We start from the raw sequence: 113630 nt of genomic DNA on the forward strand, positions 1-113630 counted from the left end.
AGAGGGAGAACCCGATGGGCCAGACGCGCCCGCATCCGACGACCGGCATCGCCCGCCGCATGTTCGAGCTCCTGGAGCCGATCTGCCTGGTCACCTTCTGCGCCGACGAGTGCAACGAAGAACTGGCCGCGCTCGGCCACCGCACCTACTGGGACGGCTATTTCGCCAGCCGTGCCGCACCACTGGGACGGGTGCCGGCCCACGTCGTGCACGCGGCCTTCTACAACTTCGCCGACGGGGAGGCCGCACGGCACATCCCAAGCGCCTGGGAGACGATCCCGCCCGAGGCCTCCGTCGCCGCGCGGGAGCGGGGCAGCGCGGCCTCCCTGCGCCGCATCCTCGGCGACGAACTGGCCGACTCCCCCGGCCTGGTGCGCGCCGCGGACCTCACGACCAAGGCCGCGACGAGCGCCCCCACCGAAGGCCGGGTGATGTACGCGGGCATGCGCACCCTTGAGGTACCCGGCGACCCCGTCGCCCGGTTGTGGCATTCCGCGACCATGCTGCGCGAGCACCGCGGTGACGGGCACATCGCCGCGCTCGTCGGCGCGCGTATCGGCGGCACGGAAGCCCATGTGCTCTCCGCTCTGGAACAGGGCATCCACCCCCCGGAGTCGTTCGGCCGCATCCATCACCTGCCGAAAGAGCGCCTGGCCGCGGTCATGTCCGGCCTGCGCGCACGCGGGCTCGTCGACGCCGACGGCCACTTCACCGAGGCCGGCCGCGCGACCAAACAACGCATCGAAACGCTCACCGACGAACTCGCCGTCGCGCCCTACGACGCCCTGTCCCCCGCCGAGCTCGACGAACTGATCACCGAACTCGAACCCGTCACCGCGGCGCTGGTGGCCACAGGCTCACAGTGACACGCAGAAACCGCCACAGACCAGAACGGCCGCGGAAATATACGACAGGTCACGCAACCAACCGCTGTACTCATGTGTCTGAAGAACGCTGCATGAGGACAGGAGAGGCATGGACATTCCATTCCCCCCGTGGGCCCGGGCCGCGCGCCCGAGAAGTGGTTGCTGCGCGTCGGTCTCGTTGGCCTGTTCATCGCGACCCCCGGTGTGACGGTCGGCTGCTTCGAGGGGTTCGACGACGGAACGGAGGCCGGTGCCTTCGCCTGGTTCACGATGTTCATCGGCGGTCTGCTGGTGGGCGCCGCGGCCTACGGCGGCCTGTTGCTCAGCCTGAATCCCCAGTCGCGGAAGGAACGCCGACGCAGGACGGTGGCCCTGCGCTCCCTGCAAGCTCCGCTGGCCACCGCCGATCTCACCTACTCCACTCTCCTCGAAGCTGCCACGAGTTCCGCGGGCGACGCACCACGGCAGAAGCCTCCCGCACCCGCGACCGATGACCGGGGCCGGTTGGTCTGGTGGCGCGATCGTGCCCTGCTCAGCGCCTTCCGTCTGCCCGGCATCGCCGGCTGGACCGTCTTCGTGGCGCTCACGGGGCTCAGTGGTGTGCTGCACCTCTTCGGCGGGACCGGCCGCGGCCTGCTCTTCCTCGCCGCGTCGGCCTGCGGACTGGTGGTGAGCGTGTTCGGAGCACGGCGCGCCCGCGCTCTCGCCCGCGTGGCCGTCAGCGAGGACGTACGCCCGATGCGCTGGCTACTGCTGCACGAACCGCACGACGGAGAGGCCTACTTGCTGCTGTACGAGGCCGACGGCGACCCGGACGAGACCGCGCCCCTGCTCCTGCAGATCGCCACGAAGCGGCAGGCACGACGTCTTGCGCCGGCGGGCGTCGCCGACGTCCACGGCCTGCCGCGGCCCGGCGCTGCCCTCGTACCGTGGATCGATGGCGCACCGTTGTGGACCTCTCACCGCGTGACCACCCTCGACCTGACCTCAGAGGACGACCGCGGGCTGCTCACGTATCTCATGGGGCCCGTTCCGCGCGACGCTCGGGCGTGAGCCCACTCAGGGCGCAACTGACGGCCGCGGGATCACGGTAGGGCAGGGCCGGTCCGATCGCACCAGGCGGGCCTTGTCCGGTAGTTCACGTACGCCGACGGACGAATCGAAAGTGGACAGATCGACCGTGGACGGGTCAGTCGTGGACGGGTCGGCCGTGGAGGGGGGCGGCCGTGGAGGGGGGCGGCTTACGGAGCGGTTGGTCGGGTCCGGTGACGCTGACCCCGTACAGCGTCACCAGGATCGACTGAGGCGGTCAGGGCACGAGTTCCCCGGGGCGAATGGTTTCGACTGCGAGTACCGCATGAACCAGCACGACCCGCAGAACCAGCAGTACCCGCAGCAGCCGAACTGGGGTCAGCCGCAGCAGCAGCCGGGGTGGGGAGCCCCGCCTCCGCCGCCGCGGAAGAGCAACACCGGTCGCAACATCGGCATCGGATGCGCCGGCGCCGTCGGCCTTCTCGTCATCCTGGGAATTTTCGGCGCCGCTCTCGGCGGCGACTCGGACGACAAGACCAGCAAGGACACAACCGCGGCCGCGACCAAGGACAGCGGTACGGGGGCCGAGAAGAGCGAGGCTCCGAAGAAGAAGGAAGCGGCGGCGCCCGAGTCGCCCATCAAGGTCACCGCGAAGGAGACCCCCTTCAAGGCCTCGATCCTGGCGCAGGACGCCAATTACACCAGCGTGTCCGTGACCATCACGAACAACAGTGACGACACGATCGACGTGAACCCGCTGTACTTCGCGATCACCGACACCAAGGGCACGAAACACGCCTCCGAGCTGGCCGCCGACGAGAACCAGATCGACACCGTGAAGTTGGCCCCCGGGGAGAACGTCACCGGGGCGGTCACCGGCAAGGGCAAGTTCACCGCGAAGACCGTTACGTACACGGACGGGCTCATCGGCGACTCGATCCGCGCCGACGTTTCCTGACTCCGCGACAGGTCAGCCCGGCCCGCTTCCGTGCGCGGCCGGGCTTCGGCATGTCTGGGTGCCCGTACCGGGGGCGGTAGTCCGTGACTTCACCGCGGACACGCCGAACGCCCGTCCTGAACTGTTCGGTGCGCGTGGGGCGTTGCTTTCGTCGGTCGGACCGACTGCTCAATCGCGCTTGGAAACGGCGTCGCTCATAAGCTGCCACATCTCATAGTTCCCGCATTCCGCCGTGATCTCGGCCGTCGCCTGAGCCGCGGTGATGAAGTCATCGACCAGTGGCGAGGTGCGTGAGGCCGTCACCGCGAGGCACACCTGCTCGGGCGCCAGCTCCGGGATGGGCACATAGACGACTTCCGGATGGGAGTAGAACACGGTCGCCGAACGGGCCAGGAACGAGATGCCCCGGCCGGCCGCGACATGTTCGAGCGTCTCGTCCGCCCCGCGCACCACGTACCCGGCATTGGGGTGCGGGCGCCTGGTCGGCTGCGTGCTCGGGTCGGCGTGCCAGACCAGCGGTTCGCCGGCCAGGTCCGCCTCGGTGACCTCCTCCTTGCCGGCCAGCCGGTGGCCGACGGGCAGCACCGCCACCCGCGGCTCGGCGTACAGCGGGGTGACACGCAGACCGGTCTCGTCGATGGGCAGCCGCACATAGCCGACGTCGATGCGGCCGTCGAGCAGCATCGGGGCCTGGTCGTCCCCTTCGATCCGCTGTACGTCCACGACCACGTCCGGGTGCCGGGCCTCGAACGCCTGCGCCGCCGGAATGACCGGGATACCGGCGCGGAATCCGATCGTCAACCGCCGGCTGCCGCGGGCGGCGGCGGACACCCGGCGACGGACCGCGTGCGCGGAAGCGAGCAACGGACCGGCGTCGGCCAGCAGTTGTCGGCCCGCGTCGGTGAGCGCTACGCCGTGACGGTCCCTGGTGAACAGTGTGGCGCCGAGATCCTGTTCAAGCGCGCGGATCTGCCGACTGAGCACCGGCTGCGCGATATGCAGTTCATCGGCGGCGCGGCCGAAGTGCAACCGGTCGGCCACGGCGACGAAGTAACGCAATTTACGCAGGTCCAGATCCATGGCGCCTCCCGGTCCGGTGATGCCTTGAGGGTATCACCGCAGCCAAAAGAGGTCTTGGACACTTACTCAGGCAACTGGCAGCCTAAATAGGTACCTCGATTCGGCACCTCAATGCGACATCTCAATGCGGAACCTCAACGCGACCTGATCGCATTCGCCGTAAGAGCACTCCCGAAAGAACGCATCGAGAATTGTCGCCACTTCTCACGCGACACCAACGACAAGGAAAGAAGGAGCATCAGCGTGCGCGTTTTCGTCACTGGTGGGACCGGCCATTCCGGTTCGTACATCATCCCCGAACTCATCACCGCCGGACATGAGGTCACCGGCCTGGCCCGGTCGGACACGGCCGCGGCGGCGTTGTCCGCGCTCGGCGCGAAGGTGCGTCGCGGTGGCCTTGAGGATCTCGACGGGCTCAAGGAGGCGGCCGCAGACACCGACGGCGTCATCCACGTCGCGCACAGGCAGGACCTGCTCCCCACAGGCGGGCTCGACGCCGTGGCCGCCGCGGAGCTCCGGATCATGCTCGCGTACGGCGAGGCACTGGCGGGAACCGGAAAGCCGCTGGTCGCGGCGGGGAGCATAGGCTCACCGGGGAACCTGGGCCGGCCGGTCACCGAGGAGGATCCGGCCCTTCCCGGCGGCGATGAGTACAAGGGCACCCTGCGGGTTCGCAACGTCGTGGAGACCACCGTGATCGGCCTCGCCGAGCAGGGAGTGCGGTCCTCGGTCGTGCGGATCGCCAACATCGCGCACAGCACGACCGATCGGGCCGGGTTCCTCGTGCAGCTGATCGCGCTCGCGAAGGAAAAGGGGTTCGTCGGCTACCCCGGTGACGGCGCGAATCTGTGGAACGCCGTGCACATCCGCGATGTCGCCTCATTGTTCCGGCTGGCATTGGAGAAGGGGCCGGCCGGGAAATACTGGCACGCGGTCGGTGACGGGGCCGTGCCGCTGCGCGAGATAGCCGAGGCCATAGGCAGCCGTCTGGGACTGCCCGTCGCGAGCGTTCCCGCGGACGTACTGATGGTGCCTGGATATTTCGGGTTTCTCGCGAACATAGTCACGCAGAGCTACCCGGCGTCCAACCTCATCACTCGCCGCACCCTGGGCTGGGAACCCATTCAGCCCGGCCTGTTCGCCGATCTGGACAACGGCCATTACGGCGCATGACAAGAATTCGGCTCTTCTGAAAGGACGATGAGAATATGACGACGACTGTGGGAATCATCGGAAGCGGCAACATCGGCAGTACCGTCGCACGGCTCGCCGTCGAGGCCGGATACCAGGTCGTGCTCAGCAACTCGCGCGGGCCGGAAACGCTCGCGGACACCGTCGCGGAACTGGGGCCGCGGGCGTCCGCGGCGACGAGCGGGGAGGCCGCGGCGGCCGGTGACATCGTCGTGGTCACTGTGCCGGTCAAGGCCTTTCCCCACTTGCCCGCCGCGTCACTGGCCGGGAAGACGGTCATCGACACCTGCAACTACGGCCCCGAGCGTGACGGGCACATCCCCGAGCTCGACAGCAAGTCGCTCACCTCCAGCGAGCTGCTTCTGCGGTACGTCCCGGACGCCGTGCTCGTGAAGGCGTTCCACAACATCTTCTTCAAGCACCTGCTGTCACTCGCCCGACCGGCGGGTGCGGCCGACCGCTCGTACCTGCCGATCGCCGGGGACTCCGCTCCGGCGAAGGCCGCGGTGACCGCGTTCATCGAATCCATCGGATTCGGCGTGGTGGACGCGGGATCGCTGGCCGACAAGCTGGCGACAGGAGGTGGGCACGCCGGTGTGGGGCACCCCGTACGGACCGTTCTCGAACGAGAAGGGCCGGCCGGTGGGCGAGGACGCCATTCGCACGGCACTGGCCACCGCGATCCGGTAACCGTAAGTCGGCGTGCGCGGTGGTACGGTCCGGCGTTCTGCCGTCCGCGGCGGCGGACATGCGGTGGGCTCAAGAGCTATGCACCGGCACCGCCGCCACTGCCGCCGCCACCCTCGCGCAGGGACCGGATCATGCTCTGCAGGCTCCGGAACGCGCCCGACCGCTCGGCCTCGGTCATGCCGGACAGCATTCTGACCTCGACGGACCGGACCGCCACGGTCGCCTCCTCAAGGCTCCGTCGGCCGCGAGGCGTGAGCCGCGCGGGGAGAACCTTCCCGACGGGCGCCTCCGCGGGCCGGGTCACGTACCCCTCTCGTTCCAGATTCTGGAGCAGTACGTTCATCGACTGCCGTGTCACGAACGCGCCGCGCGCGAGTTCGGAGTTCGACAGGCCCGGTCGTTGCGCCAGCAGTTCAAGGCAGGAGTAGTGCGTCACGCTCATCCCGAGCGGTCGCAGCACCTCCTCCATCGCCACGCGCAGGACGCTCGACGCCTCTTTCAGCAGGTAGCCCAGAGACGTCTCCAGGTCGACACCGTCTTGATTCATGTCAGGATTCTGACATACAGTGGCTCGTGTCAGAAAGCTGACACGAACGAAGGAGCTTCATCATGCCCGCCACCGGCCCCGACTTCATCTCGCTCCAGACGCGCGACCTCGACGCGTCGCAGGCGTTCTACGAGCGGTACCTCGGCCTCGTCCGCTCGCAGGCCGGACCCCCGCACGCCGTCGTCTTCGAGACGAAGCCGATCGCGTTCGCACTACGCGACATCGTTCCCGGCACGGATCTCGCTTCCGTCGCCCAGCCCGGCATCGGGGTCGCGATCTGGCTTCACGCCACCGACGTGCAGGCCGTCCACGACGCTCTCGCCGCCGACGGTCACACCATCGTCTCCGCACCGATCGACGGCCCCTTCGGCCGGACATTCACCTTCGCCGACCCCGACGGCTACCAGGTCACCCTCCACGACCGCGCCTGACACCCCCGACGCCGACGGACAGCTGGGCCGCCCGCCACGGCCCGGCGACCTTCCCCGCGTCCGGCGGGGCCAGGGCCCGCAGGCCCCCGTGCCGCTCGGCCCGCACAGCAACTCCCCCCTCTCTCACGCCTGGCACCCCTGACTCAGACGCGATGCGTGCCGCGCCTCCGGTAGGGCGCACCGCCATCAGAACGCAGGGTGATGCGCCAGTGGAGTGACTCCACCCCGCGACAGGCCCCGTAACGGGCAGGAATCAGCGCATCCGTTACCAGGCCCGCGAGAGAAGCACTGGTGTGCAGGTGACCGAGAGTGAAGGGGAGTTGTGCATGCTGGGACTCCGGCCCACCGCGGCCGAAGCGGTCGCGCCCGTCGACTGTCCGCTCACGGCCCCGGAGGCCGTACGCGCCGTCGAGGCCGAGCTCGGGCATGTACTCGACACCACCTTGCGCAGGGCCTTCGACGTGGACGAGGTGTTCGCACAGGATGTCGCCGGCCGGGTCACCGCGTTCGTCCGACGGGGCGGCAAGCGGCTGCGCTCGGCGTTCGCATGGTGCGGCTGGCGGGCCGCGGGCGGATCGGGCGACCCCACCGCGCTGCTGCGGACCGCGGCCGCGCTCGAACTCGTACAGGCGTGCGCGCTCATACACGACGACGTCATGGACGGATCACCGCTTCGCCGCGGCGCACCGGCTGTCCATGTGGACCTGGCCCACATGCACCGGGCCGCCCGGATGACCGGCTCTCCGGAAGAGTTCTCGACCTCCGTCGCGATGCTCGCCGGCGACCTGGCCCTGGTCTGGGCGGACGACCTGCTGACCGAGACGGCACTCGGTTCGCCGCACGGCACGCGGCTGTTCCAGGAGTGGCAGGCGATGCGCACGGAGATGGTCGCCGGTCAGTACCGCGACATCCACGCGCAGGCCGCCGGATCGTCCGGGGTCGACGAGGCCGTGGGCATCGCGACACTCAAGAGCGCCCTGTACACGGTCGAGCGGCCCCTCGCGCTGGGCTCGGCCCTGACCGGCGGCGACGACCACACCCTGAGCGCGCTGCGCTCGGCCGGGCGCTGTGCCGGGCTGGCTTTCCAACTGCGGGACGACCTCCTCGGCACCTACGGCGACCCGAGCACGACCGGCAAACCGGCCGACGACGATCTGCGGACCCGCAAACTCACCTATCTGCTCGCGGTCGGCCTGTGGCTCGCCGACGTCGCCGGTGACGAGGAGGCGGCCGACGCCCTCAGCCCGGTGACCGACGGCGCCGACCTCCGGACGGACGACGCGGTGAACCGGATGCGAGCGGCGCTGGAGCGGACCGGCGCCAGGGACGTCGTGGAGTCCAAAATCTCGGAGCTGGCGGCGACGAGCGTGCGGCACTTCGCGGGGGCCACCGCCGACCCCGTCGTACGGCGGGAGTTCACCACGTTGGTCGAGCGCGCCTCGGGCGTCGCCCTGGGGCCGGCCGGGGAGGCGGCGTGAGGACCCTACCGGGACGGACGGATCATGTCGTCGTGGTGGGCGCCGGACTGTCCGGCCTCGCCTGCGCGCTGCACCTGCTGGGCTCCGGCCGCCGGGTGACCGTCGTCGAACGGAACGCCGGCCCGGGCGGCCGAGCCGGTCACGTGCGCATGGGCGGTTTCGAGGTGGACACCGGTCCCACGGTGCTGACCATGCCGCACCTGGCCGACGAAGCGTTCGCCGCCGTCGGGGACAGCCTCGCCCGGCACGTCGAGCTGACGGCCCTTCACCCGGCCTACCGGGCGTCCTTCGCCGACGGGACGTCACTCGACGTGCACACGGACGGCGAGGCCATGGAGGCGGAGGTGCGGCGGTTCGCGGGACCGGCCGAGGCGGCGGGCTACCGCGAACTGCGGGACTGGCTGGAGCGGCTGTACCGGGCGCAGATGCGGCGCTTCATCGACACCAACTTCGACTCCCCCTTCCAGCTCCTCCACCCGGACCTGGCCCGGCTGGCGGCGCTCGGCGGTTTCGGACGCCTGGACCGCCGTATCGGCCGCTTCCTCTCCGACCCGCGGCTGCGCCGGATCTTCTCCTTCCAGGCCCTGTACGCCGGAGTCGCCCCGGCGAGGGCCCTGGCGGCGTACGCCGTGATCGCCTACATGGACACGGTGGCGGGCGTCTGGTTCCCGAAGAACGGCATCCACGCGCTGCCCCGCGGCATGGCGAACGCGGCGGCCGGCGCGGGCGCCGATTTCCGCTGGTCGACCGAGGTGACCTCGCTCGAACGGAGCGGGGGTAGGGTGCGTGCCGTGCACGTCGCCTCGGGCGACCGGATCCCCTGCGACGCGGTGGTGCTGACCTGCGAGCTGTCCACGGCGCACGGGCTCACCGGACGGACACCCCGCCGCCCGGTGAGGCTGCGGCACTCGCCGTCGGCCGTCGTGCTGCACGCGGGGACCGACCGTACGTGGCCCGGTCTCGCCCATCACACCCTCTCGTTCGGCGCGGCCTGGGAGGGCACCTTCGAAGAGCTGACCCGGTCGGGGACGCTGATGAGCGACCCGTCCCTGCTCATCACCCGGCCGACGGCGCACGACTCCTCCCTCGCCCCGCCGGGAAAGCACCTGCACTATGTGCTGGCCCCGTGCCCGAACACCGACCTCGGCCCCTCCGCCGAGGCCTGGCGGGACCTCGGCCCCCGCTACCGCGACAGCCTGGTCGCCGAACTGGAACGCCGGGGCCTGCACGGGTTCGCGGACAGCGTGCAGGAGGAACTGCTGGTGACGCCGCTGGACTGGGCGGCGCAGGGACATGCGGCGGGCAGCCCGTTCTCGGTGTCCCACACCTTCGCCCAGACAGGACCGTTCCGCCCGCGCAACCTGGTGCGCGGCCTGGAGAACGTCGTGCTGGCCGGCTGCGGCACCACACCCGGCGTCGGTGTGCCGACGGTGCTCATCAGCGGAAAGCTCGCCGCCGCACGCGTCACGGGCGGTGTCACAGGCCGCGGCACAGGCGGCGTCACTGGCGGCGTCCGAGGCAGTGGCCCGCGCATCCGTCCCGTACCGCGCGCGGCACGCACCGCCGCGGTCCCCACCGAGGAAGGCGCTCATGACCCGTCGTGAGCTGGACGCCGCAGACATCACCGATCCCGCCCTGCGCGTGGCCTACACCCACTGCAGGCGACTCAACGCCCGTCACGGCCGGACCTACTTCCTGGCCACCCGCCTCCTTCCGGTGGAGCGCCGCTCCGCGGTCCACGCGCTGTACGGGTTCGCCCGCTGGGCGGACGACATCGTGGACGACCTCGACCGGCACCGGACTCCCGACGAACGCGACCGGCTGCTGCGGCGCCTGGAGAGCGACCTCGCGCACGGACTGCGTACCGGAGCCGGGACGGATACTGGAGCCGGGACACGTGACGGAGCCGGGACGCAGAACGCCTCAGGTGACCAGCCGGTGGTCCGGGCCGTGGCCGACACCGCGAGCCGGTACGACATCGAGCACACGCTGTTCGCCGACTTCCTGGCCTCGATGCGCAGCGACCTGCACATCACCGACTATCCGACCTACGCCGACCTGCGCGCCTACATGCACGGCTCGGCCGCGGTGATCGGACTGCAGATGCTGCCTGTGCTGGGCACGGTCACCTCGCGCGAGGAAGCCGCGCCGCACGCCGCCGACCTGGGCGTGGCCTTCCAGCTCACCAACTTCCTGCGCGACGTGGGCGAGGACCTGGACCGGGGCCGCGTGTATCTGCCCGCGGACCTGCTCGCGGCGCACGGCGTGGACCGTTCGCTGCTGGAGTGGAGCCGCCGCACGGGGCGTGCCGACGCGAGGATCCGTGGGGCGCTCGTCGCCGCGGAGGACATGACCAGGAAGGTCTACCGGGCGGCGGAACCGGGCATCGCCATGCTGGATCCGCGGACGCGGCCCTGCATCCGTACCGCGTTCACTCTCTACGGCGGCATCCTCGACGCGATCGCGGAGCAGGACTACAGCGTGCTGCACCGCCGCGCGGTCGTCTCGCGCGGGCGCCGTGCGGCGACGGCCGCGGCGGGAATCGTCGGCATCAGCAGGGCGCGTTGGAGTGCTCGCGCCTCGCGTCGGACATCGACGGCGGGCGTCACGGCCCTGCCGCGGAAGGGACCCGTGCGGTGAGCGAGCGAGCGAACCGAACCGGCTGGACGTCTCCGTTGCGGCGGCGCCGTCGGTCGGACTGGGCGGCACAGCCGCCGACCTGGCAGGAGGCACGCCCGGCGGTCATCTCCGACGCGCTCAAACGGGCGTCCGCGCGGCCGTCCGGGAACTGGTTCGTCGTGGGTGCCTCACGGGACGTGCGCGTCGGTGAGCGCCCCTACGGGAGAACGGTCGGCGGCGTCGAAGTCGTGCTGTGGCGCACGGGGACGGGCGAACTGCGGGCCGGCCCGGGCGCCTGCCCGCACCTCGGCGCACCTCTGCGCGACAGCCGGGTGGTGTGCGGCACGCTGGTGTGTCATTGGCACGGACTGGCCCTGGACGGGGGGCCGTTCGCGGGGTGGGATCCGTTTCCCGCCCACGACGACGGTGTCCTCGTGTGGGTCCGGCTGGACTCGGTCGGCGGCGAGGAGCCGTCCGAGCTGCCCGCGGTGCCGGAGCGGCCGGCGACGGGCAGTGGGGTGGACGCCGTGTACATGGCCGTCGGCCGGTGCGAGCCCGAGGACGTGGTCGCCAACCGGCTGGACCCGTGGCACGGTTCGTGGTTCCACCCCTACTCGTTCGTCGACCTGACGGTGACCCGCCCGCCGCTCGGCGAGACCGACGACGCGTTCGTCGTCGATGTCTCCTTCCGTCTGACGGACCGTCTGGTGGTGCCGGTGCGGGCCGAGTTCACGGCGCCCGGACCGCGTACCGTGGTGATGCGCATCACCGAGGGCGAGGGGACCACGTCCGTGGTCGAAACCCACGCCACGCCGCTGACCGGCGAGGCCGTGGAGCTGCCGCGGACCGCCGTGGTCGAAGCGGTCGTGGCCGCCTCGGACCGGCGGGGTTTCGCCCTGGCACGCGCTGTGGCGCCCGCGCTCCGCCCGTTGATGCGCCGGACGGCCGGCCGGTTGTGGCGCGACGACCTGGCCTACGCGGAGCGGCGCTGGGCGTTGCGCAGCACGGGACGCTTTCCGGGCTGAGCGGAGGGGGTGTCAGCCCGACGGACAAGGGCTGGTCCTGAGCTGACACCGCTTCCGGCTCGGGGGTCTTCGACGCCTTCCCGAGGAGCGCGGCGCAGCGGCTCCCGGCGGCTCAGCGGCTCCCGACCGCGCCGAGCGCCCGCAGCACCGGCGAACGGCCCGCCCGGGGGACCGTCCACAGCACCTGGCCCTGGATCCCCCAGCCGGCCAGCAGCGCGTTGGCCGCCAGGAAGCCGGTGGTGGCGGCGCGTTCCATGAGGGCCACGGGCAGGTCGCAGCGGATCGCGTCACCGGCCAGCGTGACCTGCGGGTGCGCAGTGGTCACGGTGGGCCGCCTGGCGTAGGAGCCGACCGGGAAGAGCGGGCAGTCGGAGCGCCACTCGTGCCGGGCGTCCACGATCCGCGCCTCGCGTGTCTCCGGGTAGATCTGGTGCAGGCGGTCGACGAGGCGGGACTGTACGGCGTCGGGCCGCGCGTCCTCCGGAACGGCGTACGCGTGCAGTTCCACCACCGCGCCGGCACAGCGGGACGACCATCGGGCCGCCTCGTCCTCGTAGCGGTCCAGGACACTGATGTTGTCGAGGCCGTCGTAGCCGCTGGTGCCGAGGAACGCGGGGCGGTCGGCGCGGACCGGGCGGTCGAGCCAGAGCCGCGAGACGAGAAACCGCGGTGCGGTGCGCAGGCTCGCGACGTCGTCGCGCCAGGCGCCGGTGCCCAGGCCGGGTGACGCCGCGACAAGACCCCGCAGTGCGCCGGTGTCGAGGGCGAGGACGACCGCCTCGTGACGGTCCACGGCGTTGTCCGTCCGGACGTCCACTCCCCCTCCGTCGAGCGGCCGGACGGCGCGCACCGGGGTGCCGGTGCGGACCTGCGTCCCGAGGCGCTGGAGGTATGCGCCGAGCGGGTCCCACAGCGCTTGGGGGAAGGGGTCGGTCGGTACGTCGAAGAGCAGGCCCTCGGACGAGCCGAGGAAGTAGATGTGGAACATCAACAGGAGTTCCGCGGCGGACAGTTCACGGGGGTCGGCGAAGAAGCTGCGGGAGAACACCTCGAACGCCAGATGGTGCGCGGCTTCGGGGAAGCGGACGCTTTCGAGGAAGTGGGTCGCGCTGACCGAGTCGAAGCGCTCGTAGACCTCGGGTACGCGGACGTCGAGGAGTGGCAGCGCGGCCCTGGCGTCCATCGCGGCGAGGTCGCGCCAGCCGAACGTGGGGCTCAGGGCGACGAACCCGAGGGCGCTGAAGGGTGGTGTGCGCGGGACGCGGGCGAAGCTGTCGGTCAGCCCGCCGCTGTGCCGCAGCGGGTAGTCGGGCAGCGGCCGGAGACGGTCGAGGGCCGGATCCGTTCGCCGCAACAGGCCACGGAGGTTGTAGTACTGACGGAAGAAGGCGTGGAAGCCCCGGCTCATGGTCGCCTCCCCGCCGTCGGCCAGCTGGGTGCGCCAGCCGGCGAGCCGGCCGCCGAGGGACTCCTCCCGTTCGTAGAGAGTCACGCGAGCGCCTCGTTCGGCCAGGAGGGTGGCCGCGGCGAGGCCCGCGATCCCCCCACCGATCACGGCGACACTCGGGGTGTCCGTGGGGGCGAACCGCTTCAGGCCGGGCGCGGGCATCACGACCTCGGCCTTGCGGTCCCGGCCTCGCCGGGCGGCACGTCGCGGATCGTTCACCGTGCGGACTCCGCCGTGGCCGCCGAGCCCTCGCGGGCCAGGAAGGTGTGCACGATGCCGGTCTGCCACCCGGCGACGGGCAGGGCGCGTACGGCCGAGAATCCGGTGCTCCGCAGGCGGTCGCCGAAGGCGGGGACCGTGTCGAAGTCGAGGACGCTTCGCCACAGATGGCGGTACAGGTCGCGGTCCCCGCTGACACTCCCCGCAGGGAGGATCACGCCTCGGCAGACGGCCGTCCACACAGCCCGGTGGACGGCGGAACCGCTGAGGCTGTACTCGTGGACGGCGAGCCGCCCGCCCGGGCGCAGCAGACTCCGGACGGTCCTGAGGACGTCGTCCACGTCCGTGACATTGCGCAGCAGATAGGCGGCGAACACCGCGTCGTACGGCCCCTCGTCCGCGGCGGCCAGTGCTTCGGCTGTCATGTGCTGGAAGCGCACGCGGTCGGGCCAGGGTTTGAACCGTGCGCGAGCCAGCATGCCGGACGAGGCGTCGACGGCCGTGATCCGGGCGCGGGGCGCGGCCCGCAGCAGGGCCCGGGTGGAGGCACCCGTTCCGCACCCCAGGTCCAGCACGTGGAGACCGGCGCCGGCCCGGGGCAGCCGAAGCCGTCGCGCCGAACGCAGCAGGTCGGTGCGGTATCCCGGGTTGAGGCCCGTGAGCCGGTCGTAGCTGTGCGAGGCGTGGTCGAAGGCGAGTGCCAGGTCGTGGTCGCGCAGCAGGGTCATCGGCGGCTCTCTTCGATTCGTGGGGCTGGGTGGGTACGGCGCCGCAGGAAAGGGAGTTCGGCGGCGGTCCGCAGCATGGGACCCACGGGGGTGCGCAGGCCGATGCCCCACTCCTCCCAGGGTGAGGTGCGCCCGTCCAGGAACCGCAGCAGCCGTTCCGGCGGAACGTGGCGGAACAGGCCGGTGAAGAAGCCGGGGCCGTCGATCCGCCCGGTGTCCAGGGCCCGGAGCAGGATCGCGTCCATGGCCAGCACCCGCCGCGCATGCGGTCGGGGCGCGACCGCGCGGCCGTCCCGCAGGGCGGCGGCGACGGCCCGGCTCTGCCGCTGCACCGCGGCGAACGTATAGCCGGTCGCCGGGCGGGTGGCGCCACCGGCGGTCCCGATCCGGGAGACGGCCGTGCCGATCCGGCGGGGGAAGCGCGCGTCGGTCATGGGGATCACACCCTGCTCCGCCCTCTCGACGGTGAACGCACCGAGTTCGAGGATCTCCCGGCCGTACTGTCCGAGCGCCGACTCGTACGCCGCACGGGTCAGCGGGGTCCGGGAGAACTCGGTGTACTCGACGAGCGCACGGTCCGGCGCGAGCGGCAGTACGTATCCGAAGGCGAGGCCGTGGCCCGGCTGAGGCACCCGGAAGTCCATCAGGTCCGCGACGGCCGGATCGAACCGGTCCGTGTCCGTGCGCACGAACCAGCCGCGGAAGTGCTGAAGCAGTCGCGTCCGGGCCGGCGGCAGAGCCGTAAGGGGGCGGGAGTCGAACACATGGCGGGCATGGAGTGTGAGGGTGCGGCCGTCGGGTGCCGTGCACCTGACGGCCGCTCCCCCGGCGGTGTCGCGCACCGTGTCCGCCGTCGCGCGCACGATGCGCGCACCGGGCGACCGGGCGATCCTGGAGTGCGCCCAGTGCTCGAAGGCCGTGGAACGGAGCATGCGGTAGCGCAGCGGGGCGGGATCGACGGTGACGGCGCCGCCGTCGGCGTCGTGGATGCGGAGCCGCGACCAGGACGCGTCGACCGCTTCGTCGAGTTCGGCGCCGTCCTCGTCCCAGTAGCACCAGGTCCGCTCGGGCGCCCGCAGCGGACCGTCCGGCGCTTCCACCAGGGTCACGGTCAGGGAATCGGTCGCCGTCAGGTGCTGCGCGAGGCTGAGTCCGGACGCGCCGCCGCCGACGATGATCACGTCGGACATCTCGTCCGGAAGGCCGGAGCGTCGGGTCACCGGGCGCGCCGTTCGACGACCGGTGTTCCGTCGGGCGCCGTGCGCAGCAGCTCGGCGTCCGCCGCCATCGCCTCCGCGACCGCTCTGACGACGTCGCGCGGATCGCCTCCCGCGGGCAGCGGCGGGGCCGTGCCCACGACGGCGCGGTCGGCGAAGCCGGTGTCCAGGTGGCCGGGCCGGACCTCCAGGACCCGGATGCCCGCGGTACGCGCCTCGCGGCGCACGGCAGCGAGCCAGGCGGTCAGCGCGGCCTTCGAAGCGCTGTAGTCGGCCATTCCTGCCTGCGGGCGCTCCGCGACCACACCGGTGAACGCGACGATCATGGAACCGGGTTCCATGGTGGCGAGCGCGGCGCGGAAGAAGGCCGCGGGGGCGAGGACGTTGACCGCCATCACATGCTCGGCAACCTCGTCACCGACCGCCGTCGCCCCTCCGAAGGCGACCGTCCCGAAGACCGTCACCACGGCGTCCAGTCCGCCCAGGGCGTCCGCGGCACGGACCACGGCGCGGGCGCAGGACTCGGGGGCGTACGCGTCGAACAGGACGGTCGGAGCGTCCTTGCAGACCTCGGCGGCGCGGGCGAGGCGGGCCCGGTCCCGTCCCGCGAGCGCCGGGCGCGCACCACGGTCCACGAGCTCCGCGGTGAGCGCGCCGCCGAGGACTCCGGTGGCTCCGGCCACCAGCACCCGCGCGCCGTTGATCTCCACGTCTCACTCCCGATCACGAGGCGGGCAGGTCGTGCCCCCTCTCACACCAGTGGTTCCGTGAGCCGGCGGTCCATGGATGCGCCGGACAAGGATCAATCGAAGTCAACCGCAAAGGTTGTCATTCGGCGCGTCGCGATGACGTCCGAGCAGCTTCAGCCGACGGACTTGATCGTTTTCATCGTGAGGTGGGAGGTGAAGCGCAGGACGCCCGGAAGCCCGCTGAGCTTGCCGGTGAGGAACGCCTCGCATGCGGCGTGGTCGGCGACGGCGGCACGGATGAAGTAGTCGGGCCGGCCGTACATGCGGCGGAACTCGATGACCTCCTCGTACGACGCGACGGTGGTTTCGAAGTCCTCGAAGCTCTTGCGGTCGTTGGCGTAGATCTCGACGTCGATCAGGACCTCAAGACCGCGGCCGAGGGCGGCGGGATCGACCAGGGCGCGGTATCCGGTGATGACACCGGCCTCCTCCAGACGCCTGACGCGGCGCAGGCACGGCGGCGGGGTCAGACCGACCCGCTTGGCGAGCTCGACGTTGGTCAAACGACCGTCCTCGTTCAGATGAAACAGAATTTCACGGTCTGTGGAATCGAGTACCACTTCATTGCTCACAAGACGACTTTACAGCCATGATACGCAACCAAATAAGGCGTCAACTTGCCTAAAATGTCTGCATGCGAATACGTCCTGCCGACGTCCTCCCTGCAGCGCGGCCTGCCCCCGATCCCACAGGCCGGACACCGTCCGAAGCACGAGCCGCCTTCCATGCCTCGCTCTCCGTGGGCCTTGGGTTCGTACCGCTCGGTCTCGCCTTCGGGGCACTGGTCGTCCAGTCGGGTCTGGACTGGTGGTGGGCCGGCCTGTCCGCCGCGGTCGCCTTCGGCGGCTCGTTCGAGTTCCTGCTGATCGGCCTGGTCGTCGCGGCGGCTCCCCTGGCATCGGTCGCCGTAGCGGCGTTCATGGTGAACGTCCGGCACGTCTTCTACGCCCTGTCGTTCCCCCTGCACCGGGTGCGAGGCCGCCTCGGCAAGGCGTACAGCACGTTCGCGCTGTGCGACGAGGCGTACGCGCTGGCCTCCACCGAGCGTGCACGCTCCTGGCCCGGTCCGCGCGTTCTGTGGATGCAGTGCTACCTGCATGTGTACTGGACCGGGAGCGCGCTGACCGGCGCCCTCCTCGGCTCTCTCATCCCCGAGAGTGTCACCGGGCTGGACTTCGCCCTGACCGCCCTGTTCACCGTGCTGGCCCTCGACGCCCTGCGGGACCTGCGCGGCGACCTGCCCACCCCGCTGCTCGCCGCCGTGAGCGCCCTCGTGGCCCGCATGCTCTTCCCGGAGCAGATGCTGCTGGTCGCGTTCGGCCTGTTCACCGCCGTGCTCCTGGCCCGTCACCTGATGACCACCACCGGGAGGCCGGACCGTGCCTGACACCGCGTACGCCGTCGGGGCCGTGCTGGTCGCCGCCGCCGTCACCTGGGCGCTGCGGGCCCTGCCGTTCGCGGCTCTCGCCCCGCTGCGGGCCAGCGGTACGGTGCAGTACCTGAGTACGCGCATGCCGGCCGGCGTCATGATCATCCTGGTCGTCTACTGCCTGCCGGACCTTTCGGTGACCGAGGCCCGTACCGTGGCACCGCTCGCGGCGCTGGCCGTCACCGTCGGTCTGCACCTGTGGCGCCGCAATGCCCTGCTCAGCATTCTCGGCGGCACCGCCGTCCACGTCCTGCTGACGAGCGTCGTTCTCGCCTGAGACACCGTCAGCCCGGGTACCACTCTCCCGTCCGCTCCGCCCGTGAGGAACACGCCCCGTTGAACACCGGCAGCTACTTCGAACGCATCGACGACCACCGCTACAAGCCCACCCCGCACGCGGGCGGGGCGTGGGACGCCGACGAGATGCATGTCAGCCCGCTCGCCGGCCTCGTCGTCCACGCCCTCGACCGCCACCTCGCCCGCGACCGGGACAGCGGCCTCGTCCTGTCACGGATCAGCTTCGACATCCTCGGGCGCCTCGCCCTCGACGAGTGCGAGATCCGGATCGAGACGCTTCGGCCGGGCCGCACCATCGAACTGATCGAGGCCGTCGTCCACATCGCCGGCCGCCCCGTCGTTCAGGCCCGCGCCTGGCTCCTCGCGCCCGGCGACACCGCCGCCGTCGCGGGCGGCGCGGGCGACCGGCTCACACCGCCGGATGCGCTCGACTCCTGGCCGCTGACCTCGGTGTGGCCGGGCGGCTACATCTCCTCCCTCGACGTCCGGCCGGTCACACCCCCGCAGCCGGGCCGCGCGACCGTGTGGCTCACCACCGACCTGGACCTGGTCGCCGGCGAGCCGGTCAGCCCGCTCGCCTCGTACGTCGCGCTCGTCGACACCGCCAACGGCATCGCCGTACGCCGGCCGCCCACCGACTGGATGTTCCCCAACGTGGACCTGACCATCCACCTCCACCGCCGCCCCGAGGGCCGCTGGACCGGCCTGGACACCACCGTCGTCTTCGGCCCCACGGGACAGGGCGTCACGAGCACCGTCCTCCACGACACCGCAGGTCCTGTCGGGCACGCCCAACAGATCCTGACGATCCGGCCCCAGCCCTCCTGACGGGACGATCCGACCTCAGCCCACCTGAGGGCCGGCGCGACCACGTACGCACGACCACGTGCGTCAGAGGGCCTCGGCGCCCAGGGCTATGTCGAAGCCGGCTCCGTTGCGTGCCAGGCCCACCAGGAGGAGGCCTGCCCATTCAAGGGCGTGAGCCATGTCGAGCCCTCCTGCGTCGAGGGCCCGCATGTCCAAGCTCTCCAGGAACGCCGCGACGCGCGCCTTCGCCTCGGCACTGTCGCCGGCGAAGAACACGTCCACCGGCTTGTCCTCGGCGAGGACGCCGCGCAGGATCGAATTGAACGCCTTCACCACGTGTGCGTCCTCGGGCGCGGCGGTGGCGAGCTGCTGGGACACCGAGGTGCCCGGGGTGGTCACGAGTCCGCTCACGTCGGCGTTGAACGGGTTGGTGATGTCGACGAGGATCTTGCCCGCCAGCGCATCGCCGTAGTGCGCGACCACTTCGACCGCGCCGGTGTACAGGACGGCCACGACGACGATGTCACCCGCCGGCCTCGCACCGAACGTGCCGACGGTGGCTCCGTGGCCGATCCGGTCGGCGAGCGCCTGGGCCTTGGCGGTGTCGCGGCTCATGAGCTCGACGGTGTGGCCGTGCTTCGCCGCCCGAGTGCCGATGGTGGCGGCCATGTTGCCCGAGCCGATGATGCTGATGGTGGTCATGGTGCGTGTTCCCTTGTCAGGTATGGGCAGTTGGTCGCGAGAGGGGGTTTGCCACGCTCAGATCACCGTGGTGCCGCCGTCGGCGACCAGTTCCATGCCGTTGACGTAGCTGGAGTCGTCCGAGGCGAGGAACAACGCGGCTGACGCGATCTCTTCAGGGCGACCCATCTCCCGCCGCGGGATCACGGATTCGAACTGCGCCTTCAGCTGTTCGTCCATCACCTCTTGCAGGATCGGCGTGGCGACCTGGCCGGGGGTCAGCACGTTCACCCGGATCCGCCTGTCCCTCAACTCGGAGACCCACACCCGTGCGTAGGCGGGCAGCACGGCCTTGCTCGCCGCGTACACGCTCCAGTCGGGGTAGCCCCGCAGCGACGCGTTCGACCCGGTCATGAGGATCGAGCCGCCGTCGTTGATCAGCGGCAGCGCCTTCTGGACCGTGAACAGCGTGCCGCGCGCGTTCAGTGAGAAGGCGGCATCGAACTGCTCCTCGGTGATCTCGCCGAGCCTGCCCTGCTCGCCCGTCCCGGCACTCGCCCACAACACGTCGACCGCGCCCTTCTCCCGCTTGACCGTCTCGAACAGCCGGTCCAGATCTTCGAGGTCGGCCGAATCGCCCTGTACGCCGGTCACGTTGCGGCCGATCACCTTGACGGCTTCGTCCAGCGCGTCCTTCCGCCGCCCCGAGATGAAGACGTGAGCTCCTTCCTCGACGAACAACTTCGCACCCGCCAGGGCCATCCCGCTCGTCGCGCCGGTGATCACCGCGACCTTGCCATCGAGCTTTCCCACGATGCACTCCATGTCTTCTGCCATAACGAAATTAAGTACACCGTTCTGAGTACTTAACGATGACCGTAGCGAACAGCCGTGAGCGGCGCAAGCTATGCACACCGATCGGTACCCACGTGGGTTAGGCTGGGCGTATGACAGAGCTGGAGAAGGGGCCGCGAGGCCTGCGCCGCGGCAGGGGGGCACGAGAGCGCATCCTCAGTGCGTCCCAACAGCTGTTCCGCGATCAGGGCATCGGGGGCACCGGCATGGACCAGCTCTGCGCGGTGGCCGAGGTGTCCAAGCGCACGCTCTACCAGCACTTCACCGGCAAGGACGACCTGATCGCCGAATGCCTGCGCCGTTTCGATCCCGACATCCTGCCCGAGGTGTTCGACCGCACCGACCTCACTCCTCGTGAGCGACTCCTCGCCGTGTTCGACGTGCACGCACCCCTGTGCCCGTACATCGCGGCGGCCGTCGAGATCCCCGACCCGGAGCACCCGGCACGCGTCTACGCCCGCGACTACAAGAAGGGCTTCGCCGCCCGGCTCGCCGATACCGCCCGCGAGGCCGGCGCCACCGACCCCGACCAACTCGGCGAGCAACTGGCGCTGCTCCTGGACGGTGCCTCGGCCCGCAGCCGCGTCCTCAACACCGACGCGTTCGCCACGGCCGCCGCCGTCGCGGCCGTCCTCGTCGACGCCGCTCTCCCCACGGCGTAGTCCTGGCGGCCCGGCAGCCGACCTCCAACCGGCGTTGCCCCTACGATGGGCCCGTGACCGCACCCGTCCGAGCAGCCCACCGCCCCGCCGGGCGGTTGTTCGTGCTGCTGGTTCTGGCGGTGCTGGCCGGTGTGCTGGGGATGCACGCGCTGGCCCCCGGTGGGGTTCCGGCAGCGGGTGCCGGGCACGAGATGGCGACGGCGATGGCGGCGGACAACGTGCCGCACGCGGACGCCGGTTGCTCGCACACCGACGGCGGCTCGGGGCACCTCGCCCACGCGGACGGTACATGCGCGGCCGCCGGTACGAGTGCGGCGTACACCCCTCCTGCGCTCGCCGACGCGATCCTTGACGTACCCGCCGCGGAGTCCCCCGTGGCGGCGGTCACCGGCTGGTCGCACGAGGGCCGGGCCCCGCCCGACCTGTCCGAACTGCAACTTCTCCGGATATAGAGCCCCGCACGGCATCGGCACGCCCGGCCCGTTCTCGGGCCGATGGCCTGCGGCTTTTGGCCTGCGGCCTTTGGCTTGTGGCCGATGCCGTCCTCGCGCTCGCTCTCACTGTCCGTGACATCGCGCGCCGTCCTACCGGCGCGCGTCAAGGAGTTGCACCACACATGATCTGCAAGCGTTCACTTGTCCGTCGTACGACCGCCGTCGGCGTCGCGAGTGCCGCGGCGCTCGTGCTGGCCGCCTGTGGCGGGGACGGCGACAGCGCCGACTCGTCCCAGCACAACGGTCACGGCGCCGGCGCCGGCTCCAGTTCCGCATCGGCATCGCCGACGACCGCGCAGGGGAAGCACAACGCGGCCGACGTCGCCTTCGCCCAGGGGATGATCCCCCATCACCGCCAGGCCGTGGAGATGGCCGACCTCGCCGAGGGACGGGCCCGGTCGGCCGAGGTGAAGAAGCTCGCCGCCGACATCAAGAGGGCCCAGGCCCCGGAGATCAAGACGCTGTCCGGATGGCTCACGTCCTGGGGCGAGGACGTGCCCGCCGAGGGCGGCATGGACCACTCCCTGCACGACACGGGCGCGATGATGACGGCCGAGGAGATGACCGAACTCGAAAACGCTTCGGGTACGGCCTTCGACACCGCCTTCCTGAAGATGATGATCAAGCATCACGAGGGTGCGGTGGCCATGGCGAAGACCGAGCAGGCCGACGGCGCGTCCGCTGCCGCCGTGAAGCTGGCCGGTCGGATCGTCACCGCGCAGAGCACGGAGATCGATCAGATGAACACGCTCCTCGGCAAGAACTGACCCAGCGGACAGGGGGCGGGGCGGGCACTTTCGAGGGCCCGCCCCGAACCCTCGGGCCCCGCCGCCCCCTCGGGCCCTGCCCCGCGGGGCGGTTGCCAAGCGGAGCGCCCCCTGCGCGCTCCCGCACCACGACCCGTCGGACAGGCGTCCCAACAAGTCGCTCCCACCCCCTTTCGCCGCTGCTAACTTCGCGCCAACGCAGCGTGCGGCAACCCGGGGGAGGCGGCTTCATGGCCGAAGGGACGCAGGACGACAGCGCCTACGGAAGGTCCGCGGATCCGGCCGAGGACGCGGCCGAGCATCTCGCCGCGGCGATCGGGACAACTGCCTGGGCCAAGGCCCGGAACGGGGTGCTCGGCCTCTTGCCGGACGACGAGCCGGACGTGAACGAGCGGATCGAGGCCTGGGCGACCGTCGCGGCAGAGCACGAGGGCGACAGACTGACCCACTTCCTGACCGATTCGCTGCCGGAGTGGCGGGAGATGATCGAGAGGGCCGTCGCGGATGATCCCGAACGGGCGGAACAGGCCCGCCGCTTCGCGGATTCCGTTCAGTCGCTCCTCCCCTCGCCGGACGGCACCACCACCCAGGTCGCCGTGGCGACCGGACACGGCACCGTCAACTCCGTACAGAACGGCAACATCTACTACGAGGTCGTGCTCGGCCTGGCCCCACGGCCGCCCCGGAAGACGAGCCTCGGCACAACGGCCGCCATCACGGTCACCGCGGCGACGGTGGCGGCCGGCGGCGCCCACGCCGTCGCCGACCATCTGGCCACCGAAGCGGTACGGGCGGTCGGCACCGGACCGGCGGCGGGGGTCCCGATCGCCGACCCGGTCCAGGCCTCCGCCGCGGCCACGCAGAGCGCCGGGTCCACAGCCGCGTCCGGTGCCGGAACCTCGGCGCCGGGCGCGACACTCGCCGCCAAGGCCGGCGCCGTCCTCGCCAAGGCCACCGCAGCCGTCGGCAAGACGCTGGCCATCGGCGGCGCCGGGGCCGCCGGCGTCAGCATGCCCGTGGTGGTGGGCGTGGTCACGGTCGTGGTGGTCGTGACCACCACCGTGACCGTCGTCCTGCCACCCCTCCTGGACCGGGCGTCCTGCGACAAGGCCGCCGAGGGCCGCAAGGCCACCGCGGTCCTCGCGGAGGCCGCCCGGCGCGTGGAACTGACGAGCTTCCGCTACGACGTCACGCGCGGCCGGCGCCATGTCACCGGGGCGGCGGATCCGCACGCGCGGACGGCCTGGTTCCGGCAGGGCCTGACCGGCGGCCCGGTCACCAGCGGCACGATCGACCGGGGCAGGGTCGTGCTGCCCACCGGTACGGCCACTCCCTCCGGGGCCGATGCCCGGTGGGTGAGGGCGGACGGCGCCTTCATGGACGCCGTGGACCCCGCCGCGCCTGCGCGGGAACTCCGATCGGTGATCCGGGCGCGGCGCGAGGGCTGCACCTTCACGGGGGCGTTGGCTCCCGGAGCCGAGCCCGTCGGAAGCGCCGGAAGCACCGGTTCCGCCGAACCCGCGGCGGCCACCAGCGCGGCAGGCACCGGCCCAGCGGGCCCCTCCGCACTGGCCGCCTCCACGCCGAACGCGGACGACACCCCCGTGGGCTTCCGGGCGCGTATCGACGACCTCGGCCGACTCGTGCGCCTGACCACGGAGGCGTCCGGTGAGCGGTTGCCCACCTCCGCCCGCTACTGGGACTTCGGGCTGACCGTGACCGCGTCCGCGCCGCCGTCCGGCGGTGGGCCGGAGCAGACCGAGTCCGAGGCCGTCACTCTGACGGGTGCATGGACGGGAGACTGGTCCACCGGGTTCGGCACCGGAGGGTTCACGGCCACCCTGTCCCAGGACGGGGACCGACTCACCGGAGACCTGAAGGTCACCGGAGTGCCCTGCGCACTGGACGGGTCCCTCGACGGCACGCTCGACGGCGACCGCATCACGTTCGGCAGCGTGAGCAGCGAGAAGAGGATCACGTTCACCGGACAGGTGGACGGCGACACCATGCGCGGCACTTTCGAGACCGACTGTTACGACGCCTCCGGTCCGTGGACCGCGCGGCGCTCCGGCCCCTGACCGGACTCCTGACCGGGCTCTTGACCGGATTCCTGACCGAGGAAAGGCACCCACATGATCCCCGAATGGCTGTCCATGCTCACCGCGGCCGGCTCCGCCGCCCTGGTCGACGCTGCTTCCACCGACGCCTGGCAGGCCGCCCGTGAGCGCTTCGCCAGGTTGCTGGGCCGCGGCGATCCCGACCGTACCGAGGCCGCGGCCCGGCGTCTGGACGAACTGCGGCGCGTCGCCGACCTGCCCGGCAACGAGCGTGAGCTGGCCGACGCCCGCCACGCTTGGCGCCTGCGCCTCCAGGACCTGCTGGAGGACCATCCGGACGCCGTCGGCGACCTGCGGTCCGCGATCGCCGAGATGCCCCCGCCCAGGACCGCCTCCGCCGCCATGAACCGTCAGGAGAACCGTGCGCACGACCGCGGAACCGTGAACGCGGTCCTGAACGGCGACCTGACGATCCACCGCACGCGACCGGCGGCATCGGACGGCTGAGACGCCCATGACCATGTCCTCACGGGGCCCTCGTCCACCCGGCCCGCAGGCATCCGGCCGGGAACAGCGGGAACATGGGATCCATGACAAAGCATGATGATGACGACACGCACACGCACCACGCGCCCGGATCCCAGCCGAGCGTCCGTCCCGGTTCCGACGAGCCGCAGACGGTCCCGGCACCCACACCACCCGTCGCCTGGGACAGCGGTCCTACGGACCCGGCCGACCTGGCCGACGAGGAGGCCGAGCCGGAGCGGCCCGCCGCCCGCGAAGAGCCGAAGAAACCCACGTCGCAGGACGACCGACCCTGACGGGGACGCGCGCGAATCCGGCGACACCTGACCCGGGTCGAGGTCGGGTGTCCCGGTGGTGGTCATCGCGTCGGATCCTGTGTCCGGTCGGTGCCCGGCTGCCGGGTCGTCCATGACGTGAGGATGCGCAGGGCGTCGTACGAGGGACTGCCGGTCTCGGCGGTCAGGATCATCAGGCGCTGTCCCGAGCCGTCGGGGCTGGTCCAGGTGTCGCAGTCCAGGGTGAGGTCGCCCACCAGATGGTGGCGGTAGTGCTTCGTGCCGTAACTGGCGCTGTTGACGCGGTGTTCGGCCCACCATGTGCGGAAGTCGGCGTCCTGGAGGGACAGTTCGCCGACGAGTCGGGCGAGGTCGGGATCGTCGGGGTGGCCCGCGGCCTCCATGCGCAGTGCGGCGACGGCGTCCCGGGCGTCGTGGGCCCAGTCCTGGTGCAGTCGCCGGACCACCGGGTGGGTGAACAGCAGCCGCAGGTAGTTGCGCCGGTTCGCGGGGAGGGCTGCGAAGTCCGTGTAGAGGGCGGTGGCGGCGGGGTTCCAGGCCAGGATGTCCAGGCGTTCGCCCAGGACGAGCGCGGGGGTTTCGGAGAGCTGGTCGAGCAGCCGCCGCATGGCCGGACGCAGACGTTGGGCGGGTCGGCGGCGGGGCGGGTGGGCGTCGGCGCGGCCCGCGAGGTCGTAGAGGTACTTCTGCTGGTCCTCGTCGAGACGCAGGGCGCGGGCCAGGGTCGTCAGCACGGGTACGGACGCCCGGACGCGGCCCTGCTCCAGCCGCGTGTAGTAGTCCACGCTGATGGCGGCGAGCTGGGCGGCCTCCTCGCGGCGCAGCCCGGCGACCTTGCGGGCGGAGTCCGTCTCCGGAAGGCCGCACTCCCCCGGTGTCAGCTGGGCCCGGCGGGCCTTGAGGAAGGCGCCCAGCGCCCGGGAGTCAGAGTCCGAAGTCATGCTCCCCAGTGTCCCTGTGCCGCGACCACCACGGCACGTGGGTTGAGGGGGCACGTTCTTTCCCAGGCAGAAACCTGGCTCTCCCGCTCGCACGGAGAACGACGGAACGTGGACGTGCACCCGGCAGGAGGCGGACCCGAGTCCGTCGTGCCGGTGCGCCACGACACGTCATCGCCGTCCCAGGGAGTCACCCATGGCCAGGACCACCGTCAGCTTCGACAGCGCCGGCATCCCGCTCGCCGCCCACCTCTACACCCCCGACACGTCCGCGTCGGGTCCGCGGCCGGCGCTCGTGGTCGGTCATCCCGGTACCGGCGTGAAGGAGCAGACCTCCGGCACGTACGCGCGGCGGATGGCCGAGCGCGGGTTCGTCGCCCTGGCCTTCGACGCCGCCCACCAGGGCGAGTCCGGCGGTCTGCCCCGTGGTCTGGAGGACCCCGCCCAGCGGGTGGAGGACTTCAAGGCCGCCGTCTCGTACCTCACCACCCGTGCCGACGTCGACGCCGATCGCATCGGGCTGCTGGGCATCTGCGCCTCCGGCAGCTACTCGCTGGCCGCCACCGGCGGTGACCACCGCGTCAGGGCCGTGGCCACGGTCTCCACGGCCGAGCCGGCCCGCCAGTTCCGTCTGGGCGCCGACGGCACCCAGGATCCGGCCGTCTTCCAGTCCCTGCTGGACGCCGCGGCGGCGGCGCGCAGCACCGCGGCCCGCGGTGAGGACCCCGGCGTGATGACCATGTTCCCGGAGACGGCCGAGCAGGCCCGCGCGCTCGGCGGCGAGCACGGCGTCGAGGGCTTCGAGTACTACCGCACCCCGCGGGGCATGCACGAGCGCTCCGCGAAGACCCTCGCCTGGGAGAGCGTCGACAGGATGGCCCTCCACGACGCGTTCTTCGCCGTGCCGCTGATCGGCCCACGCCCCATCCTCCAGATCATCGGCGAACGTGCCGTCACCGCGTGGATGGCCGTCGAGGCACACCAGCGCGCCACCGGCCCCAAGGAGATCCACTGGATCAAGGGCGCGAGCCACGTCGACCTCTACGACAAGAAGGAGTACATCGACCCCGCCATCGACAGGCTCACCGCTTTCTACACGGCCCACCTCACCACCGACTGACGAGCGGCGAAGCCGAGTTGCCACGGCGCGCCTTCCTCATCGATGGTTGTTCGTACAACTACCTTGTGAGTGCGCCGACTTGGCGACGGGTGTTCGGTGGGCATGAGCCGGACGCCCGACCGTATCGGGCGTCCGATGGGCCGCCCGGCCGTGTCTCAGCAAGGAAAGACAGAACATGAAGATCGGCTTCGCGCTCCCGCAGTTCCACAAGCAGGCTTTCGGCATATCCCGCATCGCCCAGTTCGCCCGTGAGGTCGAACAGGCCGGTGCCGCGAGCCTGTGGGTCGGTGACCGCAACCTGGCCGCGGTGTCCCCGAAGATCGGCTACGGCGGTCAGGGCGACACGATCCCGGCCGAACTCAACCCGGCCGCCGACCCGTTCGTCCTGCTGGGGGCGGCGGCGAGCGTCACCGAGCGCGTTCAGCTGGGTATGCACGTACTGATCGCGCCGCTGTACCCGCCGGTCCAGCTCGCCCGCTCCCTGACCACTCTCGACCTGGTGAGCGAAGGGCGTCTGCTGCCCGGGTTCGGTATCGGCTGGTCCCCCGAGGAGTACGAGGCGGCCGGCCTGGACTTCCACCGGCGCGGCGCGCGGATGGAGGAGCTGCTCGACGTCCTCGACACCATATGGACCGCCGACCCGGCCGAGTACAAGGGCACCCAGCTCACCGTGCCCCTGCACCACGCCCCGCTCAAGCCCCACCAGAGCCCGCGTCCGCCCATCTACCTGGGAGCGATGTCCGAGCGTGCCCTGCGCAGGGTCGCCCTGCGGGGTGACGGCTGGCTGCCGCTGTGCGTGGTGCCGAGCTACGTCGACATCGACGGGCTCGTCGCGCAGCGCGCCCTCATCGACAGCCTGGCCCAGGAGGCAGGCCGCGACGCGGCGGGCATCGACGCGGTCCTGCGCGTCAACATCGACTCCGGTACTCCGACCTCCGTCGTCGTCGACACCGTCAAGTCCGTGCACGAGCGCACCGGCATCGACCACTTCATGATCGACTCGCTCTACACGGCCGACACGGTCGAGGACTCGATCGAACTGGCCGCCGAGATCCTCGCCCTGGCGAACGAGGGCTGAGCCCGGTCCCGTGTCCCCGTACCTGCGGGGACACGGTTCACCGCGAGGTGTGCCGTCGCCACGCGGTCACTGTCCGATCCCGGCCGCCGTCCCGTCCTCCACCGGGATGCCCAGCCCGTCGGCCACGCCGGTCAGCGTCGGCCCCAGCGGGAGTGCGATCCGGGTGACGGCGTGGACGTCACCGCGGGTCGCGTCCCGGTTCACGATCAGCACCGGCTTCCCGTCCTGGGCCGCCTGGCGGACGAAGCGGAGCCCGGACATCACCGTCAGCGAGGAGCCGAGGATCAGCAGGGAGGTCGCCGCACGGACCAGTTCGCGGCACTGCTCGACCCGGGGGACGGGCACGGATTCGCCGAAGAACACCACGTCCGGCTTGAGGATGCCGCCGCAGAGCGTGCAGGGCACCACCTGGAAGTCCCCGACCTGGTCGTCGGTGAGGTCGGCGTCACCGTCGGGGTTGATCGCCGCGGCCACCGGTTCGAAGCCCGCGTTCGCCTCCTCCAGTCTGCGGGCCAGTTCGCGGCGCGGGCTGAAGGTGCCGCAGGACAGGCAGACGACCCGGTCCAGACTTCCGTGCAGCTCCACGACACCCTCGGTGCCCGCGGCCTGGTGCAGGCCGTCGACGTTCTGCGTGATCACGCCCGTGAGCAGGCCGTGCCGCGCGAAGGCGGCGACGGCCCGGTGTCCCGCGTTGGGGCGGGCCCGGCCGAAGGTACGCCAGCCGAGGTGGCTGCGCGCCCAGTACCGGCGCCGCGCCTGCGCACCGCCGACGAAGTCCTGGTAGGTCATCGGGGTGTGCCGGCTCAGGCTCCCGCCCTCGCCCCGGTAGTCGGGGATGCCGGATTCCGTGGAGATGCCCGCCCCGCTGAGCACCAGCACCCCGCCGAGGCGCAGCGCGTCGGCGACCGGCCGCGGATCGGTGGTGCCGGGCGGCAGGTCTTCGGTCGGGGTCCAGCTCAACGTGGGGCGCATGCGCATGCCACCAGAGTAGGCAACCTTCATCGTCCCGCTGCTCGGTGACGTCCACCGGGCGGTCCACGCAGGCAGACCCCCGGTGAACTTTTTCAGACACGCGGTGGCGTAATCCGTCACCTTCCAGCCATGCGCGGGCACGGTCCCGAACTGCGTCCTTTACGCCTCCGTAACCCCTCGGATGCTGGATGACACGGCCTTGACCAGCGGCGATGCAGGATTCCTTCATTGACGGCGGCCCCGGTGCTCATTAGCGTCGGCGCCATGAACCACCGAGCCCCCGTGGACACCATCGACGACCTGGACCGACGCATCATCGCCGCGCTCCAGCTCAACGGTCGTGCCCCGTGGAGCGCGGTGGCGCGGTGGGTGGACGCCAGTGAGACGACCGCCCAGCGGCGCTACCGGGCCCTGCGCGAGCGCGGGCTGCTGCGGGTCGTCGGGACCATGGAGCTGGACCGGACGCGGGAGGGATCCTCCATGCTCGTCCGGGTGCAGGCCAGGCCCGGACGTGGGCTGGAGGTCGCGGACCGGCTCACCGACAGTCCGGACGTGCGGTTCGTGGCCGTCGTCACCGGCGCCGCCGACCTCATCGTCGACTTCGTGGCCCGCGACAACGAGGAGATGATGCGGATCCTGTTCACCGACCTGCCCGCGGCCGACCTCATCACCAGCACCGAGGCCGTACCGGTCATCCGCGCGTTCACCTCGGCGTCCATGTGGGACACCGGACTGCTGCCCGCCGAGGCCGCCGCCGGCCTGCGGCCCGATTCCCTGGCGTCGTCCTGCGACCGCGCCGACTGGGACGTCACACCACAGGCGCTCACCACCCTGGAGCAGGCGGTCGTCGCGGCCCTCAAGGAGGACGGCCGCACCCCGGTCAGCACACTGGCCAGGAACCTGGAGCACACCGAGTCCAGCGTCGCGCGGGCCATGGACCGGCTCATCGCCCGCGGCATCCTCCAGTTCCGCACCCTCGTCGAACCGGCCCTGATCGGGTACGACGCGGAGTTCATGGTCTGGCTGTCGATCGAGCCCGACCGGCTGGACGCGGCGGGACGACAGCTCGCCGGGCATCCGGGAACCAAGTTCCTGGGCGCGGCGACCGGACGCTTCAACCTCGTCGGGCACATGGTGCTCCCCCGCCGCGCCGATCTCTTCCGCTACACCAGCGACGTCATCGGGGCGCTGCCCGGCCTGCTGGCCTCGGACGTGACCCTGCACCTCGTCACCATGAAGTACTCCTGGCACCGCATGGTCCGCCCCGCCGCCTGAACGGGCACCCGCCCGGCCGCGCGTCCGCGACCTCTCCCACACCCCGCTCCCCCACTTTTTCCGTCCTGTCCCCGACCCCGTGGAGTCACCATGCCCACAGACGACTCCGGCCTGCCCGCGGAGAGCTGGCGCTGGACCGAACCGACCTGGCGCGGCCACCTCGACGCCGTGCGCGCCGGACGCCGGCTGGTCCCCGACCGCTGGCCCGGCGGCGCCCGCGTCGCGGTCGCGCTCTCCTTCGACTCCGACCACGAGACGATCCCGCTGCGCGACGGCGAGACCAGCCCCGGCCGCCTCGCCCAGGGCGAGTACGGAGCCCGCGTCGGCGCGCCCCGGATCCTCGAACTCCTCGCCCGGTACGGCGTACCCGCCACGTTCTTCATGCCGGCGGTCTCCGCCCTGGTCCACCCCGAGGAGGCGCGCGCCTACACCCGGGACGGTCACGAGCTGGCCGTCCACGGCTGGATCCACGAGCGCAACATGCTGCTGGGCCGCGACGACGAGCGGGAGCTGACCGCACGCGCCCTGGACACCCTCACCACGCTGACCGGGCAACGGCCCGTCGGTATCCGTACGCCGTCCTGGGACTTCTCCGACTCGACGCTCGCCATCATGCTCGAACTCGGCTTCGCGTACGACTCCTCGCTGATGGCCGACGACGAGCCCTACGAGATCCTCGCCGACGGCAGGCCCACCGGTCTGGTCGAGATCCCCGTGGACTGGATCCGGGACGACGCCCCCTACTTCACGATGGACCGCTACGGCTCCGTCCGCCCGCACAGTCGCCCGCGCGACGTGCTGGAGATCTGGACCGACGAATTCGACGCCGCGTACCGCGACGGCGGTGTCTTCCAGCTCACCCTGCATCCGCACGTCATCGGGCACCGCTCGCGCCTGGTGGCACTGCGGGAGCTCCTCGACCACATCGCCGCCCACTCCGGCGTCTGGTACGCCACACACGCCCAGCTCGCCGACACGGCCCGCGCCGTCCTGAACAGCGGGGCCACCGTCGAAAACGACCAGACGACCGCCCGTTCCGTCCCCGACGCCCCGGAGCAGACGCCATGACCACCGGATCCGCCACACCACCCGCCGGTCCCCTGTCCAAGGGCGGCGACTCCCCCGCCCCGGGCAGACTGAGCCGTGCCCAGCGCAAGGCCATCGTCGCCGGCACCATCGGCAACACCGTCGAATGGGTCGACTGGGCCCTGTACTCGATCTTCGCGAAGATCATCGCTGACGAGTTCTTCCCCAAGGGCGACGGAGCGGTGGCCCTGCTGTCCACGCTCGCCGTGTTCGCCGTCGGCTTCGTGATGCGCCCGGTCGGTGCCGCCGTCCTCGGCGCCTACGCCGACCGCCACGGCCGTAAGAAGGGCATGACCCTCACGGTCGCGCTGATGGCGGGCGCCGGCTTCCTGATCGCGATCACCCCGAACTACGACACCATCGGCGTGCTCTCGCCGCTGATCCTGCTCCTGGCCCGGCTCGTACAGGGCTTCTCCGCGGGTGGCGAGTTCGGTTCGTCCTCCGCCTTCCTGGTGGAGTCGGCGGCCCGCGGCAGGCGCGCGTTCGCCGGGTCGTGGCAACAGGTGTCGGTCGCGGGCGGTGTCCTCATCGCCTCGCTCCTGGGCACCCTCACCACCTCGACGCTCAGCGACGACGCCGTGCACTCCTGGGGCTGGCGCGCCGCGTTCATCTTCGGCGGACTCCTCGGCCTGGTCGGACTGTGGCTGCGCGTCACGGTCGAGGACACCGAGTCCTTCACCCAGGCACAGGACACGGGCCGCACCCGTACCAACCCCGTCAAGACGATGTTCGTCGAGCACCCCGGCGCGACCCTGCGCGTCGCCGGTATCACGATCGCGGGCACGCTGACCTACTACATCTGGGTCAACTACCTTCCCACGTACGCGAATCTCACCACCGGCATCCCGCTCAAGACGGCCCTGTTGTCGCAGACGCTGTGTCTGGTCGTGTTCGTCGTCGCGCTGCCGTTCGTCGGGCTGCTCTCGGACCGGATCGGCCGCAAACCCACCATGGCGGCCTTCGCCGGCGGCTTCGTCGTCCTGGCCTGGCCGCTGCTGCACCTGCTCAGCGGCAGCTTCCTGAGCCTGTTCCTGGTCCAGCTCGTCGGCATGCTGCTGATCCTCGGCTACTCCGCCAACTGCGCCGTCATCATGGCCGAGCAGTTCCCGGCGGAGGTACGCGCCACGGGTATCGCCCTGCCGTACGCGCTGGCGGTCGCGCTCTTCGGCGGCACGGCGCCCTATCTGACCACCTGGATGCACGAGAACGGCCACAGCGACCTGCTGTGGATCTACGTCTCCGGCGCCGCGCTCATCTCCCTCGTCGTGTACCTCACGATGCCGGAGACCAAGGACAAGGAGTTCAACTGATGGCGCACGTCCTCGTCACCGGTGCCTCGGGCGGTATCGGCGGCGCGATCGCCGAGGAGTTCGCCGCACGGGGCGACCTGCTCACGCTCGCCGACCGTGATCCCGAGGCGCTGGAGCGGACCGCGGCACGGCTGGGCGGCGGCACGGCGGCGCACACCGCGGACCTCACCGACCCGGACGCGCCGGCCGCCCTGGTGGAGGCGGTCTGGGCGGCGCACGGGCCCGTGGACGTCCTGGTCAACGCGGCGGGCGTCTATCCGTCCCTGGACATGGCCCAGGTCGAAGCCGGCGCCTGGGACCGGCTGTTCGCCGTGAACCTGCGGGCTCCCGTACTCGCCACGGCCGCGTTCGCGCGGCTCGCCATGGCGGCCGGACGGCCCGGCGCGGTCGTCAACATCTCCTCCGGTTCCGCGCTGCGGGCCCGTCCCGGCGGTGGCCCGTACGCGAGTTCCAAGGCCGCGCTGGAGATGGCCACCCGGGCCGCCGCCCTGGAACTGGGCGAGCACGGCATCCGCGTCAACGCGGTCAGCCCCGGGTTCGTCCAGGTGTCCAGCGACTGCAATCCCGTCTCCGTCGAGTACGCCGCGGCCATCGGCGGCAATCCGCTCGGCCGCCCGGGCAGCCCCCAGGACATCGCCCGCGCGGTGTGCTGGATCGCGGGCCCGGACGCCTCCTGGATCACCGGGGAGGTCCTGCGGGTGGACGGCGGATCCAGTACCGGCGCACTGCACCTGCCCCGCATCTGGCAGCCCGGCGACACCCGCGCCGCCCCGCACGCGTCGATCCCGGCCGCCGCCACCGCCTCCACGGAAGGACTCCTGTCATGACCGCCCCCTCCCCGCAGCGGGCCGCCTACACCGTCGTCGGCGGGGGCGCGATCGGCGGCACGCTCGCCTTCGCCCTCGCACGGGCCGGCCATCCGGTCACCGTCGTCGACACCGACCCCGCCCACGTGGCCGCGATCCGCGCCCGCGGACTCGTCGTCGCCCACGGCGAGTCCCGCACGAGCGTGCCGGTCGCCGCCGCCACCCCGGACGAGTTCTCCGGCACCCTGGGACGGGTCCTGCTGGCCGTGAAGGCGCAGGCCACGGGGACGGCGGCGGCGTGGATCGCGCCCCGGCTGGAGCCGGACGGCTATGTCGTCTCGCTCCAGAACGGCTTCAACGAGGACCTGATCGCCGAGCATGTGGGTGCCCGTCGGACCGTCGCCGCGTTCGTGAACATCTTCGCCGACGTGGTCGAACCGGGTGTCGTCCTGGACGGCGGCGCCGGGGCGCTCGTCGTCGGCGAGGTCGGCGGGGCGCCGGTCAGCCCTCGTGTCCGCGCGGTCGTCGCCGACCTGCAGAGCTGGGGTCCGGCGGTGGCCAGCGACAACGTCGAGGGGTACTTGTGGGCCAAGGCGGGTTTCGGTGCGATGCTCGCCGCCACCGCCCTCGCCGACGCCCCGATGGCCGACCTGATCGACCGGCACCGGCCCGCCATGGCCGCTCTGACCGGTGAGATCTTCGCCGTGTCCGACCGGCTTGGCATCACCCTGGAGGCCTTCGACGCCTTCGAACCGCTCCCGTTCCGGCACGGTACGGATCCGGCGGAACGCGATGCCGCCTTCGACCGCCTGAGCGCGTGGCTGCGTACGCAGGCGAAGGACCGCAGCGGCATCTGGCGCGACCTCGCCGTACGGCACCGGCCCGTCGAGGTGACCACCCACTACGCCGACGTCTTCGACCACGCGGCCCGCGAAGGACTCCCCACGCCGCTGCTGCGCACCGTCATGGACGGTCTGCGCTCGCTGGAGGGCGCCCCGGACGGGATGTCGGAAGCACGGCTGGCGGAGCTGGACCGGCTCGCCGGGTCGGCGGTACCCGGGCGGCCCGACGACCAGAACCACCCTGCCCCGGCCGCGCTGCCCGGCCGGCTGCCGGAGGTGGAGCAGGCCGCGGCGGTCCGGGCCTGGCTCGACGAGCACCGCGAGGACATGGTCGCCGACCTCGACGCGTACACGTCCCAGGGCAGTGCCAGCGACGACCTGGACGACCTCGGTGCCTGTCTCGGCTGGCTGCGCGACTGGCTCGACCGGCGCCTGGGCGCACCGGACGCCGAGGAGATCCTCCCCCGGGCGGAGGCAAGGGCCGGGGACATCCTCGTACGCCGTTATCCGGCCCGGGACGCGGTCGCCGAGGACGCTCGGCCGGTCCTGCTGCTCGGCCACTACGACACCGTCTGGCCGACGGGCACCCTCGACGACTGGCCCTTCCGGCGGGACGGCGACCACATCAGCGGGCCCGGGGTGTTCGACATGAAGGCCGGTCTCGTACAGGCGGTGTGGGCCCTGCGTGCCCTGGACGCCCTGGGCCTGCCCAGGCCGGCCTGCACCCTGATGCTGAACGGCGACGAGGAGACCGGCAGCCTCGCCTCCCACGAGGCCATCGTCGCCGAGTCGCACGGCAGCAGGCTCGCCATGGTCTTCGAGGCGGCGGCGGACGGCGCGATCAAGACGGCCCGCAAGGGGGTGGGGCTGTTCACCCTGACGGTCACCGGCAGTGAGGCCCACGCCGGGCTCGACCCGACCGCCGGGGCGAGCGCGGTGGACGAACTCGCCCACCAGATCCTGCGGCTGGCCGAACTGCGTACCCCGGACGTGGGCACTTCGCTCAACGTGGGCGTGGTGGAGGGCGGCACCCGCAGCAACGTCACCGCGGGACGGGCCGTCGGCCGCATCGACATCCGGGTCGCCTCGGCGGCCGAGCAGCAGCGGATCGGCGAGGCCCTCGCCCTCGCCGCGCTGCGCCCGGTGGATCCGCGGACCCGCGTGGAGATCACCGGGGACTGGAACCGGCCCGTCTTCGAGCGGACCGAACAGGTCGCGGCGCTCGCCGAGTTGACCCGCCGGTGCGCGGCGCTGCTCGGGGAGGACCTGCGGGAGGCGTCCGTGGGCGGGGCGAGCGACGGCAACTTCGTCGTGGCCGCGGGGACGCCCGTCCTGGACGGCATAGGGGCGGTCGGTTCGGGCGCCCACGCCCGCTCGGAGAACACCTCGGTGTCCGGCATGGTCGCGCGTTCCGCGCTGGCCGCCACGGTGTTGGTGTCGTTGGCCGCCGGATAGTCCTTCCCAAGCGATCCATGTCCTGCCCCGTCGCGGAGCGCACTCGGCTCCGCGACGGGGCAGGACTGCGGCGGTCGCGCCGCCGGTCGTCAGCCCGCGGGCGCGACGGCCACGTTGTCGAAGGCGGCCTCGGTGTCGAAGACCCGGACGCCGTTCGCTCCGCTGCGGTAGGTGCTGTCGCTGACGGAGATCTTGGGTGTCGTCATGTCGTCGACGAACACCTTGATCGAGGAACCGACGGCGGTCACGCGCATGCGGTGGGGCGAGCCGGTGCCGACGGTCGTGCGGGCGGTCGCCAATTCGGTCCAGGAACCGTTCGCCCGGCCGAGGACCACCTTGCCGCCCGGGCTGATGCCCGCGTAGTAGCCCGTGTAGCTGTCCCAGCCGACCGACGGCCCGCTCACCCTGAACGTCAGGCCCGCGTCCCCGCCGCCCGAGGTGACGGTGACGTCGGCGTCGTAGGTGAAGTCGGCGAAGTTCGTGTCGAGCAGCGCCTTGCCGCCCAGGTTCCGCCCCACCCGGTACTGTCCGCCGCTGACGGACCAGGTCCCGCCGTACGTCTTCCAGCCCAGCGCGTTGCCGTCGGCGAAGTTGTCCTTCACCTGCATCGCGACCCGCCGGATGGTGCCGTCGGCGTTGAAGTGGAGCCGGTCGTAGGCCAGTTGGCGGTGGTTGCCGTCGGTCTCGCTGAGCGGACGACGGTGGTAGACGATGTACCAGATGTCGGTGCCCGGCACGTTGACGACGGAGTTGTGGCCGGAGCCCTTGGCGACCGCCGGGTCCTGGGCGAGCACTTTGTCGATCTTCCGGAACGGGCCGGTCGGCGAGTCGGACATCGCGTACGACACCGAGTAGTCGGGGCCGGTCCAGCCGCCCTCCGACCACATGAAGTAGTACTTGCCGTCGCGCTTGAACATGTAGGAGCCCTCGGTGAAGTTCTCGGGGGTGATCTCCTTGTAGGTGGAGCCGTCGTCGAACGTGCCCAGGCTGGTCATGTCCGGGTTGAGCTTGACGACGTTGGAGTGGTGCCAGCCTCCGTAGTACATGTACGCCTGGCCGTCGTCGTCGATGAACACGTCCTGGTCGATGGGCTGGGCCCCGTTGTGGAACTGCGAGATCAGCGGCTTGCCGAGAGCGTCCTTGTACGGGCCCTCGGGGCGGTCGGCGACGGCCACGCCGATACCGCCCAACTCGGAGTCGCTCTGGATGTCGTTCGCCGCGAAGTAGAGGTAGTACTTGCCGTTGCGTTCGACCGGTGCGGGCGCCCACACCGCGTACTTGGCCCAGGAGACGTCAGCCGTCTTCAGGACGTTGCTGTGCTTCGTCCAGTGGACCAGGTCGGTGGAGGAGAAGGCGTCGAGGTGGGTCTGCTCGGCGTAGGGCTTGGATGCCGTGGGGTAGACCCAGAACTTCCCGTCGTAGACCGCGATGTCGGGGTCCGCGTACCAGCCGTCGACGAACGGGTTGCCCGCCTCGGCGGTCGAGTAGTCGGGCGCCGCGACGGCCGTTGAGGGCGAGAACATCGCCACGAGGCCGCCGACCAGCAGCGTGGCCCAGGACTTGGCGAGAAACCCGGTCGATCGGACAGTCACGAGAACCTCCGCGTGGGGGTGAGGCCGACGGTGTCGGACAACGTTGTCGAGAGCTCTGTGCCGAGAAGGTGTTCATGGGGTGGCTGCAAGCAGGTGTTTACATCGTTGCAAGTGGGCTGTAAACCCTTTGCGCACGACCCGTCAGCCGACGGGTCGTGCGCGGCCTCGGTCACATGAACGGGATGAACGGCCCCGGCGGGGGCACTCGGCTTCTGCGACACCAACGGGTGCCGCGCTTTCCGACAGAGAGGCAGACCCGTGTACATCGGCCTGGGTACCATCGTCGTCATTATCATCATCATCGCCGTCGTCATGATGCTTCGCCGTCGCTGACATGAGTTCGGCAAGGTGTCGATGACGTCGTACAAGTCCTCCTCGAAGCCGATGAAGTCGGCGCGGGCGGTGTCGGACTCCTCGTCCTGGTTCATCGACGTCACCGCTCACCGGCGCCCGCCTGGAAGGCAGGCGGCCCGAACGGGTCCCGGAGGTTGTGTCAGGCGCTCGTACGGTCAGGCCGTCAGCGCCGACAGCTCCGCGTTGGCTCGCTCGGTGACGAGGGCGAGGACGCGCCCGGCGGCGGCCAGGTCCTCAGCGGGAATCCCGCCCCAGATACGGTCGGAGAGGGGGGCGGTCTCCGCCCCGACGGCGGCGAGCAGCTCGCGCCCCGCGCCGGTGGGTCGAAGGTACGCGCCGTCGGCGACCAGCAGTTGCTTGGCCAGCAGCTCGTCGAGCGTGGCGCGGATGTCGGCCGGGTCCACCTTGAGGGACCCCTGGACCTGGGCGAGGAGATCGTCCGGGGTCTGCGGGGTGTCGGAGGTGACGGCGGCGCGCAGGGCGACCTGCTGCTGGAACGTGGCGTCGTGCCGGGCCAGGACGTGCTCCAGGACTCGGCGCGCGGCGTAGTGGGCCAGGGCGAGGTCGCGGGCGTTGGCGGCGGGTGCGGTGGTGGTGTCCGCGGCGGTGGATCGGGTGGTGGTCATGTCGTTGTGCCCCCTGATGCCTCTCGTCAACTGCTCTCGTCGTTCGGTACGGAGGGTGCGAGCGGTACGTCGAGCAGGGCCGTCAACTCGTCGGTGAACGCCCGCGTCCGTGGGGCGTCGAGGCCGCCGAGCGGGTCCAGCAGCTGCTGGAGCAGTCTCTGGACCACCGCGACGGCCTGCCGCGTGACGGCCTCCCCCTGCTCGGTGAGCGCCAGCTGTACGGCGCGCGGGTCGCGGGGATCGCGGGTGCGCTCGATCAGGCCGGCCGACTCCAGTGCGCGCGCCAGCTTCGAGACGTACAACGCCTCCAGGCCGGTGTGGTCGGCGAGCCGGCGCTGACTGGGTCGCTCGCCGCCGCGCTGCATGCCGTACAGCGACGCGACCAGCGAGTACTGCGCGTGGGTGAGCCCCAGCGGAGCCACCGCACGATCGACCGCGACACGCCACTTGTTGGCAAGCCGCCACACCAAGAAGCCGGGTGTGGGGCCCGGCGAACCCTTGCTCATGTCGAATAGCGTACATAGACATAATGTCCATGGCTACTATTTTCGACGACGCTCGGCCCATCGCGCATCGCTTGGCGACGCGAGCGGCTTGGCGCGCGGACAGGGCGGGCAGGGCCGGCCGACTCAGCCGGTTGAGGCAGCCGTTGCGGAGGGCGCGAGCGACTTGCCCTGGGGCGTTCTGACGCATTCCTTCGCGCCGCCCGTCGCGGGGCTGAAGCAGGCCCGCAGCGGCGTCCCGGGGCTCGCCACGCTCATCAGTGTGTAGACGTACGTGTCCGCCTCGTCGCGGCTGGTGACCCGTGCGTCGTGGTGGGAGCCGTTCCGGCCGCCCGTCCGCAGTTCGACGCGGTCGTCCATGGCCGCGCCCCACATGCGGGCCCAACTCGCCCCGCATTCCTGGCTGTAGCGGATCTGGATCCAGGCCCCCGTGGCGGTCTCGTGCTCGGCGAGTGTCGTCGGCTCTGCGGCGCACTTCATCGCGATCGGGTCCTTGCCCTGACAGGCCTTGTGCCGGCAGAACGCCCCGGTGGCGGGGGTCGTCGCGGGGGACGGGGGCGCCTCCATGCCGTGCGAGGGGGGAAGGTTGACGAGCACGAGCGTTCCTATGGCCAGCGCGCAGGCCGACACCAGGGCGGTGAGGGCGGTTACGGGGCGGTGACTGGTCGGGCGGGTTCGGGGGTGGGTGTGCGTGTGGGTGCTGTCCGCGTCGTCCGGGGCTGTCTCGGTCGGGGCCGTGGCGGGTGAGGTTGGGCCCGGTGAGGCGGTGGTGTCCGGTGCCGTCTCGTTTCCGCCGTTGTCGGACGCGGAGTCGACAGTCTCGGACAGGGGCGGCGGGTCCGTCCGCGCGCCGGTGCGCTGTTGAGCCGGTGTCCCCCGCGTCGGCGCACCGCCCTCCTTCCGCGGCGCCCCTTGCGTCCGGTACGTCCGGGCGATCTCCAGGAGCGCCAGCGGGTGGTCGGCCGAGTCGCCGACCAGATTGCACAGCTCCATGACCGCACTGCGGGGCGGCAGGCTCTTGCCGTTGAGGTAGCGCTCCCAGGACGACTTGCTGAAGGTGGTCACGTTCGCGAGCTGTGCCAGGCTCAGGCCGGTGCGCTGCTTCAACTGCTGGAGTACGACGGCCAGTCGGGCGCCCGGTGGCGAGGGTGCGGCCCGTGTCATCCGCGCAGCGCCTTCCAGGAGCGCGGCCCCAGCATCCCGTCGACGACCAGGCCCGAGCGCTGCTGGAACGTCTTGACGGCCCGCAGCGTCAGCGGGCCGAACATGCCGTCGATCCCGCCGGGTGAGATGCCCGCCCGGCGCAGCAGACACTGCGCTTCGGCCACGTCGGCGCCCGTGGCCCCGTACACGATCTCGTCGTTCCGGCCTTCGTTGATGCCTGCCGACCAGCGGCCGTCGACGCGCGCGATGCGGCATGTGTAGGAGGGCGACGGCGAGGCCGCGGCGGTGGAGGGTGGGGCGGCGACGGCGGCCTGGGTGACGCCGTCGTCGAGGCGCAGCATGAGCAGCAGCGCCGCCGAGAGTGCCACGGCTAGGGCTATGACGCCTGCCGTGAGGGCGATGTGCGGGAAGCGGCCGGGCGCCGGTGCGGCGGCAGGGGGTGTCGTGGGCCCGATCAGTGTGACCGGTTCCTGTTCCGCTTCCGGTTCCTGTTCCTGTTCGTGCGGCGCGGGCTCCGGCTCCACGTCGGGCTGGGCGCGCCGGTTGTCCCAGGTGTCGGCGGCGATCTCGTGCAGCGCGATCAGTGGGACGGGGTCGGCGCCGGTGATCCGGGCCAGCGCCTCCAGCGCCTCCCGGGGCGGCAGCGAGGTGCCTCCCAGGTACCGCTCCCACGACCTGGCGCTGTAGCCGGTCTTCGCCGCGAGGTGTCGCATCGTCAGCTCGCCCTGGTCCTTCAACCGGCGTAACTGTTCCACCAACTGCCGCGCGCAGGGATCGAGTTCATCCGACAGCGGCTTGTAGCGCGACATGTTTCCCCAAATACGTTCATGAGCGTGACCAGCGATCCCCTTCGCTGCTCCGCATTCTGCATGAGCCCGTCACATCTGTCACAGCCGTCCCACACAACCGTCCCGCTGGACCCTGTCGTCGCAGGTCAGCAGGGTGGTCGTCCCGACCAACCGCCAACTGCGCCGCAGCCGTGGCCACGACGCCCCGGCGCCCTGCACCTTTGATCTCGCCACCTGGTCCCGTCAGTCGGGGCAGGTGCGGATTCCACGACCGAAAGAGGGAAGCATGCGACCGAACGCTCTGGGCACGACCATCGCCGGACTCGTCACCGTCGTCGGCCTCGCCGCCGGCAGTGTGGCGACCGCGGGAACCAGCTTCGCGGCGACCGGGACCACCGCGCAGACGGCGGCCGTCTCACAGCCGGCCGCCGTGGCCGCGACGGAGAACTTCGGTCTGACCTCGGCCGAGGCCAAGAACGTCCAGAACTTCCTCGCGGACTACTGGGGCTACACGGGCGCCATCGACGGCCAGCTGGGCACCAACAGCTGGAAGGCCTTCCAGCGCTGCCTCGCGAAGTACTGGGGCTACACGGGCGAGATCGACGGCGACCCCGGCCCCAACACCATCAAGGCGCTGCAGCGTCTGCTGAAGGACGACTACGGCTACACGGGTGACATCGACGGCATCGCCGGTGCGGGCACCCGGGCGGCGTTCAAGCGCTTCGCCGCCTGAGAGTCCGAGTGACGCGACCCCGGCCCGTCCTGCAACGGCAAGGACGAGCCGGGGTCGCCTGTTCTCGCCCCACCACGGTGCCGGGCCCGTAGCCCGTAGCCCGACGGTACGTCAGAAGCCCCTCCAGCAACCGAAGGAGAACCTCCCCGTCATGGGAAGACTCGCATTCCTCGTTCGCGCCGAAGACGGAAGTCCCCTACGCCGGGACAGGCACCGCGCCGGGGCGGGGTGGCGGACGCGCGTCGGGACCTTCGCCGCCACCGCGGCCATGGTCTCGGCCGGCCTCGTGATCGGCGCGCAGCCCGCCGCGGCGGCACCGGCCCCGATCAAGCTGACCTCCGCGTCCTGTCCCGCCGAGATCGTGCAGGGCCAGACGAGCGGGTGCGTCACGGAGTTGCAGAACCTGCTCAACGCGCACGGCGCCGGTCTCGTGGTGGACGGGCAGTTCGGGGCGGGCACGCTCTACGCGGTCCGTGAGTACCAGGCCGCCACCGCCATCGCCGTGGACGGCCGGGTGGGCCCCGCCACCAAGAGCAAGCTGTACGCGACCGGAGGCTCGGCGCCCGCCCCCGTCAACCTCAACTCCGCGTCCTGCCCCGCGAACATCGTCCAGGGCGCCACGGGCGGATGCGTCAGCGAGCTCCAGCGGCTGCTGCGCCACCAGGGCTACGCGGTCGACGTGGACGGCGACTTCGGGGCCGGGACGGCGAGCGCAGTCCGCGCCTTCCAGGCTTCCCGCGGTCTCACCGCCGACGGGCAGGTCGGTACGAACACCAAGCGGGCACTGTACGACACCGACGAGTCACCGTCGACGAGCCTGGACCTGCGGTCGTCGTCCTGCCCGGAGAACATCGTGGAGGGGCAGAGCGGCGGGTGTGTCGCCACGCTGCAGTCCCTGCTGAACGGCAAGGGGCAGAGCCTCGACGTCGACGGCAGCTTCGGCCCCCAGACCCTGACGGCCGTGAAGGCGTTCCAGTCCGCGAGCGGCCTCACCGCCGACGGCGCGGTCGGCCCGAACACCAAGGCCGCCCTGTACGCGAACATCGGCGGTGGCGGCGGCAACGGCGCGCCCGCGCCGGTCAACCTGAACTCCGCCTCCTGCCCGAACGAGATCGTGCAGGGGCAACGCAGCGGCTGCGTCACCGAGTTGCAGAGCCTGCTCAACCACCACGGCGCCGATCTCGCCGTGGACGGTGACTTCGGTTCGCTCACCGACAGCGCCGTCAGGGACTTCCAGGCCGAGAAGGGGCTGTCGGTCGACGGCCATGTGGGACCGAACACCAAGGCGGCGCTGTACGGCGCGGTCACCCCGCCGTCGTCGCCCCCGCCCGGCGGCGGTTACGGCAAGATCCTCGAAGTGGCCGAGGCCGAGGCGGGCACGGTCGAGGGCAGCGCCCGCGCGAACAGCTACGGCTCGTCCGTGGGGCTTTCGCTCTCCACCAGCAACTACGCCTGGTGCGCGACCTTCGTGAGCTGGGTGGCCAAGCAGACCGGGGCCAGCTCCTACCGCAACTCCTATGTCTCCGGCTGGGTCAAGCAGGCCCGGGCGGGCAACTACCACCTGTCGGTGACGACCAGCCCGCAGCCGGGCGACATCGTGGCCTTCGACTGGGACGGCGGAAGCGACTTCACCGGCGGCAACGAGCACATCGGCATCGTACGTACGGTGTCCGGATCGTCCTTCACCACCGTCGAGGGCAACACAGGCAACCCCAACGGCGACAACGACGGCGTCTACGTCAGGTCCCGTGCGACGAACAGCGGATACGACGTGGTCTTCATCCGGGTCCGCTGAGCGGCCCGGCCGCACGAAGGCACCGCGAGGTCCGGGCCTCCCTCGTCACGTCTGCTGGGGCACGATCGCCACCGGACAGTCCGCGTGGTGCAGCAGTGCGTGTCCCACCCGGCCGAGTTGCAGGCCGAAGTGGCCGTGCCTGCGCCGGGCGCCGACGACGACCAGGTCCGCCGCCGACGAACGCTGCAGGAGCACCTTGCGGGCCGGTCCCTCGACGGTGGTCTTCCGCACCCGCACATCCGGGTGATCGGCGAGACCATCGTGGACGACCGCGTCGAGCACCGCCGAGGCCCGTTCCTCGTGGTAGCGCTCCGGTGCGCCGGCCATGCTCGGGTGGTCGGCGCCCTCGTAGGAGGGGCAGCGCCAGGCGCGTACGACATCCAGCGTGCAGCCGCGTGCCCGCGCCTCACGGAACGCGAACCGGGCCGCCTCACCGCTCAGCGCCGGGTCGCCCGCGCCGAGCAGGACGCGTTCGTGCGTCGCCTCCAGGGCGGTCTTGTCACCGCGGACCACGATCACCGGACAGTGGGCACGCGCCGCCACCGCCAGACCGACCGAGCCCAGCAGCAGTCCCCTCAGCTCGCCGCGACCGCGCGAGCCCGTGACGAGGGCCGAGGCGTCGCGGGCCGACTGCAGCAGGGCGGTCGCCGCGTCCTCCGGCACGATCTCCGCGAAGACCCGCACGGAGGAATCCCGCTGCCGGGCGCGCTCGGCGGCGGATCCGACGATCTTCTCGGCGAGCGCCCGGTCCGACGGGCGTCCGGCCCCATCGGTCTGATCGTCGCCTTCGTAGCGTTCCCACAGGCAGGCGTGCACCAGGCGGACGGGCAGGCCGAGGCGGGCCGCCTCGTCCACCGCCCAGTCCATCGCCTGAAGGCTGGACTCCGATCCGTCCACGCCCACTACCAGGGGCAGCTCCATCATCGCCACCACCTTCCATCTGATTCGGGACGTTCCACCGCGGTCAGGGCATCTTCATTCAACGCCTGTGCCGGGCTGCGCACTTGAGCCGGTCGGTGCGCTTCCCCTGGGCCGTACGGCCCTGCCGGACGGGCCCGCCGGAAACCGCCGCGCGGTGCTACCGCTCACCCACCGGTGCCCACCACACCAGAGTGGTGCCGCCACCGTCGGGGCTGCCCAGCCGCAGTTCTCCGCCCAACTGCTCGGCCCGTTCCGCCATGTTGCTCAGACCGCTCCGGCGACCCCCGGACGGAATGCCCACGCCGTCGTCGGACACCGTCAGGCGCACCTCACGGCCATCGGTCTCCAGAACCACCGCGGCACACGTGGCCCTTGCATGACGGGCGATGTTGGTCAGCGCCTCGGAGAGCACGGCCACCACGTGGTCGGCCGTCTCCTTGGCGACCTGGGTGTCCACCAGTCCCTCCATCTGGAGGCTGGGCGTGAAGCCGAGCACCGGAGCCGCCTCGCCGACCACACGCACCACGCGGGCCCGCAGGCCCGGGGCAGCGGCGCCCTCACGCGCCCGCAGGCCGAAGATCGTCGACCTGATGATCTTGATGGTCTCGTCCAGGTCGTCCACCGCCCGCGACACACGTTCCGAGGCCTCGTCGTGCTCGATGAAGCGGCTGGCGCTCTGCAGGGTCATGCCGGTGGCGAACAGCCGCTGGATCGCCAGGTCGTGGAGGTCGCGGGCGATCCGGTCACGGTCCTTGAGCACCGCGATCTCCTCGGCGTCCTCACGGCGTTCCGCCAGCTCCATCGCGACCGCGGCCTGCGCGGCGAACCCCTGCAGCGCGTGGGTCTCCTTCTCGGTGAACGCCGGCCCGCCGGACTCGCGCACCAGCAGGACGATCCCGCGCACCCGCTCGCCCGTTCCGATGGGGACGGCCACGGCCGGACCCAGTCCGGTGAACCGCGCGGGCCCGGACGCGCCGTGTTCCTCCGCGGAGATGTCGGGACTGGCGACCGAGGCGGCCGCGGAGAACGCGCGGCCGATCAGGCCCTCGTCGACCGGCAGCACAAGGCCTCGATGCGCCTCCGCCGCCTCGCCGAAGGCCAGTTCGGCGGTCAGCGAGTCGGTGTTCTCCATGGGCAGGGCGACCACCGCCAGCGCCGCCGAGGTGATGTCCCTGGCCCGCTCCGCGATCAGGCCGAGGACCTCGGCGCGGTCGTTGCCGGACATCAGACAGTGGGTGATCTCCGCACTCGCCTGCAGCCAGCGTTCGCGCAGCCTCGACTCCTCGTAGAGGCGGGCGTTGTCGATCGCCACGCCGGCGGCCACCGCCAGCGTCGACAGGACCGACTCGTCCTCCTCGTCGAACTGTGCGCCGCCCCGCTTCTCGGTCAGGTAGAGATTGCCGAAGACCTGCTCCCGCACCCGGATCGGGACACCGACGAAGGTGTCCATCGGCGGGTGATGCGGCGGAAAGCCGTACGAGGCGGGGTGCCCGGACAGTTTCATCAGCCGCAGGGGCTCGGGATGCCGGATGAGTTCGCCCAGGATGCCGTGCCCCTCCGGGAAGTGGCCGATCTCGGCGATCTGTTCGTCGCTGATCCCGATGGTGTGGAAGGCCGACAGCCGCTTGCCGTCGGCCCCGATCACCCCGAGGGCCGCGTAGCGCGCGTCCACGAGCACGGCCGCGGCCTCCACGATGCTGCGCAGCGCCTGCTCCAGATCCAGCTCCCGGCCGACGGAGAGCACCGCCTCCAGCAGACTGTGCACCCGGTCGCGCGTACCGCGGGCGGCGTCCAGTCTGGCCTGCAGTTCTTCCAGCAGCTCGTCCAGCTTCAGCTGCGGCAGCCGTACGCGGGCCTGACGGGACTCCTCGGCGCTTCCCACCGGTCGATCCTCCAGGTCCCCTCGGCGCACGGACGGCCGGCCGTTCCGGTCGGGTGACACGGTATCGGTCCGGTGCGGTCGTGCGCGGTCCGGGGCGGGAGAGCGTAGGTATCCGGCCCTGTTGCCGGGCCCGTCAGTCCTTCGGCAGCCGGGCCGAGACGTACTCGGTGAGGTCGAGCAGCCGGTTGCTGTAGCCCCATTCGTTGTCGTACCAGCCGAAGACCTTGACCAGTTCGCCGTGGGCCTGGGTCAGCGGGGCGTCCAGGACGCACGAGGCGGGGTCGCCGACGACGTCGCGGGAGACGATCGGGGCGTCGGAGACCCGCAGGACGCCCCGCAGCGGGCCGTCCGCGGCCTCCCGGAACGCCGCGTTGATCTCGTCCGCCGACGCGGGCCGCTCCAGGACCACGCTCAGGTCGGTCAGCGAACCGTCCTCGACGGGGACGCGTACGGCGATACCGTCGAGCGTGCCCTCCAGTTCGGGCATGACGAGGCCCACGGCGCGGGCGGCCCCGGTGCTGGTGGGGATGATGTTCACGGCGGCGCTGCGGCCCCGGCGCAGGTCCTTGTGCGGGCCGTCCAGGACGACCTGGTCGTTGGTATAGCCGTGGATGGTGGTCATCAGCCCCTTGACGACGCCGAAGTGGTCGTTCAGCACCTTCACCATGGGAGCCACGCAGTTGGTGGTGCACGAGGCGTTGGAGACGACGTGGTCCCGCCCGGCGTCGTACGTGTTCTCGTTGACGCCCATCACGATCGTGCCGTCGACTCCCTTGCCCGGTACGGACAGCAGCACCTTGCGTGCCCCCGCCTTCAGATGGAGGCCCGCGTCCTCCCGGGTGCGGAAGCGGCCGGTCGACTCGATGACGACGTCCACGCGGAGTTCGCCCCAGGCCAGCGCGGCGGGGTCCCGCTCGGCGGTCACGGCGATGCGGTGCCCGTCCACGGTGAGCGAGGTCTCGTCGTGCTCGATGGCGCGGTGCAGCCGTCCGTACGTCGAGTCGAACTCCAGCAGGTGCGCCAGAACCGCCGGCGAGGTGATGTCGTTGACCGCGACGACCTCCACCGCTGTGCCCGCGCCGGTCTCCGCGCGCTCAAGCACGCAGCGCAGATAGTTGCGTCCGATGCGGCCGAAGCCGTTGATGCCCACCCGCACGCCCATGTCCTTCGTCCTTCCGGTCCGTCCCGTGTCTGTCCGCGGTGCCAGCGTGCGGGCGGCCGACCGGGCGGGGCTTGGGCCGTACGGGGGTGAGCCGGGGGACGTTCGGCCCTGCGGCCGGCCGCGCCGCTCGGCACCCGTGCACGGACTCGGGGATGTCCGGGCACGGACTCGGGCTCACGGGCTCTCGGGCTTCAGACTTCAGGCTTCAGGACTCAGGACTCAGCGTCCTTCGTTCTTGGGCCTGCCCTGGGTCTGGGCCTGCGCCTGGGTGGCGATGACGGCGGCCTGGATACGCCGTTCCACGCCCAGCTTGGCGAGCAGCCGTGAGATGTGGTTCTTCACTGTCTTCTCCGCGAGGAAGAGCCGTTGGCCGATCTGACGGTTGGTCAGCCCCTCGCCGATCAGGGCCAGGATCTCCCGCTCCCGCTCGGTCAGGCCGGGCAGCGCGTCCGGCTCTTCCTTCGGCTGGTCGCCCGCGCGCAGCCGGGCCATCAGCCTGGCGGTGGCGCTCGGATCGAGCAGGGACTGGCCCGCGGCCACCGTGCGGACGGCCGACACCAGGTCCGCTCCCTTGATCTGCTTCAGGACGTACCCGGAGGCCCCGGCCATGATCGAGTCGAGCAGTGCCTCCTCGTCGTCGAAGGAGGTCAGCATCAGACAGGCCAGATCCGGCATACGGGAGCGCAGTTCCCGGCACACGGTCACCCCGTCCCCGTCGGGCAGCCGGACGTCGAGGACCGCCACCTGGGGCCGCAGTGCGGGAACGCGCACCAGGGCCTGTTCGACGGTCCCGGCCTCACCGACCACGGTGATGTCCGGCTCGTCGTTCAGCAGGTCGTGCACCCCGCGCCGCACCACCTCGTGGTCGTCCAGCAGGAAGACCCGGATGGGGCTGTCGGGGCCCGCCCGTTCGCTGTCGGCCATCGGATGCTCCCTCTCGTGCGCCGGACGCCGATGTCCGCACCCGCGCGCGTACCGGCTTCTTCTGCTGCTGGATCCTTCCGGTTTCCGCGGCGGACGACCAGGGCCGGTCGGCCCCGATTCCCCAGGCGAACCGATTCTCCACGACGGTCACACGGGCCGACCGGCCCACCTGAAGGGACGTACAGCACCTCCTCCGCCGCCGGCGGCGGTCCGACGCTGGGAAAGGCGCACCCACAGGGCCGCGGTACCGAGCCGAGGAGCACATGTCATGGTCCGTCACGTGTACGACTTCACCGAGGGCGGCCGTGACATGGCCGACCTGCTCGGTGGCAAGGGAGCGAATCTGGCCGAGATGACCGGTCTCGGCCTTCCGGTGCCGCCGGGGTTCGTCGTCACCACCGAGGCCTGCCGGGCCTTCCTGGCCACCGGCGCGGAACCCGACGGCATGTCACGGGAGATCTCCCGGCACCTGTCGGCCCTGGAGGCCGCCACCGGGCGGCGCCTCGGGCAGCCGGACGATCCGCTGCTGCTGTCCGTCCGCTCCGGGGCCCGGTTCTCGATGCCGGGCATGATGGAGACGGTCCTCGACATCGGGTTGACCGACGCCTCCGTACAGGGCCTGGCCAAGGTCTCCGGGAGCGAGCGGTTCGCCTGGGACTCGTACCGCAGGCTGGTGCAGATGTTCGGCAGTACGGTCATGGGTGTCGACGCCGGGCTGTTCGAGCGGGCCATGTCGCTGCTCAAGGAGAAGCGCGGTGCCCCGGACGATCTGCGGCTGGACGCGGGCGACCTCGCCGAACTCGTGGAGACGTACAAGCACTTGATCCATGTCGTGACGGGTGACCACTTCCCGCAGTCGCCCGCCGAGCAGCTGCGCCGGGCGGTGCTCGCGGTCTTCCGTTCGTGGAACACCGAACGCGCCCGTCTGTACCGGCGGCGCGAGCGCATCCCCGACGACCTGGGCACCGCGGTCTGCGTACAGCGCATGGTGTTCGGCAATCTCGGTCCCGACTCCGGCAGCGGTGTCGCCTTCACCCGTGATCCGGCGACCGGACGCGGCGGCCCGTACGGCGACTACCTGGCCGACGCCCAGGGCGAGGACGTCGTCGCCGGCATCCGCGACACCGTGCCCCTGGCCGAGCTGGAGCGGCTCGACGCGGCCTCGTACCAGCAGCTGCGCGAGCATCTGCGAACGCTGGAGCACCACTACCGGGACCTGTGCGACATCGAGTTCACCATCGAGCGCGGCACGCTGTGGATGCTGCAGACCCGGGTGGGCAAGAGGACCGCCGAGGCCGCCTTCCGCATCGCCGCCGAGCTGGTCGACGAAGGGCTCGTCACCCCGGCCGAGGCACTGTCGCGTGTCGGCGGGGACGGGCTCGCCCGGCTGATGTTCCCACGCTTCGACACCACCGCGGCCGGGGATCCGCTGGCCCGCGGCCTGCCCGCCTCGCCGGGTGCGGCGGTGGGCGCCGCGGTCTTCGACTCCGCCGAGGCCGTACGGCGTGCCGCCGCCGGGGAGCACGTGGTCCTGGTCCGCCAGGAGACGACCCCCGACGATCTGCCCGGCATGGTCGCCGCCCGGGCCGTGCTCACCGGCCGCGGCGGCAGGACGAGTCACGCGGCGGTCGTCGCCCGCGGCATGGGCAAGGTGTGCGTCTGCGGTGCCGAGGAACTGACCGTGGACGCGGAGGCACGGCGCTTCACCACACGGGCCGGCACCGTCGTCGAGGAGGGGACGGTCGTCTCGGTGGACGGCTCCACGGGAGCCGTGTACCCGGGCGCGGTCCCCCTGGTCGACTCCGCGGTCATGCGGTACCTGGAGACGGGCGAACGCGGTGAGCGGTCGGCCCAGGTCGTCGACGCGGTCGCACGGGCCCTGCAACAGGCGGACGGGACAAGGCGGTTGGAGGTACGGGCCAATGCCGACACTCCACAGGACGCCGCCCGGGCCCGCCGGTTCGGCGCCCAGGGTGTCGGCCTGTGCCGCACCGAGCACATGTTCCTCGGCGAGCGCCGCAAGCTGGTCGAGCAGATGATCCTGGCCGGCGGCGGCGCCGCACGCGAACGCGCCCTGGCCGCGCTGCTCCCCCTGCAGCGGCGGGACTTCGCCGGCATCCTCGAAGCGATGGACGGCCTGCCCGTCACCATCCGCCTCCTCGACCCGCCGCTGCACGAGTTCCTGCCCGACCGCACCGAACTCGCCGTACGCATCGCCACCGCCGAGGCACACGGCGACCTGCCCGATCCGCACGACACCGAACTGCTCGACGCCGTGAACCGCATGCACGAGGAGAACCCGATGCTCGGCCTGCGCGGGGTTCGCCTGGGTCTGGTGGTGCCGGGCCTGGTCGCCATGCAGGTACGGGCCGTCGCCGAGGCGGTCGTCGAGCGCGTGCGGGCCGGAGGCTCGCCGAAAGCGGAGATCATGGTGCCGCTGGTGGGCGCCGTCGAGGAGTTGCGCATCGAGCGCGAAGAGGTGGAACGCGTACTGGCCGAGGTCTCGGCCGAGTCCGGCGTCCCGGTGAACTGCCCGGTCGGCACCATGATCGAGCTGCCCCGGGCCGCTCTCACTGCGGGCCGGATCGCCGAGCAGGCGGAGTTCTTCTCCTTCGGCACGAACGACCTCACCCAGACCACCTGGGGGTTCTCCCGCGACGACGTCGAGGCGGCGTTCTTCTCCGCCTATCTCGACAAGGGCGTCTTCGCCGCTTCCCCGTTCGAGACGATCGACCGCGAGGGCGTGGGGCGGCTGGTCCGGATCGCCGTCGCCGAGGGCCGGGCGGCCAGGCCCGACCTGACGATCGGCGTCTGCGGTGAGCACGGTGGCGATCCCGAGTCCGTCCGCTTCTTCCACGCGGCGGGGCTGGACTACGTCTCCTGCTCGCCGTTCCGGGTCCCGGTGGCCCGTCTGGAGGCCGGGCGGGCCGCACTGGCGGAGACCGAGGTGAGCGACAGCCGGTGACGGGCCCGTACCGCCCGGCCCCGTACCGCCCGGCCCCGGCATCGGCCGTCCCGGTCCCCCGCGGGCCGGTCCGGTCGGCCCGCTCCCCCGGGGCCGACCGGGCCCCGCCGGGGACCATCGGCACAAGCGACGGGGTACGCCCCGGACGAGAGTGGAGACGTGAGCGGCACCGGCCCCCGCGGTGCCGCTCCACCCGGACCCGCCGGCCCCCGCGGCGGCACACGACACCGGAGGTGCACGCCATGACCCGACACGGCGCCGGAACCACGGCAACCGCCGCGACCACGGCGACCACGGCGACCACGGCGACCACGGCCGAGGGAAGCATGGCCGAAGGGGCCATGGCCGAGGGAGCCGCCGAGGCACCGTCCGACATCGCCGTCGCCGTGGACCGGCTCGTGACAGCGGGTCTCAAGGCCCTCGCCGACTACGAGGCCCTGACCCAGGAACAGGTCGACCACATCGTCAAGAAGGCGTCCGTCGCGGCCCTGGACCAGCACACCGCGCTGGCCCGGCTCGCCGTCGAGGAGACGGGCCGCGGGATCTTCGAGGACAAGGCCGCCAAGAACATGTTCGCGTGCGAGCACGTGACGCACAGCATGGGCCCCATGAAGACCGTCGGCGTCATCGCCCGCGACGACATCGAGGACATGGTCGAGATCGCGGAACCGGTGGGTGTGGTCTGCGCGATCACCCCCGTCACCAACCCGACCTCGACCACGATCTTCAAGGCGCTGATGGCGCTGAAGACCCGCAATCCGATCGTGTTCGCCTTCCATCCCTCGGCGCAGCGCTGCAGCGCCCGGACGGCCCAGGTCGTACGGGACGCCGCCATCGCCGCCGGGGCTCCGGAGCACTGCGTCCAGTGGATAGAGACCCCGTCGGTCCGGGCGACCGGCACGCTCATGCGTCACCCGGGTGTCTCCCTGATCCTCGCGACCGGCGGCAACGCCATGGTGAAGGCGGCCTATTCGGCGGGCAAGCCGGCGCTGGGCGTGGGCGCGGGCAACGTTCCCGCGTACGTGCACAGGAGCGCCGCGCTGCGCCGGGCCGTCAACGACCTGGTGCTGTCGAAGTCGTTCGACAACGGAATGATCTGCGCCTCCGAGCAGGCCGCCATCCTGGACGCCGAGATCTACGACGAGGCCCTGGCCGAGTTCCGAAGGCTGCACGCGCACCGGGCGACCGCCGAGGAGAAGGCGAAACTGGAGGCCTTCCTCTTCCCCACCGGCACCGTCCCCGAGGACCGGGCGGCGGAGGGAGATCCTGAGCCCAAGGTCAACTCCTCGGCGGTCGGGCAGAGCGCGGCGTGGATCGCCGAGCGGGCCGGATTCACCGTGCCCGCCGACACCTCGCTCCTCCTCGTCGAGGCCGAACGGGTCGGCCCCCAGGAGCCGTTGACCCGTGAGAAGCTCTGCCCCGTCCTGGCCGTACTGCGGGCCGGATCGCAGCAGCAGGGCTTCGATCTGGCCGCCGACATGGTCGCCTTCCACGGCCAGGGCCACAGCGCCGTCATCCACACCGGGGACTCCGCGCTCGCCGAGGCGTACGGGCGGCGGATGAAGACCGTGCGGATCATCGTCAACGCCCCCTCCTCGCAAGGGGCGATCGGCGGCATCTACAACCACCTGCTGCCGTCGCTGACCCTGGGCTGCGGCTCCTGGGGCAACACCTCCGTGTCCAACAACGTCTCCGCCGCACAGCTGCTGAACATCAAGAGGGTCGGCACCCGCCGCAACAACATGCAGTGGTTCAAGGTCCCGCCGAAGATCTACTTCGAGCCGCAGTCCATCCGGTACCTGGCCTCCATGGCGGACATCCACCGCGTCACGGTCGTCACCGACGCGACCATGACCCGCCTCGGTTTCGTCGACCGCGTGACGCGGGTCCTGCAGCGCCGGCACGATCCGGTCACGCTCCAGATCATCGACAACGTCGAGCCGGAGCCGAGCATCGACTCCGTCCGGCACGGCGCCCGTCTGATGGACGACTTCCGCCCCGACACGATCATCGCGCTGGGCGGCGGCTCGCCCATGGACGCCGCCAAGGTGATGTGGCTGCTGTACGAGCAGCACGCCCGGGGCAAGGACATCGACTTCACCGACATGCGGCAGAAATTCTCCGACATCCGCAAGCGCGCCTTCCGCTTCCCCGTGCTCGGCGCACGCGCCCGCCTGGTGTGCGTGCCCACCACCTCCGGCACCGGAGCCGAGGTCACCCCCTTCGCCGTCATCTCCGACCCGGCCACCGGCAAGAAGTACCCCTTGGCGGACTACGCGTTGACCCCGAGCGTGGCCATCGTCGATCCGTCGCTCACCAAGGAGCTGCCGCCGGCGCTGGCCGCCGACAGCGGCTTCGACGCACTGACCCACGCCATCGAGTCGTACGTGTCCGTGTACGCGAACGACTTCACGGACGGCCTGGCCCTCCATGCGATCCGGCTGGTCTTCGACAACATCGAGGCGGCGGTCGGCGACCGCACGGACCGGCCCGGCGCGCGGGAGAAGATGCACAACGCCGGCACCATCGCCGGGATGGCCTTCGGCAACGCGTTCCTCGGCATCGTCCACGCCATGTCCCACACCCTCGGCGCCACCTTCCACGTCGCGCACGGCCGCACCAACGCGATCCTGCTGCCGCACGTCATCCGCTACAACGGCACCGTTCCCGCCAAACTCACGGGCTGGCCCAAGTACGAGCACTACCGTGCCCCCGAACGCTTCCAGGACATCGCCCGCACCCTCGGCCTTCCGTCGGCCACCCCGCAGGAGGGGGTGGAGTCGCTGGCCCGAGCCGTGGAACGGCTGCGTGACGCCGTGGGCATCGAGCCGTCGTTCCGTGCCGTCGGCGTCGACGAGCGCGCGTTCCTCGACGCGCTGCCGCAACAGGCCCTCAACGCCTACGAGGACCAGTGCGCGCCCGCCAACCCGCGGATGCCGATGCTCGACGACATGCGGGAGATCATGCGCGCGGCCTACTACGGCCGAGCGGACGCCCCCGACATCGACGAGGACGTGGCCGTACAGGGGCGGCCGGACACGGACGAGGGCCGAACGGCCCTGGCGTGAGGCACCCCGGCCTCGTTCCAATGACCTGATCACGCACACGCGGTGTGCAACGACCCCTTACGGACATCCGCCATGGCCTTCGACAATGCCGAGCCGGTCGACTCCGGGCCCCGCCAGAGCATCGAGCTCGACGGCGAGGAGGCTCTGCGACTGCTGGGCACCGTGTCCCTGGGAAGGATCGTCTTCACCCGGGACGCGCTGCCCACCATCCGCCCGGTCAACCATGTGCTGGACGGCGGGGACATCGTCATCCGCACCCACGAGGGGGCGGCCCTGACCTCACGCACCCGGCACACCGGCGGCCCGGGAGTGGTCGTCGCCTACGAGGCCGACGCCATCGACCCCGACACGCATCTCGGCTGGAGCGTCGTGGTCACCGGCTACGCGCACCTGGTGACCGAGTCGCACGAACTCGCCCGCTACCGGGAGCTGTTGCGGCCCTGGGTGGACCGGACGATGGACTACGCGGTCCGCATCCACCCCGACCTGATCACCGGCATCCGCCTCACCGCCCTGCGCAGCGGGGCAAGCCGGTGAGTCGCCGGCCGGGGGTGTCGTTCATCCGGTCGGCACGACGAGCACGGGGCAGTGGGAGCGGTGCAGCAGGGTGTGCGCCGTCGGACCCAGGTGCGGTCCGACCCGACGGTGGTGGGCGCCGATGACGACGACGTCGGCCGCCCTGGTGGCCTCCAGCAGTGCGCGGCGCGGGACGCGCAGCCGGGCGCCGCGGCGCTCCGCCTCCTCGATGGCGCAGGCGGCCACGTCGGGGTCCGCGTCGCCGGCGGGACCGAGCAGCACCTCACCGCCGTCCCCGCACCGGCGGTCGCCGCGTACCACCAGCAGCGGGCTGTGCACACGGGCCGCCAGACGCAGGCTCACGGACCCGAGCAGCATGCCGGTGAGCCCTGAGAACCCGCGGGTCCCGACGACGGTGAGCGCGGCGCCCTCGCTCTCGCGCGTCAGCGCCCGTACGGCGCCGCCCCGCACGGCCTCGGTGGTCACCGGCAGGCCGGGGTGCCGCGCGACGACCCGGGCCTTCGCCGCAGCGAGGATCGGGCCGGCCTCGTCCAGGTCGGGCACGGCGTACAGGATGCGCAGCGCGGCCGCCCGTCGTGCCGCCTCGGCCGCCGCCCGGTCCAGCGCCCGGACGGAGACGAGTGAACCGTCCACTCCGGCGACCACCTGATGGGTCCTCACAGTCGTGCCCCCTCGCATGTCGTTAGGTCCCGTATGCCGTTAGGCCCTGTATGCCGTCAGGTCCCGCATGTCGTTCGGTGTTCTGGGAGGTGTCGTGTCCCGCCCTTCAGCGGGCCGCCACCCCGTTTCTCCGGAACTGTTCCTGGACGCGCCTGATCAGCTCGGGCTCGGGACCCGGTGTGTCCCGCAACGGGAAGGGCAGGCCGAGGGCCTCGTACTTCGCCGCGCCGAGTCTGTGGAACGGCAGGACGTCCACGCGGTCGACTGCGTCGAGGCCCGCGACGAAGCGGGCGAGACCGTCGACGGCCTCCGGATCGTCGGTCCAGCCGGGGACCAGGACGTACCGGACCCACATGCGGACGCCGAGCCGGTCGAGCCGGGTGGCGAAGTTCAGGGTGGGGGCCAGTTCGCCGCCGGTCAGCTTCCGGTAGGTGTTCACGTCGAAGGACTTGATGTCGAGGAGCACCAGGTCGGTGTCGGCGAGGAGCTCGTCCGTGGCACGGGCGCCGAGGAAGCCCGAGGTGTCGAGCGCGGTGTGCAGCCCGGTCTCCTTGCAGCGGCGCAGCACCTCGGCGGTGAAGGCGGGCTGGAGCAGCGGCTCGCCGCCGGTGAGCGTCACCCCTCCCCCGGCCGCGGTGACGAACCCCCGGTACCTGTCGATCTCGGCCATCACCTCGTCGACGGTGGCCTCCCGGCCGTCCCGCATGTGCCAGGTGTCGGGGTTGGCGCAGTACAGGCAGCGCAGCGGGCAGCCGCTGACGAAGAGCACGAACCGGGTCCCGGGGCCGTCCACGCCGGTGGACAGGTCCCAGGAGTGGATCCGGCCGGTCGTGTTCATGCGGTTCATCGGGCTTCGTGGAAGGTGCGGCTGATCACGTCGAGCTGCTGCTCACGTGTCAGGCGTACGAAGTTGACGGCGTACCCGGAGACCCGGATGGTCAACTCCGGGTATTTCTCGGGGTGGTGCATGGCGTCCTCCAGTGTCCGCCGGTCCAGGACGTTGACGTTCATGTGGAAGCCGCCGGAGGCGGTGTAGGCGTCGAGGATGCCGACCAGGTGGGCCGCGCGCTCCTCCGGACGGTGGCCCAGTCCCTCGGGTGTGATCGTCGTGGTCAGCGAGATGCCGTCCCGTGCCTGCGCGTACGGCAGCTTGGCCACCGACAGCGCGGAGGCGGCCACACCGTGCCGGTCGCGTCCGTTCATGGGGTTGGCGCCGGGTGCGAAGGGCTGTCCGGCGCGGCGGCCGTCGGGGGTGTTGCCGGTGTGCTTGCCGTAGACGACGTTCGAGGTGATGGTGAGCACCGACTGGGTGTGTTCGGCGTCGCGGTGGGCGGGGTGCTTGCGCACCTTGGCCATGAAGGACTCGACCAGCCCCACGGCCAGGGCGTCGGCGCGGTCGTCGTTGTTGCCGTAGGCGGGCCAGTCGCCCTCGGTCTCATAGTCCACGGCCAGTCCGGTGGCGTCGCGGACCACCTTGACCCGGCCGTACCTGACCGCCGACAGACTGTCCGCGGCGACCGACAGGCCCGCGATGCCGCAGGCCATGAACCGGTGCACCGGGTGGTCGTGGAGAGCCATCTCGATGCGTTCGTAGGCGTACTTGTCGTGCATGAAGTGGATGACGTTCAGCGTGTTGACGTAGGTGGCCGCCAGCCAGTCCAGCATCCGGTCGTACGCCGCCGACAGTTCCTCGTAGTCCAGGTACTCCCCGGTCAGTGCGGGTGTCCGGGGGCCGATCTGCTCGCCGGTCAGCTCGTCCCGGCCGCCGTTGACCGCGTACAGCAGCGCCTTGGCGAGGTTGACGCGCGCACCGAAGAACTGCATCTGCCTGCCGACCGCCATCGCCGACACGCAGCAGGCGATCGCCGTGTCGTCGCCGGTGCACGGCCGCATCAGGTCGTCGGACTCGTACTGGACGGCGCTGGTGTCGATGGACACCTGTGCGCAGAACTCCTTGAAGCCGGCCGGGAGCCGGGGCGACCAGAGCACGGTGAGGTTGGGCTCCGGGGCGGGACCGAGGTTGTGGAGCGTCTGCAGGAAGCGGAAGGAGGTGCGGGTGACGAGCGGGCGCCCGTCGGTGCCGAGGCCGCCGATGGACTCCGTCACCCAGGTCGGGTCGCCGGAGAACAGCGCGTCGTACTCCGGGGTGCGCAGGAACCGTACGATCCGCAGTTTGATGACGAAGTCGTCGATCAGTTCCTGGGCCCGGACCTCGTCGATCAGGCCCTCTGTCAGGTCCCGTTGGAGGAAGACGTCGAGGAACGTGGAGGTGCGGCCGAGCGACATCGCGGCGCCGTTCTGTTCCTTCACCGCGGCCAGGAAGCCGAGGTAGAGCCACTGCACGGCTTCGTGCGCGGTGGCGGCCGGGCGGGTGACGTCGCAGCCGTACGAGGCCGCCATCTCCGCCAGCTCGCCCAACGCCCTTACCTGCTCGGCCAGTTCCTCCCGGTCACGGATGACGTCCGGGTCGGAGGGCCGCGCGTCCAGCAGGGCCCGCTCGGCCTTCTTGGCCTCGGTCAGGCGGGCCGTGCCGTACAGCGCCACCCGGCGGTAGTCCCCGATGATGCGGCCACGCCCGTAGGCGTCGGGCAGGCCGGTGATGATCCCCGCCCGGCGGGCGGCCCGCATCTCGGGTGTGTAGGCGTCGAAGACACCGTCGTTGTGGGTCTTGCGGTAGGTCCCGAAGACCCGCGAGACGAAGGGGTCCACCTGGTGGCCGTACGCCTTCAGGCCGTTCTCCACCATGCGCAGTCCGCCGCCCGGCATGATCGCCCGCCGGAGGGGCGCGTCGGTCTGCAGGCCGACGATCAGCTCGCGGTCGCGGTCGATGTACCCCGGGCGGTGCGAGGTGATGGTGGAAGGCGTGGCCGGGTCGACGTCCAGGACGCCCTTGCGCCGTTCCTCGGGAAACAGTGCGCTGACCTTGTGCCAGACGGCCAGGGTGCGTTCGGTCGGACCGGCGAGGAACGCCGGGCCGCCCTCGTACGGCGTGTAGGTGGCCTGGATGAAGTCGCGTACGTCGATACGGTCCCGCCATCGCGTCCCGGCGAAGCCGCTCCACGCATCGGTCCGTCCGCTGTCGGCTTTCGCGGTCGCGGTCATCGTCGGTCGCCCCTTCCCTGTTCCACCTGTTCCACCTGTGCGGGTCTCCCTCTTCACATGCTCGTCCGGCGCGGTCGTCACGGGCAGTGCCGGACAGCGCCGACAGGTGGTCCGGCCGGCCCCGGAACGATGGGGCCGGGTGGACTCAGCCGTGCGGGACCACGGCGACGGGGCAGGCGACGTGGTGCAGCACCGCGTGGGCCACGGAGCCGATGTGCGTCCCGAGGTGGCTCTCCCGGATCCTTCGGCCCACCACCACGAGGCAGGCTTCGGACGAGGCGTGGATCAGGGCGCCGGCCGCCCGGCCCTCGGAGACGGTCTCGGTCACGGTGACTTCGGGATACTTCCCGCACCACGGACGCAGCGTCGCGACGACGGCGCGTTCCTGGCCGGCGAGCACTTCCGCCTTGGCCCCGGTGACCGCGTGCGGGTCGCCGCCGTCGGCCGAGGGCACGCTGAAGGCGTGGATCACCCGCAGTGCGGTGCCGTGCAGCCGGGCGGCCTCGAAGGCGAACTCGATCAGTTCGTCACAGGGATGCCGGACGTCCAGCCCCAGGACGACGTCGCGATACGGGGTCTTGGACCTCTCCTGCGAAGAGCCCTCCTTGCCGGGCGCCGTGGGGGCCTCGTCGACCGCGGCCTTGCCCGCACGGACGAGCACGACAGGGCGTACGGACCTGGCGACGACCCGCTGGGACACCGAGCCGAGCATGAACCCCGCGACACCGCCGAGTCCGCGGGAGCCGAGCACCAGCACGTCGGTGTCGTCGCTCCACGAGAGCAAGGCCCTGACCGGGGAGTCGGACACCAGCCGGGCGTCGACGGAGAGCTCGGGGTGCGCGGCCCGCACGCTGCCGACCACCTGGTCCAGGGTCTGCTGGGCCCATTCGTGCTCGGTGTTGCCCATGGGGACGGAGGCGGGCGGGCGGGGGTGCCACTGCCAGGCGTGCACCACCCTCAACGGGGCTCCGCGGCGCACGGCTTCCCGGGCCGCCCAGTGTGCGGTCGCGAGGCTCTCGACGGAACCGTCGACGCCCGTGGTGACATGGCGAAGCATGCTGCCTACCTCCTTGGTCCGCGGTCTGATGCCCTTCCCGTCGAGCTTCGTTCCGGAGCGGACCCGTGCGGAGGGTGCCGAAGGACCTCGGCCGAGTACCGGGCGGCCCGGTCATGGGGCCGGGTGGCCCATGGTCCCCGGCCGGGGCGCGGCAGGACGCTGTGGGCGCAAGGACCGCATGCACCCATGGAGGCACGTCATGAACGATCCCGTCACGTCGAGCATGCTGCGGGCCCTCCCCGCCGAACACCGGCAGCGGTTGATGGACCTCGCCCGCGAGGTGTCGTTCCAGGCGGGCACCCGCCTCTTCGAGGAGGGGGGACGGGCCGACCGCTTCTGGATCGTGCGCACCGGCACGGTCACTCTCGACATGCGGGTGCCCGGCCGGCGGGCAGCGGTCATCGAGACACTGGGACACAACCAACTCGCGGGCTGGTCCTGGCTGTTCGCGCCGCACACCTGGCACCTGGGCGCCGAGGCCACCACTCCCCTGCGGGCCTACGAGTTCGACGCCGCGGCCGTACGCGCCCTGTGCCGCAGCGATCCGGAGTTCGGCATGGCGGTCACCCAGTGGGTCGGTGACGTGCTGGCCCACCGGCTGCGCTCGGCCCGCACCCGGCTGCTGGACCTGTACGCCCCCTACGGCAGCGGCAGTCGCGTGTGACGAGGCCCCCGACCGAAGCGTTCAAGGAGGCATCATGCACGGCACGCCGCACGTCGTGAGCGATGTGATGACCCACGCCGTCGCCACGGTGGACCGCGAGACCTCGTTCAAGGAGATCGTGCGGACGATGCAGGATCGGAAGGTCAGCGCTCTGCCCGTCGTCGAAGGCGAGGGACGCGTGGTCGGCGTCGTCTCCGAGGCCGACCTGCTGCCCAAGGAGGAGTTCCGCGACAGCGACCCGGATCGCTATACCCAATTGCGCAGGCTCTCCGACCTCGCGAAGGCCGGCGCGCTCACCGCCGGGGAACTGATGACCTCCCCGGCCCTCACCACACCTCCCGACGCGACGCTCGCCCAGGCCGCCCGGACGATGGCACGCGCCAGGGTCAAGCGGCTCCCCGTCGTCGACGGATCGGGCACGCTGCGGGGCGTCGTCAGCCGCGCCGACCTGTTGAAGGTCTTCCTCCGGGACGACGAGGAGATGGCGGAGGAGGTACGGCGGGAGGTCGTGTCGTACCTGTTCCCGCCACCCTCGTCCTCCGTATGGACCGAGGTACGCGGTGGTGTGGTGAAGCTCAGCGGACACGTCCGGGACACGTCCCTGGTGCCGGTGGCCGCACGGCTGGCGCGGGCCGTCGAGGGCGTCGTGGACGTCGAGTTCGACCTCTCCGGGCACGAGCGTTCCTCATAGCGGCAGCGCCTTCCCCGGCGGCCTGGTGACGGTGTCCGGGGTGGCGGTGTCCGGGACGCCGATGTCCGGGGTGCCGGTGTTCGCGGGCTTGCCGGCGCGGACGACGGCGGAGTGCATGCCGTCGGCGACCGGGTGGGTCGGGGTGATCTCGATGTCCGTGAAACCGGCCGCCTCCAGCCCCCGGCGGTACTCCGCGAAGGACAGGGCTCCGGCGATGCAGCCGGCGTGGTCCCCGCGCTCGGCCCGCTGCCCGGGAGTGAGGGTGTCGTCGGCGACGACGTCCGAGACGCCCAGGCGGCCGCCGGGCCTGAGCACGCGGAAGGTCTCGGCGAAGACGGCGGACTTGTCGGTGGACAGGTTGATCACGCAGTTGGAGATGACGACGTCGACCGTGTCCGCGGGCAGCGGGATCGCCTCGATGGTGCCCTTGAGGAACTCGACGTTCGTCGCGCCCGCCTTCTCGGCGTTGGCCAGGGCCAGTGCCAGCATCTCCTCCGTCATGTCCAGTCCGTACGCCTTGCCGGTCGGGCCCACCCGGCGGGCGGACAGCAGGACGTCGATTCCGCCGCCCGAGCCGAGGTCGAGCACGCGTTCACCCGCGCGCAGTGCGGCGACGGCGGTCGGGTTGCCGCAGCCGAGCGAGGCCGCGACAGCCTCGGCGGGCAGGGTGTCGCGCTCGTCGGCTCCGTACAGGGCCGGTCCGAAGGTGTCGTCGGTCTCGACCGGCTGCGGTCCGCAGCAGCCGGTGCCGCCCTCGGTGGCGCTCACGGCCGTCGTGACCTTGAGAGCCGCTGCGGCGTACCGCCGGCGGACTGTTTCGCGGAGGTCGGTGGACTGCTCACTCATGTCTCACTCCCCGGTGAAGGACCGCGGTGCGGCCCGGAACGGCCTGTATCGACATTCATTGATACAAGCTTGCGCCTTGGATCGAAAGACGTCAATATAGAAGAATGCCGAAACAAGAGCTTGAGGTGATCGGCCAGGACAGCGCCTGCTGCCCCGGCCTGGCCGCCGCGCCGTTGGACGAGGACCAGGCGGCCGATCTGGCGAAGTTCTTCAAGGCCCTGGGCGACCCGGTCCGCCTGCGTCTGATGTCGATGATCGCCTCATGCGGCGAGCACGGCGAGGGCGATGCGGACGGCGAGCGCGGCGAGGTCTGCGTGTGCGAGCTGACCCCGGCCTTCGACCTGTCCCAGCCGACGATCTCCCACCACCTCAAGCTGTTGCGACAGGCCGGCCTCATCGACTGCGAACGCCGCGGGACATGGGTGTACTACTGGGTGCTGCCCGGCGTACTGGACCGGCTCGCCACGTTCCTGGCCACCCCGCGGCCTGCCGGAGCCCGCGCGTGAAGGAGCCACCCTCCATGGACACGTCCGCCCCACGCCCGTCGGTGCTCTTCGTCTGCGTCCACAACGCCGGCCGCTCCCAGATGGCCGCCGCCTTCCTCACCCACCTCGCGGGCGACCGTATCGAGGTCCGCTCGGCCGGCTCCGCCCCCGCCGGCGCCGTCAACCCGGCCGTGGTCGACGCGATGGCCGAGGCCGGCATCGACATCTCCGCCGAGACTCCGAAGATCCTCACGGTGGAGGCCGTCCAGGCGTCCGACGTCGTCATCACCATGGGCTGCGGCGACGCCTGCCCCGTCTTCCCCGGCAAGCGGTACCTCGACTGGCAGCTCGACGACCCGGCCGGTCAGGGCGTCGAGGCCGTCCGGCCCATCCGCGACGCGATCGAGACGCGCGTGCGCGCACTGATCTCCGAGGTGGCACCCGGCTGAGCCGGCCTTGACGGCCGTCCCTCCGCCGTCCCGTCCGCCATGCCTCCGCCATCGCGCAAGCGGTCCTCAGCCGGTTCTGCGTCCCCACCGGGGTCCGACCTGTGCCCACTCCTCGCCCCAGCGCTCGGTCGCCCGGTGCTCGACCCGCCGTCGGACGACGCGTCCGGCGGCCAGGATCACCAGACCGCCGCAGACGCAGGCTCCCGCGCCGGTCAGCATCGCGCGCGCCCGCGCCTCCGCCGAGCCCATCGGCGCGGGCACCAGGCGGCCGTGCCCGTCCGTCCACACCGGCACCGTGGTACCGGACTTCGTACCGGCCCGTACGGTCGCGCTGTCCGTACGCACGATTCCGTTGCCGTCGGTCCAGCGCACCTGTGCCCGTACCCGGGAACAGATGGCTCCGGTGGTCATGTCGACCACGTCGGCCGGCGCCGTCTCCAGAAGCACGGCGGACACCTCCCGGCGCTCTGCCCGACTCCGCGTCAGCGCGTTCTCCGTGCCCTGCGCGGCGACGGCTCCCGCGATGGCGCCGCCGACCGTCGCCAGAGCCCAGGCGATCAGGACGATCCACGCCTCCACCGCGTCACTGCGGCGCCGCAATGGATTGCGCCGCCAGCGCCAGCGCGAGATCTTCGTGGGCCGGGTCCTCCCCATCGTTCGCCCCCTCTCGTGGACGGATGAGTTCGAGGAACTGCCGTGCGGACCTGAAGTACGGAACCGCTCCGAACGTCTCACTTCCGAGGCCGCGGCGGCAGGTGCCTCAGGTCCGCGGTATCCGGGCCGTTCGGGGCCCGGCAAGGCCGTCCGGCCCCTCCTGGACGCGGCGCGCCGGGCGCACGCTGGATCCGCTCGCCAACCGAGCCCCGCCGTCCTGTCGGCGCGGGGCGGGGAGGAGTCCGCGATGCGATCCGCCGTTCTCGACGTCACCACCCTGGAGAACCTCGTCTCGGCGGCCGTGGCCGCCCCGTCGATCCACAACACCCAGCCGTGGCGCTTCCGGCTGGACCCGGACAGCCTGACGCTGGAGATCCGGGCAGCGGCGGAGCGCGGTCTGCGCCACACCGATCCGACCGGGCGGGGCCTGTATCTGTCCGTCGGGTGCGCGCTCCTCAACCTCCGGGTGGCGGTGGCGCACCACGGCTGGGAGCCGGTGTCCCGGTTGCTGCCCCGGCCGGACGAGCCGGATCTGCTGGCGACGGTACGGCCCAGCGGCACCGCCGCCGCTTCCTCCACGCCGCGCCTCTACGGGACGCTGTGGCGTCGGCACAGCAGCCGTTTCCCGTTCTCCGAGCGGCAGTTGCCCACGGCCGTCCTCACCGAACTCGCCGAGGCCGCCCATGTCGAGGGAGCTCGGCTGAGCGTTCCCGGTCCCGCTGAGAGCGACCGGCTCCTGCGTCTCACCCGCGAGGCGGAGCACCGCAACACGGCCGACCCCGACCGGGCCGCCGAGAGCCGCCGCTGGGTGCGCGCTCCGGCCGACGACGCCCTCGGCATACCGCCCGACGCGCTGGGACCGCAGGACTTCCGGGAGCGTCTTCCCCTGCGGGACTTCGGCGCGCACCGGCACCGCGACGCGCTCACCGCCCGCCCCTTCGAGGAACGGCCGTCGATCGCCGTGCTGTCCACGGCACACGACCGGCGGGCCGACTGGCTGCGCGCCGGACAGGCACTCGAACGCGTGCTGCTGGTGGCCACCGCGCACGGCGTACGCTCGTCCCTGCTGCACCAGGCCCTTGAGTGGCCGGACCTGCGGGAGCGGCTCATGGAAGCTCCCGGCGGCCGGGGTGCGAACGCCCAGATGGTGCTGCGTCTCGGATACGGTCCGCAGGGCCCGCCCTCCCCGCGTCGCACGGCTGAGCAGGTACTGGCCGAGGAACCGCTGTCGATCTCCCGCCGCACGCCCACGCGCTGACCACCGTGCCGGCGGGTGCGGCGTCGGCCGGACACCGTCGTCGACCGTCTCCGGTCCGGTCCGGTCCGGTCCGTCAAGGATGGGGCACCACGGCCACGGGACAGCCGACGTGATGGATCACCGCGTGGGTGACGGGTCCGGTGCGCGGACCCACCGGCCGCTCGGCCAGGCGATGCCCGACCACCACGAGCCCCGCGGCGGAGGCCGCCCGGATCAGCGCGGTCGACGCCTTCTCCTGCGGCACGCACTCCACGACCTCGACCCCGGGGTACTTGTCCCGCCACACCTGAAGCACCGCGGACATGAATCCCCGCCACTCCCGCGCCTGCTGGGGTTTGCCCGCCAGAGCCACGTCTCCCGGGCCCAGTTCGAACGCGGAGGGCTCCTGCCAGGCGTAGAGGACCCGCAACCGGGCGCCGCGCAGCCGGGCCGCCTCGAAGGCGAACTCGATCACGTCGTCGCTCGGGTCACCGGCGTCGAGACCGAGCACCACGTCCCGGTGCCGGGTCCGGTCGAAGGCACTTCCGTCTCCCGCACTGCCGGCCTCCGTACTCCCGTCGTCCGCGGGAAGGTACTCATCCGCCGCCTGCTCCCCCGCACGTACGAGCACCACGGGGCAGCTCGCCCTCGCCACCACGGCGAGAGCCACGGACCCCACCAGGAATCCGGTGAAGCCGCTGAGCCCGCGCGAGCCGAGTACCAACAGGTCGGCCCGGTCCGCCGCGTTCAACAGGGCGGCGCTCGCGGGCCCTTCGACCTGTTCGTCGGACAGCACGGCCGCCGGGCAGGCCCGGTGGACGCGTTCCTCGGCCCGGTGCAGGGCTCGGCGGGCCAGCTGCCGCCGCGCGGCGTCCGCCGCCTCGCCGTCCGCGCGGCGGGGATGCCAGTTCCTCGCGTGCAGGAGCAGCAGGGGGCGTTCGCGGCGTACGGCCTCACGGGCCGCCCACTCTGCTGCCGCGAAACTCTCCGCGGAGCCGTCGACTCCGGCCATCACGGGCGTGGGCATTCCGCACACCTCCAGTGTCTCGGTCTGCTTCTCATGACCAGCGTCGCTCCGTGCCGACCCGTCCGGCATGGGCCGCCAGGTCTTCGTCGAGGACCGTTGGGCCCCAGCTCAGCCATGCCGTCCGGCCCCGAACGGTCATCGCTCGGAAAGCGCCGCGGCCTCGGCACGTCCGAACGGCCGCCGCCCCTTTCGCCGGTCGGGGCGGCGGCCGGTGCGCGAGATCGCGCGTCTCCCCCGCCGCGTGGTTCTCGCGCGGGTGTCCTCGCGGCGTCCGGTGCCGGCGGGAGCGGGAGAGCACCGACCCGACAGGGGCCGCGGGGACAGGCCACGGGTGGGTCAGCCGCTCGACCGGTCCTGGTCGTGGGTGTCCACGAGTTCGGCCCCGATCCGCGACGCCCACGCCTCGATGGCGGTGAAGTCCCGGAAGTCCCCGCCTTTTCCGTTCCGGACGATCATCCGGGCGACGAAACCCTTCGCGCCCTCTTCGAGGCAGCCGCCGAAGGTGATGTGCTCCCTGACGTCCAGTCGGTCCATGGCCCGCCGCACGTCGGGCACGGGCGGGATGTCCCGTTCCGAGGCCGACGCGTCGAGCGGGCCGCTGCTGAACAGCCACACCGGCCGTGCGGCCAGCTCCGCACGGTGGCGGCGGAGGAACCGCCGGGCGTCGCGGTGCCAGCGCCCGGCGTAGAGGCCTCCTCCGACCACCACGGCGTCGTACGACGCGAGGGTCGCCGCCACGGACCGGGCCGGCAGCGGGTCGGCGGCCAGTCCGTCCTTGCGCAGGACCGCGGCGATGGCGTCGGCGATCCGCGCGGTCGATCCGTTCTTCGTCCCGTAGGCGACCAGCACACGCTTCGGCATGACGGTCCGCCTCCTCTCCGTCCCGTCTCGATCCCGCGTCAGGTCCTGCGCATCCAGGTGTCGGTGACACCGTGCAGCCCCTGCTCGTCGGGCTGGAACCGGTCGTCGTCCAGTCGGAAGGTGAGCTTGTCGACGACCGCGACCACACCGTCGATCTGGCGCGTCATCGAGACGGCGATCTTCGCCTCGCTCCGGCGCTCCAGGTGACCGGCCAGCGTGACGACTCCTTCGACCACCGACACCTCGACCGTCCGGGGTGCCAGCCACAGCGCCCGTACCACCACTTCGTCGATCACCACCTGGCGGATCTCCCGGTCGGGCCGCAGGAAGACCTGGAGCAGGTCGCGGCGGGTGACGATGCCGACGAGCCGGTCCTCCTCGTCCAGGACGGGCAGTCGTTCCACCCGCCGTCCGGCCATCGTGCGAGCGGCCTCGACGATGCTGTCGTCGGCGTGCACCGTCACGGGCGGGTCGGTCATCAGCTGCCCCGCGGTACGCGCCCGTGCCTTCGCGGCCTGCTTCCTGGCGCCGCGCCTCAGGCCGGCGAGCCGGCGGCGACGCTTCGGCGCGTACGGATCGGGGGTCTGCGCCTGCCGGGCCATCAGGTCCGTCTCGGAGATGACTCCGATGACCTTCTCGTCCTCGTCGACCACGGGCAGACCGCTGATCCGATGGCCTGCGAGCAGCCGTGCCACCTCCTTGAACGGGGTTCCGTACGCGGCCCGGACGACCTCCGTGGTCATCACGGAGCCGACCTTGTCGTGCTTCATGGTGGTTCCCTCCTCAGCGGAGTCGGCGCAGGTACGGGTCCTGGGGCCTGCGCGGCAGCAGGCGCACACGCGCATCGAGCACGGAGACCGTGTCCGGTGTCGCGAGAACGGGGTTGAAGTCGGCTTCGGCGAGCTGGGGCAGGTCGCTGGCCATGCGGGACAGGCGCAGCAGCACCTGTTCGAGGGCTTCGAGGTCGACCGGCCCGCCGCCCTTGGCTCCGAAGAGGAGGGGAGCGCAGCGCGGGGTCGTGATCAGATCGTGGACGTCGCGGTCGGTCAGCGGGGCGAGCCGGGCGGCGTGGTCGGCGAGCACCTCCGTCGCCGTCCCTCCGAGGCCGAACAGGACCAGCGGTCCGAAGACCTCGTCCTGGACGACGCCCGCGAGCAGTTCGGTGCCGCGCGGGGCGAGCGGCTGTATGACCACGCCCGTGAGCAGGCCCGCGAACCGTGTCTCGAAGTCCCGGAAGGCGGCCCGTACCTGGGAGTCGCCCTGGAGGTCGAGGTGGACGGCGTGCTGTTCGCTCTTGTGCAGCAGGCCCGGCCAGTGGGCCTTCATGACCACCCGGCCGTCGGGACCGCGCAGCCGCTCGGCGGCGATCACGGCGTCGTTCTCGGTCTCGGCCCAGGCCCACCTGAGCTGCGGAATGCCGTAGCAGGCGAGGAGTTCGGCGCAGGTGCGCGGGTCCAGCCAGCCGCCGTCGGGGTGCGCGGCCAGGAAGGTGTCGGCGACCTCGTGCGCGCGTTGCGTGTCGACTCCTTCGAGGTCCGGGACCGTCCCGGCGGGGCGGCTGAGCCAGGCCGCTCGGCGCGCGGCGTGGGCCAGGGCCCGTGCCGCCGCCCGGGGTTCGGCGTAGGAGGGGACGGCACTGCCGTCGGTGGCGGGCAGCAGCGTGACCGGAAGGTCCTGTTCGAGCCGCACGGCGACGACCGGCACCGCCCGGTGCCCGGGAACGAGGGTCCGGCCCGCCCGCTTGCGGTCCGGAGTCCGGGGCCGGGTCAGGGCCCGGATCAGGTCGTCACCGGTGGCCGCGGCCACCGCCGTGGGAACGAGGACCAGCAGCACGGCGTCGACAGCCGGGATACGTGTGATCCGCTCGACGCATGTCCGCAGCTGTTCCTCGGTGACGGCGGCGGTCGCGTCGACGGGGTTGCCGACCGCTGCGCCCTCGGGCAGTGCGGCGAGCAGGTCGTCGACCGTCTCCGGGGTGAACGGCGGCAGGGCGAGCCCCGCCTCCGCGCAGGCGTCGGCCGCCAGGACTCCTGCGCCGCCCGCGTTGGTGACGATCGCGACGCGGGTGCCGGCGGGCAGCGGCTGGGAGTGCATCAGGGCGGCGGCTTCGAGGAGTTCGGCGACCGAGTGCGTGGCGGTGACACCCGCTTGGAAGAACAGGGCCTGCCGCGTCATCGTCCGGGTGGCGGCGGCCGCCGTGTGCGAGGCTGCGGCGCGGCGGCCCGCGTCGGTGCGTCCGGCGTCGACGGTGAGGACGGGCATGCGCCGGGTCACCCGACGCGCGGTGCGCGAGAAGGAGCGTGGGTTTCCGAAGGACTCCAGATGCAGCAGGGCGAGGTCGGTCCGGCCGTCGCACTCCCACCACTGGAGCATGTCGTTGCCGCTGACGTCGTACTTGTCGCCGAGGGAGACGAAGGAGGACACCCCGATGCCCAGGCGCGCCAGCCCGCCGAGCAGCGCGATGCCCACCCCACCGGACTGCACGGCCACGCCGGCGGTGCCGGGGCGCGGGTGGTCGGCGGCGAAGGTGGCGTCGAGCCGCAGCTCGGGATCGGTGTTGGAGAGTCCCAGGCAGTTGGGCCCGACGAGCCGCATCCCGAACGTACGGCACGCCTCCATGAGCGCCTGGGCCTGCGCGCTGTCCAGACCGGCGGAGACGACGAGCAGGGCGCGGACACCGGCCTTGCCGCACTCCTCGGCGGTGGCCGGTACCGCGACGGCCGGGACCGCGACGACGACCAGGTCGGGAGTCCTGGGCAGGGCGCTGACCGACGGGTAGGACGGCACGCCGAGAATCGACGTGGCCGAGGGGTTCACCGCGAGGAGCCGCCGGGTGTAGCCGCCCGCATGCAGATGGCGCAGGACGGCGCGCCCCACCGATCCGGCCTTGCGGCCCGCACCCGCGACGGCGACGACCTCGGGCCGCAGGAGGGGCTCCAGGCTCGCGAGGTCGGCGGCGCGCCCTCGGGCCTCCACGGCCGTCAGGTAGGCGTCGCTCTCGGCGAGGTCGACGGTGCAGCGCACCTCCGGCCCCTCGAAGCGGCGGGCCGTGCGCAGACCGAGATCGGCGAACAGCTGGAGAACCTCGTGGTTCTCGCTGAGCGCGTCGGCGGTGAAGGTGCCGATGCCCTCCGCGCGGGCGGCCGAGACCAGATGCTCCACGAGCAGGGTGCCGATGCCCCGGTGGTGGAGTCCGTCGGCGACGGCGATGGAGATCTCGGCCTCGTCACCGCCGCCCTGCGTGTCGTATTCGGCCAGGCCGATCACCTGGCCCCGTGTCTCGGCCAGCAGAGCCCGGTAGCCGGGTCGCGGCGGGGCGCAGGCACGGTCGGCGGCCAGTTCGGCGGAGCGCCGGCTCGCCGCGAAGAACCTCAGCCGCAGGTTGTCCGGGGACATCTCCTCGTACAGTCCCCGCAGCTGGTCGTGGTCTCCCCGCGCCACGGGACGGATGCACACGGTGGTGCCGTCCGCGAGCAGGGCGTGGACCATGGGCCGGCTTCCTGTTTCGTCCGTCATCGCGGGTCTCCTCCAGGCCTCTGGGCACTTCGAGCATCCAGCGGTCCGGGCCGCGCCCCCATGGGCTGTACGGGGTGGGATGAGGGCCGGTCGGCCCCAGGGCCCCGGCCGTGCGGCAGGCCCGCGGGGCCCGGCCACGGACCCTGGCCGGTGGCCGGGGTGCGCGGCCGGTCGTCGGTCAGTACCGTGCTGTCCTGGTGTCCGACCTCGGGCAGGGTGGTTCCGTCAGGTCCGCGAGCAGGGGAGGCGGCATGGCCGACAAGAAGGCGGCGACTCTGCCGCGCAAACCGTACGAGCGTGAACTGCTGCGCCTGCAGACCGAGTTGGTGAAGCTCCAGGAGTGGGTCCGGGCGGAGGGCGCACGGCTCGTGGTCGTCTTCGAGGGACGCGACGCGGCGGGCAAGGGCGGCACCATCAAACGGGTCGCCGAGCATCTCAATCCGCGGGTCGCCCGGATCGTGGCCCTGCCGAAGCCGACGGAGCGGCAGCGCACCCAGTGGTACTTCCAGCGCTACGCGGAGCACCTGCCCGCGGCCGGGGAGATCGTGCTGTTCGACCGCAGCTGGTACAACCGGGCCGGGGTCGAGCACGTCATGGGCTTCTGTACGAAGCAGGAGTACCAGCTGTTCCTGCGCCAGTGTCCGATCTTCGAGCGGATGCTGGTGGAGGAGGGGATCGTGCTGCGCAAGTACTGGTTCTCGGTGAGCGACGCCGTCCAGGAGGACCGGTTCCGGCGGCGGCTCGACGATCCGGTGCGGCGCTGGAAGCTCTCGCCGATGGACCTGGAGTCGATCACCCACTGGGAGGCGTACTCACGGGCCAAGGACGAGATGCTGGTCCACACGGACATCGCCGAGGCGCCCTGGTTCGTCGTCGAGAGCGACGACAAGCGGCGGGCCCGCCTGAACATGATCGCCCATCTGCTGGGTTCGTTGCCCTACCACGACGTCCCGCCGCCGGTGCTGGAGCTGCCGAAGCGACCGCCGTCGATGGGCTACGAGCGACCGCCGCGCGATCTGCAGACGTACGTCCCCGACCACGCGGCAAGCCTGTGACCGCGCGTCCGGCACCTGACCAGGCACCGGCGCACGGCCCTGTTCACATCGGCTGACGGCCGGCCGCGTCACCGCCCGGTTCGTCGGCGAGGACGATCGAGGCCCGGATGCGTTTGCCGACCGGTTCCCGATGGATCTCGAAGCTCCGGCACACCGCCATGACGATCTCCAGACCGTGCTGTCCGATCCGCGCGGGGTTCGGTGGCAGGACCTGCGGCAACGTGGCGTCGCTGTCCCACACCGTCACCGCGACGGCTCCTTCGCCGGCCTCCAGAGTCATCACGCAGGGACCCGGAGCGTGCTTACGGGCATTGGTCACCAGCTCGGACACCACCAGCTGAACCATTGCGATCGCCCGCGAGGACACCGGAACCCCGTGCTCGACCTGCAAGGATTCCAAGAATGCGCGGGCCGCGTCGCGGGAATCGCCGATCCCCGCGGTGCCCTCCACCACAGCGGTGACCGCTGCGTAGGTGTCCGTCAGTCGCTGCCGGCCTTTTTCCTGCCCAGCCAGATTCATACATTCCGCCTCACTGCCGAAGCGCTCTTACCGGATGTCGCTTACCCCGGAAACATCACCTCACCGGAAATTCGGCGAACGATTCCGGCCGGGCCGCCGCCGCCCATGATCGTGTTCTGGTCCGGCGTACGCGTCAGCCGTGCGCCACGACGGCGACGGGGGCTGCGGCGTGGTGCAGGACGGCGTGCGTGACGGGGCCTATGTGCGCGCCGAAGGGGCTGTGCCGGATCCGTCGGCCGACGACGACCAGGGAGGCTTCGCGGGACGCGTCCACCAGGTGATGGGCCGCGCTGCCGTAGCGGGCCCGCTCGACGACCTCGACGGTGGGGAACTTGCGCCGCCACGGGCGCAGCACCTCGGTGAGGGCCGCGGCCCGCTGCTTGGCCAGTTCCTCGTGGAGGCCGAGGTCCGCCGGGATTCCGTAGGCGTAGTAGGGCGGCGGGTTCCAGCCGTGCACGACCCGCAGACCGGACTCCCGCCGTAGCGCGGCGTCGAACGCGAACTCGATCACCGTGTCGTGCGGGCCGTCGGTGTCGAGGCCGAGGAGCACGGGTCGGAAGGGGCTCGCCGCGGAGGGGATACCGGCCGGGTCCATCGCGTGTTCGTCGGCCGCCTGCTCCCCCGCGCGGACCAGGACCACGGGGCCCTCCGTCCGGGCGACGACGGCCAGGCCGACGGAACCCAGCAGGAAACCTCCGACACCGCTCATGCCCCGGGAGCCGAGGACCAGCAGTTCGGCGTCCTTCGCCGTACGCGTCAGCACCTCGCTGGGCCGGCCGGCCAGCTGCTCCGCGCTCACGTCCACGCCGGGGTGGCGCAGCCGGACGCCTTCGGTGGCCTCGCGGGGAATGCGTTCGGTCCAGTGCTGCTGTGTCTCGGCTCCGACGAGCGGCGCCTGGGCGATGGGTTCGGGGGCCGGCTCCCAGACGTGGACGAGCTTGAGCGGCAGGCCCCGCAGTTTCGCCTCGCGGGCGGCCCACTCGACGGCGGCCAGACTCTCGGCCGATCCGTCGAGACCTGCGACAACCGTGCGGACCATGGTGTTGCCTCCTGAGGGGTGAGGTGGTTCCGGCTTCGGGGGCGGGGGGTGTGGCCTGATGCGGGGGCCGCTGGTTCCCGGCTCGGCCGAACGAGCCGCTGTTTCCCGGCTCGGGCCGAACGGCCCGCGACCGGCGGACGCGGCGGGCCCTTGCCGGGTCCGCCGCGTCCCTCGCGGTCACCGCAGCCAGCGATGGTCGCGGACCACCGGGATCCGCTCCCAGATCCTGCCCAGTCCCCAGGTGACACCGGCACCGGCCACCGCGAGGGCGATCAGGACCACGGCGTAGATCACGTGGTAGTCGACGAAGGGATTCGTCGACATGCTCGGCGCGCCGTCGGAGAGGTGCTTCGCCGGGGGCCACTCGGCGATCCACATCAGCGCCATCATCGCGGTCCCGGCCAGCGCGGCCAGTCGCAGCGCGACACCGGCGGTGACGGCGATCCCCACGCCCAGCAGGCCGAGCATGAACAGCCAGTCGGCCCACGTGGCCCCGGCCCACTCGTGGAACGTGGACTCCATCGGCCCGACGGCCACACCACTGAGGAATCCCTTGGTCGGTGAGCCGCCGTCGATCCAGCCCTTGCCGGACGGCGTCGCGTAACCGAGGCCGAACGTCTTGTCCAGGAACGCCCACAGGAAGACGAACCCGGTCAGCAGACGCAGCGACGCGAAGGCGTAGGCACGTGCGGTGCGCGTGTCGGTGAGCGTCGACACCGCGTCCCCGGCGGCGGAGGGGGTCCGGTTCTTGCGCGACGACCGTAGAGGGAAGCCCGGACTCCGGTGAGGGTGCTCGTGCACGGCCATGGTGGTGATCCCTTCGAGGTTGGTCCCGTCGGTTTCTGACACCTCTCACTCTCGGCCCCGGGGGCGCTTCGCGCCGGATGCCGAAGGTCCGCGACTGCGAGGCTGAACGTCCCTCTCCGCAAGGCCTGTTGGGCTGCGGCCGGAGTGACTCCCTTGCGTTTCCGGACTTCCCGGAGGGCGAGAGGCGTGTGCAGGCCTCCGTCGCACCCCGTCGACGACAGGGGCTCCGGTCACGTCACGCGGAGGGTTCGTCAGGGCTGTCGGCGCTGCTGCCGTCCGGTCTGCCGAGCGGGCCGCGCCGCAGAGTCCGCCGTTGCCATGTCGAGCAGGAGCATGGCGTCGTGGTCGGGAGTGCCGGGATCGGCCGCGTAGACGCTCAGGCGCTGGCCGGGGGTGTCCTCAAGGTGCATGCTCTGGGCGCTGAGGGTGAGGACCCCGACCTGGGGGTGATGGAAAGTCTTGTGGATCTTCTTGCGGCCGGCCACTTCGTAGCGCTCCCACAGCTTGGCGAAGTCAGAGCTCTTGACCAGGAGTTCGCCCACCAGACCGGTGAGGTCGGAGGCGTCCGGGTCGGTACCGGCCAGGGCCCGCAGCCGGGCGACGCAACCGCGGACCTGGTGGTCCCAGTCGGGGAAGAGGGTGCGCGCGGTGGGGTGGAGGAAGAGGTAGCGGGCGAGGTTGCGCTGCGTGGCGGGCCAGTCGTCGAGGCCCGCGTACAGGGCGAGTCCGCCGGGGTTCCAGGCGAGCAGGTCCATGCTGCGGCTGATGACGTAGGCCGGATCGGGCCGCATGGTCTCCAGGATCAGCTTCAGGTGGGGACGCACGGTACGGCCGGGCGGCGGCGCCGGCTCGGCGGCGTACCGCGCGGCCAGAGCGGCCAGCTCGCGCAGGTGCTGGTGCTCGGCGTCGTCGAGCCGCAGGGCGCGGGCGAGGGCGTCCAGTACGGCGGGGCTGGGACGGGTCTCCTTGCCGCGCTCCAGGCGCACGTAGTAGTCGATGCTGATGCCGGCGAGCGTGGCCAGTTCCTCGCGGCGCAGCCCGGGGGTGCGGCGCAGGCCGGTGCCCGCGGTGAGACCCACCTGCTCGGGGCGGGTCTGGTTGCGGCGGGCGTGCAGGAACCGGCCCAGTTCCCGGTCGGCGCTCCTGCCGGTGCTGTGCTCGGATGCCATACCGCCAGTGTCACACCGCGCTGACCTGCGTGGCTGGTGCAAGGGGGGCCCTGTCACACCCCCGAACGTCACTCCCCTGCACGACTCGGCCTGCCACCTGGGCGGAAGAGGAGCGAGGCTCGGTGATTGTCAGCACCAGAATGTGGCCCTGCCCTCCGAAGGAAGTCCCCATGCACATCGTCACCCTCAACAACGGCGTCGAGATGCCGATCCTCGGTTTCGGCGTGTTCCAGATCCCCGCGGAGGAGACCGAGCGGGCCGTCACCGAGGCCCTGGCCGCCGGCTACCGGATGCTCGACACGGCATCCTCCTACCAGAACGAGGAGGCCGTCGGCCGCGCGATCAGGAGCAGCGGCATTCCGCGCGCGGACCTGTTCGTCACCACCAAGCTGTACGTCCAGGACGCTCCCGCGGAGGAGAACACCAAGCGTGCCTTCGAGACATCGCTGGAAAAGCTGGGCCTGGACCACGTCGACCTGTATCTGATGCACCAGCCCTACGGTGACGTGTACGGCCAGTGGCGTGCCATGGAGGACCTGCACCGCGCGGGCCTGAGCCGGGCCATCGGTGTCTCCAACTTCTACCCGGACCGACTCCTCGACCTCGTCATCAACAACGAGATCACCCCGGCGGTCAACCAGATCGAGACCCATCCGTTCTTCCAGCGCGCCGACTACCAGGAGCTCATGCGCGAGCACGGCGTCCAGATCGAGTCGTGGGGCGGCTTCGCCGAGGGCAGGAACGACCTCTTCGGCAATCCGGTCCTGAACGGCATCGGCGAGCAGCACGGCAAGTCGGTGGCGCAGGTCGTGCTCCGCTGGCTGACCCAGCGCGGGGTCGTCGCCATCCCCAAGTCGGTCCGCGCCGACCGGATGGCCGAGAACCTCGACGTCTTCGACTTCGAACTCACCGGCGAACAGATGGCGTCCATCGCCGCCCTGGACACCGGCAGTTCACTGTTCTTCGACCACCACGACCCGAAGATGGTCAGCTGGCTCAGCGCGCGGCGCCTGGACGGCTGACCCGGAGGACGCCACCCACCTCACCGGGTGGGACCTGAACGTCTCTCGGAAGCGGGTCAGCGTTCGAGCATGCTCAGGCCCGCCCCGGTGTGGGTGTCTCCGGCCGCCGGCGGGAGGCCGGAGAGCTTCACGAGGACCTCGGCGCCGAGCCGGAGGCCGTCGGCGGCGGTGTTCTCCTCCACGCGGGTCACGCGCTTGGTGCCGGGGATGGGGGCGAGGTCGTCGCCCTGGGCGAGCAGCCAGGCGATGGCGACCTGCGCGGGTGTGGCACCCACCTCCGCGGCGATGGCCTGGACCTCGTCCGCGAGCGCCAGATTCCGCCGGAAGTTCTCGCCGGTGAAGCGCGGGTTCCCCCGCCGGAAGTCTCCTTCTTCGAAGTCGCTCTCGCTGCGCACGGTCCCGGTGAGGAAACCGTGCCCGAGCGGCGCGAACGGCACCAGGCCGATACCCAGTTCCCGCAGGACGGGCAGGACCCGGTCCTCGATACCGCGCGTCCACAGCGAGTACTCGGACTGCACGGCGGTGACGGGGTGGACGGCGTGGGCGCGACGGATGGTGTCCGGTCCGGCCTCGGACAGTCCGAAGTGGCGGACCTTGCCCTCGGCGATCAGTTCGGCGACGGCGCCCGCGGTCTCCTCGATGGGCGTGTTCGGGTCGACGCGGTGCTGGTAGCAGAGGTCGATGTGGTCGGTGCCGAGCCGTTCGAGGGAGCCTTCGACGGACGTGCGGATGTTGGCGGGACCGGAGTTGAGGTTCCAGGCGCCGGAGCCACCGTGGTCGATCATGCCGAACTTGGTGGCGAGCACGACCTGATCGCGCCGGCCCTTCAAGGCCCGGCCGACCAGGTCCTCGTTGATGTAGGGACCGTAGATCTCCGCGGTGTCGATCAGCGTGACGCCGAGATCGACGGCGCGGTGGATGGTACGGACGGATTCCGCGTCATCGCTTCCGGCACCGGTCAGACCGTGGGACATGCCCATCGCGCCCAGACCGATGCGCGAGACCTGCAGGTCACCGAGCTTGATGTACTTCATGGTTGCGCGCTTCTCCTGTCGGCTTGCGTTCCGGACACGGTCAACCCTGCGCCTCGGCGTCCGCGGGAGGCAGGCCGAGCTGTGCCAGGGGACGACGAGCGGGGGTACGACAGGACCTCCCTCGGCAGGCAGGCAGGCAGGCAGGTCGCCGCGGCGGAGCCGGAGCGAGGTGAGGCCGGAGCGAGGGAGGAAGCCGGAGCGGGGGGACGAGCCCGGGCCGAGGGCCGCGGTGCCGCGCGGCCCTCACGCCTCGTTCAGGCCGGCGCCTCCGACGCCGCGAGGAACGTGGCCACCAGTTCTCGCGCCCAGTCGCTGGAGGCCGGCTGGGCGCTGAAGATGGCGCGGTAGTACAGCGGTCCGAGCAGGAAATCGACGGCGTTCTCCACCGCGGGGGCACGGCCGCCGCGGGAGCGCTCGCGCTCGATGATGGCGCTCAGCTGCTCATGGCGGTCCCCGATGCAGGCGCAGCCGCCGTCCGGCCCGGAGCCGATGGTGGCGCGCATGAGAGCGAGGGTGTCGGGGTCCCTGAGGTCGGTGGCCACGTCCCCCAGCCAGCGTTCCAGGTCACCGGTGAGCGTCCCGGTGTCGGGCACGACGACGTCGCCGCTGAACCGGCTGGTGGCCACGTCGCCGAGGAGCTGAGCGGGTGAGCCCCAGCGCCGGTACACCGTGGTCGGGTGCACGCCCGCGCGGGCGGCGACGGCGGGAATCGTCAGGGCCTCCGCGGGTTCCTCCGCGAGGAGCTGTGCGACGGCGTGATGTACGGCCGCGCGGACCTTCGCCGAGCGACCGCCGGGGCGTACCTGAGCTTGAGCGTCAACCATGGGGAAATTATCGCACTGATCGTTGCGTTAGTGGTAGCGTCCTTAACGCATCGATCACTGCGTTTGGAGAGAGTCGTGTCCGTCTCCGCCCTGCCCGAGAACGACAACCCGATACCGCCCCCGCCCGATACCGCCCGGCCCCGCCGAAGCCGTCGCGAACTCGGTCGCCCGACCGCCTTCGCCGCCATCGCCGTCGTCTTCGTGCTCTTCATGGCCGCGTCCAGCGCGCCGTCCCCCCTCTACGTCGTCTACCAGCAGCAGTGGGACTTCTCCGCGACCACCCTCACCACGGTGTTCGCCGTCTACGTGCTCGGGATGATCGCGGCCCTGCTGGTGCTCGGCTCCCTGTCCGACCATCTCGGCCGCCGCCCGGTACTGCTCTCCGCGATCACGCTCGAAGCCGCGTCGATGGCGCTCTTCCTGGTCGCCGACAGCGTCTCCCTGCTGCTGACCGCACGACTGGTCCAGGGCATCGCCACCGGGGCCGCCATGACGGCACTCGGCGCGGCCCTGGCCGACCTGAACCCCACCCACGCACCGCACCGCGCCGGCGTCGTCACCGGCGCCGCACCCACCTTCGGACTGGGGCTCGGCGCTCTGGGCTGCGGCTTCCTCGTCGAGTACGGGCCGCACCCGACCCGCCTCGTGTACGTGCTGCTGCTGGCGGGCCTTGTCCTGGCCGCGGCCGTGGTCGCGGCCCTGCCCGAGACGTCGCTGCGGCGACCCGGAGCCGCCCGCTCGCTCCAGCCGCGCCTCAAGGTGGCACCCCACCTCCGGGCGGACCTGCTGCGCCTGGTGCCGATCCTCGTCGCGAGCTGGGCGCTGGGCGGCCTGTACCTCTCACTCGGACCGTCGGTCGCCGTGGGCCTGTTCGGCCTCTCCAGTCACGTCGTCGGCGGACTGGTGGTCACCCTGCTGACCGTACCGGCCTGCCTGACCGCGATCGCGCTGCGCGGCTGGCCCGTCGCCCGCACCCTCGCACTCGGCGCCGGCCTCCTGCTCACCGGCACGGTCGTCGCCCTGACCGGGGTCGAGGAGGACTCGCTGCTCACCGCGGCGCTCGGCACCGTGGTCGCCGGGGTCGGATTCGGCGCCTCCTCCCTCGCGAGCTTCGGCACGCTGGCCCGGATGGCCGCGCCCTCCGAACGCGGCGAGCTGTTCTCCGTGGCGTTCGTGATCTCCTACCTGTCCTTCAGCGTCCCCGCCGTCGTCGCCGGGATCGCCACCACCCGTACGGGGCTCCACGAGACGTCCGTCGCCTACGCCGCCACGGTCGCCTTCCTCGCCGCCCTCGCCCTGCTCGCCCAGTGGCTCCGCTCCCGCCGCACCCCGGAACGCGTCACCTGCCCCCAGACGTGACCCGCACCCCACCCGCCGCGCGTCCAGGCCCCCAAGGTGCCCGACAGGCCGACCGGTGGTCGACCCCTCATCGGCCGGCCACCGGTCGGCCTCAGGTCGGCCATCGGTCGGCCGCCGACCAGGCAACGTCCGGCCACCGTCCAAGAACCAGTCGCGGATGACCGCGTTCCGACGCACCCCCACCGGTCCGTGTCAGAACTCTTGACAACGATGTCAGACGCGTGATCTAGTCCGCTTCCAGCCAGCCGGATGCCGTCGATTGCGCTGCGAGGGGGGCTCGACGCGATGACCTGCACACCGCTTCCTTCCTGTGCCGAATTCCCGCGCCCGAGCACACACATACACGAGCGCCGGCCCATCTCGGGCCGGCGCTTCTTTCCGTGCGCAGCACATGAAGAGTGAGGAACAGGAGCCCGCTTCCATGCACAGACCCCTCCACCGATGGCGGAACCGCGCGTCAACCGTCCTCGCCGCGCTGCTCGTCGCCGGGGGCGCGCTGGCCCCGGTGCCGGCCGTCGCCCAGGCACCCGCGGCCGCCGCTCAACCGACCTCCCTGGTCAACCCGTTCATCGGCACCCAGAACTTCGGCAACACCTTCCCCGGCGCGAGCGCGCCCTTCGGCATGGTCCAGGTCAGCCCCGACACCGGCGGCCAGGGCGGCTACGACTACCAGCAGGACAAGATCCACGGGTTCAGCCAGACCCACCTGTCCGGTGTCGGCTGTTCCGTCATGGGCGAGCTGCCGATCATGCCGACGACCGGAGCGGTCGACAGCGTCGACCCGAACTCCTACCGGTCGACGTTCTCGCACGACGACGAGGACGCCGAACCCGGCTACTACCGCGTCGGGTTGAAGTCGTACGACATCGACGCCGAGCTGACCGCCACCTCCCGCACGGGATGGCAGCGCTACACCTTCCCGTCGACCGACCGCGCCAACGTCCTGTTCAACACGGGCCGCGCGAACCAGAAGGTCTACAGCTCGGAAGTGCATGTCGTCGGCGACCGGACCGTCGAGGGCCGGGTCGAGGCGGGCAACTTCTGCGCGGGCAAGGACAAGCACACCGTCTACTTCACCGCGACCTTCGACCGGCCGTTCACCTCGCACGGCGCCTGGCGCGGAACCACTCCCACCCCCGGTGAACGGGACGCGGCCGGCGAGGGCGACAACGGCGCCTGGGTGACCTTCGACGCCGCCGCCGACCGTGACGTCGTCGTCAAGGTGGGGCTCTCCTACACGGGCCTCGACGGCGCCCGCGCGAACCTCAAGGCGGAGACGCAGGACTCGTACGACTTCGACGCCACGCGGGCGGCGCTGCACGCGACCTGGGAGCGGCAGCTCGACGCCGTCAAGATCGGCGGCGGGTCGGCCGAGCGGCAGCGCGCGTTCTACACGGCGCTGTATCACGCGCAGTTGCACCCGAACCTCGCCGGAGACGTCGACGGCCGGTACGCGGGCTTCGACGGGAAGAACCATCAGGCGTCGGGGTTCACGCCGTACCAGAACCTGTCGTTGTGGGACACCCACCGGCCGCAGAACCAACTGCTCCAGATGCTGCAGCCGAAGGTCGCCCGTGATGTGGCGCTGTCGGTCGTCGCGATCGGGCGGGACGGCGGCTGGCTGCCGCGCTGGTCGCTCGCCAACAGCGAGACCAACATCATGACCGGCGACCCGGTGACCCCCTTCCTCGTCGAGGCGTGGTCCAAGGGACTGCTCGCGGGCCACGAGAAGGAGGCGTACGCGCTGCTGCGGAAGAACGCGGTCAGTACGCCACCGGCCGACTCCCCCTACAACGGCCGGTCGGGAGTGGACGAGTACCAGAAGCGCGGTTACGTCCCCAGCGGGCTGGAACCGGGGAAGGACTGCGCGGACAAGGGCGGGGACAACGACTGCCGCCATCCCGCCTCGGCGACCATGGAGTACGCGGCCGCGGACGCCTCGCTGGCGCTGATGGCCAAGGGGCTGGGGCACAAAGCGGACGCCAAGATGTTCGCGGCGCGCGGCCAGTGGTACCGGAACCTGTGGGACTCCTCCATCCAGCAGTTCCGGCCGCGGACGACCGACGGCACCTGGCTGACGCCGTACGACCCGGTCGAAGCGGGCCACCAGTTCCATGAGGGCGGCGCCTACCAGTACCAGTGGCTGGCTCCGCAGGACCCGGCCGGGCTCGTCTCCCTGATGGGCGGCAAGCGCGCGACCGAGAAGCGGCTCGACTCCTTCTTCGCCTACGACAAACTCCTCGCGGACCCCGCGAAGACCGCTCGCGAGGACTGGATCTCGGCGCCGTACGACTACTACGGGAAGGCGACCTACAACCCCAACAACGAGCCCGATCTGCACGCGCCGTACATGTATCTGTGGTCCGGCGCACCCGCCAAGACCGCCACCGTGGTCCGCGCCGCGATGACGCTCTTCACGGACGGGCCCGACGGTATGACCGGCAACGACGATCTGGGCACCATGTCGGCCTGGTACGTCTTCTCGTCGCTGGGCCTGTACCCGACGACGAACGGCGGCGACTTCCTCGCCGTCTCCAGCCCGCAGTTCCCCTCCGCGGTCATCCGCATCGGCGCGTACGGGAACAAGCAGGGCGGCACCCTGACGGTGAAGGCACCGGGGACGAGCGACGACCGACGCTATGTGAAGCAGGCGAGGTTCGGCGGGAAGAACCTGCGCGCCACCTGGCTGGACTGGGACGCGGTCGCCAAGGGCGGAGACCTCGCCTTCGAGATGGCCGACAAGCCGTCGGCCTGGGGTACGGGCAAGGGCGACGAGCCGCCGTCCGTGAACCGCGCGGCGGCCGACTCGCGCCGCAACCTCGACGCGTCGCTCCGTACCTCCTCCGACGTCCTGCCGACGTCCGACAGCGCGCAGAACGTCCGCCTGAAGCTGGACGTGCTGGGCCAGTCCCCCGGCACCCTGCGGGTGGCCGTCGACGCGAAGGCTCCGAGCGGCTGGACCGCGAAGACCTCACAGCCCTTCTCGCTCACGTCCCACCGTCTTCCGGTCCAGCGGACCGCGACGGTGGACGTGAACGTGCCGGCCGGGACCGCTCCGGGTTCGTACAGCGTGCGGATCACGGCGGGCGCGAAGGGGGTGAAGAGCGTGGAACGGGTCGCGACCATCGAGGTGCGCGCCGCGGCCCGCTGCGCGCCGGACATCGACGAGCAGTGCGCCGTCGACCTCGGCAAGGAGGTGAACCACGACGGCACCGCGACCGTCGCGGCCTCCGACCAGGGCGACTTCGACGGAGGCGGCTGGAGCTTCGACGGTGACCTGCTGCCCGCGGCGGGTCCGGTCGTCTGGGGCGGCGTGACCTACGACGCCCCCGATCCGTCCGGCACGGCCGAGAACTTCGTGGAGGCCCGCGGTCAGTCCATGCTGCTCCCCGCCGGTTCGTACGGCGCGCTGCGCGTGGTCGCCGTGGCCCACCACGGCCCGGTGACGACCGCGCTGAGCGTCCGCTACACCGACGGAACCACCGCCGAAGTGGCCGTCCCCGTGGGCGACTGGGCGGGATCCACACCGCAGGGCAGCTCCGTGGTGCTGGAGATGCCGCACCGCATCAAGCGCGGACAGGGCGTGGACGGCCCGCCGGTACGCCTGTTCGGCGCCTCGGCGGACCTGGACGCGTCGAAGACGGTGCGTTCCGTCGGCCTGCAGAACGATCCGCGGGTGCAGGTGTACGCGATCACTCTCAAGTAGGACCCGCAGGACTCCGTATGTTCGCCGGCCCGCGCTTCCCGATCGGGAGGGGTGGGCCGGTGGGCCCTCTGCCCGTTCACGGAGTCCGCCACCGTATGAGTACCTGCACTCATGACGCCCGCTCCCCGAGGCCTCAGACTTCCTCCATGTCCATGTCCATGTCCAGGCTTCTGAGACGGTCGGTCATCGCAGCCGCCCTCGTCGCGACCACCATGACCGCGTGCGGCACCGAGCAGAGCGGTCGGTCTCAGTCGGCCACGCCCCCGACCTCGTACCCTCCCCGGCCGAAGTGCGCGCAGCCGGCGGAGAAGCCCGCGGACCCGGCCACCGCGCTGCCGTCCTCGCCGCGTCCGAGTGCGGAGGGCGACCGTTCGGGAGAGCCGTCGGCGGAGAACGCGGACCGCCCGCCCCACTACGCCGAGAATAATGCCTACCGCATGCAAGGGTCCCTGTCCGAAGGCAAGCGCGCCCAAGGAGAGGCCTCGGCCGGACTCATCCGGAGGGAACTGGAGAAGGTCCGGGAGGAGGGCGGTTCCGGCGCGTACGGCGTCTTCGACGAGCGGCGGATCGCCGCGGCGCTGAAGCGTCTCGGCTGCGGCAAGGAGCACGGTGTCTACATCGGGAACGGGTTCTACAGCGTCCACACGGGAGTCGTGTGCGTGTCCGGGTACGTGACGAAGGACGAGTTGACCAGCGAGGTGCACGGAGCCTACGCCGAGCCTCAGCCCGGGACGGGCCCCTGCGTCGAGAACCGAGGCGGCCACTGACTACTCGCGCGGTCCGATTCGTCAAGCAGCAGCCGCCCGGGAAGATGTTTTTCCGCCAAAGGGAAGTCGTGCTTCACCTGCGGCAGATGCTTCTTGCGTCGATCTGGCGCGCGATGAAGCATGGGTGATCGGGCTGCGGCGGAACGTTGGATTCGGGCGGGCGGGCTCACCTCACTCCCTTCGTCGGACACACGCGTGCGCGCCCCGAAGGGGCCGGTTGACGCCGGCGATCTGTCTGGAGGTCCTCGTGTACGAGTCTGCCGCCCGAGTGTTCGCCCGCCTCAGTACCGACGAGCCCCTCACGAGAACCCGGACGCTGATGGACAAGGCCGTGGTGCTCGGCGGGAGCCTCGCCGGACTGCTGGCCGCACGGGTGCTCTCCGACCATGCCGAGAGCGTGGTCGTCATCGAGCGGGACTCGCTGCCCCCGGCCGCCGCCGCACGGCCGGGCACCCCGCACGACGGGCAGTTGCACACCCTGATGCACGGCGGCCGGATGCAACTCCAGCGGCTGTTCCCGGGCTTCGAGGAGGAGGCCAGGGCGGGCGGCGCGATCGTGTCGTCGCCGTACACCATCCGGGCCTACGCGGACGGCGTCCCGAAGGTCAGTGACGGCTCGATGGGGCTGATTTCGAGCAGCAGGCCGTTCCTGGAGGCACTGGTACGCCGCCGCACACTGGCCCTGCCGAACGTCAAGGTGCTCACCTGCCGTGCGATCGGCCTGAAGTTCCAGGGTGATGCGGTCAGCGGTGGTGCCGTCAGCGGGGTGCGGTGCGGCCCGGTCACCCGCCCCGGCCCCGGCACCGGCGGCGAAGAGTGGGTTGAGGAAGCCGACTTCGTCGTCGACGCCATGGGGCGTGCGAGCAAACTGGGTGACTGGCTGGAGAAGGCGGGCTGGGAACGGCCCGCGATGCGCCGGATGGCCATCGACATCGATTACGCGACCGGCTACTTCCGGCGTACCACGAGCGATCCCGAGCTGGCCGCGGCCATCGCCTACCGCGTCCCCACCGCGACCCCGCCCCGGGTGGCGAGCGGCGCCATCACCGCCATCGAGGGCGACCGGTGGCTGATCACCCTGGCCAACTACGGGAAGCAGCCGCCGATCCGGGACGTGGACGAGTTCCGGAAGCTGTGCGGTGAACTGCCGCCCGTGTACCGCGAGGCGGTCGAGGGCGAACAGCTCGGCGACATCCTCACCTACCACCAGGCCGACAGCCGCCGCCGCGACTACCACCTGCTGAAACGGTTCCCGGCGCGGCTGATCAGCGTGGGTGACGCGGTCGCCTCGTTCAACCCGATCTACGGACAGGGCATGTCGTCGGCGGCCCTGCACGCGTCCGCCCTCTCCCACCACCTGCGGTCGCAGCCGGATCTGCGCAGGCCTGCCCGCGCCTTCTTCGCCGACCAGCGCGTCGTGGTGGACGCGGCCTGGCAGCTGTCCACCGCCGCCGACCTGGCCCGTCCCGATGTGCACGGCCCCTACCCGCGCGGCTACCGGCTCACGAAGTGGTGCGCCGAGCAGATCGCCGAGGCCTCCATCACGGACCGGGAGGTCGCCGTGCGCTTCAACTCCGTGACCTATATGCGCAGTCATCCCAGTTCCCTGGCCGCGCCCGGCACGCTGCTGCGCGCACTGCGGTTGAACCGCTCGTCCAGGAAGCCGCGACGCGAGAGGAACTAGCCGACGTGTTCGCCTCACTGGCCCGACTCGCCCGCCGCCGCAGCCGACTTGTGCTGTATCTGTCCGGAGTCCTGTTCGTCGTCGCGGGTGCGCTCGGCGGGAGCGTGCTCCAGGAGCTGTCCGCCGGAGGGTTCGTCGACGACTCGACGGAATCGGCGCACACCGCGAAGGCGATGGACGACAGATTCGGGGCGGGCGCCCCGGACCTCGTCCTCCTGGTCTCCGACGAGCGAGGGGTGGACTCCCCCGCCGTCGCCGCCGCGGGCGCGCGGCTCACCGCCCGGGTGGCCCGCGAACCGGGCGTCGAACAAGCCGTCTCCTACTGGTCGTTGGGCAAGGCCGAGCCGCTGCGCGGGAAGGACGGACAGCAGGCCCTCGTGATGGCCCGGATCTCCGGCGACGAGGACCAGGTCCAGGACACCTTCGAACGGCTGGAAAACCGCTACCGGCACACATCCCGGGGATTGGACGTCCGGGTGGGCGGCCACGCCCTCGCCGACAAGGAGATGTCCGAGACCACGGAGAAGGACCTCCTCAAGATAGAGGCCGTGACCTTCCCGGTCCTGCTCGTCGTGATGCTGTTCGTGTTCCGCAGTGTCGTCGCCGCCCTGGTGCCGCTGCTGGTCAGCGGGCTGACGATCCTGTCCGTCCTCCTGGTCATCCGGGTCCTGACCCTTTTCACCGAGGTGTCCGCGCTGGCGAGCAACGTCGCCACCGGTCTGGGGCTCGGCCTCGCCATCGACTACAGCCTCATCCTCATCAAGCGCTACCGGGAGGAACGGGACCGGGGCGCCGGGACCGACCAGGCGCTCACCCTGATGCTGCGTACAGCGGGCCGTACCGTGCTGTTCTCCTCGGTGACGGTCACCCTGGCACTCGCCGCGCTGCTGGTGTTCCCGTTCTACTACCTGCGCTCGTTCGCGTACGCCGGGATCCCGACCGCACTGCTCGCCGCCGTCGTCTCGCTCACCTTCCTGCCCGCGCTGCTCAAGGTGCTGGACCATCGCATCGAGAAGGGACGGCTTCCCGGCCGCCGGTCCGCGAAGGCCGCGAAGGCCGCAGCACGGAGCAACGGCGGGCGTGCGGCCGGGGAACGCGCGGCCGAGGAGGGGTTCTGGCACCGGCTCGCGATGGGCGTCATGCGGTTCCCGCTGCCGGTCGCCGGCGCCGTCGTCGCGCTTCTGCTGCTGCTCGGCGCGCCCTTCCTCGGCCTGCGGCTGAGCCTGCCGGACGAGCGGGTGCTCCCGGCCGACAGCCAGGCCCGGCAGGTCGGTGGCGTCCTCCGGGACAACTTCCGGGCGCAGGAGACCCAGGCCCTCAACGTGGTCCTGAGCGACACACCGGGACCCGGCGCCCGCCGCGTGGCCCCGTACGCCGAGCGGTTGTCCGGGCTCGACGGGGTGGCGCGGGTGGACAGCGAGGCCGGGACCTTCGCCGGAGGCCGACTCGTACAGGAGCCGTCGGTCCACTCCGCTCGGTTCGGCGCCGAGGACAGCACCTATCTGTCCGTGGTCCCGCGCGACCAGTCGATGTCGGAGCAGGGGCGGGAGTTGGTGGAACACCTGCGAGGCCTTCCGGCTCCGTACGCCGTGCAGGTGGGCGGGCCCGCGGCGGAGCTGACCGACTCCATCGACTCGATGAACGCCCGGCTGCCCGCCGCCCTCGCCGTGATCGCGGTCAGCTCCTTCGTGGTGCTGTTCCTGTTCACGGGCAGTCTGCTGCTCCCCCTCAAGGCGCTGGTCCTCAACTGCCTGAGCCTGAGCGCCACTCTGGGCGTGCTGGTGTGGGGGTTCCAGGAGGGCCATCTACAGGGCGTGGTCGGGGACTTCGTGGTGACGGACTCGATCACCTGGACCGTGCCACTGCTGCTGTTCTGCCTCGCGTTCGGGCTGTCGATGGACTACGAGGTGTTCCTGCTGTCCCGTATCAAGGAGGAGTACGACAGAACCGGAGACAACACGGCGTCGGTGGCCCGGGGGCTCGAACGCACCGGCTCGATGATCACGGCCGCGGCGGTGCTGATCTCCATCGTGTTCCTGGGTTTCCTCATCTCGGGCATCGTCTATCTCAAGGCGATCGGACTCGGACTGGCGCTGGCGGTCCTGATGGACGCCACCTTGGTACGGGGCCTTCTGGTGCCCGCGTTCATGCGGCTGGTCGGGAAGGGCAACTGGTGGGCGCCGAAGCCACTGCGGGCCCTGCACGCCAGGGCCGGGCTGCGCGAACGCGGACCGTGACCGGGAAAGGTGACAACTCCCCTGGTCCCGACCCGCGTTCACCCGCCCACAGGCACCGCCCAGTCAGTCCCGCGCCTGCTCCACGCGCCGCCCGGCGGCCTCTTCCTCCGCCCTCGCCCGCGTGGCCGCTTCCGTCTTCAGCAGGGCGTCGGGAGTGATCTCGATGTAGGCCGCCTCCTCGTAGACCGTGGCGACCGTACGGTCGTAGAGCTTGCGGCCCGCGCCGTACGCGCCCGCGATGATCCGCGCGGCTGCCGGTTTCTCCTCGTCCGGCAGGATGCGCGCCGTGCACGCGAGGACCGCGCCCTTCGGCTTGCCCCGGATGTTGGACGGCGCGAACAGGACCTGCGGGTTGTTCCGCATCCGGCGCACCTTCCAGGAGTCGCAGCCGGTCCTCAGATAGGCCCGGCCATCCTTGAGGCCGAACCACATCGCCGACGGTACGGCGTCACCGTTGCGCTTGTAAGTGACGAGCAGGGCGAAGCGGCGCCGCTTGAACTGCCGCAGATCACCCGGTCCTTCCGGTGTCTCCGTGACATGCCAGGTCACCGGGTCCCGCCACGAGTCGTACATGCGCAGGACCCGTTCTTCCCACCATTCCTTGCTCAGCAGACGCGGCACGTGTGCCTTCCTTCCTTGTCGGCCCTGTTCAGACGCTGTCGCCCAGGTCTTCGGGGAGCAGCACCACGCGGCCCAGGCCGCCCGCGCCCTCGCGGCCCTCCAGCAGACGGTGGGCGCGGGCGGCCTCGGTCAGCGGAAGCCTGGCCCGGACCCTGCCCTTGAGGCGGCCTCGGGCCAGTTCGCGGTTGATGTCGTGGGCGGCTTCGGCGAGTTCGGCCGCGGACGCGTTGCTGATGACGAAGCCGCGCACGCTGATGTCCCGGGTGTACACGGCTCCGACGGGCAGGACGGCGCGTACCCGGAGCCCGGCCGTGAGCACGACGCGACCGCCCCGGGCGAGCAGCGGGACGGTCGCCTCGAAGTCGTGGTGTCCTGAGCAGTCCCAGAGCACGTCCACTCCGCCGGGTGCCAGGTCACGGACGGCCTCGGGGGTTTTCGGGTCGTCGCGGTCGAGCACCTGGTCGGCTCCGCAGGCGCGGCACCACTCGGCGTTCTCGGCACGGTCGACGACGATCACCCGCGCGCCGGCCGTGGCCGCGAGCCGGACGACGGCGCTGCCGACCCCTCCGCCGCCGCCCTGGACGAGGATCGTCTCGCCCTCCTGGAGGCGGGCGGTGCGGAACAGGCCGAGATGCGCGGTGGCCGCCGTGTGCAGAACGGCCACCGCGCGCTCCGGGTCGACCCCGGCGGGCAGGGGATACAGCCGGTCCACCGGGACGGCGGCGTACCGGGCGAACGAGCCCTGTCTGCCGTCGTGGCCGAGGCTGTTGCACCACACCCGGTCGCCGGCCGCGAACGGACCGGCGGGCGCGGCGACGGTACCGACGAGGTCCCGCCCGATGACGAAGGGAAACGGCACGTCGGTCGCGTACGCGCCGGAGCGGACGAAGGTGTCGACGTGATTCGCGGCGACCGCGTCGACCCGCACGAGTGCTTCGTGCGGGCCTGGGGCGGGTCTGGGCAGCCGGCCCACCCGGATGTCGTCCGCGCCGCCGAAACCCGTGATGTACGCCGCCGTCATGCCGGCGTCCGCTGCCTCCCTCATGCCAGTACGAAGGCGAGTGCCAGTCCCAGGCAGCCCAGGTCGACCGAGCTGAGCCCGATGAACCGCGCCTTGCGCCACTCTTCCTTCCCGGCGCCGAAGTACAGCTGTACGGCGTGCAGGACGACGACGGGCACGACCGTCAGGGCGAGCAGCGGGTCGAACCGGGTGGTGGTGAACAGCAGGGTCAGCAGGGTGACGCTGGCGACGAAGAGCAGGGACAGGAAGACCTTGAACGCGCCGAGGGGCAGCAGCACGGCCATGGTGTGCCGGGACACCTCGGAGTCACCCTCTTTGTCGGAGGCGTTCCCGTAGGACACGATCAGCAGGAACCACACCCCCACGAGGGCTGCCGTGAACAGGGCTTCGGCGGTGACCTGGCCCGCGACCAGCCAGTACGGCACCAGGCCTATGCAGCCGATGACGTAGAAGATGGTGACTTCGAGTCCGCCCGGCAGATAGCTGAGCTTCAGTCCCGTCGAGTACTGCACCGAGGCGATCTGGCCCACGAGCATCACCAGCACGGCGGCCAGCGGCGCTTTGCCGTCCAGGGTGAACACGGCGAGGAGCCCGGCCGCGACCGCGATCACCCACATCACGACACCGAACCGGACCGCCTCCGTCTCCGTCAGCACCCCGGTGAGGAGGGGTTTCTTGGCGACGGTGCCGGGCGGCCGGCCCGCGTAGTTGCGGGCGTCGCTGCCGTCCCGGAAGCCGCCGAGGTCGTCGGCGGCGCCCCCGCTCCACTGGGTGGCGAGCACCATCAGCAGGAGCAGGGCGAGCGCGGGCGCGGTGTCACGTCCCACATGGCCGTCCAGGCGCAGCAGGAGCAGGGCGAGGATCCAACCGTAGGCATGGTGGTAGATCCGGACCTTGCCCAGCCGGACGTATCCCATGGCCTTCGAGGCCGTGGAGCTCTTGGTGGCCTCGGACGCGCTGGTGGCGGTCATACGAACGCTCCCTCAAAGGCGTACGGAACGGCTCTGGTCGGCCGGGCGGCGATCGGCCAGCGTCTTCTTCAGCTGCTCCCGCTGGATCTTCCCGGTGACGGTCCGGGGGAAGTCGTGGTCGGGGATGACGATCGGCTCGGCCATCTTCGCCAGGCGGCCGGCCGCGGACGCCCATGCGCGCTGTCGGAACTCGGTGCCGGGGCGCAGCGACAGGACGGGCTGGAGGGTTCCGTCCATCTCCAGGACGACCAGTTCCAGGAACTCGGGGAAGGTCTCCAGCAGGATGTCCTCGATGCCGATGCCGCTGATGGCGCCGGAGACCTTGTCGACCTGGCGGTCGATCAGGGTGATGCGGCCGGTGCGCGACTTCGTCCCCCAGTCGCCGGTGTCCCACCAGCGGTTGTCGGGGTAGTTCCGGGAGGTCAGGTCCGGCCGGTTGATGTACCCGGAGAAGACACCGGGGGTGTTGACCACCATGCGGCCGGGGGTGCCGGCCGGTACCGTGCGCCCGGAGTCGTCGACGATACGGACCCGGCAGAACGGGAAGTGCGGTCCGGCGGGATGTCCGCGCAGCAGTTTGGACCGCTGGATCCGGCGCAGTGCGCGCGTCACCCTCTGCATGCCCTTCAGATGGCTGCGGATGGCGATGGGGCCGGTCTCGTTCTGTCCGTACACCTCGACGCAGACGGCGAACCGGTGGGCCGAGCCCCCGAGCAGGGCGGCGACCGTGTCGGGGTGGATGACGTCGAATCCGGCGCCGAAGAAGCGGATCGAGCGGAAGGCTCCGCCGGGCGCCAGGTGCTGCCAGGCGCGGAAGGTGTTGGGGTGGGTCTCCAGGTAGACGGGCCGGTGGCGCTTGAGCATCCGGTCCACGTTGTCCGGTGAGTCGTCCTGCAGCAGCAGGAGGGGTGCCCGCCGCATGAGCGCGGCGAGGATGCCGACCACGGTCCGGCCGTGCACCGGGGAGATGACCAGGGCGAGGTGTCCGTCCAGGCGGGACAGCCAGTGGATGACCGCCTGCACCCGGGCGTTGAAGCGGATGCTGGCGCTGGAGCACTCGGCCAGTTTCGGGGTGCCGGTGGTGCCGGAGGTGTGGACGATGACGTACGGGGCGTCGGAGGCCACCTCGCGGCGCCGGGAGATCCTCGGGTGCTCCGGGAGTTCGGCGGCGATGTCACGCCAGTCAACGAGGCGACCGATGTCCGGGAAGGTCTTCTCGCTGGTCGCGAGCCGGTCGTCGGTGGCGATCACGGCGGTGATCCGGGAGACGTTCTCCACCATCGAGGCGGCGACCGGGCCCGGGAGGGTCGGGCTGAGGAGGATGGGCACGGCGTCGAGCGCGGTGATGGCCGCGTAGGCGACGATGATGTCGGTCGGGGACTCCAGCCAGACGACGCACCGCTCCCCCGGGACGACTCCGTGGGAGCGCAGCGCGGTGGCGGCCCGCGCGGCGGCGTCCGCTATCTCGCTCGGCGCGATCCGCTCGTCCCGGGCGGCGACGATGATCGGCTGATGGTCGACGATCCAGGGCTCGGCGTCGCTGGGCAGAGCCAGCAGCTTGTCAAAGATCAAGGGTGGCCTCTTCTCGGGCGGTGTGGGACGAGCGAGCGGCGGGCGGCGGTCTCACGAGGAGGGCGCGGCCGGTGGCGGGCCGGCGGTCACAGGGGGACGACCTCCAGCAGTTCGTAGACCACCGGGCCCTCCGGTTCCGCCACGGTCGTGGTGTCGACCGTCCGCAGGGCCTGTCCCTCGGCCGCCGCCAGCTCTTCGAGTTCGGCGCGGCCGGCGCGGCTGCTCAGCGCGATCAGCACCTGTCCCCCGGGCGCCACATGACGCCGGGCCTCGCGGAAGTACCGTCGGTGCGCGTCGTATCCGGGGTCGACATAGGCCAACTCGTGCACGTTGATGTCGAGTTCGGGCGGGGCCCACACGTTGTTGGAGTGCCAGTAGACGACGTCGAAGGCGGGTGCGTCGCCCAGGCCGTCGAAGAGGTCGCTCTCGACGCTGGTCACCTGGTGCGCTACGCCGAAGCGCTCCGCGTTGAGCGCGGTGTTGCGGACGGCGGCGGGGTTGAGGTCGGTGGCGTGGACGGCGCGGCAGCCGGCGAGGGCGGCGCTGACGGCGATCAGTCCGGTTCCGGAGCCGATCTCCAGGAAGGTCCCGCCGACCGGGAACTTCAGCAGATCGAGATGGGCCAGGCTGGATCTGGAGTCGGCCGGGGAGAACACGTCCGGCAGCAGGGTCCAGTGCCGGCCGCGCAGCTCGATGTCCGTGGGCTGCCGTACCTTCGCCCGGCTGGCTTCGCTGCGCTTGAGGGGCTGGGTGTAGTCGTACATTCAGCGCTCCGCGGGGGTCGTGGCGTAGTTCTCGATGTCGAAGCGGGCCAGGTCCTTGCGCAGCCGCTTGGTGGACCAGGGCCAGGTGACGAAGTTCTTGCCCTTCTCGTCGAGGTAGACGCTGGTGCAGCCGCCGTTGTTGTAGACGGTCGAGGCGAGACCGCGCTGCACCTCGTCGTTGAACGAGCGGAACGGCTCGGGCCTGATCTCCAGGGCGTCGAGGCCGCGGTCGCGTGCGGTGCGGATCGCGTCGACGATGTAGTCGAGCTGGGCCTCGGCGAGCGCGAGCAGCGAGTTGTACATGACGATGTTCGGGCCGAGCAGCAGATAGGCGTTGGGGAGGGCCGGCAGGGTGGTCGCCCGGTAGGCCTCGGGGCTGTCGACAGCCCAGGTGTCGGCGAGCGTCCCGCCGTCGCGGCCCCGGATGCGTTCGGCGATCGGCGGATGGCGCAGCTCGAAACCGGAGCCGAGGACGATGACGTCCGCTTCGGCGCGCTCGCCGTTCGCGGCGACGAGTTCGCTGCCCTCGACGGCGGCTAGGGCGTGCGGGACGAGCCGGACGTTGGGCCGGGACATGGCGGGCAGATAGGTGTTGGAGAGCAGCAGCCGTTTGCAGCCGATGGTGAAGTCCGGGGTGAGCCGGGCGCGCAGTTCCGGATCGGGCACCTGGCGTTTGAGGACGCGTTTGCCGACCGGCGTGAGCAGCCGTGCGACGCGCGCGCGGCGCATGAGGAGCGCCAGCGTCCTGAGGACGGCGTCGCAGATCCCGCGGAACAGCCGCTGGGTGAACGGTACGTGCCGGAAGAGGCGTTGGACGGGCCGTGGGACCCGGAAGTCGAGCCGGGGCATGACCCAGGCGGCGGTGCGCTGGAAGACGTACAGCTCGCGCACCTGTGGCTGTATCTCGGGGATGAGCTGGACGGCCGAGCAGCCGGTGCCGACGACGGCGACCCGTTTGCCGGTCAGGTCCACGTCGTGGTTCCAGCGGGCCGAGTGGAACACGGGCCCGGGGAAGGCGTCCAGTCCTGGCAGGTCCGGGACGATCGGCTCGTGGAGGAGGCCGGAGGCGAAGACGACGTGCTGGGCGATGTACCGTCCCCGGCTGGTGTCCAGCACCCAGCGCCGGCGCTCCTGGGACCAGGAGGCGTCGAGGAGTTCGGTGCCGAGGCGCAGTCGCGGGGCCAGACGGAACTTGTCGACGGTGGCCTCGATGTAGGACAGCAGCTCGGGCTGGCCGACGAAGTTCCTGCTCCACTCCGGATTGGGGTTGAAGGAGAAGGAGTAGATCGGCGAGGGAATGTCGACGGCGCAGCCCGGATAGGTGTTCTCCCGCCAGGTCCCGCCGACCCGGTCGGCCTTCTCCAGGATCAGGAAGTCCGTGATGCCGCCGCGTCGCAGTTTGACCGCCGCGGCAATTCCCGATAATCCCGCGCCGATGACGATGACATGCGCGTATCGTTCCCCGGTCGGGTCCGGGGTCGCGGCCGCACTGGCGTCCGGATTGGCGTCCGGGATCGCGTCGTTCGCCGATACGGGCATGGGTTTCCCCTTGTCGTCGATCTGTGCGCGGATCGCCTTTCCGAGGCTATCCGGTTTCGCCGCGTTCCAGAATCGCCTTGCTCAACCGCAGTTCACGTTCGACGGACGTGGGCAGTGTGCGCCTGAGTACCGGGTCGAGCATCCACCGGGTGAAGGGGTTGAAGCGGAAGGAGATCATCCGCGTGGCCCGGATCCCGTCGTCCACGGGCTCGCAGGAGAACCGTGCGCCGAATTCCGCCATGCGGTGGTTGAACTTGTTGAGAGGCAGCGGAGCCAGCTGAATGTCGATGCTTTTGCCCGGGGTGAGCCGCATCTGGGCAATTGCTTTCGGCTCCGGAAGGCGCAGTCCGGGCAGTCGTGGCTGGAACTTGAACTCGGTGAGATTGCCGTCCCTGCGCACCCAGGAGATCGCGCCGATCTTGTCGTCGACTTCGATGTACCGCTCGACGTCCAGCACAAAGCCGAGAAAGGCTTCCGGTGTACAGGCGATTGTCTGTTCTTTCTCCACCTTGACCATGCCGTCACACTACCGGCTTGACAGCTTCCACCCCTTCCGCATGCCTCCACTCGTTTCAGCCGACCGAAAGGATCGCGTCACGGCCGTTCATAGATAGGCCCGGGCGTGCAGCACGGCCAGTTCGGCCAGTTCACCCTCGGCGGACAGTTCGCCTTTGGCGGCCAGGTCACCTTCGGCGGCCGGTGCGCCGGATGCGCTCGGTGCGGCCGGGCTGCCGCGCACGCGCCGGGTCGCGACCCGGCACCATGCCAGCAGCGAGCCGCGCAGCACATCGGTGGCGTCGGCCGGGCCGACCATGTGTCCAGTGCCGTCGCGCTCAGTCAACTCCAGGCGCAGAGTGCGACCTTGGGGCCGCCGCACCCGGCCCATGGCCAGCGCGTAGTGCAGGGTGGAGTGGCCGAGGACGGCGATCCGGCGCAGCCGTGGTGTCTCGTCCACCGGGAGTCCCAGTGCGTCACGGATGTCGAGGCCGTGCGCCCAGTGCTCCATGAGCCGGGCGGCCGCGAACGTCTCCGTGTTCATGCCGAAGCCCCAGGCCACGCGGTCCTCGGGGGCACGCTCGGCCAGTAGTCGACGGGTTCGCGCTGCGGCGCGGTCCCACCACGCGGTCAGGTCACCGGGCGGAAGTCCGTCGCCCCGGCGGCAGCCCGCGGCGGTGAAGTCCTCGGCCGTCGCGTACCGGGGCACGGTCCTCGTGAAGGCGCGCGGCCCGTCGGCCAGGGTGTCCGCGGCGACCTCTTCGGTGTCGGCGAGATGCGCCACCTGGTCGGCGACGGTCCAGCCGTCCGCCGCCGAGGGCCGCGGCCAGTCCGCGTCCTGGAGGGCCCCCAGCAGCGCGGCGAACTCCCGCTGCTCGTCGGCAAGATCGGCCAGTGCCTCCCGTACGGGAATCACAGCACCGCCACCGTTCCGGCCGAGCCGTCGACCGCGAGCGGGCGTCCCGAGCCCAGGCGGGCCAGCGCCGCGGCGCCCACCCCGGTCACGCAGGGCACCCCCAACTCCCGGGCGACGATGGCCGCGTGGCACAGCATGCCGCCCTCGGCGGTGACCAGAGCGGCCGCCTCCGCCATCAGCGGGACCCAGTCCGGGTCGGTGTGCTCCGTCAGCAGAACCGCGCCGGGCTCCCAGCGCGGATCGTCGACGTCCCGCAGCCGCAGGCCCCGAGCGGTGGCCAGACCGCCGGAGGCCGCGATGCCGCGCACGAGCCGCTGACCACGCTCATCGGCAGGCTGGTCGGTTCGCCGGTCGCCGGGCTGGGCGGCCCTTTCAGCCGGCGCCTCGCCGAGCGCGGCCGTCATCGGACGGAACTGGAGCCACACCAGCGTCTCTTCGAGCTGTGCGAACTCCAGGTCGGCCGGGACGCCGAGTGCCTCCTGCACCATCGCGCACGCCGCGCCGACGGGCTGCCCTCCGCACTCCCACGCGTCGCGCTCCGATCCAGCTGTACGTCCCTCCGGCGTCCACTCCTCCCAGGCGGGGGTGACGGCACCGGAGACCAGCGTCTCCCCGCTGCCCTCGGTCCACTCCAGGCGGCCCCGGCCCGGCCCGCGGCCCAGCCAGAGGCCGCTGCGTACCGGAGGACGGAACGGCTGGAGCAGCACCGCCATCTCCACGTCGAGGGGTCCGGCGATCGTCCGTTCCCGGTATGCGGCGACCCGGCCGCTGTGCGCCGAGGCCCTGACGGCGGCGATCGCGTCGGCCACCTTCTCGGCCGGGACGTCGAGTTCGCTGCGGAACAGGCCGGCGTAACTCAGGCCGGTACCGTCCTCGACCGTGGCCGAGCTGCGCACCGCCCAGCGCGGCGCCACGGCCGTGAGCCGAGCCAGTGCCGCGGAGGTGGGAGCGGCGCCGACCGGCACCACCCAGGTGTCGGGGATCGCCGCCCCGGCCCGCAGCAGTGCGGCGAGCCCCACGGCCTTGCCGCCCAGCACGCTCCGGTCGCGGTCTCCGGCGTCCCCGGGCAGCCCGAGGTCGCCGGTGAGCCGCAGCAGTGCGTCGGGGCCGCTCATCGTGGCGTCCTGTCCCGTTCCTCGGTCTCCCGCTCGATCTTCAGCGAGACCAGCAGATCGCGGTGCAGCTCCATCCACACGTCGTGGTACGAGTCGCACAGCACACCGGTGAACGCCTGCTGCTCCCCTCCGCGCAGGCGGATCAGCGCGCGGGTGAGCCCGTCGGTGTAGCGCCCGAAGCGGGGGCGCACGGCGGTGAGCCGGTCCACGACCGGCATGGACTCCTCGTGCAGCGCGCCGAGTTCGTCGAACCGCGCCCGGTCGTACGCAGGATCGGTGTGGTCGTTGGTCACGCCGTCACGGAGCTGCCAGCGGGTGCACAGCTCCTTGAACCGGTCGTTCAGCGGCAGGAAGCGCTCATATTCCGGTCGCAGTCGGTCGCGGGCGTCGCCGGTGAGGTCTTCGTCCAGCAGCGCGGCGTGCCGGTCGCGTCCCTCGGGTGTGACGCGCCACAGACCGCGGCGCTCCATGTGGGTGGCGAGCCCGTCCGCGCGCAGCTTCTCCAGTTCGGCGAGCACGTCCTCGCGCTCGTAGCGGCTGCCCGCCACCAGGGGATCGGTGGCGGCCATCCCCTTGAGGGCCAGCACGTGGAGCACATCGAACGCGGCGGTGTCGGGAAGCACGGCATCTCCCGTCGTCGTGGTCGGACGGTCGTCGGGTGGTCACATCGTCGTCGGGTGGTCGTCGGGCAGGGGGCGTCAGGAGGCGCGGTCGGCGCGCAGTTCGTCGAGGAGTCCTACGAGGTCGCCGACCGTCGAGATCCCGGCGGTGCGGGGGTTGTCCACCAGCGCCACGCCGAAGCGTTCCTCCAGGGCGAGCAGGATCTCCAGGGTGGCCAGCGAGTCGACGCCCAGGTCCTGGACGATCCGGTCGGACGGCCGCAGGTCCCGCTGGACCCGTTTGACCTTGGCGTAGATCTCCTCCAGTGCCGTGAGCGCCTCACTGGGTGTCGAAGTGCGGTCAGGAACGGTCAAAGATGTTCACCTCTCCGGTACTGCCATTGATGGAGACGGCCGTGCCCGCGGGCAGGGAGGCGGCTCCGGGGTAGCCCACGACGCAGGGAATCCCGTACTCGCGGGCGAGGATGGCGATGTGCGACAGGTCGCTGCCGCGTTCGCTGAGGACGCCTTCGGCGAAGGGCAGCAACGGGGCGATGTCCGCGTCCGCCGACGAGCAGACGATGATCACCGGTTCGTCGGGCAGGTCGTCCTGCGGGGCCATCACCGTGCCGGTGCCGATGCCCGGCGCCACGCCGCGCTGTTCCTGGGGTGTCGTGCTGAGCCACGGCCGCATGACGTCGTCGCCGGCGCTCAGGTCGAGGTGTTCGGGCATCGGGGTGGCGAGCGCCGCCCGGCAGGCCTCGACCCGCGGCCGGGCCCGTTCGATCCGTCCCGGTGAGGTCGCCAGATCCGTGAACTCCCGCAGTGTCAGATACGGCCACAGCCGCTCGGCGTCCTCTCCGAGTGAGGTCGCCAGCGCCGGGAGCAGCCGCCGGTAGATGTGCAGGGTGCGCATCGCCAGCGACTTGGAGTGTTCGCGGCCGGCCATCATCTCGCCGACGGCGACCGCCAGGGACCGTACGGTGCGGCTGCGCCACGGGGACACCATCCCGGCGAGCGCCTCGGCCGGGTCGATCGGGGCGACGGCGGCCTCGGTGCCGCCGCTCGCGACCTGTTTGTGCCGCACGGCGTAGTCCTGCCAGGGGGCCAGTCCGTCGGCGACCTCGTAGAAGGACGAGGACAGGAAGTCGCCCGGTCCGTGGGGGTCGAGGGTGGAGGCGGCGGTGTGCAGCCGGTCCCAGACCAGTTCGCGGGGCCGCGTCAGCCAGTGCGCGATCTCCTCGCCGTGCCGCAGCAGCTTGCCGTAGACCCGGCGTTGCAGTGCGCGCACCGGTACGAGACCGGAGGTGGTGAGGATGTGCACCGCCCATGCCTCCTCCAGGACGGGCTGTGCGTCACGCAGTACCCCGGCCAGGGCGATCGGGCTGTTCGCGGTGGTCGCGGCGCGCAGCCCCCACTCCAGTTCGGCGACCTGTTCCTCCAGGGCGCGCAGCCGTGGTCCGGCGTCCCGCATCTCGCGCAGCAGCCGGGCGGAGCCGGCCCACTGGCGGGTCCGGCCGGAGCGCAGGGCGGTGAGTTCCGCCGGGGAGTCGACGCCCTCGAAGTAGGCGTCGGTGACGTCGCTGGGCCGCAGGCCCGGGATGGACGCGGACAGATGACAGTACGCGGCCAGGTTGTGGTACGGGCGGCAGCCGAAGTAGCCGACGAAGACGTAGTGGCCGCCCTCGGCCCACGCGGGGCGCCCCCACAGCCGCCGGGCCAGGGCGCGGGTGCCGCGTTCCATGGGATCGCCCACCAGCGACCAGGACATGGGCGAGAGCCGCTGGGGGGCCACCTCGCCGAAGTTGCCCGCCGAGTAGACGGTGAAGTACGGATGCGGGTCGGTGTCCACCGACGCGGGTCGCGCGGTCATGAAAGGGCCCTCTTCTCCGCGCCTGCCCGCAAGGTCTCCGTGCTTGCCGTGCCTGCCCGCAGGGCCTCGCCGGTCGCGCCCAGGTAGTCGGGGTCGGGGACCGGCCAGGGTTCGGGGATCTCCTTGAGGACGTCGACGTCCAGGTCGAGCCAGGGCTCGGCGTAGTCGGCCAACTCCCTTGGGGTGCCGACGCGTTCACCGATCAGTCGGGTGAACCGGCCCAGTGGCGCGGCCTCCACGATCTTCGGTACGACGCCCCAGGGCCGGCACACCTCGGTGAAGACCTCGCCGAGGGTGGGCAGCGCCGGGTCGAACCAGGTCCAGGTGGCCCGTCCGATGGGCTTGTCGAGGGCCTTGAGCACGATCTCCGCCGCCGAGGACACATCGGTGATCCAGCAGGGGAAGTCGCCTCGGCGGGCCAGATGGACGGGGTAGCCCGCGAGCAGGTGAGGGAACGCCATCGGCAGTCCGTGCCGGGTGTCGGGGCGTCCGCCGCGCGGGTCGGGTCCGAGCACCGGGCCGAAGCGCACGACGCCGACGGGCAGTTCGGGTGTGTCCCGCACGAGGCGTTCGGCGCAGTACTTGCCGTACTCGTACCAGTTGCGAAACCGCTGGCCCGTGTACAGCTCGCGGTTGGTGATCCGGCCCTCGGAGCGGCCGAGCGCGAGCAGTGAGGAGACGTGCACGGCCTGCCGCAGGTGCGGGAGTTCCCGCAGGAAGGCCAGTGCCGAGCGGGTCCCGGAGCTGTGGGTCTCCAGGACCTCGCCGGGTCCGGAGGTCCAGGAGACCGAGCCGAAGCAGAACACGACGTGGGTGGTCTCCGTCCGGACCCGGGCCAGCTCGGCGGCGGACAGGCCGAGGCGCGGCAGCCGTACGTCGCCGCGTACGCCCTCGCCGGCGGTGGCGCGGCCGGAGCGTGACAGGACCCGGACCGTGGCGCCGGAGCGGACGCAGGCCTGCGCCACGGCCGTGCCGAGGAATCCGGAGCCGCCCAGGATCAACACGTTCATGCCAGGAACCTCGACAATCCGTGGTCGGCGGGGGCCAGGGGCCGTTGGGGCTCCGGCAGGTCGAACAGCAGCCGGGCCAGCAGTTCGGCGGAGGGCTCCGGCAGTCGTCCGTCGACCAACTGGGCCAGCCGTCCGCGTTCCATCACCCGGTCCAGACCGATGTAGCGCAGCCCGATGAGGCTGTTGCGCCAGGCCGGTGAGAGGGGCAGGAAACGTTCGGCGTTGGCCGAGAGCCACAGCACCTGTTCGGCGGAGGCGGGCACGAGCCGGACCCATTTGCCGAAGGCCAGGGGCGACAGGGCGCGCGCCGTCTCCAGCAGGGCCCGCAGGGTCGGGGCCCGTTCCCCGGCCGAGAGATGGGTGATGACGGGCTCGGGGTGAGGTCCCGACCGGCGCAGTCCGGCCACCGAGTCCAGCAGGGTGCCGGCCGCCAGGTCGCGGGGCAGGACGTCGACCTTGGCGCCGCGCATGGCGGGCAGGACCCGGCCGGGCAGTTCGTCCCACCGTTCGGCCAGCAGGTACAGCGAATTGCGCTTGCGGGTGGCGCCGGTGCGGGAGTCGCCGAGCAGTGCGGCGACCCGGCTGATGAGGATGTCGGGGCCGCCGGGCCCGTGCTGCCGCTCCAGTTCCCGTTCGGCCAGCCACTTGCTGTGTTCGTACGCGGTGCGGTGGCGGTCGGGGGCGAGCGGTGTCTCGGCGATGCGGCCGAGGGTGCCGCCGACGACGTAGATCGAGGACGCCTGGACGTAGGCCACGCGGCGGCCGGAGCGGCGTTGCAGTTCACGGGCCACGTCGTAGCCGTTGCGGGCGCCCAGGACGTTGACGGCGTACAGGTCGCGGCCGCTGCCCGCCCAGTTGGTGTCCCCGGCGAGGTTGACGACGGCGTCCACGTCGTCCGCGAGCGCGTCCAGATCGGCTTCGCCTAGGCCCCACAGGGGTTCGCGGACGTCGCCGGTGACCTGGACGGCGGCCAGGGACGGGAAGGCCCGCTCGAAGGGGACCTGGCCGGGGCGGGCGGGGCGTACCAGGGGCACGAGCGTGACACCGCGCTCGGGCGCGATCTCGGCGACGGCGGTGCCGAGTTGTCCGGTGACTCCGGTGAGCAGCAGTTTCATCCGAGGTCGACACTCTCGTCGTAGGCGGCGTCGTCGGGGACCAGTCCGCCGGCGACCAGTTCCCACAGCATCTCGTCGGTCCCGCCGCCGATCCGGGCCAGTCGGGAGTCGCGCCACATGCGGGACATCGGTGTCTCGTCCTCCAGATAGCCGGGGCCGCCGAACAGGTGCATGCACTCGCTCGTCACCTCGGCGACGAACCGGGCCGCGGTGGTCTTGAGCGCCGCGATCTCCCGGGTGCCGCACGCGCCCGGCACCGGCACGCCCTGGGCGGCGGCGTAGACGGCGAAGCGCAGCGCCACCAGCCGGGAGGACAGTTCGGCCAGGCGCAGCCGCAGGGCCTGCTGCTCCATGAGCGGTCCGCCGAACTGCTCGCGGCGCTGGAGGTGGGCGGTGGCGAGGCCGATGGCGCGGGCGGCGCCGCCGACGGCCTGGGCGGCGATGGAGAGCCGTTCGTGGTTGAGCCCCCAGGTCGCGACGAGCAGTCCGCTGCCGGGCCGGCCGACCAGGGCCTCCTCGGGCACCTCGGCGTCGACCAGCATCCAGGTGGTGTCGAGCGCGGCGGTGCCGGCCTTGCTGAGCCGCTTGCGGGGAGTGAGTCCGGAGGCGGGGACGGCGAGCAGCCCGAGACGTCCGGCGACCGGTCCCGCGCCCTCGTCGAGGCGGCACAGCAGCAGGGCGATGTCGCAGACCAGGCCGAGCGACAGGTATTTCTTCTCGCCCGTCACGTGCCAGCCGCCGGGAGTCCTGCGGGCCACGGTGCGCACGCCGTTGAGGTCCGAGCCGCCGGTGGGTTCCGAGGCGCCGAGGCAGCCCACGAGCCGTCCGTCCAGCGCCCGGTCCCGGTACTCGGCGAGCAGCGGGGTGTCGCCGTAACGGGTGAGGACCGACAGGACCGTCTCGCAGTGCAGGCTGAGCCCGACCGACAGGCCCGCGTGCCCGAGCCGGCCGCTCTCCTCGGCGATGATCACTGCGAGTCCGGGATCGCCGTACGGTTCGGCGGGGTCGGCCTGCGCCCAGCGCTCCCGGAAGAGTCCTGCGGCGCCGAGTCCGGCCAGCAGCTCCCGAGGGAACAGGCCTTCCGACTCGGCCTGTCGGGCGACGGGTTCGAAGGTCTGCCGCAGCAGTCCCGCGATCCGTTCGCGGGCCTCCTCCACGCGTTCGCCGAACGGTCCCGCCGCGAACAGGCGGGAGGTCAGCGCCGGTGTGTCCACCACACTCACGAGTCGCTGCGCTCCTTCAGTTCGCCCGCCAAGTAGGCCAGCCACAGCGAACGGCGGCGGGGCTTGCGGCTGGAGGTCAGCGGGATGGTCCCCCGCTTGACGGTCAGCACCTGGGCACGTCCCTCGTCGCCGGTGAACGACGTGATGACCGACAGCACGTCGTCGAGCCGGTCGCCCAGGGGGCGTTCGGTGACCACCAGGACGCGTGGCTCGCCGCGTACGACTCCGGCGACGACGGTGGCGTAGCGCTTGGAGACGGCTCCGGAGGCGACGAGTTCCAGTTCGATGTCCTCGACGAAGACGTTCTGGCCGTTGATCTTCACGCTGTCGCCGAGCCGGCCGATCACGTACAGCTCGCCGTCCAGCAGGAATCCGGCGTCGCCGGTGTACAGCTTGCCGCCGCCCAGCCTGGCCAGGTCCTCGGGGGTCGCGTCCGCGTAGCCCTCGGCGACCGAGGGGCCCTGGACGAAGATCTCGCCGAGGACGCCCTCCGGTTGCGGGGCGCCTTCCTCGTCCAGGATCTCCACGCGCGCGCTCTCCAGCGGCGGACCGCAGCTGACCTGCCAGTTCCAGGGTTCGGCGACCGGCTCGGTGCTGAGTTCGGTGCTCTCGCGCACGTCCAGTTTCTCGCCGAGGCGCCGTTCCAGTCCGCCGACGCGCACGAGCCGGGGCAGGTCCCCCTTGCCGACGCCGGTGACGGCGAGGGTGCCCTCGGCCAGGCCGTACGCGGGCATGAGTGCCCGGACGTCGAAGCCGTACGGGCCGAGCAGCGCGGCGAACCGGGCCAGCACCGCGGGGTCGATCCGCTCGGCGCCGCTGACGACGGCGGTCAGCGCGGAGAAGTCGAGCCCCTCCAGATGGTGGGGCCGGACCGTCGCCAGGACCCGCTCGAACCCGAAGTTGGGCATGCACATGGAGGTGTACGGGGTGCGGCCGTACTCGGCGAGCCAGCCGGGGGTGTCGCGGACGAACTGCTCCGGGCGCATCAGGGCGTGCTCCACCTGGAGGGTCAGCGCGCCCAGCAGTCCGCCGACCAGACCCATGTCGTGGTAGAGCGGCAGCCAGGTGACCGCGCCGTGGCCGACCGGGTCCATCCAGCTGCCGATCATGCGGAGGTTGGCGGCCAGGTTGGCGACCGAGACGCGCAGGGCGCGCGGGGAGCCGCGGGAGCCGGAGGTGAACTGGAGGACGGCGAGGTCGCCCCAGGCGCGCGGCGCCTCGTCGGGGCGGTCGGCGTAGCGCGGTGCGATGACCTCGGTGCCGCCGCCGATGCGGGCCACGTTCTCCCCGACGATGTCGTGGTAGCGCGGGTCGGCGATCGCGTGCCGGGGATGGATGCGGGCGGTGATGGCCTTCAGCTGGCTCTGGTAGCCCTCCCCCGCCCGCAGGGCGAGCGGCAGGGGCAGTACGGACGGGGTGGCGCCGATCGCCAGCAGCCCGAAGAACTGCGTGACGAAGTCCTCGCCGCCCGGCACCACCAGCGGTACGACGTCGCCGGGACGCACCCCGGCGTCGGCGAGCGCGGCGCCCGCGCCCAGGGTCCGGCGGGCCAGTTCGCGGTAGGTGAGTCGCTGCCAGGAGCCGTCGTCCAGCCGGAACCGCATCCCGCGTTCGTCGGACGGGGCGTCCAGCCAGCCGAGCAGCCGCTCGTGGTCGGCCGTCTTACGCTGCGACAAGGTGACCCTCCCCCTTCACGTGGCCGGCTGGGCGCCGGGGTCCGGGGCCCACAACTGGCGGGCCAGTTCCAGCCGCCGCACCTTGGCGGTGGCGGTGCGCGGCAGTTCGGCGAGGCGCAGTTGGACGGGAGGACGCATGGCGGGGAGCCCCGTGGTGGCGGCGGCCCACCGGGCGGGGTCCAGCGGGGTGTCGTCCCGGGTGACGACGACCGGGGTCGGCGCGCCCTCCTCGCCGGGGACGACGACGACCTCCAGCAGGACGTCGAGCCGCGACATGAGCGTGTCCTCGGCCTCCAGGGCGCTGCCGAAGCCGGGGATGACGTCGACCTCGCGGTCGGAGACGTGCAGACAGCCCCACCGGGTGCGGTGGCCGACGTCGCCCATGCGCCACCAGCAGTCGTCGAGCTGCTGCCGGAAGCGCGCGTCCTCGCCGAAGTAGGTGAGCGCCCGGCCGTCGGAGCGCACCTCGATGAAACCGGGTGTGCCGGGGCCGGGCGTACGGCCGTCGCGGTCGACGACCCGCACGGCGGTCATCCCGGGGAACGGGAAGCCGACGCACCGGCCGTCGGCGGACATCGCGCGCCGCCGTGAGGTGGCCCGGCCGACGGTCGGCCCGATCTCGCTCTGCCCGTACAGCTGCAGGTGGAAGGGGCGCCGGCGCCGGGAGGCGCCCAGGATCCGCTGCACGGTCCGCGGGTGGATGGCGTCGAACGTGGAGCTGAGGGCGAGCACGTTGGACAGGGGCCCGCGCGGGTCGTCGGCCAGCGTCTCCCATTCGACGAACGTGTTGGGGTGGGCCTCCAGGACGCCGGGTTTGACCTCGGCGAAGATGTCGGCGATCCGCTGGGGCGTGGCGTCCTTGGTGATGACGATCGGGAAGCCGCGGTCCAGCGCGATGGCGAGTGCGGTGACCAGACGCGAGTGGACGAACGAGACCCGCACGGCGAGGGTTTCGCGTCCGCGAATCAGCAACCGGGCACCGAGGGCCTGCGGGCGGTAGCGGGCGCGCAGGGAACGGGCCGTGTGGACGACCAGTTTGGGCACGTCGGTGGTGCCGGAGGTGTGGGTGAGCAGCGCGGGTCGGTCCGCCCGGGGCCTGGCGAACGGGCGCGGGTGCTCCGCCGGGTTCCGCCGGAGCGCGGTGGCGCCCTCGGCCTCGCCGGTCACCAGCAGGACGCGGGCGCAGCGGCCGGCCACCTCGGCGGGCAGTTCCTCCCGCAGCTTCTTCTCGTCGGTGATCAGATGCGGCCACGCGCAGCGTTCCAGCAGCCGTGTCACGGTCTCGCCGTCGAGGCTCGGGGAGAGGGCGACGGGAACGGCGCCGGTACGGGCCACCGCGCACATGAGCAGGAAGATGTCGAAGGAGTCCTGTTTGTATACGGCGACCTTGTCGCCCGGGCGGACATTCTGGTCGCGCAGGGCGGACGCCATTTCGGCGACGAGGTTCGCACAGGCGTAGACGGTGAGGTCACTGCCCAATTCCGGTGCGATGTCGAGTTCGTGGTCGAGGGTGATGCGCTGATAGGGGCTCTTCTTGGCGGCGCCGTCGAAGAAGGAACCCAGGAACAGTCCCCTGTTCCCGATGCGTTGCAGAATCACGGTGGTGCCACCTTCCACGGGCGTCCGCGTTCAGCCGTGCCATTCTCTGTGCTGTCGTCAGGAGCCTTGTTCCAGTCGGGTTTTGATGCGCGCGAGTGTCCGGCGTATGTCGCCCTGGATTTTGTCCGCCCAGTCGACGAGGAACTTCTTCACCTCGTCGTCGTTCATGCCGGAGAGAATTCCCCGCATGCCCTCGGTCAGTTCGCCCATCCAGAAGGCGTGGGTGAGTGCGCTGCCCTCCGCCGTCGGCTCGACCGTGAACGACCATACGCTTTCCTGGGCCCGCCCGCCGCTGTCCCTCATGGCCCAGCTGAACACCCGCGGCGGAACGGCTTCCACGATCTCGCATTGGGTGGTCCATTCGCCGCGTACGACCGGCGCCCAGGCGACCACTTCCGGCTCGCGGTGATTGCGGGCGGTGAAGACGGAGCCGACGGTCGCGGGATCTCCCGAGGTCCATTCACCGCCTTGGCACTCGGGGCTCCACTCGCCGCTCCTGGTCAGGTCGCTGACGTAGGCGAATACCGTCGCGGGATCGGCCTGTACGCCGGTCGTCACGTCGATGCGAAATGTCTCGGTGGAGCTCATGACTGCGTCACCCCTCCTACGGGACAACTGGACCGGCCGGATCGCCGGAAACGTCTGGCACGTCCAGGAGATCGAGCAGCTGCGCGGTGGTGTGCACGGCCGCACAGCAGCGGACGGCGTAATCGAGTGCGGAGCGGTGGTGTTCGGCGGTGAAATCGGCCACCGCGTCCGCGACCAGGAACGGCTGGATGTCGGAGCTGAAGGCGTCGACGGCGGTGATCAGGCAGCCGACATGGGCGTACACCCCGCACACGATCAGCTGGTCCCGTCCGGACTTCTCCATCACGTCACGGAGTTCGGAGCGGACGAACGCGCTGTAGCGCCACTTGGTGAGGACCAGGTCTCCGTCGGCCGGCTTCAGGGCGTCGACGATCGCGGTGTCGTGCTCCCGCGCGGACATTCCGGGGCCCCAGAAGTCGTGGAGCAGGCCGCGCTGTTCGCGGTCCATGTCGCCGGGCTGGGCCGAGTAGACCACCGGCATCCCGAGGGCGACGGCACGCTCGCGCAGGGCGCCGATGTGGGCCAGCAGTTCCTCGTACGGAGAACTGTCGGGGTCGAAGGGGGCGAGGAAGTACGCCTGCAGGTCGTGCAGGAAGAGGACGGCCCGGTCGGGGTCCGGCCGCCAGTCGACCTGGTTCGGGGGCAGTTCGGCGGCGGTGGGCATGGGATAGGGCGGGATGGCGGGGATGCTCATGTCCGCTGTTCACACCCCCAGGACGGCGCCGCCGTCGACGCACAGGTCCTGCATCGTGATGTGCCGGGCCCGGTCGGAGGCGAGGAAGACGACGGCGTCCGCGATGTCACCGGGTTCGGCGATCCGGCGCAGCGGAATTCCGGTCCTGTACGCCTCCGCGGAACCGTCGATCGTCGACTGGCGGCCCGATTCCGTCGTCCACAGCGAACGCAGCATCTCGGTGTCGGTGGAGCCGGGCGACACCACGTTGCAGCGAATTCCGTGTTCCGCCAGTTCCAGCCCGAGCGATTTGGTGAAGAGGGAGGCGGCGGCCTTCGAGGCGCCGTACGCGGCCATCTGCAATCGGGGTATCCGTCCGGCGTTGGAGGCGACGGTCACGATCGCGCCCTCTCCGCGTTCCCTCATTCGTGCGGCGACGGCCCGGGAGCAATGGAAGAGACCGTCGAGATTGGTGGAGAAGATTGCCCGCCAGTCCGTGTCGGACATGTCGACCAAGGTTCCGGAGCGCATGACTCCGGCGGCGTTCACCAGCAGGTCCACGGCACCGAGTTCGTTCTCGATCCGCTCGACCGTTTCCTCGATCCGGGCGGATACGGTGATGTCGGTGGGAAATGCGACGGCCTTCAGTCCGTCGGCTGCCGATTTCTCCACCAGATCGGCGAGTCCCGCCGGGTCCTTGTCCACGGCCGCCACCACGGCTCCGCGACTCGCGAGAGCGCGCACCACGGCGTTTCCGATTCCGCCCGCCGCTCCTGTCACCAGCGCGACGCGGGAGACGATTTCACTGTGCTCGGTCACCTTCCCACCTTCCAGAAAAGAAGGGCGTCCGCCGGCACAAGACACAGGGCAACGGCGGGATATCGCGAGTCTACGGATTCCTGTGCGCGAATCCAGGTGTGGACGTGGACCGGAATCTAGGACCGGACCCAGGCCCGCATCAATTCGGCGGCCTGGTCCGGATTCAGTCGCGGATCGCACAGCGTCGTATACCGCTCGGCCAGCCGGTCGACCCCGTCGACCTTTCCGCCCAGACATTCGGTGACATCCGACGCGGCCACTTCCAGATGGAGTCCGCCCGGGTGCTCCCCCGCCCGTTCCAGCACGCGTTTGCAGCGGCTCGCCTCGTCCACGACGTCGGTGAGGCGCCGCGTCTTGCGGCCTGCCTCCCGCACCGTGTTGCCGTGCATCGGATCGCTCAGCCAGACCGGCCGGTGCCCCGCGTCCCGTACGGCGGCCACGAGCGGCGGCAACAGCCCGGTCACCCGCTCCGCGCCCATCCGCACGATCAGGGTGAGCCGACCGGGCATCCGGTACGGGTCCAACAGCGCGCACACCTCCCGCAGTTCGTCCGTCGCGACGGACGGTCCGAGCTTGAGCGCCACCGGGTTCACGACGGATGCCAGCAGCCGGACATGGGCCGAGTCGGGAGCTCTGGTGCGGTCGCCGAGCCAGGGCAGATGCGTCGAACCGAGGAACCGCCGCCCGCCGTCCGTACGGACCAGCCGGGCCTCGTAGTCGACGACCAGGGCGTCATGGCTGGCCCACGGCCCGTCCTCGAACTCCTGTAAGCGGCGGGCGCGTTGGTCCCGTTCGCGGGTCAGGGCGCGCAGTACGTCGGCGCTCGCCTGGTAGGCCCGGACCATCCGGCGCGGGTCGTGGGCCCGTGCCTCGGGGGTGGGGCTCTCGCCGTTCACCATGTGGCCCCGGAAGGCCGGCAGCAGCACTCCGCCGACCTCTTCGTGGGGCAGGGTGCGGGGCTTGGCGAACTGGCCGCCGATCCGCCCGACCCGTAGCACCGGCAGGCCCGTGCTGTCGGCCACCTCGTCGGCGAGGGCGTGCAGCACCGCCGTCTTGGCCCGGACCTGGTCGGCGTCGGTCTCCTCGAAACTCTCCGCGCAGTCGCCGAGTTGCAGCATCACCGCCCCGCCCCCGGCCACCACCGCGAGGGCCCGCCGCAGCCGCGCCAGTTCCTCCGGGGTCACCAGCGCGGGCGCGGACGCCAGCGCGGTGCAGCTGGGCTCGTACGCGGGGTGCGTCGCCCAGTCCGGCTGCTGGGCCGCCTCCACGCCCGCCGGCCACGGCTGTCGGGGAGTGCTCCGCGCTCCGTCGCCGGTCATCGGTGGGCACCGTGTTCGCCGCGGTCCGCCGGAGGACGCAGCACCCGTTCCAGGAGATCGGCCAGCAGGCCGGTGCCGTGCTCGGTCAGCACCGACTCCAGATGGAACTGGACGGCGGCGAACCGCTCCCCGCGCAGGGCGTGCACCTCCCCGGTGGCGGGATCCCGGCACAGGTACACGTTTCCGCGCACGAGCGGTGAGCGCAGGACGTCCTCGGCGTGGCGGGCCGCGTAGGAGTTGTAGAAGCCGACCGCCTCGGGGCGCCCGAAGAAGTCGATACGGCGTTGCGTGCCCTGGTTGGGCCTCTCGCGGCGGTGGAGCGGAAGCCCGAGGAGTGTGCACAGCGCCTGGTGGCTCAGGCACTCACCGACGAAGGGGATGCCGCCGGCGAGGAGACGGCCGGTCATCTCGGTGATCCCGCGGACCTTCGGGTCGGTGGTGGCCCGGGGGTCGCCGGGGCCGGGGCCGAGCAGGACGCAGTCGTACGCCTCCAGGTCCGAGGAGCGCACCGACCACCAGGGGCGGACCGTGGCGTCCAGTCCCAGGGCCCGGGTCTGGTGGCCGAGCATGTCGGTGAACTTGTCCTCGGCGTCCACGATCAGCACACGTCCCGCGTCGGGGGCGTGGGAGCGTACGGGCCGGTCGTCCTCCTTGCCGAGCCAGAACGCCGACAGCCCCACGTTGCGGCGGTCCAGGGCGTCCGTGACACGGGGGTCGTCCCTCAGAGGCTCCGGCGACTGTCGCGACCGCTGTGAGGGGTCCGGTGTCCGGGGCCGCCCCGTCAGACCGGTGGCGGCGAGCAGCGCGTCGGCCTTGGCCCAGGTCTCGGCGACCTCGGCGGTGGGCCGTGAGTCGCGTACGAGCGTGGCGCCCACGTCGATGCGTACGGTGCCCTCCCGGCGGATCTCCGCGGTACGGATCAGGATCGCCGAGTCCAGGGTGGCGAGGCCGTTCGTGTCCCGGCCGAGCAGGGCGAGGGCGCCGCCGTAGTAGCCGCGGCCGCTCTCCTCGTGGCGGGCGATCACCCGGCAGGCGTTCTCCAGGGGGCTGCCGATGATGGTCGGCGCGAACATCGTCTCGCGCAGCACCTCGCGCACGTCCAGGGACGTGGGGCCGTCCAGCAGGTACTCGGTGTGCGCCAGTCTGGCCATCTGCCGCAGGTAGGGGCCGCGGGCCCGGGCGCCGCCGTCGCAGACCCTGGCGAGCATCTTCAGCTCCTCGTCGACGACCATGAAGAGCTCGTCGGTCTCCTTACGGTCGTCCAGGAACTCCAGTACGCCGTCCATGTCCGCGCCCGAGGGCGGGTAGCGGTAGGTGCCGCTGATCGGATTCATCCGCGCCACGCCCTCGGCCACCTGGACGTGCAGTTCCGGGGAGGCGCCGACGAAGGTGCGGTCGCCGGTGTGCACCACGAACGTCCAGTGGGCGCCGGACTCCATGGTCAGCAGCCGCTTGAAGACGGTCAGGGCGACCTCGGGCCGGTAGTCGCGCAAGGTCGCCCGGAAGGACCGTCTGACGACGAAGTTCGAGCCCTCGCCGGACCGGATCTCCTCGTCGAGGACCTTCTGCACGACCTTCTCGTACTCGTCGTCCCCGACGTCGAACCCGCCCTCGGACAGGGCGACTTCGGCGTCGGGCAGCAGTTCCAGCGCCTCCTGGACGGGGAGAGCGGCTCGTTGCCGCACGGCCAGCGTCAGGATGGGTTCGCCGTCGTCGTTGCAGGCGTACCCGCGCTCGGTGATCTGGCGGAAGGGGATGGCCGCCAGCACCTCCGCCGGTCCCCCGGCTCCGGCCCAGGCCTCGGACCCGGCCCAGGCCTCGGCCCCGCTTTCGGCTCCGCTCCCGGTCGCGTGCACAGGGCCGGGCAGCGGCACGTCGGCGAGCGTCGTCACCTCTCGCACCTCCCCCGTCAGGACCTCCACCTCGGGGGTGTCCGTACCGGCTCTGCGCAGGAGCGCGAACGGGGGTGGGTCGGGCGTCAGCAGGGAGTTGAGGAGGTCCCGAGCGCACGTCTCGCGAAAGTCCCGGACAGTGCTGATCGTCATGCCTGCCTTTCCTGGGCGCCGTGAAGCAGGCCGCGCAAGGCGACGGGCGTCGGTCCATCGAGGCGGAACGGGGGGAGGGTGGGAGAGCCGGGAACGTCAGCCGGATGCCTGCCGATCGGAGCGTCGCTCCAGTTCCGTCGCGAAGTCCTGCCATGCCCGGCTGCACGCACGGGCGGCCGACACGATGATCTCCGCACGGTGCGGCGGAACGTTTTCGCCGATCCGGGTCCACTCTTGCGGGCCCACCGTGCACACGTCCAGGAGCCGGAGCAGGGTGCGGCCCGATTCGGAGAACCGCAGCGAGGGGTCCTTGCGCAGGTTGTGGATCAGTCCCGCGAGGTCGACGTCATGGTCGGCGCCACCGTCGATACGGGCCAGTGCCTTCGGCCGTGGCAGTGTTCCCGCCGTCTCGGGGGTCCCTTCCGCGGCCGCTTCGGCAGGCGCCGTCCCCGGCCCGCGCCGTGTGGGGCCGGCGGGCGCCTCACCGCGCCGCAGCCGGTCCCGGACGTCCCGCACGGTGGCGGTACAGATCCCGGCCTCCCTGGCGACCTCGCGCAGCGAGACGCCGGGACGTTCGGCGAGGATCCTGCCCGCCTGTTCGCGCCCCTCGGCGGCGTCGACCGGCCGCTCCCGGCCATCACGCCCCATCCGGGTGTTCGAGTGGGGAATTTCCCCACTCGCACGGCGCCGGATCGCGCCGACGGTCTTGTGGGAGAGGCCGGTGACGGCGGCGATCGCCCGATCGCTCCACTCGGGGTGGGAGCTGACGATCCGTTCGGCGGCGGCGTTTCTGTCGGATCGCGGCAAGGGGAGGCCGTGGGAGATGTTCGCCTTCACGGCGAGGACGAATGCTTCCTCGTCGTCGCACTCGCAGAAGACCGCCTCGATTTTCTCTTGACCGCGCAGTTCCGCCGCGCGCACGCGATGCATTCCGTCGACGACGCTCATCGTCCGGCGGTTCACGAGAATGGGCGGCAGTTCGGTGTCCGATTCGGCCAGGAGGCGCACGTGCTCATGGTCCGCACCCGAAAGCCGGGGGGAATCAAATCGGGTCAACTCGCTCAACGACACCAATTCGGTGGACGGGCCCGATATAAGCGCGGAAGCGTCAGCTAATCGCTGACCGTTCATGAGTTTATCCCCCCGGGGCGAGCTGGAGCTTTGCAGGACGACAACGATGGCAAGAGACATCGAAGGGCATCCGCCCATGGAGGCACGCAGCCGAAAAAATCTCCAGCCGCATGAGCGCGAAAGTAACAGGATGATCGACTCAAGGCACACCCCCGTGCATTTCGGCCAGTTGTCCCGTGTGTCCGGTGGAACGCCGACCGCACCGACACCGTTCGGGGCGCCGACGAATCGCAACACCCACGCAGTCGCCCGAAGAGCACGCCGGAGATTCAGGAGAGATCATCTCGGGCGCGATCAAGGACGGTGAAAGAGTTGCCATTCCACCTTTTAGTCAACAGCTGTTCCAAGACAAAGCGACCGTATCAGCCGCCCCTCGGCACCGGCAACCAAAACGTGATGTGCTGTTAACAAGCCACGCACTCACCAAAACGCGGGGACATCGGCAGTGGTTGGTGATCTTCACGCACACCGCCGGATCGGGTACCGACGACAACGGCGCACTTCAGAGGCGTCGCGGCGACAGAGAAGCCGAGCGACGGAAAGTCGCCCCCCGAATTCCCGCGAACCCCGTTTGCGTCACGAATAGCTGGGCATCAGAAACAGGTTATCCACCTTGAAACGTGGACGCGCTCGGCGCTGTAACGGAATATTAACTTCCGCTTTCGCGATTCCGCGGGCGCGGCCCGCCATCCGCCGTCCGCGGTCCGGTGACGGGCTGTCCGGCGTGCGCCGGGTGGCCCGGTCAGGCGGTCCTGTTAGGTGGCCCGGATGACGGGTACCCGGCCGCCCGGCAGCAGGCGTGACGTGTGGCGACCCGCTGGACCTGCGGTGAGACTGGGGCAAGCGGCGCCTGACGATGGGTGGAGCATGTTCAGGGTTGAGGAAACGATCGAGGTCGCGGTCCCGGTGAGTGCCGCGTACAACCAGTGGACGCAGTTCAAGAGCTTTCCCCGGTTCATGACCGCGGTGAAGAGGGTCGAGCAGGTCCGGCCGGCGCTCCTCTCCTGGACGGTCGGGGTCGGACCCGTGCGCCGCGAGTTCCAGGCCGAGATCGTCGAACAGGAACCCGACTCCCATCTGACGTGGCAGAGCCTCGAACGGCACTTCGTCCACCAGGGCGAGGTGTTGTTCCGGCCGACCGCCACGGACGGCCCCACCACGACGGCCGGCACGCCGGACGGCACGACGGACCGTACGACCGTCGTCGTCCGGATCGAGGTCGACTCACCCGGCGCCACCGCCCTGCTCGGCGGCCTCCCCGAGCTGGTCGCCCGTGTCGTCCAGCGGGAGCTGCGGCACTTCAAGGCGTACATCGAGGGGCTCGGCGCGGAGAGCGGGGCCTGGCGGGGCACCATCCACGGCGGACGCGTACGGCCCGACGAGCCCAAGCCGCACCGGAGCCGTGTGCCCCACTGGCCCGTCGGCTGACGC

The 113630-nt window shown here is 71.3% G+C and carries 103 protein-coding genes and 1 pseudogene; 44 read left to right on the forward strand and 60 right to left on the reverse strand.

Annotated features, from left to right (window positions below; all coding sequences use genetic code 11):
• Positions 1-14: 14 nt before the first annotated feature.
• The 3 genes from J8N05_RS22320 to J8N05_RS22330 all read left to right on the forward strand — a co-directional run bounded on the left by J8N05_RS22320 (position 15) and on the right by J8N05_RS22330 (position 2856).
• Positions 15-866 (forward strand): SCO6745 family protein, encoded by an 852-nt coding sequence (locus J8N05_RS22320; RefSeq protein WP_247706404.1) that lies wholly within the window; start codon positions 15-17, stop codon positions 864-866.
• A 129-nt stretch (positions 867-995) separates the two neighbouring features.
• Positions 996-1919, forward strand: coding sequence for a hypothetical protein (locus J8N05_RS22325; protein ID WP_210885229.1), 924 nt, complete (start codon positions 996-998; stop codon positions 1917-1919).
• A 304-nt stretch (positions 1920-2223) separates the two neighbouring features.
• Positions 2224-2856, forward strand: a complete 633-nt coding sequence (locus J8N05_RS22330; RefSeq protein WP_210885231.1) for a DUF4352 domain-containing protein — start codon at positions 2224-2226, stop codon at positions 2854-2856.
• A 168-nt stretch (positions 2857-3024) separates the two neighbouring features.
• Here the strand turns inward: J8N05_RS22330 and J8N05_RS22335 are convergent, their stop codons facing one another.
• On the reverse strand, positions 3025-3936 hold the full coding sequence (locus J8N05_RS22335) for a LysR family transcriptional regulator (protein ID WP_210885233.1): 912 nt from the start codon (positions 3934-3936) through the stop codon (positions 3025-3027).
• Between the two features lie 243 nt (positions 3937-4179).
• Here J8N05_RS22335 and J8N05_RS22340 point away from each other — a divergent pair, with 243 nt between their 5' ends.
• Together J8N05_RS22340 and J8N05_RS22345 are read left to right on the forward strand one after the other, a co-directional pair.
• Positions 4180-5109 (forward strand): SDR family oxidoreductase, encoded by a 930-nt coding sequence (locus tag J8N05_RS22340; RefSeq protein WP_210890304.1) that lies wholly within the window; start codon positions 4180-4182, stop codon positions 5107-5109.
• A gap of 47 nt (positions 5110-5156) precedes the next feature.
• A pseudogene (locus J8N05_RS22345) lies at positions 5157-5817 on the forward strand (NADPH-dependent F420 reductase).
• 76 nt (positions 5818-5893) lie between these two features.
• On the opposite strand, the gene J8N05_RS22350 reads toward J8N05_RS22345, so the two are convergent.
• Positions 5894-6364 carry a MarR family winged helix-turn-helix transcriptional regulator gene (locus J8N05_RS22350; protein ID WP_210885235.1) on the reverse strand — a complete coding sequence of 157 codons (471 nt, stop codon included), beginning with the start codon at positions 6362-6364 and terminating at the stop codon, positions 5894-5896.
• 62 nt (positions 6365-6426) lie between these two features.
• Here J8N05_RS22350 and J8N05_RS22355 point away from each other — a divergent pair, with 62 nt between their 5' ends.
• The 5 genes from J8N05_RS22355 to J8N05_RS22375 all read left to right on the forward strand — a co-directional run bounded on the left by J8N05_RS22355 (position 6427) and on the right by J8N05_RS22375 (position 11917).
• Positions 6427-6795 carry a VOC family protein gene (locus J8N05_RS22355; RefSeq protein WP_210885237.1) on the forward strand — a complete coding sequence of 123 codons (369 nt, stop codon included), beginning with the start codon at positions 6427-6429 and terminating at the stop codon, positions 6793-6795.
• Between the two features lie 326 nt (positions 6796-7121).
• Positions 7122-8273 (forward strand): polyprenyl synthetase family protein, encoded by a 1152-nt coding sequence (locus J8N05_RS22360; RefSeq protein WP_210885239.1) that lies wholly within the window; start codon positions 7122-7124, stop codon positions 8271-8273.
• Complete coding sequence (gene crtI, locus J8N05_RS22365; RefSeq protein WP_210885240.1) at positions 8270-9877, forward strand: phytoene desaturase family protein; 1608 nt, start codon at positions 8270-8272, stop codon at positions 9875-9877. Before J8N05_RS22360 ends, crtI begins: the two co-directional genes overlap by 4 nt.
• Positions 9864-10913: a phytoene/squalene synthase family protein gene (locus J8N05_RS22370; RefSeq protein ID WP_210885241.1), complete on the forward strand. Its 1050-nt coding sequence runs from the start codon at positions 9864-9866 to the stop codon at positions 10911-10913. The genes crtI and J8N05_RS22370 overlap by 14 nt, the downstream gene beginning before the upstream one ends.
• Positions 10910-11917: a DUF5914 domain-containing protein gene (locus J8N05_RS22375; RefSeq protein ID WP_210885242.1), complete on the forward strand. Its 1008-nt coding sequence runs from the start codon at positions 10910-10912 to the stop codon at positions 11915-11917. The genes J8N05_RS22370 and J8N05_RS22375 overlap by 4 nt, the downstream gene beginning before the upstream one ends.
• 112 nt (positions 11918-12029) lie before the next feature.
• On the opposite strand, the gene J8N05_RS22380 is transcribed toward J8N05_RS22375, so the two are convergent.
• The 5 genes from J8N05_RS22380 to J8N05_RS22400 form a co-directional block, all read right to left on the reverse strand.
• Positions 12030-13526 carry an FAD-dependent oxidoreductase gene (locus J8N05_RS22380; RefSeq protein WP_210890305.1) on the reverse strand — a complete coding sequence of 499 codons (1497 nt, stop codon included), beginning with the start codon at positions 13524-13526 and terminating at the stop codon, positions 12030-12032.
• Between the two features lie 53 nt (positions 13527-13579).
• Positions 13580-14311, reverse strand: coding sequence for a class I SAM-dependent methyltransferase (locus J8N05_RS22385; RefSeq protein WP_210885243.1), 732 nt, complete (start codon positions 14309-14311; stop codon positions 13580-13582).
• Positions 14308-15501, reverse strand: a complete 1194-nt coding sequence (locus J8N05_RS22390; protein ID WP_210890306.1) for a lycopene cyclase family protein — start codon at positions 15499-15501, stop codon at positions 14308-14310. The genes J8N05_RS22385 and J8N05_RS22390 overlap by 4 nt, the downstream gene beginning before the upstream one ends.
• Before the next feature lie 26 nt (positions 15502-15527).
• The gene (locus J8N05_RS22395) at positions 15528-16238 is read right to left on the reverse strand and encodes an SDR family NAD(P)-dependent oxidoreductase (protein WP_210885244.1); all 711 of its coding nucleotides are present in this window, start codon (positions 16236-16238) and stop codon (positions 15528-15530) included.
• 152 nt (positions 16239-16390) lie between these two features.
• Entirely contained in the window at positions 16391-16837 is a 447-nt protein-coding gene (locus tag J8N05_RS22400) for an Lrp/AsnC family transcriptional regulator (protein ID WP_210890307.1), read from the reverse strand.
• 74 nt (positions 16838-16911) lie between these two features.
• On the opposite strand from J8N05_RS22400, the gene J8N05_RS22405 reads away from it, so the two are divergent.
• From J8N05_RS22405 to J8N05_RS22415, 3 genes are read left to right on the forward strand one after another with little or no spacing between them, the layout of a single operon-like run.
• Positions 16912-17664 carry an AzlC family ABC transporter permease gene (locus J8N05_RS22405; RefSeq protein ID WP_210885245.1) on the forward strand — a complete coding sequence of 251 codons (753 nt, stop codon included), beginning with the start codon at positions 16912-16914 and terminating at the stop codon, positions 17662-17664.
• On the forward strand, positions 17657-17983 hold the full coding sequence (locus tag J8N05_RS22410) for a branched-chain amino acid transporter permease (RefSeq protein ID WP_210885247.1): 327 nt from the start codon (positions 17657-17659) through the stop codon (positions 17981-17983). The genes J8N05_RS22405 and J8N05_RS22410 overlap by 8 nt, the downstream gene beginning before the upstream one ends.
• 59 nt (positions 17984-18042) lie before the next feature.
• On the forward strand, positions 18043-18831 hold the full coding sequence (locus J8N05_RS22415; protein WP_210885249.1) for a thioesterase family protein: 789 nt from the start codon (positions 18043-18045) through the stop codon (positions 18829-18831).
• A 63-nt stretch (positions 18832-18894) separates the two neighbouring features.
• Here J8N05_RS22415 and J8N05_RS22420 read toward each other — a convergent pair whose 3' ends face one another.
• Together J8N05_RS22420 and J8N05_RS22425 are read right to left on the reverse strand one after the other, a co-directional pair.
• A complete protein-coding gene (locus tag J8N05_RS22420; RefSeq protein WP_210885251.1) occupies positions 18895-19512 on the reverse strand; it encodes an NADPH-dependent F420 reductase in 618 nt (205 codons plus the stop codon).
• Between the two features lie 57 nt (positions 19513-19569).
• Positions 19570-20304, reverse strand: coding sequence for an SDR family NAD(P)-dependent oxidoreductase (locus J8N05_RS22425; RefSeq protein WP_210885253.1), 735 nt, complete (start codon positions 20302-20304; stop codon positions 19570-19572).
• Between the two features lie 134 nt (positions 20305-20438).
• Between J8N05_RS22425 and J8N05_RS22430 the strand changes: the two genes are divergently transcribed.
• From J8N05_RS22430 to J8N05_RS22455, 6 genes are all read left to right on the forward strand, one after another.
• Positions 20439-21008 carry a TetR/AcrR family transcriptional regulator gene (locus J8N05_RS22430; RefSeq protein WP_210885256.1) on the forward strand — a complete coding sequence of 190 codons (570 nt, stop codon included), beginning with the start codon at positions 20439-20441 and terminating at the stop codon, positions 21006-21008.
• 53 nt (positions 21009-21061) lie between these two features.
• On the forward strand, positions 21062-21460 hold the full coding sequence (locus J8N05_RS22435) for a DUF6153 family protein (protein ID WP_210885259.1): 399 nt from the start codon (positions 21062-21064) through the stop codon (positions 21458-21460).
• A 164-nt stretch (positions 21461-21624) separates the two neighbouring features.
• The gene (locus J8N05_RS22440; protein ID WP_210885260.1) at positions 21625-22269 is read left to right on the forward strand and encodes a DUF305 domain-containing protein; all 645 of its coding nucleotides are present in this window, start codon (positions 21625-21627) and stop codon (positions 22267-22269) included.
• Between the two features lie 230 nt (positions 22270-22499).
• Positions 22500-24347 (forward strand): hypothetical protein, encoded by a 1848-nt coding sequence (locus tag J8N05_RS22445; RefSeq protein ID WP_210885261.1) that lies wholly within the window; start codon positions 22500-22502, stop codon positions 24345-24347.
• Between the two features lie 54 nt (positions 24348-24401).
• Positions 24402-24833, forward strand: a complete 432-nt coding sequence (locus J8N05_RS22450) for a hypothetical protein (RefSeq protein WP_210885262.1) — start codon at positions 24402-24404, stop codon at positions 24831-24833.
• A gap of 83 nt (positions 24834-24916) precedes the next feature.
• A complete protein-coding gene (locus J8N05_RS22455) occupies positions 24917-25147 on the forward strand; it encodes a hypothetical protein (RefSeq protein ID WP_210885263.1) in 231 nt (76 codons plus the stop codon).
• A 62-nt stretch (positions 25148-25209) separates the two neighbouring features.
• On the opposite strand, the gene J8N05_RS22460 is transcribed toward J8N05_RS22455, so the two are convergent.
• A complete protein-coding gene (locus J8N05_RS22460; protein ID WP_210885264.1) occupies positions 25210-26088 on the reverse strand; it encodes a helix-turn-helix domain-containing protein in 879 nt (292 codons plus the stop codon).
• Between the two features lie 193 nt (positions 26089-26281).
• Here J8N05_RS22460 and J8N05_RS22465 point away from each other — a divergent pair, with 193 nt between their 5' ends.
• The gene (locus tag J8N05_RS22465; RefSeq protein WP_210885265.1) at positions 26282-27205 is read left to right on the forward strand and encodes an alpha/beta hydrolase; all 924 of its coding nucleotides are present in this window, start codon (positions 26282-26284) and stop codon (positions 27203-27205) included.
• 175 nt (positions 27206-27380) lie between these two features.
• Positions 27381-28283: a TIGR03619 family F420-dependent LLM class oxidoreductase gene (locus J8N05_RS22470; protein ID WP_210885267.1), complete on the forward strand. Its 903-nt coding sequence runs from the start codon at positions 27381-27383 to the stop codon at positions 28281-28283.
• Between the two features lie 66 nt (positions 28284-28349).
• Here the strand turns inward: J8N05_RS22470 and J8N05_RS22475 are convergent, their stop codons facing one another.
• The gene (locus tag J8N05_RS22475; protein ID WP_210885269.1) at positions 28350-29261 is read right to left on the reverse strand and encodes an NAD-dependent protein deacetylase; all 912 of its coding nucleotides are present in this window, start codon (positions 29259-29261) and stop codon (positions 28350-28352) included.
• A gap of 258 nt (positions 29262-29519) precedes the next feature.
• Between J8N05_RS22475 and J8N05_RS22480 the strand changes: the two genes are divergently transcribed.
• The 5 genes from J8N05_RS22480 (at position 29520) to J8N05_RS22500 (ending at position 36029) form a co-directional block, all read left to right on the forward strand.
• The gene (locus J8N05_RS22480) at positions 29520-30530 is read left to right on the forward strand and encodes an Lrp/AsnC family transcriptional regulator (protein WP_210885271.1); all 1011 of its coding nucleotides are present in this window, start codon (positions 29520-29522) and stop codon (positions 30528-30530) included.
• A gap of 90 nt (positions 30531-30620) precedes the next feature.
• Positions 30621-31598 carry a polysaccharide deacetylase family protein gene (locus J8N05_RS22485; RefSeq protein ID WP_210885272.1) on the forward strand — a complete coding sequence of 326 codons (978 nt, stop codon included), beginning with the start codon at positions 30621-30623 and terminating at the stop codon, positions 31596-31598.
• Positions 31595-32926 carry an MFS transporter gene (locus J8N05_RS22490; protein WP_247706405.1) on the forward strand — a complete coding sequence of 444 codons (1332 nt, stop codon included), beginning with the start codon at positions 31595-31597 and terminating at the stop codon, positions 32924-32926. Before J8N05_RS22485 ends, J8N05_RS22490 begins: the two co-directional genes overlap by 4 nt.
• The gene (locus J8N05_RS22495; protein WP_210885274.1) at positions 32926-33753 is read left to right on the forward strand and encodes an SDR family NAD(P)-dependent oxidoreductase; all 828 of its coding nucleotides are present in this window, start codon (positions 32926-32928) and stop codon (positions 33751-33753) included. Before J8N05_RS22490 ends, J8N05_RS22495 begins: the two co-directional genes overlap by 1 nt.
• On the forward strand, positions 33750-36029 hold the full coding sequence (locus J8N05_RS22500; protein WP_210885275.1) for a 2-dehydropantoate 2-reductase: 2280 nt from the start codon (positions 33750-33752) through the stop codon (positions 36027-36029). The genes J8N05_RS22495 and J8N05_RS22500 overlap by 4 nt, the downstream gene beginning before the upstream one ends.
• Positions 36030-36118: 89 nt before the next feature.
• Here J8N05_RS22500 and J8N05_RS22505 read toward each other — a convergent pair whose 3' ends face one another.
• The 6 genes from J8N05_RS22505 to J8N05_RS22530 form a co-directional block, all read right to left on the reverse strand.
• On the reverse strand, positions 36119-37621 hold the full coding sequence (locus tag J8N05_RS22505) for a family 43 glycosylhydrolase (RefSeq protein WP_210885276.1): 1503 nt from the start codon (positions 37619-37621) through the stop codon (positions 36119-36121).
• Positions 37618-38049 (reverse strand): hypothetical protein, encoded by a 432-nt coding sequence (locus tag J8N05_RS22510; protein ID WP_210885278.1) that lies wholly within the window; start codon positions 38047-38049, stop codon positions 37618-37620. Before J8N05_RS22510 ends, J8N05_RS22505 begins: the two co-directional genes overlap by 4 nt.
• An 81-nt stretch (positions 38050-38130) precedes the next feature.
• Entirely contained in the window at positions 38131-38601 is a 471-nt protein-coding gene (locus J8N05_RS22515) for a MarR family transcriptional regulator (RefSeq protein WP_210885281.1), read from the reverse strand.
• Positions 38602-38627: 26 nt separating this feature from the next.
• Positions 38628-39107, reverse strand: a complete 480-nt coding sequence (locus J8N05_RS22520; protein ID WP_210885283.1) for a MarR family winged helix-turn-helix transcriptional regulator — start codon at positions 39105-39107, stop codon at positions 38628-38630.
• 123 nt (positions 39108-39230) lie between these two features.
• Positions 39231-40268 (reverse strand): helix-turn-helix domain-containing protein, encoded by a 1038-nt coding sequence (locus J8N05_RS22525; protein WP_210885285.1) that lies wholly within the window; start codon positions 40266-40268, stop codon positions 39231-39233.
• Positions 40265-41077, reverse strand: a complete 813-nt coding sequence (locus tag J8N05_RS22530) for a peptidoglycan-binding protein (protein WP_210885286.1) — start codon at positions 41075-41077, stop codon at positions 40265-40267. The genes J8N05_RS22525 and J8N05_RS22530 overlap by 4 nt, the downstream gene beginning before the upstream one ends.
• A 265-nt stretch (positions 41078-41342) precedes the next feature.
• On the opposite strand from J8N05_RS22530, the gene J8N05_RS22535 reads away from it, so the two are divergent.
• Both J8N05_RS22535 and J8N05_RS22540 read left to right on the forward strand, forming a co-directional pair.
• Positions 41343-41789 (forward strand): peptidoglycan-binding domain-containing protein, encoded by a 447-nt coding sequence (locus tag J8N05_RS22535; protein ID WP_210885288.1) that lies wholly within the window; start codon positions 41343-41345, stop codon positions 41787-41789.
• A 151-nt stretch (positions 41790-41940) separates the two neighbouring features.
• Positions 41941-43584: a peptidoglycan-binding protein gene (locus tag J8N05_RS22540; protein WP_210885289.1), complete on the forward strand. Its 1644-nt coding sequence runs from the start codon at positions 41941-41943 to the stop codon at positions 43582-43584.
• A gap of 45 nt (positions 43585-43629) precedes the next feature.
• Here the strand turns inward: J8N05_RS22540 and J8N05_RS22545 are convergent, their stop codons facing one another.
• The 4 genes from J8N05_RS22545 to J8N05_RS22560 all read right to left on the reverse strand — a co-directional run bounded on the left by J8N05_RS22545 (position 43630) and on the right by J8N05_RS22560 (position 48473).
• Positions 43630-44505, reverse strand: coding sequence for a universal stress protein (locus J8N05_RS22545; RefSeq protein WP_210890309.1), 876 nt, complete (start codon positions 44503-44505; stop codon positions 43630-43632).
• Positions 44506-44662: 157 nt separating this feature from the next.
• Entirely contained in the window at positions 44663-46387 is a 1725-nt protein-coding gene (locus J8N05_RS22550; protein ID WP_210885290.1) for a sensor histidine kinase, read from the reverse strand.
• A gap of 133 nt (positions 46388-46520) precedes the next feature.
• Positions 46521-47549 (reverse strand): type I glyceraldehyde-3-phosphate dehydrogenase, encoded by a 1029-nt coding sequence (gene gap / locus J8N05_RS22555; protein WP_210885292.1) that lies wholly within the window; start codon positions 47547-47549, stop codon positions 46521-46523.
• A 219-nt stretch (positions 47550-47768) separates the two neighbouring features.
• Positions 47769-48473 carry a response regulator gene (locus tag J8N05_RS22560; RefSeq protein ID WP_210885295.1) on the reverse strand — a complete coding sequence of 235 codons (705 nt, stop codon included), beginning with the start codon at positions 48471-48473 and terminating at the stop codon, positions 47769-47771.
• 268 nt (positions 48474-48741) lie between these two features.
• Here J8N05_RS22560 and ppdK point away from each other — a divergent pair, with 268 nt between their 5' ends.
• The 3 genes from ppdK to J8N05_RS22575 all read left to right on the forward strand — a co-directional run bounded on the left by ppdK (position 48742) and on the right by J8N05_RS22575 (position 55043).
• Positions 48742-51438 (forward strand): pyruvate, phosphate dikinase, encoded by a 2697-nt coding sequence (gene ppdK, locus J8N05_RS22565; RefSeq protein WP_210885298.1) that lies wholly within the window; start codon positions 48742-48744, stop codon positions 51436-51438.
• A 326-nt stretch (positions 51439-51764) separates the two neighbouring features.
• Complete coding sequence (adhE, locus tag J8N05_RS22570; protein ID WP_247706747.1) at positions 51765-54506, forward strand: bifunctional acetaldehyde-CoA/alcohol dehydrogenase; 2742 nt, start codon at positions 51765-51767, stop codon at positions 54504-54506.
• Between the two features lie 72 nt (positions 54507-54578).
• Complete coding sequence (locus tag J8N05_RS22575) at positions 54579-55043, forward strand: pyridoxamine 5'-phosphate oxidase family protein (protein ID WP_210885301.1); 465 nt, start codon at positions 54579-54581, stop codon at positions 55041-55043.
• Positions 55044-55064: 21 nt separating this feature from the next.
• On the opposite strand, the gene J8N05_RS22580 is transcribed toward J8N05_RS22575, so the two are convergent.
• The 4 genes from J8N05_RS22580 to J8N05_RS22595 form a co-directional block, all read right to left on the reverse strand.
• Complete coding sequence (locus tag J8N05_RS22580) at positions 55065-55703, reverse strand: universal stress protein (protein ID WP_247706406.1); 639 nt, start codon at positions 55701-55703, stop codon at positions 55065-55067.
• Between the two features lie 106 nt (positions 55704-55809).
• Positions 55810-56541 carry a pyruvate formate-lyase-activating protein gene (pflA, locus tag J8N05_RS22585; RefSeq protein ID WP_210885304.1) on the reverse strand — a complete coding sequence of 244 codons (732 nt, stop codon included), beginning with the start codon at positions 56539-56541 and terminating at the stop codon, positions 55810-55812.
• 5 nt (positions 56542-56546) lie between these two features.
• Positions 56547-58805: a formate C-acetyltransferase gene (pflB, locus tag J8N05_RS22590; protein WP_210885306.1), complete on the reverse strand. Its 2259-nt coding sequence runs from the start codon at positions 58803-58805 to the stop codon at positions 56547-56549.
• A 145-nt stretch (positions 58806-58950) separates the two neighbouring features.
• Positions 58951-59862: a universal stress protein gene (locus tag J8N05_RS22595; protein WP_210885308.1), complete on the reverse strand. Its 912-nt coding sequence runs from the start codon at positions 59860-59862 to the stop codon at positions 58951-58953.
• Positions 59863-60061: 199 nt separating this feature from the next.
• Between J8N05_RS22595 and J8N05_RS22600 the strand changes: the two genes are divergently transcribed.
• Together J8N05_RS22600 and J8N05_RS22605 are read left to right on the forward strand one after the other, a co-directional pair.
• Positions 60062-60526, forward strand: a complete 465-nt coding sequence (locus J8N05_RS22600; RefSeq protein ID WP_210885310.1) for a cyclic nucleotide-binding domain-containing protein — start codon at positions 60062-60064, stop codon at positions 60524-60526.
• Between the two features lie 34 nt (positions 60527-60560).
• Entirely contained in the window at positions 60561-61217 is a 657-nt protein-coding gene (locus J8N05_RS22605) for a CBS domain-containing protein (RefSeq protein ID WP_210885312.1), read from the forward strand.
• Here the strand turns inward: J8N05_RS22605 and arsM are convergent.
• Entirely contained in the window at positions 61212-62063 is an 852-nt protein-coding gene (gene arsM, locus J8N05_RS22610) for an arsenite methyltransferase (RefSeq protein ID WP_210885315.1), read from the reverse strand. The two genes, J8N05_RS22605 and arsM, sit on opposite strands and share 6 nt — an antisense overlap.
• Before the next feature lie 104 nt (positions 62064-62167).
• Here arsM and J8N05_RS22615 point away from each other — a divergent pair, with 104 nt between their 5' ends.
• Both J8N05_RS22615 and J8N05_RS22620 read left to right on the forward strand, forming a co-directional pair.
• Complete coding sequence (locus J8N05_RS22615; protein ID WP_210885317.1) at positions 62168-62569, forward strand: ArsR/SmtB family transcription factor; 402 nt, start codon at positions 62168-62170, stop codon at positions 62567-62569.
• A 14-nt stretch (positions 62570-62583) separates the two neighbouring features.
• Positions 62584-62997, forward strand: a complete 414-nt coding sequence (locus tag J8N05_RS22620; RefSeq protein WP_210885318.1) for an arsenate reductase ArsC — start codon at positions 62584-62586, stop codon at positions 62995-62997.
• A 66-nt stretch (positions 62998-63063) separates the two neighbouring features.
• On the opposite strand, the gene J8N05_RS22625 is transcribed toward J8N05_RS22620, so the two are convergent.
• Positions 63064-63651: an Rv1733c family protein gene (locus tag J8N05_RS22625; protein ID WP_210885320.1), complete on the reverse strand. Its 588-nt coding sequence runs from the start codon at positions 63649-63651 to the stop codon at positions 63064-63066.
• Between the two features lie 247 nt (positions 63652-63898).
• On the opposite strand from J8N05_RS22625, the gene J8N05_RS22630 reads away from it, so the two are divergent.
• The gene (locus J8N05_RS22630) at positions 63899-64909 is read left to right on the forward strand and encodes an Acg family FMN-binding oxidoreductase (RefSeq protein ID WP_210885321.1); all 1011 of its coding nucleotides are present in this window, start codon (positions 63899-63901) and stop codon (positions 64907-64909) included.
• A 73-nt stretch (positions 64910-64982) separates the two neighbouring features.
• Here the strand turns inward: J8N05_RS22630 and J8N05_RS22635 are convergent, their stop codons facing one another.
• The 4 genes from J8N05_RS22635 to J8N05_RS22650 all read right to left on the reverse strand — a co-directional run bounded on the left by J8N05_RS22635 (position 64983) and on the right by J8N05_RS22650 (position 70292).
• The gene (locus J8N05_RS22635) at positions 64983-65915 is read right to left on the reverse strand and encodes a universal stress protein (RefSeq protein WP_210885323.1); all 933 of its coding nucleotides are present in this window, start codon (positions 65913-65915) and stop codon (positions 64983-64985) included.
• A 336-nt stretch (positions 65916-66251) separates the two neighbouring features.
• A complete protein-coding gene (locus J8N05_RS22640; protein ID WP_210885325.1) occupies positions 66252-66776 on the reverse strand; it encodes a flavodoxin domain-containing protein in 525 nt (174 codons plus the stop codon).
• A 38-nt stretch (positions 66777-66814) separates the two neighbouring features.
• The gene (locus tag J8N05_RS22645) at positions 66815-67546 is read right to left on the reverse strand and encodes a CBS domain-containing protein (protein ID WP_210885327.1); all 732 of its coding nucleotides are present in this window, start codon (positions 67544-67546) and stop codon (positions 66815-66817) included.
• A 13-nt stretch (positions 67547-67559) separates the two neighbouring features.
• Positions 67560-70292 (reverse strand): bifunctional acetate--CoA ligase family protein/GNAT family N-acetyltransferase, encoded by a 2733-nt coding sequence (locus tag J8N05_RS22650; RefSeq protein WP_210885329.1) that lies wholly within the window; start codon positions 70290-70292, stop codon positions 67560-67562.
• Positions 70293-70543: 251 nt separating this feature from the next.
• On the opposite strand from J8N05_RS22650, the gene ppk2 reads away from it, so the two are divergent.
• Entirely contained in the window at positions 70544-71347 is an 804-nt protein-coding gene (gene ppk2, locus J8N05_RS22655; RefSeq protein ID WP_210885330.1) for a polyphosphate kinase 2, read from the forward strand.
• Positions 71348-71390: 43 nt separating this feature from the next.
• Here ppk2 and J8N05_RS22660 read toward each other — a convergent pair whose 3' ends face one another.
• The 4 genes from J8N05_RS22660 to J8N05_RS22675 all read right to left on the reverse strand — a co-directional run bounded on the left by J8N05_RS22660 (position 71391) and on the right by J8N05_RS22675 (position 74882).
• The gene (locus J8N05_RS22660) at positions 71391-71801 is read right to left on the reverse strand and encodes an ATP-binding protein (protein WP_456339980.1); all 411 of its coding nucleotides are present in this window, start codon (positions 71799-71801) and stop codon (positions 71391-71393) included.
• Between the two features lie 199 nt (positions 71802-72000).
• Positions 72001-72906 carry a universal stress protein gene (locus tag J8N05_RS22665; RefSeq protein WP_210885334.1) on the reverse strand — a complete coding sequence of 302 codons (906 nt, stop codon included), beginning with the start codon at positions 72904-72906 and terminating at the stop codon, positions 72001-72003.
• 177 nt (positions 72907-73083) lie between these two features.
• Positions 73084-73713 (reverse strand): DoxX family protein, encoded by a 630-nt coding sequence (locus tag J8N05_RS22670; RefSeq protein WP_210890310.1) that lies wholly within the window; start codon positions 73711-73713, stop codon positions 73084-73086.
• A 251-nt stretch (positions 73714-73964) separates the two neighbouring features.
• Positions 73965-74882, reverse strand: coding sequence for a helix-turn-helix transcriptional regulator (locus J8N05_RS22675; protein ID WP_210885336.1), 918 nt, complete (start codon positions 74880-74882; stop codon positions 73965-73967).
• Between the two features lie 170 nt (positions 74883-75052).
• On the opposite strand from J8N05_RS22675, the gene J8N05_RS22680 reads away from it, so the two are divergent.
• Positions 75053-75904 (forward strand): aldo/keto reductase, encoded by an 852-nt coding sequence (locus tag J8N05_RS22680; protein WP_210885339.1) that lies wholly within the window; start codon positions 75053-75055, stop codon positions 75902-75904.
• Positions 75905-75960: 56 nt separating this feature from the next.
• Here the strand turns inward: J8N05_RS22680 and J8N05_RS22685 are convergent, their stop codons facing one another.
• Positions 75961-76938 (reverse strand): aldo/keto reductase, encoded by a 978-nt coding sequence (locus J8N05_RS22685; RefSeq protein ID WP_210885342.1) that lies wholly within the window; start codon positions 76936-76938, stop codon positions 75961-75963.
• A 254-nt stretch (positions 76939-77192) separates the two neighbouring features.
• Positions 77193-77762: a TetR/AcrR family transcriptional regulator gene (locus J8N05_RS22690; RefSeq protein WP_210885345.1), complete on the reverse strand. Its 570-nt coding sequence runs from the start codon at positions 77760-77762 to the stop codon at positions 77193-77195.
• Positions 77763-77837: 75 nt separating this feature from the next.
• On the opposite strand from J8N05_RS22690, the gene J8N05_RS22695 reads away from it, so the two are divergent.
• The 5 genes from J8N05_RS22695 (at position 77838) to J8N05_RS22715 (ending at position 87515) form a co-directional block, all read left to right on the forward strand.
• Complete coding sequence (locus J8N05_RS22695; RefSeq protein ID WP_210885348.1) at positions 77838-79121, forward strand: MFS transporter; 1284 nt, start codon at positions 77838-77840, stop codon at positions 79119-79121.
• A gap of 421 nt (positions 79122-79542) precedes the next feature.
• On the forward strand, positions 79543-82827 hold the full coding sequence (locus tag J8N05_RS22700; RefSeq protein WP_210885351.1) for a GH92 family glycosyl hydrolase: 3285 nt from the start codon (positions 79543-79545) through the stop codon (positions 82825-82827).
• A gap of 146 nt (positions 82828-82973) precedes the next feature.
• A complete protein-coding gene (locus J8N05_RS47525) occupies positions 82974-83594 on the forward strand; it encodes a hypothetical protein (protein WP_247706407.1) in 621 nt (206 codons plus the stop codon).
• 247 nt (positions 83595-83841) lie between these two features.
• Complete coding sequence (locus tag J8N05_RS22710; protein ID WP_210885354.1) at positions 83842-85278, forward strand: FAD-dependent oxidoreductase; 1437 nt, start codon at positions 83842-83844, stop codon at positions 85276-85278.
• 5 nt (positions 85279-85283) lie between these two features.
• Positions 85284-87515, forward strand: a complete 2232-nt coding sequence (locus J8N05_RS22715; RefSeq protein ID WP_210885357.1) for an MMPL family transporter — start codon at positions 85284-85286, stop codon at positions 87513-87515.
• Positions 87516-87578: 63 nt separating this feature from the next.
• On the opposite strand, the gene J8N05_RS22720 is transcribed toward J8N05_RS22715, so the two are convergent.
• From J8N05_RS22720 to J8N05_RS22830, 23 genes are all read right to left on the reverse strand, one after another.
• Positions 87579-88136, reverse strand: a complete 558-nt coding sequence (locus tag J8N05_RS22720) for a PPOX class F420-dependent oxidoreductase (RefSeq protein ID WP_210885360.1) — start codon at positions 88134-88136, stop codon at positions 87579-87581.
• A gap of 28 nt (positions 88137-88164) precedes the next feature.
• Complete coding sequence (locus J8N05_RS22725; protein ID WP_247706408.1) at positions 88165-89181, reverse strand: NADPH:quinone reductase; 1017 nt, start codon at positions 89179-89181, stop codon at positions 88165-88167.
• Positions 89178-90128, reverse strand: coding sequence for a UbiA family prenyltransferase (locus tag J8N05_RS22730; RefSeq protein WP_210885363.1), 951 nt, complete (start codon positions 90126-90128; stop codon positions 89178-89180). The genes J8N05_RS22725 and J8N05_RS22730 overlap by 4 nt, the downstream gene beginning before the upstream one ends.
• Before the next feature lie 12 nt (positions 90129-90140).
• Complete coding sequence (locus J8N05_RS22735) at positions 90141-91700, reverse strand: class I adenylate-forming enzyme family protein (protein WP_210885365.1); 1560 nt, start codon at positions 91698-91700, stop codon at positions 90141-90143.
• Positions 91701-91786: 86 nt separating this feature from the next.
• Complete coding sequence (locus tag J8N05_RS22740) at positions 91787-92464, reverse strand: methyltransferase domain-containing protein (RefSeq protein WP_210885368.1); 678 nt, start codon at positions 92462-92464, stop codon at positions 91787-91789.
• Positions 92465-94003 carry a flavin-containing monooxygenase gene (locus J8N05_RS22745; RefSeq protein WP_210885371.1) on the reverse strand — a complete coding sequence of 513 codons (1539 nt, stop codon included), beginning with the start codon at positions 94001-94003 and terminating at the stop codon, positions 92465-92467.
• 46 nt (positions 94004-94049) lie between these two features.
• Positions 94050-94520: an SRPBCC family protein gene (locus J8N05_RS22750; RefSeq protein ID WP_210885374.1), complete on the reverse strand. Its 471-nt coding sequence runs from the start codon at positions 94518-94520 to the stop codon at positions 94050-94052.
• Positions 94521-94607: 87 nt separating this feature from the next.
• Entirely contained in the window at positions 94608-95414 is an 807-nt protein-coding gene (locus tag J8N05_RS22755; protein WP_210885376.1) for a maleylpyruvate isomerase family mycothiol-dependent enzyme, read from the reverse strand.
• On the reverse strand, positions 95411-96529 hold the full coding sequence (locus tag J8N05_RS22760) for a PEP-utilizing enzyme (protein ID WP_210885379.1): 1119 nt from the start codon (positions 96527-96529) through the stop codon (positions 95411-95413). The genes J8N05_RS22755 and J8N05_RS22760 overlap by 4 nt, the downstream gene beginning before the upstream one ends.
• Entirely contained in the window at positions 96526-97152 is a 627-nt protein-coding gene (locus tag J8N05_RS22765) for a transcriptional regulator (protein ID WP_210885382.1), read from the reverse strand. Before J8N05_RS22765 ends, J8N05_RS22760 begins: the two co-directional genes overlap by 4 nt.
• A 75-nt stretch (positions 97153-97227) precedes the next feature.
• Positions 97228-97503 (reverse strand): acyl carrier protein, encoded by a 276-nt coding sequence (locus J8N05_RS22770; protein ID WP_210885385.1) that lies wholly within the window; start codon positions 97501-97503, stop codon positions 97228-97230.
• Positions 97490-99001 carry a PEP-utilizing enzyme gene (locus J8N05_RS22775; protein WP_210885388.1) on the reverse strand — a complete coding sequence of 504 codons (1512 nt, stop codon included), beginning with the start codon at positions 98999-99001 and terminating at the stop codon, positions 97490-97492. Before J8N05_RS22775 ends, J8N05_RS22770 begins: the two co-directional genes overlap by 14 nt.
• Positions 98998-100011, reverse strand: coding sequence for an SDR family oxidoreductase (locus J8N05_RS22780; RefSeq protein ID WP_210885392.1), 1014 nt, complete (start codon positions 100009-100011; stop codon positions 98998-99000). The genes J8N05_RS22775 and J8N05_RS22780 overlap by 4 nt, the downstream gene beginning before the upstream one ends.
• A complete protein-coding gene (locus tag J8N05_RS22785) occupies positions 100008-101126 on the reverse strand; it encodes an SDR family oxidoreductase (RefSeq protein WP_210885393.1) in 1119 nt (372 codons plus the stop codon). Before J8N05_RS22785 ends, J8N05_RS22780 begins: the two co-directional genes overlap by 4 nt.
• The gene (locus J8N05_RS22790; protein ID WP_210885394.1) at positions 101123-102349 is read right to left on the reverse strand and encodes an acyl-CoA dehydrogenase family protein; all 1227 of its coding nucleotides are present in this window, start codon (positions 102347-102349) and stop codon (positions 101123-101125) included. Before J8N05_RS22790 ends, J8N05_RS22785 begins: the two co-directional genes overlap by 4 nt.
• Entirely contained in the window at positions 102346-104025 is a 1680-nt protein-coding gene (locus J8N05_RS22795) for an AMP-binding protein (protein WP_210885395.1), read from the reverse strand. Before J8N05_RS22795 ends, J8N05_RS22790 begins: the two co-directional genes overlap by 4 nt.
• Positions 104026-104040: 15 nt before the next feature.
• Entirely contained in the window at positions 104041-105624 is a 1584-nt protein-coding gene (locus tag J8N05_RS22800) for a class I adenylate-forming enzyme family protein (RefSeq protein WP_210885396.1), read from the reverse strand.
• Positions 105625-105681: 57 nt separating this feature from the next.
• A complete protein-coding gene (locus J8N05_RS22805; protein WP_210885397.1) occupies positions 105682-106212 on the reverse strand; it encodes an SRPBCC family protein in 531 nt (176 codons plus the stop codon).
• 16 nt (positions 106213-106228) lie between these two features.
• Entirely contained in the window at positions 106229-106906 is a 678-nt protein-coding gene (locus J8N05_RS22810) for an isochorismatase family protein (protein WP_210885398.1), read from the reverse strand.
• A 9-nt stretch (positions 106907-106915) separates the two neighbouring features.
• Positions 106916-107686: a 2,3-dihydro-2,3-dihydroxybenzoate dehydrogenase gene (locus J8N05_RS22815; protein WP_210890313.1), complete on the reverse strand. Its 771-nt coding sequence runs from the start codon at positions 107684-107686 to the stop codon at positions 106916-106918.
• A 134-nt stretch (positions 107687-107820) separates the two neighbouring features.
• Positions 107821-109023: a 3-deoxy-7-phosphoheptulonate synthase gene (locus J8N05_RS22820; protein ID WP_210885399.1), complete on the reverse strand. Its 1203-nt coding sequence runs from the start codon at positions 109021-109023 to the stop codon at positions 107821-107823.
• Positions 109020-111068: an anthranilate synthase family protein gene (locus J8N05_RS22825; protein ID WP_210885401.1), complete on the reverse strand. Its 2049-nt coding sequence runs from the start codon at positions 111066-111068 to the stop codon at positions 109020-109022. Before J8N05_RS22825 ends, J8N05_RS22820 begins: the two co-directional genes overlap by 4 nt.
• 96 nt (positions 111069-111164) lie before the next feature.
• Positions 111165-112199, reverse strand: coding sequence for a ParB/RepB/Spo0J family partition protein (locus tag J8N05_RS22830; protein ID WP_210885403.1), 1035 nt, complete (start codon positions 112197-112199; stop codon positions 111165-111167).
• 867 nt (positions 112200-113066) lie between these two features.
• On the opposite strand from J8N05_RS22830, the gene J8N05_RS22835 reads away from it, so the two are divergent.
• Positions 113067-113627: an SRPBCC family protein gene (locus J8N05_RS22835; protein ID WP_210885405.1), complete on the forward strand. Its 561-nt coding sequence runs from the start codon at positions 113067-113069 to the stop codon at positions 113625-113627.
• The last annotated feature ends 3 nt before the right edge of the window (positions 113628-113630 follow it).

Origin of the sequence: Streptomyces liliiviolaceus, assembly GCF_018070025.1 — a bacterium.
In the GTDB taxonomy this organism is placed as follows: domain Bacteria; phylum Actinomycetota; class Actinomycetes; order Streptomycetales; family Streptomycetaceae; genus Streptomyces; species Streptomyces liliiviolaceus.

Excerpts from the sequence above, each read along its gene's own strand:
- J8N05_RS22675 (WP_210885336.1), bottom strand. The coding sequence starts at position 74,882 with ATGGCATCCGAGCACAGCACCGGCAGGAGCGCCGACCGGGAACTGGGC.
- J8N05_RS22690 (WP_210885345.1), bottom strand. The coding sequence starts at position 77,762 with ATGGTTGACGCTCAAGCTCAGGTACGCCCCGGCGGTCGCTCGGCGAAG.
- J8N05_RS22360 (WP_210885239.1), top strand. The coding sequence starts at position 7,122 with ATGCTGGGACTCCGGCCCACCGCGGCCGAAGCGGTCGCGCCCGTCGAC.
- J8N05_RS22830 (WP_210885403.1), bottom strand. The coding sequence starts at position 112,199 with ATGAACGGTCAGCGATTAGCTGACGCTTCCGCGCTTATATCGGGCCCG.
- arsM (WP_210885315.1), bottom strand. The coding sequence starts at position 62,063 with ATGAGTGAGCAGTCCACCGACCTCCGCGAAACAGTCCGCCGGCGGTAC.
- pflB (WP_210885306.1), bottom strand. The coding sequence starts at position 58,805 with ATGACCGCGACCGCGAAAGCCGACAGCGGACGGACCGATGCGTGGAGC.
- J8N05_RS22780 (WP_210885392.1), bottom strand. The coding sequence starts at position 100,011 with ATGAACGTGTTGATCCTGGGCGGCTCCGGATTCCTCGGCACGGCCGTG.
- J8N05_RS22465 (WP_210885265.1), top strand. The coding sequence starts at position 26,282 with ATGGCCAGGACCACCGTCAGCTTCGACAGCGCCGGCATCCCGCTCGCC.
- J8N05_RS22545 (WP_210890309.1), bottom strand. The coding sequence starts at position 44,505 with ATGGAGCTGCCCCTGGTAGTGGGCGTGGACGGATCGGAGTCCAGCCTT.
- J8N05_RS22385 (WP_210885243.1), bottom strand. The coding sequence starts at position 14,311 with ATGACCCTGCTGCGCGACCACGACCTGGCACTCGCCTTCGACCACGCC.
- J8N05_RS22640 (WP_210885325.1), bottom strand. The coding sequence starts at position 66,776 with ATGCCGAAGCGTGTGCTGGTCGCCTACGGGACGAAGAACGGATCGACC.
- J8N05_RS22515 (WP_210885281.1), bottom strand. The coding sequence starts at position 38,601 with ATGACCACCACCCGATCCACCGCCGCGGACACCACCACCGCACCCGCC.
- J8N05_RS22750 (WP_210885374.1), bottom strand. The coding sequence starts at position 94,520 with ATGGTCAAGGTGGAGAAAGAACAGACAATCGCCTGTACACCGGAAGCC.
- J8N05_RS22500 (WP_210885275.1), top strand. The coding sequence starts at position 33,750 with ATGACCGCCCCCTCCCCGCAGCGGGCCGCCTACACCGTCGTCGGCGGG.
- J8N05_RS22525 (WP_210885285.1), bottom strand. The coding sequence starts at position 40,268 with ATGACACGGGCCGCACCCTCGCCACCGGGCGCCCGACTGGCCGTCGTA.
- J8N05_RS22805 (WP_210885397.1), bottom strand. The coding sequence starts at position 106,212 with ATGAGCTCCACCGAGACATTTCGCATCGACGTGACGACCGGCGTACAG.
- J8N05_RS22540 (WP_210885289.1), top strand. The coding sequence starts at position 41,941 with ATGGGAAGACTCGCATTCCTCGTTCGCGCCGAAGACGGAAGTCCCCTA.
- ppk2 (WP_210885330.1), top strand. The coding sequence starts at position 70,544 with ATGGCCGACAAGAAGGCGGCGACTCTGCCGCGCAAACCGTACGAGCGT.
- J8N05_RS22530 (WP_210885286.1), bottom strand. The coding sequence starts at position 41,077 with ATGTCGCGCTACAAGCCGCTGTCGGATGAACTCGATCCCTGCGCGCGG.
- J8N05_RS22635 (WP_210885323.1), bottom strand. The coding sequence starts at position 65,915 with ATGCCCACGCCCGTGATGGCCGGAGTCGACGGCTCCGCGGAGAGTTTC.
- adhE (WP_247706747.1), top strand. The coding sequence starts at position 51,765 with ATGGCCGAAGGGGCCATGGCCGAGGGAGCCGCCGAGGCACCGTCCGAC.
- J8N05_RS22405 (WP_210885245.1), top strand. The coding sequence starts at position 16,912 with ATGCGAATACGTCCTGCCGACGTCCTCCCTGCAGCGCGGCCTGCCCCC.
- J8N05_RS22490 (WP_247706405.1), top strand. The coding sequence starts at position 31,595 with ATGACCACCGGATCCGCCACACCACCCGCCGGTCCCCTGTCCAAGGGC.
- J8N05_RS22430 (WP_210885256.1), top strand. The coding sequence starts at position 20,439 with ATGACAGAGCTGGAGAAGGGGCCGCGAGGCCTGCGCCGCGGCAGGGGG.
- J8N05_RS22615 (WP_210885317.1), top strand. The coding sequence starts at position 62,168 with ATGCCGAAACAAGAGCTTGAGGTGATCGGCCAGGACAGCGCCTGCTGC.
- J8N05_RS22595 (WP_210885308.1), bottom strand. The coding sequence starts at position 59,862 with ATGCTTCGCCATGTCACCACGGGCGTCGACGGTTCCGTCGAGAGCCTC.
- J8N05_RS22825 (WP_210885401.1), bottom strand. The coding sequence starts at position 111,068 with ATGACGATCAGCACTGTCCGGGACTTTCGCGAGACGTGCGCTCGGGAC.
- J8N05_RS22560 (WP_210885295.1), bottom strand. The coding sequence starts at position 48,473 with ATGGCCGACAGCGAACGGGCGGGCCCCGACAGCCCCATCCGGGTCTTC.
- J8N05_RS22455 (WP_210885263.1), top strand. The coding sequence starts at position 24,917 with ATGACAAAGCATGATGATGACGACACGCACACGCACCACGCGCCCGGA.
- J8N05_RS22480 (WP_210885271.1), top strand. The coding sequence starts at position 29,520 with ATGAACCACCGAGCCCCCGTGGACACCATCGACGACCTGGACCGACGC.
- J8N05_RS22630 (WP_210885321.1), top strand. The coding sequence starts at position 63,899 with ATGCGATCCGCCGTTCTCGACGTCACCACCCTGGAGAACCTCGTCTCG.
- J8N05_RS22335 (WP_210885233.1), bottom strand. The coding sequence starts at position 3,936 with ATGGATCTGGACCTGCGTAAATTGCGTTACTTCGTCGCCGTGGCCGAC.
- J8N05_RS22350 (WP_210885235.1), bottom strand. The coding sequence starts at position 6,364 with ATGAATCAAGACGGTGTCGACCTGGAGACGTCTCTGGGCTACCTGCTG.
- J8N05_RS22535 (WP_210885288.1), top strand. The coding sequence starts at position 41,343 with ATGCGACCGAACGCTCTGGGCACGACCATCGCCGGACTCGTCACCGTC.
- J8N05_RS22475 (WP_210885269.1), bottom strand. The coding sequence starts at position 29,261 with ATGCGCATGCGCCCCACGTTGAGCTGGACCCCGACCGAAGACCTGCCG.
- J8N05_RS22810 (WP_210885398.1), bottom strand. The coding sequence starts at position 106,906 with ATGAGCATCCCCGCCATCCCGCCCTATCCCATGCCCACCGCCGCCGAA.
- J8N05_RS22605 (WP_210885312.1), top strand. The coding sequence starts at position 60,561 with ATGCACGGCACGCCGCACGTCGTGAGCGATGTGATGACCCACGCCGTC.
- J8N05_RS22370 (WP_210885241.1), top strand. The coding sequence starts at position 9,864 with ATGACCCGTCGTGAGCTGGACGCCGCAGACATCACCGATCCCGCCCTG.
- J8N05_RS22420 (WP_210885251.1), bottom strand. The coding sequence starts at position 19,512 with ATGACCACCATCAGCATCATCGGCTCGGGCAACATGGCCGCCACCATC.
- J8N05_RS22445 (WP_210885261.1), top strand. The coding sequence starts at position 22,500 with ATGGCCGAAGGGACGCAGGACGACAGCGCCTACGGAAGGTCCGCGGAT.
- J8N05_RS22460 (WP_210885264.1), bottom strand. The coding sequence starts at position 26,088 with ATGACTTCGGACTCTGACTCCCGGGCGCTGGGCGCCTTCCTCAAGGCC.
- J8N05_RS22625 (WP_210885320.1), bottom strand. The coding sequence starts at position 63,651 with ATGGGGAGGACCCGGCCCACGAAGATCTCGCGCTGGCGCTGGCGGCGC.
- J8N05_RS22510 (WP_210885278.1), bottom strand. The coding sequence starts at position 38,049 with ATGAACCAGGACGAGGAGTCCGACACCGCCCGCGCCGACTTCATCGGC.
- J8N05_RS22355 (WP_210885237.1), top strand. The coding sequence starts at position 6,427 with ATGCCCGCCACCGGCCCCGACTTCATCTCGCTCCAGACGCGCGACCTC.
- J8N05_RS22700 (WP_210885351.1), top strand. The coding sequence starts at position 79,543 with ATGCACAGACCCCTCCACCGATGGCGGAACCGCGCGTCAACCGTCCTC.
- J8N05_RS22485 (WP_210885272.1), top strand. The coding sequence starts at position 30,621 with ATGCCCACAGACGACTCCGGCCTGCCCGCGGAGAGCTGGCGCTGGACC.
- ppdK (WP_210885298.1), top strand. The coding sequence starts at position 48,742 with ATGGTCCGTCACGTGTACGACTTCACCGAGGGCGGCCGTGACATGGCC.
- J8N05_RS22470 (WP_210885267.1), top strand. The coding sequence starts at position 27,381 with ATGAAGATCGGCTTCGCGCTCCCGCAGTTCCACAAGCAGGCTTTCGGC.
- J8N05_RS22740 (WP_210885368.1), bottom strand. The coding sequence starts at position 92,464 with ATGTACGACTACACCCAGCCCCTCAAGCGCAGCGAAGCCAGCCGGGCG.
- J8N05_RS22600 (WP_210885310.1), top strand. The coding sequence starts at position 60,062 with ATGAACGATCCCGTCACGTCGAGCATGCTGCGGGCCCTCCCCGCCGAA.
- J8N05_RS22760 (WP_210885379.1), bottom strand. The coding sequence starts at position 96,529 with ATGAGCGGCCCCGACGCACTGCTGCGGCTCACCGGCGACCTCGGGCTG.
- J8N05_RS22785 (WP_210885393.1), bottom strand. The coding sequence starts at position 101,126 with ATGAAACTGCTGCTCACCGGAGTCACCGGACAACTCGGCACCGCCGTC.
- J8N05_RS22685 (WP_210885342.1), bottom strand. The coding sequence starts at position 76,938 with ATGAAGTACATCAAGCTCGGTGACCTGCAGGTCTCGCGCATCGGTCTG.
- J8N05_RS22665 (WP_210885334.1), bottom strand. The coding sequence starts at position 72,906 with ATGGTCCGCACGGTTGTCGCAGGTCTCGACGGATCGGCCGAGAGTCTG.
- J8N05_RS22745 (WP_210885371.1), bottom strand. The coding sequence starts at position 94,003 with ATGCCCGTATCGGCGAACGACGCGATCCCGGACGCCAATCCGGACGCC.
- J8N05_RS22645 (WP_210885327.1), bottom strand. The coding sequence starts at position 67,546 with ATGAAGCACGACAAGGTCGGCTCCGTGATGACCACGGAGGTCGTCCGG.
- J8N05_RS22725 (WP_247706408.1), bottom strand. The coding sequence starts at position 89,181 with ATGAGGGAGGCAGCGGACGCCGGCATGACGGCGGCGTACATCACGGGT.
- J8N05_RS22620 (WP_210885318.1), top strand. The coding sequence starts at position 62,584 with ATGGACACGTCCGCCCCACGCCCGTCGGTGCTCTTCGTCTGCGTCCAC.
- J8N05_RS22390 (WP_210890306.1), bottom strand. The coding sequence starts at position 15,501 with ATGTCCGACGTGATCATCGTCGGCGGCGGCGCGTCCGGACTCAGCCTC.
- gap (WP_210885292.1), bottom strand. The coding sequence starts at position 47,549 with ATGGGCGTGCGGGTGGGCATCAACGGCTTCGGCCGCATCGGACGCAAC.
- J8N05_RS22775 (WP_210885388.1), bottom strand. The coding sequence starts at position 99,001 with ATGACCGCGCGACCCGCGTCGGTGGACACCGACCCGCATCCGTACTTC.
- J8N05_RS22495 (WP_210885274.1), top strand. The coding sequence starts at position 32,926 with ATGGCGCACGTCCTCGTCACCGGTGCCTCGGGCGGTATCGGCGGCGCG.
- J8N05_RS22835 (WP_210885405.1), top strand. The coding sequence starts at position 113,067 with ATGTTCAGGGTTGAGGAAACGATCGAGGTCGCGGTCCCGGTGAGTGCC.
- J8N05_RS22650 (WP_210885329.1), bottom strand. The coding sequence starts at position 70,292 with ATGACGGACGAAACAGGAAGCCGGCCCATGGTCCACGCCCTGCTCGCG.
- J8N05_RS22520 (WP_210885283.1), bottom strand. The coding sequence starts at position 39,107 with ATGAGCAAGGGTTCGCCGGGCCCCACACCCGGCTTCTTGGTGTGGCGG.
- J8N05_RS22330 (WP_210885231.1), top strand. The coding sequence starts at position 2,224 with ATGAACCAGCACGACCCGCAGAACCAGCAGTACCCGCAGCAGCCGAAC.
- J8N05_RS47525 (WP_247706407.1), top strand. The coding sequence starts at position 82,974 with ATGTCCATGTCCATGTCCAGGCTTCTGAGACGGTCGGTCATCGCAGCC.
- J8N05_RS22575 (WP_210885301.1), top strand. The coding sequence starts at position 54,579 with ATGGCCTTCGACAATGCCGAGCCGGTCGACTCCGGGCCCCGCCAGAGC.
- pflA (WP_210885304.1), bottom strand. The coding sequence starts at position 56,541 with ATGAACACGACCGGCCGGATCCACTCCTGGGACCTGTCCACCGGCGTG.
- J8N05_RS22670 (WP_210890310.1), bottom strand. The coding sequence starts at position 73,713 with ATGGCCGTGCACGAGCACCCTCACCGGAGTCCGGGCTTCCCTCTACGG.
- J8N05_RS22680 (WP_210885339.1), top strand. The coding sequence starts at position 75,053 with ATGCACATCGTCACCCTCAACAACGGCGTCGAGATGCCGATCCTCGGT.
- J8N05_RS22320 (WP_247706404.1), top strand. The coding sequence starts at position 15 with ATGGGCCAGACGCGCCCGCATCCGACGACCGGCATCGCCCGCCGCATG.
- J8N05_RS22440 (WP_210885260.1), top strand. The coding sequence starts at position 21,625 with ATGATCTGCAAGCGTTCACTTGTCCGTCGTACGACCGCCGTCGGCGTC.
- J8N05_RS22730 (WP_210885363.1), bottom strand. The coding sequence starts at position 90,128 with ATGACCGCCACCAGCGCGTCCGAGGCCACCAAGAGCTCCACGGCCTCG.
- J8N05_RS22380 (WP_210890305.1), bottom strand. The coding sequence starts at position 13,526 with ATGCCCGCGCCCGGCCTGAAGCGGTTCGCCCCCACGGACACCCCGAGT.
- J8N05_RS22450 (WP_210885262.1), top strand. The coding sequence starts at position 24,402 with ATGATCCCCGAATGGCTGTCCATGCTCACCGCGGCCGGCTCCGCCGCC.
- J8N05_RS22820 (WP_210885399.1), bottom strand. The coding sequence starts at position 109,023 with ATGACCGGCGACGGAGCGCGGAGCACTCCCCGACAGCCGTGGCCGGCG.